The sequence below is a fragment of the Gymnodinialimonas sp. 57CJ19 genome, from assembly GCF_038396845.1.
Lineage (GTDB): Bacteria > Pseudomonadota > Alphaproteobacteria > Rhodobacterales > Rhodobacteraceae > Gymnodinialimonas.
This window is the reverse complement of sequence record NZ_CP151587.1, coordinates 1,031,636-1,141,784: the sequence shown is the minus strand read 5'-3', so window position 1 is coordinate 1,141,784 and position 110,149 is coordinate 1,031,636. Positions and strand designations below refer to the sequence as shown.

The 110,149-nt window shown below is 60.5% G+C and carries 127 protein-coding genes and 1 tRNA gene (2 of these 128 cut by a window edge); 38 read left to right on the top strand and 90 right to left on the bottom strand.

Translation table 11 applies throughout. The features are described from left to right. From AADW23_RS05715 to AADW23_RS05640, 16 genes are all read right to left on the bottom strand, one after another. A protein-coding gene (locus AADW23_RS05715) for an adenylate kinase (protein ID WP_341863564.1) crosses the window boundary here: on the bottom strand, positions 1-111 show its beginning. It extends 465 nt beyond the left edge of the window; 111 of the gene's 576 nt are visible here — the first part of the coding sequence; it begins with the start codon at positions 109-111; its stop codon lies off the left edge, out of view. After that, complete coding sequence (gene secY / locus AADW23_RS05710; RefSeq protein ID WP_341863563.1) at positions 108-1,475, bottom strand: preprotein translocase subunit SecY; 1,368 nt, start codon at positions 1,473-1,475, stop codon at positions 108-110. Before secY ends, AADW23_RS05715 begins: the two co-directional genes overlap by 4 nt. A 136-nt stretch (positions 1,476-1,611) precedes the next feature. Beyond that, a complete protein-coding gene (rplO, locus tag AADW23_RS05705; protein ID WP_341863562.1) occupies positions 1,612-2,085 on the bottom strand; it encodes a 50S ribosomal protein L15 in 474 nt (157 codons plus the stop codon). Between the two features lie 180 nt (positions 2,086-2,265). Further along, complete coding sequence (locus AADW23_RS05700) at positions 2,266-2,730, bottom strand: hypothetical protein (RefSeq protein ID WP_341863561.1); 465 nt, start codon at positions 2,728-2,730, stop codon at positions 2,266-2,268. A 156-nt stretch (positions 2,731-2,886) separates the two neighbouring features. Next, the gene (rpmD, locus tag AADW23_RS05695; RefSeq protein WP_341863560.1) at positions 2,887-3,072 is read right to left on the bottom strand and encodes a 50S ribosomal protein L30; all 186 of its coding nucleotides are present in this window, start codon (positions 3,070-3,072) and stop codon (positions 2,887-2,889) included. 3 nt (positions 3,073-3,075) lie between these two features. After that, positions 3,076-3,669, bottom strand: coding sequence for a 30S ribosomal protein S5 (rpsE, locus tag AADW23_RS05690; protein WP_341863559.1), 594 nt, complete (start codon positions 3,667-3,669; stop codon positions 3,076-3,078). A gap of 173 nt (positions 3,670-3,842) precedes the next feature. Further along, on the bottom strand, positions 3,843-4,202 hold the full coding sequence (gene rplR / locus AADW23_RS05685) for a 50S ribosomal protein L18 (RefSeq protein WP_341863558.1): 360 nt from the start codon (positions 4,200-4,202) through the stop codon (positions 3,843-3,845). Between the two features lie 11 nt (positions 4,203-4,213). After that, positions 4,214-4,747 (bottom strand): 50S ribosomal protein L6, encoded by a 534-nt coding sequence (rplF, locus tag AADW23_RS05680; RefSeq protein WP_341863557.1) that lies wholly within the window; start codon positions 4,745-4,747, stop codon positions 4,214-4,216. A gap of 12 nt (positions 4,748-4,759) precedes the next feature. Beyond that, complete coding sequence (gene rpsH, locus AADW23_RS05675; protein ID WP_341863556.1) at positions 4,760-5,152, bottom strand: 30S ribosomal protein S8; 393 nt, start codon at positions 5,150-5,152, stop codon at positions 4,760-4,762. A gap of 14 nt (positions 5,153-5,166) precedes the next feature. Continuing rightward, the gene (gene rpsN, locus AADW23_RS05670) at positions 5,167-5,472 is read right to left on the bottom strand and encodes a 30S ribosomal protein S14 (RefSeq protein WP_341863555.1); all 306 of its coding nucleotides are present in this window, start codon (positions 5,470-5,472) and stop codon (positions 5,167-5,169) included. 18 nt (positions 5,473-5,490) lie between these two features. Beyond that, positions 5,491-6,051: a 50S ribosomal protein L5 gene (gene rplE, locus AADW23_RS05665; protein WP_341863554.1), complete on the bottom strand. Its 561-nt coding sequence runs from the start codon at positions 6,049-6,051 to the stop codon at positions 5,491-5,493. Further along, the gene (gene rplX / locus AADW23_RS05660) at positions 6,051-6,356 is read right to left on the bottom strand and encodes a 50S ribosomal protein L24 (RefSeq protein ID WP_341863553.1); all 306 of its coding nucleotides are present in this window, start codon (positions 6,354-6,356) and stop codon (positions 6,051-6,053) included. Before rplX ends, rplE begins: the two co-directional genes overlap by 1 nt. A 1-nt stretch (position 6,357) precedes the next feature. After that, positions 6,358-6,726, bottom strand: a complete 369-nt coding sequence (rplN, locus tag AADW23_RS05655) for a 50S ribosomal protein L14 (protein ID WP_341863552.1) — start codon at positions 6,724-6,726, stop codon at positions 6,358-6,360. An 82-nt stretch (positions 6,727-6,808) separates the two neighbouring features. Beyond that, positions 6,809-7,039 (bottom strand): 30S ribosomal protein S17, encoded by a 231-nt coding sequence (gene rpsQ / locus AADW23_RS05650; RefSeq protein WP_341863551.1) that lies wholly within the window; start codon positions 7,037-7,039, stop codon positions 6,809-6,811. Between the two features lie 3 nt (positions 7,040-7,042). Beyond that, a complete protein-coding gene (rpmC, locus tag AADW23_RS05645) occupies positions 7,043-7,249 on the bottom strand; it encodes a 50S ribosomal protein L29 (protein ID WP_341863550.1) in 207 nt (68 codons plus the stop codon). A gap of 240 nt (positions 7,250-7,489) precedes the next feature. Then, complete coding sequence (locus tag AADW23_RS05640; protein WP_341863549.1) at positions 7,490-8,110, bottom strand: TIGR02466 family protein; 621 nt, start codon at positions 8,108-8,110, stop codon at positions 7,490-7,492. Between the two features lie 96 nt (positions 8,111-8,206). On the opposite strand from AADW23_RS05640, the gene AADW23_RS05635 reads away from it, so the two are divergent. Next, a complete protein-coding gene (locus AADW23_RS05635) occupies positions 8,207-9,016 on the top strand; it encodes a hypothetical protein (RefSeq protein WP_341863548.1) in 810 nt (269 codons plus the stop codon). Between the two features lie 64 nt (positions 9,017-9,080). On the opposite strand, the gene AADW23_RS05630 is transcribed toward AADW23_RS05635, so the two are convergent. From AADW23_RS05630 to AADW23_RS05595, 8 genes are all read right to left on the bottom strand, one after another. Then, entirely contained in the window at positions 9,081-9,710 is a 630-nt protein-coding gene (locus AADW23_RS05630; protein ID WP_341863547.1) for a DUF998 domain-containing protein, read from the bottom strand. A 172-nt stretch (positions 9,711-9,882) separates the two neighbouring features. Next, complete coding sequence (gene rplP, locus AADW23_RS05625; RefSeq protein ID WP_341863546.1) at positions 9,883-10,296, bottom strand: 50S ribosomal protein L16; 414 nt, start codon at positions 10,294-10,296, stop codon at positions 9,883-9,885. Positions 10,297-10,309: 13 nt separating this feature from the next. Next, positions 10,310-11,053 carry a 30S ribosomal protein S3 gene (rpsC, locus tag AADW23_RS05620; RefSeq protein ID WP_341863545.1) on the bottom strand — a complete coding sequence of 248 codons (744 nt, stop codon included), beginning with the start codon at positions 11,051-11,053 and terminating at the stop codon, positions 10,310-10,312. After that, positions 11,053-11,433, bottom strand: coding sequence for a 50S ribosomal protein L22 (gene rplV, locus AADW23_RS05615; RefSeq protein WP_341863544.1), 381 nt, complete (start codon positions 11,431-11,433; stop codon positions 11,053-11,055). Before rplV ends, rpsC begins: the two co-directional genes overlap by 1 nt. Continuing rightward, positions 11,430-11,708 carry a 30S ribosomal protein S19 gene (rpsS, locus tag AADW23_RS05610; protein ID WP_341863543.1) on the bottom strand — a complete coding sequence of 93 codons (279 nt, stop codon included), beginning with the start codon at positions 11,706-11,708 and terminating at the stop codon, positions 11,430-11,432. Before rpsS ends, rplV begins: the two co-directional genes overlap by 4 nt. Before the next feature lie 3 nt (positions 11,709-11,711). Next, positions 11,712-12,554, bottom strand: coding sequence for a 50S ribosomal protein L2 (gene rplB / locus AADW23_RS05605; RefSeq protein WP_341863542.1), 843 nt, complete (start codon positions 12,552-12,554; stop codon positions 11,712-11,714). Positions 12,555-12,811: 257 nt separating this feature from the next. Continuing rightward, on the bottom strand, positions 12,812-13,480 hold the full coding sequence (locus AADW23_RS05600; RefSeq protein WP_341863541.1) for a hypothetical protein: 669 nt from the start codon (positions 13,478-13,480) through the stop codon (positions 12,812-12,814). A 524-nt stretch (positions 13,481-14,004) separates the two neighbouring features. Beyond that, a complete protein-coding gene (locus AADW23_RS05595; protein WP_341863540.1) occupies positions 14,005-14,463 on the bottom strand; it encodes a hypothetical protein in 459 nt (152 codons plus the stop codon). A 211-nt stretch (positions 14,464-14,674) separates the two neighbouring features. On the opposite strand from AADW23_RS05595, the gene AADW23_RS05590 reads away from it, so the two are divergent. From AADW23_RS05590 to AADW23_RS05580, 3 genes are all read left to right on the top strand, one after another. After that, positions 14,675-15,574 (top strand): MBL fold metallo-hydrolase, encoded by a 900-nt coding sequence (locus tag AADW23_RS05590; protein WP_341863539.1) that lies wholly within the window; start codon positions 14,675-14,677, stop codon positions 15,572-15,574. A 10-nt stretch (positions 15,575-15,584) separates the two neighbouring features. Continuing rightward, the gene (locus AADW23_RS05585; RefSeq protein WP_341863538.1) at positions 15,585-15,965 is read left to right on the top strand and encodes a rhodanese-like domain-containing protein; all 381 of its coding nucleotides are present in this window, start codon (positions 15,585-15,587) and stop codon (positions 15,963-15,965) included. A 135-nt stretch (positions 15,966-16,100) separates the two neighbouring features. Continuing rightward, on the top strand, positions 16,101-17,033 hold the full coding sequence (locus tag AADW23_RS05580) for an MBL fold metallo-hydrolase (RefSeq protein WP_341863537.1): 933 nt from the start codon (positions 16,101-16,103) through the stop codon (positions 17,031-17,033). An 86-nt stretch (positions 17,034-17,119) separates the two neighbouring features. Here the strand turns inward: AADW23_RS05580 and AADW23_RS05575 are convergent, their stop codons facing one another. From AADW23_RS05575 to rpsJ, 5 genes are all read right to left on the bottom strand, one after another. Continuing rightward, positions 17,120-18,181 (bottom strand): transporter substrate-binding domain-containing protein, encoded by a 1,062-nt coding sequence (locus tag AADW23_RS05575; protein ID WP_341863536.1) that lies wholly within the window; start codon positions 18,179-18,181, stop codon positions 17,120-17,122. A gap of 180 nt (positions 18,182-18,361) precedes the next feature. Beyond that, on the bottom strand, positions 18,362-18,658 hold the full coding sequence (locus tag AADW23_RS05570) for a 50S ribosomal protein L23 (RefSeq protein WP_011453710.1): 297 nt from the start codon (positions 18,656-18,658) through the stop codon (positions 18,362-18,364). Further along, positions 18,655-19,275 carry a 50S ribosomal protein L4 gene (rplD, locus tag AADW23_RS05565; protein WP_341863535.1) on the bottom strand — a complete coding sequence of 207 codons (621 nt, stop codon included), beginning with the start codon at positions 19,273-19,275 and terminating at the stop codon, positions 18,655-18,657. The genes AADW23_RS05570 and rplD overlap by 4 nt, the downstream gene beginning before the upstream one ends. Beyond that, complete coding sequence (gene rplC, locus AADW23_RS05560; RefSeq protein WP_341863534.1) at positions 19,272-20,102, bottom strand: 50S ribosomal protein L3; 831 nt, start codon at positions 20,100-20,102, stop codon at positions 19,272-19,274. Before rplC ends, rplD begins: the two co-directional genes overlap by 4 nt. A 15-nt stretch (positions 20,103-20,117) precedes the next feature. After that, positions 20,118-20,429 (bottom strand): 30S ribosomal protein S10, encoded by a 312-nt coding sequence (rpsJ, locus tag AADW23_RS05555; RefSeq protein ID WP_011453707.1) that lies wholly within the window; start codon positions 20,427-20,429, stop codon positions 20,118-20,120. Between the two features lie 306 nt (positions 20,430-20,735). On the opposite strand from rpsJ, the gene AADW23_RS05550 reads away from it, so the two are divergent. After that, positions 20,736-21,998 carry a hypothetical protein gene (locus AADW23_RS05550; RefSeq protein WP_341863533.1) on the top strand — a complete coding sequence of 421 codons (1,263 nt, stop codon included), beginning with the start codon at positions 20,736-20,738 and terminating at the stop codon, positions 21,996-21,998. 313 nt (positions 21,999-22,311) lie between these two features. On the opposite strand, the gene tuf (AADW23_RS05545) is transcribed toward AADW23_RS05550, so the two are convergent. The 19 genes from tuf (AADW23_RS05545) to secE form a co-directional block, all read right to left on the bottom strand. Then, a complete protein-coding gene (gene tuf / locus AADW23_RS05545) occupies positions 22,312-23,487 on the bottom strand; it encodes an elongation factor Tu (RefSeq protein WP_341863511.1) in 1,176 nt (391 codons plus the stop codon). A gap of 75 nt (positions 23,488-23,562) precedes the next feature. Next, positions 23,563-25,683, bottom strand: a complete 2,121-nt coding sequence (gene fusA, locus AADW23_RS05540; RefSeq protein WP_341863532.1) for an elongation factor G — start codon at positions 25,681-25,683, stop codon at positions 23,563-23,565. 93 nt (positions 25,684-25,776) lie between these two features. Beyond that, the gene (gene rpsG, locus AADW23_RS05535) at positions 25,777-26,247 is read right to left on the bottom strand and encodes a 30S ribosomal protein S7 (protein WP_341863531.1); all 471 of its coding nucleotides are present in this window, start codon (positions 26,245-26,247) and stop codon (positions 25,777-25,779) included. Positions 26,248-26,259: 12 nt separating this feature from the next. Beyond that, positions 26,260-26,631: a 30S ribosomal protein S12 gene (gene rpsL / locus AADW23_RS05530; RefSeq protein ID WP_341863530.1), complete on the bottom strand. Its 372-nt coding sequence runs from the start codon at positions 26,629-26,631 to the stop codon at positions 26,260-26,262. Between the two features lie 256 nt (positions 26,632-26,887). After that, positions 26,888-27,715: a putative rhamnosyl transferase gene (locus tag AADW23_RS05525; RefSeq protein WP_341863529.1), complete on the bottom strand. Its 828-nt coding sequence runs from the start codon at positions 27,713-27,715 to the stop codon at positions 26,888-26,890. Beyond that, positions 27,708-28,586, bottom strand: coding sequence for a DMT family transporter (locus AADW23_RS05520; RefSeq protein WP_341863528.1), 879 nt, complete (start codon positions 28,584-28,586; stop codon positions 27,708-27,710). The genes AADW23_RS05525 and AADW23_RS05520 overlap by 8 nt, the downstream gene beginning before the upstream one ends. Further along, positions 28,583-29,494, bottom strand: coding sequence for a glycosyltransferase (locus tag AADW23_RS05515; RefSeq protein ID WP_341863527.1), 912 nt, complete (start codon positions 29,492-29,494; stop codon positions 28,583-28,585). Before AADW23_RS05515 ends, AADW23_RS05520 begins: the two co-directional genes overlap by 4 nt. Before the next feature lie 69 nt (positions 29,495-29,563). Beyond that, complete coding sequence (locus tag AADW23_RS05510) at positions 29,564-29,875, bottom strand: DUF1801 domain-containing protein (protein WP_341863526.1); 312 nt, start codon at positions 29,873-29,875, stop codon at positions 29,564-29,566. Next, positions 29,868-30,224 (bottom strand): VOC family protein, encoded by a 357-nt coding sequence (locus tag AADW23_RS05505; RefSeq protein WP_341863525.1) that lies wholly within the window; start codon positions 30,222-30,224, stop codon positions 29,868-29,870. Before AADW23_RS05505 ends, AADW23_RS05510 begins: the two co-directional genes overlap by 8 nt. A 118-nt stretch (positions 30,225-30,342) precedes the next feature. Continuing rightward, positions 30,343-34,557, bottom strand: coding sequence for a DNA-directed RNA polymerase subunit beta' (gene rpoC, locus AADW23_RS05500; protein ID WP_341863524.1), 4,215 nt, complete (start codon positions 34,555-34,557; stop codon positions 30,343-30,345). A gap of 93 nt (positions 34,558-34,650) precedes the next feature. Then, positions 34,651-38,790, bottom strand: a complete 4,140-nt coding sequence (gene rpoB / locus AADW23_RS05495; protein WP_341863523.1) for a DNA-directed RNA polymerase subunit beta — start codon at positions 38,788-38,790, stop codon at positions 34,651-34,653. A 276-nt stretch (positions 38,791-39,066) separates the two neighbouring features. Continuing rightward, complete coding sequence (gene rplL, locus AADW23_RS05490) at positions 39,067-39,438, bottom strand: 50S ribosomal protein L7/L12 (RefSeq protein WP_341863522.1); 372 nt, start codon at positions 39,436-39,438, stop codon at positions 39,067-39,069. Between the two features lie 62 nt (positions 39,439-39,500). Further along, on the bottom strand, positions 39,501-40,013 hold the full coding sequence (gene rplJ / locus AADW23_RS05485) for a 50S ribosomal protein L10 (protein ID WP_341863521.1): 513 nt from the start codon (positions 40,011-40,013) through the stop codon (positions 39,501-39,503). 346 nt (positions 40,014-40,359) lie between these two features. Continuing rightward, positions 40,360-41,058 carry a 50S ribosomal protein L1 gene (gene rplA / locus AADW23_RS05480; RefSeq protein ID WP_341863520.1) on the bottom strand — a complete coding sequence of 233 codons (699 nt, stop codon included), beginning with the start codon at positions 41,056-41,058 and terminating at the stop codon, positions 40,360-40,362. 5 nt (positions 41,059-41,063) lie between these two features. Continuing rightward, a complete protein-coding gene (gene rplK / locus AADW23_RS05475; RefSeq protein ID WP_341863519.1) occupies positions 41,064-41,516 on the bottom strand; it encodes a 50S ribosomal protein L11 in 453 nt (150 codons plus the stop codon). 173 nt (positions 41,517-41,689) lie between these two features. Beyond that, a complete protein-coding gene (locus tag AADW23_RS05470) occupies positions 41,690-42,352 on the bottom strand; it encodes an HTTM domain-containing protein (RefSeq protein WP_341863518.1) in 663 nt (220 codons plus the stop codon). Next, on the bottom strand, positions 42,342-42,704 hold the full coding sequence (locus tag AADW23_RS05465) for a hypothetical protein (RefSeq protein WP_341863517.1): 363 nt from the start codon (positions 42,702-42,704) through the stop codon (positions 42,342-42,344). Before AADW23_RS05465 ends, AADW23_RS05470 begins: the two co-directional genes overlap by 11 nt. Positions 42,705-42,839: 135 nt before the next feature. After that, positions 42,840-43,373, bottom strand: coding sequence for a transcription termination/antitermination protein NusG (gene nusG / locus AADW23_RS05460; RefSeq protein WP_341863516.1), 534 nt, complete (start codon positions 43,371-43,373; stop codon positions 42,840-42,842). Between the two features lie 192 nt (positions 43,374-43,565). After that, complete coding sequence (gene secE / locus AADW23_RS05455) at positions 43,566-43,757, bottom strand: preprotein translocase subunit SecE (protein ID WP_341863515.1); 192 nt, start codon at positions 43,755-43,757, stop codon at positions 43,566-43,568. A gap of 70 nt (positions 43,758-43,827) precedes the next feature. Here secE and AADW23_RS05450 point away from each other — a divergent pair, with 70 nt between their 5' ends. After that, positions 43,828-44,289: a YdcF family protein gene (locus tag AADW23_RS05450; RefSeq protein WP_341863514.1), complete on the top strand. Its 462-nt coding sequence runs from the start codon at positions 43,828-43,830 to the stop codon at positions 44,287-44,289. Positions 44,290-44,413: 124 nt separating this feature from the next. Here AADW23_RS05450 and AADW23_RS05445 read toward each other — a convergent pair. Then, positions 44,414-44,489: transfer RNA gene (locus AADW23_RS05445), tRNA-Trp, on the bottom strand. Between the two features lie 128 nt (positions 44,490-44,617). Here AADW23_RS05445 and AADW23_RS05440 point away from each other — a divergent pair. Then, positions 44,618-44,887 carry a hypothetical protein gene (locus tag AADW23_RS05440; protein WP_341863513.1) on the top strand — a complete coding sequence of 90 codons (270 nt, stop codon included), beginning with the start codon at positions 44,618-44,620 and terminating at the stop codon, positions 44,885-44,887. Between the two features lie 77 nt (positions 44,888-44,964). Here AADW23_RS05440 and AADW23_RS05435 read toward each other — a convergent pair whose 3' ends face one another. The 4 genes from AADW23_RS05435 to parC form a co-directional block, all read right to left on the bottom strand. Continuing rightward, positions 44,965-45,498 (bottom strand): GNAT family N-acetyltransferase, encoded by a 534-nt coding sequence (locus tag AADW23_RS05435; protein WP_341863512.1) that lies wholly within the window; start codon positions 45,496-45,498, stop codon positions 44,965-44,967. 443 nt (positions 45,499-45,941) lie between these two features. Next, a complete protein-coding gene (tuf, locus tag AADW23_RS05430; protein WP_341863511.1) occupies positions 45,942-47,117 on the bottom strand; it encodes an elongation factor Tu in 1,176 nt (391 codons plus the stop codon). 113 nt (positions 47,118-47,230) lie between these two features. Further along, positions 47,231-47,890, bottom strand: coding sequence for a hypothetical protein (locus AADW23_RS05425; protein ID WP_341863510.1), 660 nt, complete (start codon positions 47,888-47,890; stop codon positions 47,231-47,233). Between the two features lie 296 nt (positions 47,891-48,186). Further along, positions 48,187-50,502, bottom strand: a complete 2,316-nt coding sequence (gene parC, locus AADW23_RS05420) for a DNA topoisomerase IV subunit A (protein ID WP_341863509.1) — start codon at positions 50,500-50,502, stop codon at positions 48,187-48,189. A 151-nt stretch (positions 50,503-50,653) separates the two neighbouring features. Here parC and AADW23_RS05415 point away from each other — a divergent pair, with 151 nt between their 5' ends. The 7 genes from AADW23_RS05415 (at position 50,654) to AADW23_RS05385 (ending at position 55,664) form a co-directional block, all read left to right on the top strand. After that, a complete protein-coding gene (locus tag AADW23_RS05415; RefSeq protein ID WP_341863508.1) occupies positions 50,654-51,298 on the top strand; it encodes an SH3 domain-containing protein in 645 nt (214 codons plus the stop codon). 99 nt (positions 51,299-51,397) lie between these two features. Continuing rightward, positions 51,398-52,225, top strand: a complete 828-nt coding sequence (locus AADW23_RS05410; RefSeq protein ID WP_341863507.1) for an SDR family NAD(P)-dependent oxidoreductase — start codon at positions 51,398-51,400, stop codon at positions 52,223-52,225. 51 nt (positions 52,226-52,276) lie between these two features. Beyond that, positions 52,277-52,486, top strand: a complete 210-nt coding sequence (locus tag AADW23_RS05405) for a twin transmembrane helix small protein (protein WP_341863506.1) — start codon at positions 52,277-52,279, stop codon at positions 52,484-52,486. Between the two features lie 4 nt (positions 52,487-52,490). Next, positions 52,491-53,063 (top strand): cob(I)yrinic acid a,c-diamide adenosyltransferase, encoded by a 573-nt coding sequence (locus tag AADW23_RS05400; RefSeq protein WP_341863505.1) that lies wholly within the window; start codon positions 52,491-52,493, stop codon positions 53,061-53,063. A 116-nt stretch (positions 53,064-53,179) separates the two neighbouring features. Then, positions 53,180-53,839 (top strand): hemolysin III family protein, encoded by a 660-nt coding sequence (locus AADW23_RS05395; RefSeq protein WP_341863504.1) that lies wholly within the window; start codon positions 53,180-53,182, stop codon positions 53,837-53,839. Positions 53,840-53,976: 137 nt separating this feature from the next. Next, complete coding sequence (locus AADW23_RS05390; RefSeq protein ID WP_341863503.1) at positions 53,977-54,738, top strand: electron transfer flavoprotein subunit beta/FixA family protein; 762 nt, start codon at positions 53,977-53,979, stop codon at positions 54,736-54,738. Then, positions 54,738-55,664, top strand: coding sequence for an FAD-binding protein (locus tag AADW23_RS05385; RefSeq protein WP_341863502.1), 927 nt, complete (start codon positions 54,738-54,740; stop codon positions 55,662-55,664). The genes AADW23_RS05390 and AADW23_RS05385 overlap by 1 nt, the downstream gene beginning before the upstream one ends. An 83-nt stretch (positions 55,665-55,747) precedes the next feature. On the opposite strand, the gene AADW23_RS05380 is transcribed toward AADW23_RS05385, so the two are convergent. Continuing rightward, the gene (locus AADW23_RS05380; protein WP_341863501.1) at positions 55,748-56,566 is read right to left on the bottom strand and encodes a DUF6473 family protein; all 819 of its coding nucleotides are present in this window, start codon (positions 56,564-56,566) and stop codon (positions 55,748-55,750) included. Between the two features lie 194 nt (positions 56,567-56,760). On the opposite strand from AADW23_RS05380, the gene AADW23_RS05375 reads away from it, so the two are divergent. Next, on the top strand, positions 56,761-57,639 hold the full coding sequence (locus AADW23_RS05375) for a 3-hydroxybutyryl-CoA dehydrogenase (RefSeq protein ID WP_341863500.1): 879 nt from the start codon (positions 56,761-56,763) through the stop codon (positions 57,637-57,639). An 87-nt stretch (positions 57,640-57,726) separates the two neighbouring features. Here the strand turns inward: AADW23_RS05375 and AADW23_RS05370 are convergent, their stop codons facing one another. From AADW23_RS05370 to AADW23_RS05340, 7 genes are read right to left on the bottom strand one after another with little or no spacing between them, the layout of a single operon-like run. Continuing rightward, positions 57,727-58,623 carry a lysophospholipid acyltransferase family protein gene (locus AADW23_RS05370; protein ID WP_341863499.1) on the bottom strand — a complete coding sequence of 299 codons (897 nt, stop codon included), beginning with the start codon at positions 58,621-58,623 and terminating at the stop codon, positions 57,727-57,729. A gap of 45 nt (positions 58,624-58,668) precedes the next feature. Further along, entirely contained in the window at positions 58,669-58,950 is a 282-nt protein-coding gene (locus AADW23_RS05365) for an HPr family phosphocarrier protein (protein ID WP_341863498.1), read from the bottom strand. A gap of 16 nt (positions 58,951-58,966) precedes the next feature. Next, complete coding sequence (locus AADW23_RS05360) at positions 58,967-59,359, bottom strand: PTS fructose transporter subunit IIA (protein ID WP_341863497.1); 393 nt, start codon at positions 59,357-59,359, stop codon at positions 58,967-58,969. Continuing rightward, on the bottom strand, positions 59,356-60,303 hold the full coding sequence (gene rapZ, locus AADW23_RS05355) for an RNase adapter RapZ (protein WP_341863496.1): 948 nt from the start codon (positions 60,301-60,303) through the stop codon (positions 59,356-59,358). Before rapZ ends, AADW23_RS05360 begins: the two co-directional genes overlap by 4 nt. A 28-nt stretch (positions 60,304-60,331) precedes the next feature. Beyond that, positions 60,332-60,793, bottom strand: a complete 462-nt coding sequence (locus tag AADW23_RS05350; protein WP_341863495.1) for a serine kinase — start codon at positions 60,791-60,793, stop codon at positions 60,332-60,334. A 3-nt stretch (positions 60,794-60,796) separates the two neighbouring features. Further along, complete coding sequence (locus AADW23_RS05345) at positions 60,797-62,503, bottom strand: sensor histidine kinase (protein ID WP_341863494.1); 1,707 nt, start codon at positions 62,501-62,503, stop codon at positions 60,797-60,799. Positions 62,504-62,530: 27 nt separating this feature from the next. Then, positions 62,531-63,232, bottom strand: coding sequence for a response regulator transcription factor (locus AADW23_RS05340; RefSeq protein WP_341863493.1), 702 nt, complete (start codon positions 63,230-63,232; stop codon positions 62,531-62,533). A 358-nt stretch (positions 63,233-63,590) separates the two neighbouring features. Between AADW23_RS05340 and AADW23_RS05335 the strand changes: the two genes are divergently transcribed. The 3 genes from AADW23_RS05335 to AADW23_RS05325 all read left to right on the top strand — a co-directional run bounded on the left by AADW23_RS05335 (position 63,591) and on the right by AADW23_RS05325 (position 66,984). After that, positions 63,591-65,186, top strand: coding sequence for a phosphoenolpyruvate carboxykinase (locus AADW23_RS05335; RefSeq protein ID WP_341863492.1), 1,596 nt, complete (start codon positions 63,591-63,593; stop codon positions 65,184-65,186). 142 nt (positions 65,187-65,328) lie between these two features. After that, positions 65,329-65,877 carry a DUF3859 domain-containing protein gene (locus tag AADW23_RS05330; RefSeq protein ID WP_341863491.1) on the top strand — a complete coding sequence of 183 codons (549 nt, stop codon included), beginning with the start codon at positions 65,329-65,331 and terminating at the stop codon, positions 65,875-65,877. Between the two features lie 84 nt (positions 65,878-65,961). Then, positions 65,962-66,984 carry a hypothetical protein gene (locus AADW23_RS05325; RefSeq protein ID WP_341863490.1) on the top strand — a complete coding sequence of 341 codons (1,023 nt, stop codon included), beginning with the start codon at positions 65,962-65,964 and terminating at the stop codon, positions 66,982-66,984. Here AADW23_RS05325 and AADW23_RS05320 read toward each other — a convergent pair. Further along, the gene (locus AADW23_RS05320; RefSeq protein WP_341863489.1) at positions 66,923-67,672 is read right to left on the bottom strand and encodes a sulfite exporter TauE/SafE family protein; all 750 of its coding nucleotides are present in this window, start codon (positions 67,670-67,672) and stop codon (positions 66,923-66,925) included. The genes AADW23_RS05325 and AADW23_RS05320 overlap by 62 nt on opposite strands. 187 nt (positions 67,673-67,859) lie before the next feature. Between AADW23_RS05320 and AADW23_RS05315 the strand changes: the two genes are divergently transcribed. Continuing rightward, complete coding sequence (locus AADW23_RS05315; protein ID WP_341863488.1) at positions 67,860-69,542, top strand: acyl-CoA dehydrogenase family protein; 1,683 nt, start codon at positions 67,860-67,862, stop codon at positions 69,540-69,542. Positions 69,543-69,554: 12 nt separating this feature from the next. Next, positions 69,555-70,079: an RNA 2',3'-cyclic phosphodiesterase gene (gene thpR, locus AADW23_RS05310; protein WP_341863487.1), complete on the top strand. Its 525-nt coding sequence runs from the start codon at positions 69,555-69,557 to the stop codon at positions 70,077-70,079. Here the strand turns inward: thpR and recO are convergent. Then, positions 70,072-70,809: a DNA repair protein RecO gene (recO, locus tag AADW23_RS05305; protein WP_341864280.1), complete on the bottom strand. Its 738-nt coding sequence runs from the start codon at positions 70,807-70,809 to the stop codon at positions 70,072-70,074. The two genes, thpR and recO, sit on opposite strands and share 8 nt — an antisense overlap. Before the next feature lie 112 nt (positions 70,810-70,921). On the opposite strand from recO, the gene AADW23_RS05300 reads away from it, so the two are divergent. After that, positions 70,922-71,539: a Pr6Pr family membrane protein gene (locus tag AADW23_RS05300; RefSeq protein WP_341863486.1), complete on the top strand. Its 618-nt coding sequence runs from the start codon at positions 70,922-70,924 to the stop codon at positions 71,537-71,539. A 6-nt stretch (positions 71,540-71,545) separates the two neighbouring features. Here the strand turns inward: AADW23_RS05300 and AADW23_RS05295 are convergent, their stop codons facing one another. The 11 genes from AADW23_RS05295 to folK all read right to left on the bottom strand — a co-directional run bounded on the left by AADW23_RS05295 (position 71,546) and on the right by folK (position 80,167). Next, positions 71,546-71,881, bottom strand: a complete 336-nt coding sequence (locus AADW23_RS05295; RefSeq protein ID WP_341863485.1) for a DUF1491 family protein — start codon at positions 71,879-71,881, stop codon at positions 71,546-71,548. Then, complete coding sequence (era, locus tag AADW23_RS05290; protein WP_341863484.1) at positions 71,878-72,786, bottom strand: GTPase Era; 909 nt, start codon at positions 72,784-72,786, stop codon at positions 71,878-71,880. The genes AADW23_RS05295 and era overlap by 4 nt, the downstream gene beginning before the upstream one ends. A gap of 150 nt (positions 72,787-72,936) precedes the next feature. Further along, positions 72,937-73,623: a ribonuclease III gene (gene rnc, locus AADW23_RS05285; RefSeq protein WP_341863483.1), complete on the bottom strand. Its 687-nt coding sequence runs from the start codon at positions 73,621-73,623 to the stop codon at positions 72,937-72,939. Between the two features lie 9 nt (positions 73,624-73,632). Next, positions 73,633-74,412 carry a signal peptidase I gene (gene lepB, locus AADW23_RS05280; protein ID WP_341863482.1) on the bottom strand — a complete coding sequence of 260 codons (780 nt, stop codon included), beginning with the start codon at positions 74,410-74,412 and terminating at the stop codon, positions 73,633-73,635. Between the two features lie 199 nt (positions 74,413-74,611). Beyond that, on the bottom strand, positions 74,612-75,064 hold the full coding sequence (gene acpS, locus AADW23_RS05275; RefSeq protein ID WP_341863481.1) for a holo-ACP synthase: 453 nt from the start codon (positions 75,062-75,064) through the stop codon (positions 74,612-74,614). Then, positions 75,061-75,498 (bottom strand): hypothetical protein, encoded by a 438-nt coding sequence (locus AADW23_RS05270; protein WP_341863480.1) that lies wholly within the window; start codon positions 75,496-75,498, stop codon positions 75,061-75,063. The genes acpS and AADW23_RS05270 overlap by 4 nt, the downstream gene beginning before the upstream one ends. 13 nt (positions 75,499-75,511) lie before the next feature. Beyond that, a complete protein-coding gene (locus tag AADW23_RS05265) occupies positions 75,512-76,252 on the bottom strand; it encodes a pyridoxine 5'-phosphate synthase (protein WP_341863479.1) in 741 nt (246 codons plus the stop codon). Positions 76,253-76,257: 5 nt separating this feature from the next. Further along, complete coding sequence (locus AADW23_RS05260) at positions 76,258-76,890, bottom strand: DUF2062 domain-containing protein (RefSeq protein WP_341863478.1); 633 nt, start codon at positions 76,888-76,890, stop codon at positions 76,258-76,260. Positions 76,891-76,950: 60 nt separating this feature from the next. Continuing rightward, positions 76,951-79,071 carry a bifunctional (p)ppGpp synthetase/guanosine-3',5'-bis(diphosphate) 3'-pyrophosphohydrolase gene (locus AADW23_RS05255; protein ID WP_341864279.1) on the bottom strand — a complete coding sequence of 707 codons (2,121 nt, stop codon included), beginning with the start codon at positions 79,069-79,071 and terminating at the stop codon, positions 76,951-76,953. Between the two features lie 56 nt (positions 79,072-79,127). After that, on the bottom strand, positions 79,128-79,481 hold the full coding sequence (gene rpoZ / locus AADW23_RS05250) for a DNA-directed RNA polymerase subunit omega (protein ID WP_341863477.1): 354 nt from the start codon (positions 79,479-79,481) through the stop codon (positions 79,128-79,130). Positions 79,482-79,576: 95 nt separating this feature from the next. Further along, positions 79,577-80,167 (bottom strand): 2-amino-4-hydroxy-6-hydroxymethyldihydropteridine diphosphokinase, encoded by a 591-nt coding sequence (folK, locus tag AADW23_RS05245; RefSeq protein WP_341863476.1) that lies wholly within the window; start codon positions 80,165-80,167, stop codon positions 79,577-79,579. 121 nt (positions 80,168-80,288) lie between these two features. On the opposite strand from folK, the gene AADW23_RS05240 reads away from it, so the two are divergent. Beyond that, entirely contained in the window at positions 80,289-80,864 is a 576-nt protein-coding gene (locus tag AADW23_RS05240) for an NYN domain-containing protein (protein ID WP_341863475.1), read from the top strand. An 85-nt stretch (positions 80,865-80,949) separates the two neighbouring features. Here AADW23_RS05240 and AADW23_RS05235 read toward each other — a convergent pair whose 3' ends face one another. Together AADW23_RS05235 and AADW23_RS05230 are read right to left on the bottom strand one after the other, a co-directional pair. After that, entirely contained in the window at positions 80,950-81,624 is a 675-nt protein-coding gene (locus AADW23_RS05235) for a pentapeptide repeat-containing protein (protein WP_341863474.1), read from the bottom strand. Next, positions 81,621-82,157 (bottom strand): peroxiredoxin-like family protein, encoded by a 537-nt coding sequence (locus AADW23_RS05230; RefSeq protein WP_341863473.1) that lies wholly within the window; start codon positions 82,155-82,157, stop codon positions 81,621-81,623. The genes AADW23_RS05235 and AADW23_RS05230 overlap by 4 nt, the downstream gene beginning before the upstream one ends. Before the next feature lie 114 nt (positions 82,158-82,271). Here AADW23_RS05230 and ispH point away from each other — a divergent pair, with 114 nt between their 5' ends. Further along, the gene (gene ispH, locus AADW23_RS05225; RefSeq protein WP_341863472.1) at positions 82,272-83,222 is read left to right on the top strand and encodes a 4-hydroxy-3-methylbut-2-enyl diphosphate reductase; all 951 of its coding nucleotides are present in this window, start codon (positions 82,272-82,274) and stop codon (positions 83,220-83,222) included. A gap of 68 nt (positions 83,223-83,290) precedes the next feature. On the opposite strand, the gene AADW23_RS05220 is transcribed toward ispH, so the two are convergent. After that, a complete protein-coding gene (locus tag AADW23_RS05220) occupies positions 83,291-84,847 on the bottom strand; it encodes an alanine/glycine:cation symporter family protein (RefSeq protein ID WP_341863471.1) in 1,557 nt (518 codons plus the stop codon). Between the two features lie 12 nt (positions 84,848-84,859). Further along, positions 84,860-85,291, bottom strand: coding sequence for a universal stress protein (locus AADW23_RS05215; protein ID WP_341863470.1), 432 nt, complete (start codon positions 85,289-85,291; stop codon positions 84,860-84,862). 266 nt (positions 85,292-85,557) lie between these two features. Between AADW23_RS05215 and AADW23_RS05210 the strand changes: the two genes are divergently transcribed. Genes AADW23_RS05210 through AADW23_RS05190 form a run of 5 tightly spaced genes read left to right on the top strand, consistent with a single transcriptional unit; the run spans position 85,558 to position 88,223 of the window. Then, the gene (locus AADW23_RS05210) at positions 85,558-85,965 is read left to right on the top strand and encodes a GNAT family N-acetyltransferase (protein ID WP_341863469.1); all 408 of its coding nucleotides are present in this window, start codon (positions 85,558-85,560) and stop codon (positions 85,963-85,965) included. A 49-nt stretch (positions 85,966-86,014) separates the two neighbouring features. After that, on the top strand, positions 86,015-86,506 hold the full coding sequence (locus AADW23_RS05205) for a pyridoxamine 5'-phosphate oxidase family protein (RefSeq protein WP_341863468.1): 492 nt from the start codon (positions 86,015-86,017) through the stop codon (positions 86,504-86,506). Positions 86,507-86,539: 33 nt separating this feature from the next. Continuing rightward, on the top strand, positions 86,540-87,139 hold the full coding sequence (locus AADW23_RS05200; RefSeq protein ID WP_341863467.1) for a class I SAM-dependent methyltransferase: 600 nt from the start codon (positions 86,540-86,542) through the stop codon (positions 87,137-87,139). Beyond that, entirely contained in the window at positions 87,132-87,596 is a 465-nt protein-coding gene (rnhA, locus tag AADW23_RS05195) for a ribonuclease HI (protein WP_341863466.1), read from the top strand. Before AADW23_RS05200 ends, rnhA begins: the two co-directional genes overlap by 8 nt. Continuing rightward, complete coding sequence (locus AADW23_RS05190) at positions 87,597-88,223, top strand: trimeric intracellular cation channel family protein (RefSeq protein WP_341863465.1); 627 nt, start codon at positions 87,597-87,599, stop codon at positions 88,221-88,223. A gap of 55 nt (positions 88,224-88,278) precedes the next feature. On the opposite strand, the gene AADW23_RS05185 is transcribed toward AADW23_RS05190, so the two are convergent. The 4 genes from AADW23_RS05185 to argH form a co-directional block, all read right to left on the bottom strand. Beyond that, positions 88,279-89,331 carry a hypothetical protein gene (locus AADW23_RS05185; protein WP_341863464.1) on the bottom strand — a complete coding sequence of 351 codons (1,053 nt, stop codon included), beginning with the start codon at positions 89,329-89,331 and terminating at the stop codon, positions 88,279-88,281. 55 nt (positions 89,332-89,386) lie between these two features. Next, the gene (greA, locus tag AADW23_RS05180; RefSeq protein ID WP_341863463.1) at positions 89,387-89,857 is read right to left on the bottom strand and encodes a transcription elongation factor GreA; all 471 of its coding nucleotides are present in this window, start codon (positions 89,855-89,857) and stop codon (positions 89,387-89,389) included. Between the two features lie 122 nt (positions 89,858-89,979). After that, positions 89,980-90,123: a hypothetical protein gene (locus tag AADW23_RS05175; RefSeq protein ID WP_341863462.1), complete on the bottom strand. Its 144-nt coding sequence runs from the start codon at positions 90,121-90,123 to the stop codon at positions 89,980-89,982. Between the two features lie 109 nt (positions 90,124-90,232). Continuing rightward, positions 90,233-91,645, bottom strand: a complete 1,413-nt coding sequence (gene argH, locus AADW23_RS05170) for an argininosuccinate lyase (protein WP_341863461.1) — start codon at positions 91,643-91,645, stop codon at positions 90,233-90,235. Between the two features lie 31 nt (positions 91,646-91,676). On the opposite strand from argH, the gene AADW23_RS05165 reads away from it, so the two are divergent. Continuing rightward, positions 91,677-92,234 carry a TlpA disulfide reductase family protein gene (locus tag AADW23_RS05165; RefSeq protein ID WP_341863460.1) on the top strand — a complete coding sequence of 186 codons (558 nt, stop codon included), beginning with the start codon at positions 91,677-91,679 and terminating at the stop codon, positions 92,232-92,234. 211 nt (positions 92,235-92,445) lie between these two features. Here AADW23_RS05165 and AADW23_RS05160 read toward each other — a convergent pair whose 3' ends face one another. Beyond that, positions 92,446-93,042 carry a DNA-3-methyladenine glycosylase I gene (locus AADW23_RS05160; protein WP_341863459.1) on the bottom strand — a complete coding sequence of 199 codons (597 nt, stop codon included), beginning with the start codon at positions 93,040-93,042 and terminating at the stop codon, positions 92,446-92,448. A 100-nt stretch (positions 93,043-93,142) separates the two neighbouring features. On the opposite strand from AADW23_RS05160, the gene AADW23_RS05155 reads away from it, so the two are divergent. The 6 genes from AADW23_RS05155 (at position 93,143) to gcvA (ending at position 98,759) form a co-directional block, all read left to right on the top strand. Then, positions 93,143-93,973: an EAL domain-containing protein gene (locus AADW23_RS05155; protein WP_341863458.1), complete on the top strand. Its 831-nt coding sequence runs from the start codon at positions 93,143-93,145 to the stop codon at positions 93,971-93,973. Between the two features lie 164 nt (positions 93,974-94,137). Further along, positions 94,138-95,313, top strand: coding sequence for an acetyl-CoA C-acetyltransferase (locus AADW23_RS05150; RefSeq protein ID WP_341863457.1), 1,176 nt, complete (start codon positions 94,138-94,140; stop codon positions 95,311-95,313). A gap of 90 nt (positions 95,314-95,403) precedes the next feature. Beyond that, on the top strand, positions 95,404-96,126 hold the full coding sequence (gene phbB, locus AADW23_RS05145; protein WP_341863456.1) for an acetoacetyl-CoA reductase: 723 nt from the start codon (positions 95,404-95,406) through the stop codon (positions 96,124-96,126). A gap of 164 nt (positions 96,127-96,290) precedes the next feature. Continuing rightward, positions 96,291-97,166 carry an EamA family transporter gene (locus tag AADW23_RS05140; protein WP_341863455.1) on the top strand — a complete coding sequence of 292 codons (876 nt, stop codon included), beginning with the start codon at positions 96,291-96,293 and terminating at the stop codon, positions 97,164-97,166. Positions 97,167-97,444: 278 nt separating this feature from the next. Next, entirely contained in the window at positions 97,445-97,795 is a 351-nt protein-coding gene (locus AADW23_RS05135) for a hypothetical protein (protein WP_341863454.1), read from the top strand. 16 nt (positions 97,796-97,811) lie between these two features. After that, positions 97,812-98,759, top strand: a complete 948-nt coding sequence (gene gcvA, locus AADW23_RS05130) for a transcriptional regulator GcvA (protein WP_341863453.1) — start codon at positions 97,812-97,814, stop codon at positions 98,757-98,759. Positions 98,760-98,843: 84 nt separating this feature from the next. Here the strand turns inward: gcvA and AADW23_RS05125 are convergent, their stop codons facing one another. The 3 genes from AADW23_RS05125 to AADW23_RS05115 form a co-directional block, all read right to left on the bottom strand. Beyond that, positions 98,844-99,008, bottom strand: coding sequence for a DUF465 domain-containing protein (locus AADW23_RS05125; protein WP_341863452.1), 165 nt, complete (start codon positions 99,006-99,008; stop codon positions 98,844-98,846). A gap of 107 nt (positions 99,009-99,115) precedes the next feature. Further along, positions 99,116-99,835, bottom strand: a complete 720-nt coding sequence (locus AADW23_RS05120) for a methyltransferase (RefSeq protein WP_341863451.1) — start codon at positions 99,833-99,835, stop codon at positions 99,116-99,118. Next, positions 99,826-100,047 carry a DUF2007 domain-containing protein gene (locus AADW23_RS05115; protein WP_341864278.1) on the bottom strand — a complete coding sequence of 74 codons (222 nt, stop codon included), beginning with the start codon at positions 100,045-100,047 and terminating at the stop codon, positions 99,826-99,828. The genes AADW23_RS05120 and AADW23_RS05115 overlap by 10 nt, the downstream gene beginning before the upstream one ends. Positions 100,048-100,097: 50 nt before the next feature. Between AADW23_RS05115 and AADW23_RS05110 the strand changes: the two genes are divergently transcribed. Continuing rightward, on the top strand, positions 100,098-101,108 hold the full coding sequence (locus AADW23_RS05110) for a polyprenyl synthetase family protein (RefSeq protein ID WP_341863450.1): 1,011 nt from the start codon (positions 100,098-100,100) through the stop codon (positions 101,106-101,108). Here the strand turns inward: AADW23_RS05110 and AADW23_RS05105 are convergent. From AADW23_RS05105 to AADW23_RS05090, 4 genes are all read right to left on the bottom strand, one after another. Beyond that, positions 101,105-101,935 carry a 4-(cytidine 5'-diphospho)-2-C-methyl-D-erythritol kinase gene (locus tag AADW23_RS05105; protein ID WP_341863449.1) on the bottom strand — a complete coding sequence of 277 codons (831 nt, stop codon included), beginning with the start codon at positions 101,933-101,935 and terminating at the stop codon, positions 101,105-101,107. The two genes, AADW23_RS05110 and AADW23_RS05105, sit on opposite strands and share 4 nt — an antisense overlap. Before the next feature lie 10 nt (positions 101,936-101,945). Next, entirely contained in the window at positions 101,946-103,634 is a 1,689-nt protein-coding gene (locus tag AADW23_RS05100; RefSeq protein WP_341863448.1) for a tetratricopeptide repeat protein, read from the bottom strand. Positions 103,635-103,749: 115 nt separating this feature from the next. After that, positions 103,750-105,399, bottom strand: a complete 1,650-nt coding sequence (locus AADW23_RS05095) for an electron transfer flavoprotein-ubiquinone oxidoreductase (protein ID WP_341863447.1) — start codon at positions 105,397-105,399, stop codon at positions 103,750-103,752. Between the two features lie 193 nt (positions 105,400-105,592). Beyond that, positions 105,593-106,561, bottom strand: a complete 969-nt coding sequence (locus tag AADW23_RS05090; protein ID WP_341863446.1) for a quinone oxidoreductase — start codon at positions 106,559-106,561, stop codon at positions 105,593-105,595. Between the two features lie 78 nt (positions 106,562-106,639). Here AADW23_RS05090 and lysA point away from each other — a divergent pair, with 78 nt between their 5' ends. Both lysA and AADW23_RS05080 read left to right on the top strand, forming a co-directional pair. Continuing rightward, complete coding sequence (gene lysA / locus AADW23_RS05085) at positions 106,640-107,905, top strand: diaminopimelate decarboxylase (RefSeq protein WP_341863445.1); 1,266 nt, start codon at positions 106,640-106,642, stop codon at positions 107,903-107,905. A 31-nt stretch (positions 107,906-107,936) separates the two neighbouring features. Next, positions 107,937-110,149, top strand: partial view of a DUF4175 domain-containing protein gene (locus AADW23_RS05080; RefSeq protein WP_341863444.1) — the 5' portion only. 352 nt of this gene lie beyond the right edge of the window; only the first 2,213 of its 2,565 coding nucleotides appear in the window; its start codon is at positions 107,937-107,939; its stop codon lies beyond the right edge, outside the window.

Sequence of the window (110,149 nt, the reverse complement as noted above, 5' to 3'; positions counted from 1 at the left end):
GGCCCGCAGCATATCACCGGTGGACAGCTGAACCATGCCGCGTTGTTCGACGAGAATTCCGGCTTGAGTTCCCTTGCCCGCCCCTGGCGGTCCTAGCAGAATAATGTTCATCGGCGCGCAGGTCCTTTACGTGGTTTCTTCGCCCCACCCTTCCGACCGCGCAGCTGGGATTTCTCCAGCAGGCCTTCGTATTGATGAGCCAGCAAATGTGACTGGATTTGTTGTACGGTGTCCATCCCCACCGACACGATGATCAGGATCGAAGTGCCGCCAAAGTAGGCCGTGATCGAAAGGTTGGTCCGTACAATTTCCGGCAACATACATACCAGCGCCAGATAACCTGCACCCAGAACAAGAATGCGGCGCACGACATACTCAAGGTATTCGGCCGTCCGTGCACCGGGACGGATGCCCGGAATAAAGCCGTTCTGGTTCTTCAGGTTGTCCGCCACGTCATCCACTTTGAAGGACACGTTGAGCGTGTAGAAATAGGTGAAGAAGATGATCATCGCCGCAAAGAACAACAGATATAGCGGCTGGCCCGACCCGAAGTTCGCCAAGATCCAGCTAAGGACAGGACCGTTGCCTTCGGTGCCGCCAAAGGTGGTCAGCGTGGTCGGCAACAACAGCAGGGAAGAGGCGAAGATCGCGGGGATAACGCCCGCAGGGTTCACTTTGATCGGCAAGTGGCTAGAGCCGCCATCGTAGACCTTCATACCGACTTGGCGGCGCGGGTACTGGATGTGGATCTTGCGCAAAGATCGCTCCATGAAGACCACGAAGATCAGCGTGGCAATCAACATCGCAATCACACCGATTGTCGTCGCCGCAGAAAGCGAGCTGCGGCCGGCCTCAAAGAACTGCGCCAAGGCGGCGGGGATTTCGGCGACGATGCCGACGAAGATAATCAACGAGATACCGTTGCCGATGCCCCGGTTGGTGATCTGTTCACCCAACCACATCAGGAACATGGTGCCGCCGACGAGCGTAATCACGCAGCCTGCGCGGAAGAACCAGCCCGGATCTGTAGCAAGGCCACCCGACTCCATGCTGACCGCAAGTCCGTAAGCCTGCGCTGTTGCCAGCACGACAGTACCGTAGCGGGTGTATTGGTTCAGCTTTTTGCGGCCGCTTTCCCCCTCTTTCTTCAGCGCTTCCATCGCCGGCACCATGGCCGACATGAGCTGCACGATGATCGAGGCCGAGATGTAAGGCATGATGCCAAGCGCGAAGATCCCCATCCGCGACAGGGCGCCGCCGGTGAACATGTTCAGAACGCCGCCCAAACCGGCAGCTGCGCTATCGAAGAACGCACGAAGCTGTTCAGGGTCGATACCGGGCACCGGGATATAGGTACCGATACGATAGATAATCAGAAGGCCCAGAGTGAACCAGATGCGCTGACGCAGTTCGGTCGCTTTGCCGAACGCGCTCCAGCTCATGTTGGCGGCCATTTGCTCCGCTGCTGATGACATGCTGTTCCACCCAATATGCGCAAAGCCGCCGGACCCTGTGAAGGGACCCGAGCGGCGCGAGAAAACCTTAAGAGAAGATGTAGGCGGAGAGTTCCCCGCCCACAACCGTTACACGGGCCAAAAAACCCGTGATGGGTTACTCAGCCGCAGCAGGGGCCGCAACAGTCAGCGCGCCACCGGCGGCCGCAACAGCGTCAATCGCCGCTTTGGAGGCACCCGTGACGGTGATGTTGAGCTTGCCAGAGACTTCGCCGTTGGCCAGAACCCGAACGCCGTCCAGCTTGCGACGGACCAGACCGGACGCAACCAGCGCGTCTTCGGTGATGTCCGCTTTGCCGTCCAGCTTGCCCGCGTCGATGAACTTCTGGATCAGGCCCAGGTTCACAACCGCGAATTTCTTCCGGTTGGGTTTGTTGAAACCACGCTTGGGAAGACGTTGGTAGAGGGGCATTTGGCCACCCTCATACGCGTTGATCGCCACGCCCGAACGGGACTTTTGACCTTTGATACCACGGCCACCCATCTTACCGGTGCCGGAGCCAGGACCGCGGCCAACGCGCTTGCGTTTCTTGGTGGCGCCTGGGTTATCACTAAGTTCGTGCAGTCTCATGTCGCTTCTCCTCTGCCGGATGCGGCCCCCAGCGACGGGAGCGGCCGACCACGGCGTTTCAAATACAATAGCGGCCCCTGAATGAGGCCACCGGGGGCGTATATGCCTGTGTCCCTTCTGGCGCAACATCTTTTGCGTGGGGACGGTAGGCGGACGGGTACGGGAAGCCGGGAGAACACGTCAACCGGTCCGAGACGGCTGCTCCTTCTGCCTTGAAACCGGCTTGAATTCTTCGGCGGCACACAGGGCCTCGAAGGTAGAATACGGTAGCCCCATCTTCTCCAATGCTGCCGCTTCGGTGTCGTAGGTGAAAACCTCGATCCCTCCGGCAAGCTCTGCAAGGGTCTCATACATCCGCGCCAAACCAAACAAGGTTCCGGGCGGCGCGCAAACAACCGTTTTCGTTGTTAGCTTGATCCCAGGGACCTGATCGTTCACCTCCCGCACAAGGGAGCTCATCAGCTTGAAGTTCAAATCCGTCTCGGTGACCCCGGAAAGATCAATCAACTCGGGCCGTCCGGGCCTGTAGTTGCAGTCATTCAAGTAGTCGTCCATTCCCGCAAGAATGTCATCAAAGGTGACGCTTCCCGTACTAATCGAGAGAAGGAAGTCACGCTTCAAACAGATCCTGACGTCGAGTGGCATCCCGTTCTAAGCCTTTTCGCGGATGATGATGTAGGGTCAGCGACCCGATAGGTATACTCGTATACATCAATATTGGTGTTTTCCCAAACCAAAACCCCGGCCAGTGGCCGGGGTTCCAGAAAAGCTCAGTAATTCAATCCGGTATCGAAGAAGAACTTAGCCGCGCTCTTCGATGATTTCCACCAGATGCGGGATCTTGTTGACCATGCCGCGAACGGAAGGCGTATCTTCCAATTCACGGGTCTTGTGCATTTTGTTCAGGCCCAGACCGATCAGCGTCTTGCGCTGAACTTCGGGGCGACGGATCGGGGAACCGATCTGCTTAACGACGATAGTTGCCATGGTTTAGGCCTCCTCGGAGACGGGCGCTTGTTCGCCGTCGATCTGGGGGTGATCGTCACGCTTGGGCAGGATGTCTGCAACCTTCTTGCCACGACGCGACGCCACCTGACGGGGGCTCGACTCGTTGCGAAGACCGTCCAGCGTGGCGCGGATCATGTTGTAGGGGTTCTGGGAACCAGTGGACTTGGAAACCACGTCCTTGACGCCGAGCATCTCGAACACGGCACGCATTGGACCGCCGGCGATGATGCCCGTACCTTCAGGTGCGGTGCGCATCGTCACCCGGCCTGCGCCGTGCCGGCCCAGAACGTCGTGGTGCAACGTGCGGCCCTCTTTCAGAGGCACACGGATCAGCTGACGCTTGGCCTGCTCGGTTGCCTTGCGGATCGCCTCAGGTACTTCTTTCGCTTTACCTTTGCCGAAGCCGACACGGCCACGCTGGTCACCAACAACCACGAGGGCTGCGAAACCAAAGCGCTTACCGCCTTTTACTGTTTTGGATACGCGGTTGATCGCAACCAAGCGGTCCGCGAATTCTGGCGTTTCTTCTTCGCGGTTGCGGCCACGGCCACGTCCCCGGTTCTCACGTTCTGCCATCTGGCAATTCCTTTTGTTCACAGACGCTTGTCAGCGCCAAATCAGTGCAATCCAAGTGGGCGCGTCAGCCCCCGGATCATCGGCAAACCGGGCCAAGGCCCGGTCTACGCAGTATCGCACCCCGACAAGTGCCGGGTTTGGTAGACCGGGCCTTGGCCCGGGCCACCGGTCGCTTAGAACTTCAAGCCGCCCTCACGCGCTGCGTCGGCCAAAGCCTTCACACGCCCGTGGAACAGGAAGCCGCCACGGTCGAAGTAACATTCTTCGACGCCGGCCTTCTTCGCCCGCTCGGCAATCGCTTCGCCCACCTTTGCAGAGGCCTCCACGTTGTTCTTGCCGATGATACCCAGCGACGGCTCCAGCGAGGAGGCCGAAGCCAAAGTCACGCCATTGAGGTCGTCGATCAGTTGGACGGAGATGTTCTTGTTCGAACGATGCACCGACAGACGCGGGCGTCCGTTGGCCATTTTCCGCATTTTGTTCCGGTTGCGCAGGCGGCGCTTCTGGAACAGCTCTCGTTTGCTTAGTGCCATTGTGCCAGCCCTTACTTCTTCTTGCCTTCCTTACGGAAGATATATTCGCCTTTGTAGCGGATGCCTTTGCCCTTATAGGGCTCTGGCGCGCGCCATTCGCGAATGTTTGCTGCGACCTGACCAACAAGCTGCTGGTCGTTACCCTCGATCACGACTTCGGTGTTCTTGGGGCAGTTCACGGTGACGCCCTCTGGAACGGTGAAGTCAACGTCATGGGAATACCCGAGCGACAGCTTCAGGGTGTTGCCCTGCATCTGCGCGCGATAACCCACACCCTGGATCTCAAGCTCTTTCTTGAAACCGTCGGTGACGCCGGTGACGAGGTTTTGCACCATCGTGCGGGACATGCCCCACTGCTGACGCGCACGCTTGGACTTGCCGCGTGGCTCAACAGAGATGGCGTTATCCGCGACACTCAAAGTGACGTCGTCGGTTGCCTTGAAGCTGCGGGTGCCCTTGGGGCCCTTAACTTCGATGGTCTGACCTGACACGGAAGCTTCTACACCTCCGGGCAGCTCGACCGGTTTTTTACCAATACGAGACATTGCCAGATCTCCTTAGAAGATTGTGCAAAGCACTTCGCCGCCAACATTTTGGCTGCGAGCGTTTGCATCGGACATGACGCCCTTCGAGGTGGATACGATCGACACACCCAGACCCTGACGGACCTGAGGAATGTCATTCACGGACATGTAAACACGACGACCAGGCTTGGAGACGCGCTTGAGTTCACGAATGACAGGGGTGCCTTCGTAGTACTTCAAGCTGATCTCGAATGCCGGGTGACCGTCTTTGCCAGTCGTGGATTCGTAGCCGCGAATGTAGCCTTCGTCCGCCAGCACATCCAGAACGCGCGCACGCGCCTTGGAGGCAGGGGTCTCGACCGTGGACTTACCGCGCATCTGGGAGTTCCGGATGCGGGTCAGCATATCACTGATAGGATCATTCATAATCTATCGCTCCCTTACCAGCTCGACTTGACCATGCCGGGGATTTGGCCGTTGGAGGCCAGATCACGCAGCTTGATCCGCGACATTTTCAGCTTGCGGTAGTACGCCTTTGGGCGACCGGTCAGCTGGCAACGGTTGTGAAGACGGGTGGCCGAGCTATCGCGGGGCAGTTTCGCCAGTTTCAGGCGTGCCTTGAAGCGCTCTTCCATCGACTTCGATTCATCGGTTGCGATCTCTTTGAGCGCAGCACGTTTGTCGGCGTATTTTGCCACCAAACGCTGACGCTTAAGCTCGCGTTGGACCATGGATACTTTTGCCATGTGTTCGTTCCTTTCGCGTCAGGCGTTGAAGGGCATGTTGAAGTGCTTCAGAAGCGACTTCGCCTCGGCGTCGGTAGTCGCCGTTGTGACAATGATGATATCCATGCCCCAGTTCACATCGACTTTGTCGAAGTTGATCTCGGGGAATACGATATGCTCTTTCATGCCCATGGCGAAGTTGCCGCGGCCATCGAACGAAGGCTTCACGCCGCGGAAGTCCCGGATACGGGGCATCGCGATGGTCGTCAGACGATCGAGGAAGTCATACATGCGGTCACCGCGCAGGGTCACTTTCGCGCCTACGGGATGCTCTTCACGCAGACGGAAGCCAGCGATGGACTTCTTGGCCTTCGTGACAACGGCGTGCTGACCGGCGATCGCTGTCAGGTCTTCCTGAGCAGATTTCGCTTTCTTGGTGTCACGCACAGACTCGGCACCGGATCCGATGTTGAGAACGATTTTCTCAAGACCAGGGATCTGCATGTCGTTCTTGTAGCCGAACTCTTCCTTCATCGCCGCTTTGATCGTGTCGGCGTAGGCAGCTTTCAGGCGCGGGGTGTAGTTTGCTGTGTCCAACATTAGATCACGTCCCCCGTGGTCTTGGCGACGCGAACCTTCTTGCCGTCTTCAATCTTGAAGCCAACGCGGGTTGCTTTGCCGTTTGCATCGAGAAGGGCCAGGTTGCTCAGCTGGATGGGCATCGCTTGCGGGACGCGACCACCTTGGCTGGACTGGCTCTGCTTGGTGTGGCGGATGGCGATGTTCACGCCTTCCACGATGGCTTTGCCGGCAGATGGGTTAACAGAGGTGATTTCACCCTCTTTGCCCTTGTCCTTGCCAGCCAGCACGACGACCTTGTCGCCTTTTTTCAACTTAGCAGCCATCTTACAGCACCTCCGGCGCAAGCGAGATGATCTTCATGAAGTTCTTGGCGCGCAGCTCACGAACAACTGGCCCGAAGATACGGGTGCCCATAGGCTCGTTGTTGTTGTTGAGGATCACGGCGGCGTTGCTGTCAAAGCTGATAGCTGTGCCGTCGTCGCGACGAACTTGTTTGGCGGTGCGAACGACGACGGCCTTGCGGACATCACCCTTCTTTACACGACCGCGCGGGATGGCTTCCTTTACCGAGACGACAATGATGTCACCTACGGATGCGTACTTACGCTTGGAACCACCCAGAACCTTGATGCACTGAACACGGCGTGCGCCGCTGTTGTCAGCAACATCCAGATTAGTCTGCATCTGGATCATTTGGTTTCTCCCGACGTCCCGGACCGGCTGAGTTGCACGTTGGCCCGGGGGTTTCGATTAGTCTTGGATGTGGCCGCTTCCCTTAGGAAACGATCACCTCCCAGCGCTTGGATTTGGAGACTGGGGCGCATTCTTGAATGCGGACCTGGTCGCCGGTCTTGAAGGTATTCAGAGGATCGTGGGCCCGGTATTTCTTGGACTTACGGATCGTCTTTTCCATCAGAGGGTGCTTGAAGCGACGCTCGACAGAAACGGTTACGGTTTGCTCGTTGGCGTCGCTGGTCACGGTGCCGGACAGGATGCGTTTGGGCATGGATCAGGCCTCCGTTGCGGCAGCGGCCGCTTTTTCGTTCAGGATCGTCTTAACACGTGCCGCGTCACGGCGTACCTGACGCATACGAGCAGTGTTTTCGATTTGGCCGGTGGCCTGTTGGAAACGCAGGTTAAACGCTTCCTTCTTCAGAGACGTCAGCTCATCACGAAGCTGATCTGGCGTCTTGTCACGCAGTTCTTGGGCGCTCATGCGCATATCCTTTCAACATCACCAGACGGCCCCGAGCAACAATTGCAGGGTCACCGTGATTCTGATGGAGTTCGGTGAATGAAGTGGCTCTATAGGGGGGTTCATGCCACGACGCAACACCTGTTGAGGCCAACGCACATTTTCGGCAATCCGGTCGCCGCATCAGATCGTTTTGGCACGTCAACAACGCGAAATGCCGGGCGTCAGCGACCTTCGTCAGGGCATCGCCCCGACCGGCGCTCACTCCCACTTATAGTTGAAACTGACGCTCACCCGGTCGTCTTCGTCCATATTCATCGGCACCTCATGGCGCAGCCAGCTTTCCCACAGCAACACGTCGCCGGTTTCCGGCTTGGGGTAGATGAAGCCGCGCATCTCTTCTCGCGCCTCCTTGCGGCGGGCGGGGGCGGCCATCATCATCGCGTGGCGGGGGTCTTCGAACTTGATCGACGCCGCCCCTTTGGGCACCTGCACATAGGTCGTGCCGGACACGACGGAATGGGGGTGGATATGGCCCGAGTGGCTGCCGCCTTCGGGCAGGATGTTGATCCAGATGTCTTCCAGCACCAGCTTGCGGTCTTCCAGATCAAAGGCTGCATCTTCCGCAAAAGCCGCCACGTGGGCATCCAGCGCTTTGACCACCTCGGCGAAGATCGGGAACCGCCAAGGCAGGTCGCTCAGCGACGCATAGGACGTGTAGCCGGGAAAGCCGTTTGCCTCGCACCAGTCATGGCCCGCGTCGTCGTCTTCCGCGACCGAGAAGCAGCTGGCGGACAGCTCATCTGCATCAATGGAGGGGCCAAGCTCGGACAGTTTGGCGTGGTAGAGGCGGGTCACGAAGAGAGATTTTATCTGGGCCATGGCGCCTTGTAGGGCGCGGCTTGCCGCGCCGCAACGGTTTGGAAACCTATTGCCCTTATGAAGGCGGAGACGTTCCAATCATGAGGCCGGGCCAGAATGGCGCTTCACTCTCTACGGGCGCTTGCCCTTTTGTTGATCCTTTTCGGGCCGCTATTGACCGCGACAGGGCGGGCCGATGTGGCGCCGCTTGTTACGATGCGGGCCGCACCGTTGGGCGGGGGCACGGCGATTGGCCTGCTCGGCAACGCGGCGCCGCTGCTTGGAACCCAAAGCGTCGCGTTGATTGCGCCCTCGGAAGGCGGCGGCGCCTCTTCCCCCTCGGGGTCACTTTTTGCGGGGAACGGCACGGGCTACTTCGCCCCCCTGCCCCCCCGTGTCCGGGAAAACGCCCGTGCGGGGGCCTCCTTGCGAGTTCTGCCAGGGCGCACCCCGGCCGCCCGCTTGTTGAGCCTGATCGCCACGGTGGAGGCGGGGCAAGCAGGCTATGACGCGGTGCAACACGGGGCCCGGGTCCGCCCCTCTGCCCTGCCGACGCAGATGACGCTGGCAGACATCTACGCCTGGATAGCGGCAACCCCCGGACAACCCCACGCCATCGGGCGTTATCAGTTCATCCCCCCGACCCTGCGTCGGGTCGCGCAAATAAGGGGGTACGGGCCGGAAACCCTTTTCACCCCCGCAGTGCAGGACAACCTTGCCCTTGTCCTGCTGGAGGACGCGGGACTGCGCGCGTTTGAAGGCGGCACCATGGACCGCGTCCAGTTCATGGAAAACCTCGCCCGGATCTGGGCCGGGCTCCCCCTGCCCAATGGGCGCTCGTTCTATGAAGGCTACGCGGGCAACAGCGCTGCAATGACATGGGCTGAATTTGAAGGGGGCGTTACCCGCATTTGGCCACGGGGGTGATCCTCACCCGCCGCAGAGGTCTTTTGCCCGGCATTAGGCCCACACGCCGCGGCCCGGCGCGTCCTCAATCCTGGGCAACGCGCCAAAGCACCGTGCTCAGCACCGCGACGATCGCGCAGGCCAACCCGCCCAACGCGCGCTCGTATAGCCCGTCTATCCCTGTCGGAAGAAAGAAGAACACCGGCGCCGCGACAATCCACAGCGCTCCCAGAACCCTCAGGGCGGTTCCGAGAAACGGGCGCACGACCTGAGCGTAGGGGGCCGCCAGAAACGGAGCAGCCGCCATCAACGCACCCAGCACGTAGACAAGGTAAACGTGGATCACCACGCCGTCGCTGTCGTTATCTCCGTATTCGTTGCGCGCGCCGATCACCACGATCAGCGCCGCGATCCCCGCCATCGACAGGGCCGCCATCGGAAGCGGCCAACCGTCTCCTCGGACGTGCGCAAGCCCCAGGGCCACCGCGAAAAAACTCGCCGCAAAGCCATAGAGCGCGACATCCATGATGATCTCGTTCTCCCCCGCCGCTAGATCGCTGATCGTGTCGGCGATCCAATCATGTTCCGGCACCATCATCTGTGCCACCACCAGCCCAACAATCACCGCCACACAGCCGAGCCAACCGACAAGCGCCATGCTTCGCAGGAACCATCGGTCAACGGGGCAGAACGCGGGGATTTTTTGATGCGGCATCGCGGGTCTCCGGGGCAAGGACACCGAGGGAACGCCCCGTCCACCGGTTCCGTTCCGACGCCATTCGCGAAACCCGACAGGCGCCGCAAAGCGCCCTCCCCGCTCGCGCCATAAGAAAAGCCCCCGCCAATTTCCTGGCAGGGGCTTCTCAATTCAGTCAGACCGTGTGGTCTTACCAGTCTTCACGCACGACCGTGCGGGTCTTGACCGGAAGCTTCATCGCGGCAAGGCGCAGGGCCTCACGGGCGATCGGCTCGGACACACCGTCGATCTCGAACATGATGCGGCCAGGCTTCACTTTGCAGGCCCAGAAGTCGACCGAACCTTTACCTTTACCCATCCGAACTTCGACGGGCTTGGAGGTAACCGGAGTGTCCGGGAAGATACGGATCCAGACGCGACCCTGACGCTTCATGTGACGCGTCATGGCCCGACGGGCGGCTTCGATCTGGCGTGCGGTAACACGCTCAGGCTGCAGAGCTTTCAAGCCGTAGGTGCCGAACGTGATGTCCGAACCGCCCTTGGCTTCGCCGCGAATACGGCCCTTCTGCATTTTGCGGAACTTAGTCCGTTTTGGTTGCAACATTTGTCAGACCCTCTCAGCGATCACGGCGTGGGCGCGATGCCCCACCGCTTTCCTGAAGCTCCTGCTGGCGACGGTCATGGGCCGACGGATCGTGCTCCATGATTTCACCTTTGAAGATCCAGGTCTTGATACCGATGATGCCATAGGCGGTGGATGCCTCGGCATGTGCGTAGTCGATGTCGGCACGAAGCGTATGCAAAGGCACGCGGCCCTCACGATACCATTCGGTCCGCGCGATCTCGGCGCCGCCAAGACGACCCGCGACGTTCACCCGGATACCGAGCGAACCCATGCGCATGGCGTTTTGAACGGCACGCTTCATGGCACGACGGAAAGACACACGACGCTCCAGCTGCTGAGCAATGCTCTCTGCAACCAGACGGGCGTCCAGCTCGGGCTTGCGAACTTCAACAATGTTGAGGTGCAATTCGCTGTCCGTGATCTCGGCCAGTTTCTTGCGCAGGCCTTCGATGTCTGCACCTTTCTTGCCGATGATCACACCCGGACGCGCCGAATGAATGGTCACGCGGCACTTCTTGTGAGGACGCTCGATGATGATCTTGGAGATACCAGCATCGCCAGCAGGGCGTTTGTCGCGCTTTGCGACATAGTCCCACCAACCATTCTTGATATAGTCGCGGATCTTGATGTCTTCCAGCAGCAGGTCACCATAGTCCTTGGTGTCTGCGTACCAGCGGCTGTCCCAGGTCCGGTTAACCTGGAGACGCATACCGATGGGGTTTACTTTATGTCCCATTACGAAGTCTCCTCGACCTGGCGAACCGTGATCGTCAATTCAGCGAACGGCTTGAGAATTTTACCAAACCGGCCACGGGCACGTGGACGTCCGCGCTTCATGGTCAGGTTCTTGCCAACCCAGGCTTCGGCAACGATAAGGTCGTCGACGTCCAGGCCGTGGTTGTTCTCTGCGTTTGCAATGGCCGACTGAAGGCATTTCTTCACGTCGATTGCGATGCGTTTCTTGGAGAAGGTCAGGTCCGTAAGGGCCTTTTCGACCTTCTGGCCACGAATGAGGCCAGCAACGAGGTTCAGCTTCTGCGGGCTGGTCTTCAGCATACGCAGTTTGGCCATGGCCTCGTTGTCCGCGACGCGGCGGGGGTTCTTTTCCTTGCTCATTTGCGCTTCGCCTTCTTGTCGGCGGCGTGACCGTAATAGGTCCGCGTTGGCGAGTATTCCCCGAACTTCTGACCGATCATGTCTTCGGTAACGTTCACCGGCACGTGCTTGCGGCCGTTGTACACACCGAACGTCAGACCGACGAACTGAGGGAGGATGGTGGAGCGGCGCGACCAGATCTTGATGACCTCGTTACGACCGGATTCCTTGGATGCTTCGGCCTTCTTGAGGACATAGCTGTCGACAAAAGGACCTTTCCATACGGAGCGGCTCATATCTTAGCGCCCTTTCTTCTTGGCGTGCCTGCTGCGGATAATCAGCTTCTGGCTTGCCTTGTTCTTGTCGCGGGTGCGACGGCCCTTGGTGTCCTTACCCCATGGCGTAACAGGTGTACGACCACCGGAGGTCCGGCCTTCACCACCACCGTGGGGGTGATCGATCGGGTTCATGGCAACACCACGTACCGATGGACGCTTGCCCATGTGGCGGACACGGCCCGCTTTACCAAGGTTCTGGTTCGAGTTGTCGGGGTTCGATACCGCACCAACCGTTGCCATGCATTCCTGACGGACGAGGCGAAGCTCACCCGAGGACAGGCGGATCTGTGCGTAACCACCGTCACGACCAACAAACTGCGCGTAAGTGCCAGCAGCACGGGCGATCTGGCCGCCTTTGCCGGGCTTCAGCTCGATGTTGTGGACGATCGTACCGATCGGCAGGCCGCTGAACGGCATCGCGTTGCCCGGCTTGATGTCGGCTTTTGCGGAGGCGACGATCTTGTCGCCAACGCCCAGACGCTGAGGTGCCAGAACATAGTTCAGTTCACCATCTTCATAGCGCACGAGGGCGATGAATGCTGTCCGGTTCGGGTCATATTCGATCCGCTCGACTGTCGCCGGCATATCGAATTTCTTCCGCTTGAAGTCTACGATGCGATAGAGGCGCTTTGCACCACCACCAATTCTGCGCGCCGTGATCCGTCCGGTGTTGTTCCGTCCGCCCTTCTTCGTCAAACCCTGCGTGAGGGCCTTGACGGGGCGTCCTTTCCAAAGCTCCGAACGGTCGATCAGTACCAGCCCACGCTGGCCCGGCGTCGTCGGCTTATACGACTTGAGTGCCATGTTCACTGTCTTCCGTTTGCTTATGGGACCAAACGAACGCGCAACGTGCGTAAGGACCCGATGTTGTAGGCCCCCGTAGGTGCCCGGCTAGAACGCTCGCTTCGGGAGACCCTCCACGAACAAAAACAGAGCCCCGGACGAATCCGGGGCCACTGCCGATGGGGTCTGTTAGGGGGTTGGGGGGGAAGGGTCAAGGGAGATCAAGACCTGATGGTTCATCGCACCGCTTAGCAGAGACTCGACGTGCGCGCATTAAGCTAAGTAATTTCGTCGTCCACCATCAATTTCACATGTTTCTTTAGTTTCTTTATGGCCTTCTCCATGAAGAAGTGGAAACGAACTTCTCTCTTCTCCTCTTTAGTGAGGCTTTCGAACTCCCAAAGCATTGCCCTGATCTGAAGGTATTTTTCATCGCCCTCGTCAGTTCGGCGCGTGAATGCAAACGGAACTGAACCCAATACCGCCACAACAATTCCCGCCGTTGTTACAGTAAACGGATCAACAATTAGTCCTCGCTCTTCGAGCAAGCTGAGTTCCGATGTAAGTCTACGCTCGGCCTCGGGGATTTGCAGCTTCTTTGGGGCCGCTCCAAAATTCTTCCGAATTGATTGAAAGGAGCCGGGCTTTGAGCGGACATATTGCTTGCCTGCGTTAGAGAAATCAACTGGGTTGGCTTCACGAAACTCGGCAAAGTGTCTTCCAATGTACTCGTCAATACGCTCTAGGTCCGGCTTGAACTCCAGATTTTTCCTTTGCTCTAGGTGCCAGGTGTACGAAGCGAAAACTAGAGCCCACACATAAACAGATTTCCCAGTCAGCAAATGCGAAAATTGCTCACATTCGGGTTCATTCGACCAGTTGCTTGGGTTTGAAAGCGCAAGAACACCGTACCCAAAAGGAGAAATATCAACATCTTCGACGATCAAAGGAAACACTCCAATTTATGCTGTCTTCTGCCACGATAGGCAGTCCTCAGAGTATGTTAAACCCTTTAGGAACAGTGGCATCAATATTTCTCAAAATATGCACTTCAAAACCCCAGCGACGGTGTTACTAACAGAACCGCCATAATCGCACCGCTATCAATACGATCCCTGACCGTGTCAATTTCAGGTCTCACGACCAGCGCATCGACCGGGTGGATCGGGATCAGGAAGCTGTGTGACACGGATACTGCCACCGTCAGCAAAAGCTTCTTCAAGCTCGTCCAAATTGCGAGAGGAATTGCTTTCTAACACTCATCTTTAGACGAAAAAGCCCCGACCACCTATCAGGCGGTCGAGGCTCAAATTCTCAACCGTAAACGCGAAGCTTAGCGGTCCGCGCCCTCATCAACCGCTTTGCAGTCTTCCAGCGTCACGTAGGCTTTCGCCCCGTCATCACGTGCCCAACCGTCCCCGGAAGCGCTCTACCAAATACTCAACCGTACCAAACACCGCTCGTACCCGTCTCAGCGTAGCGTGATCGTCCCGACAACGTGGGTTTCACGCAATGGCATGGCCCGAAACAGTAACTCGGCGCCTGTCGTAGCAACACCTTCGCCGGTCGCCCCCTCGAACCTTCCCGTTCCTGCCACGATGGTCCAGACGTTCGACATCTGCGATGGGTGCACCGACCATCGCAGAGTAAACGTGTCCGCATCCTCCCCGACAATACAAATCCCGTCGACCGTGTTTCCACTGCTTCCGTCAAACCCCGCGCCAATGCACCGTATAGCACCGTCTTCCAGCGGACCCTCGACAACCTCGAAATATCCTTGGTTGTCTTGGGTGAAATATGTCCCATCGTTCAGCTGAAACACCTCTTGGTTAATCGGATAGATGATATCCAGCTCAATGCGCTCCTGTGCACAGGCGGCACTTGTTGCGATAGCCGCGACGACCATAGCCGTACCCAAAGCCCTATACATCGGATTCTCCAAATGGTTGTTTCCCCAGTCACACTACAGGTCCGTCGCACAAAACGAACAAATTTCACGATGGATGGCGGCGTCTGCCGCTCGTATCATCGTGCAAAGCGCCTGCACCCCATCCACCCGGCCCACCCCTCCCGGCAACGATTGCGAGGTTGAAGGGAACCCGCACGGCCCCCAAATCGTTAAATGAAAGGAGGCTCAGATCATGCAACTTTCGCGTACTAGCAAATCGACCGGCACCGGGTCGCCGGACGTCACCGGGTTCTATGACAAGGATACGGGCAGTATTCAGTATCTCGTGGCCGATCCGGACACCAAAAAGGCCGCTCTGATTGATGTCGTCCTTACCTTCGATCCCGAAAGCGCCGCCACCAACACCGATAGCGTGGATGACATCCTGCGGTTTGCGGACCATGAGGGGCTGGAGATCGAATGGATCCTCGATACCCACCCCCATGCCGACCACCTCATGGCCTCTTCGGTCCTCAAGGATCGCCTGGGTGTCGCCAATGCGATTGGCGAGAAGACTGTCGAGATCGCGGAGCTTTGGCGCGACTACTACAACCTGCCCGATGCCTTTGATGTCAAAGCTGATTTTGACCACCTTTTTGCCGACGGCGATACCTTTCAGATCGGCTCTCTGCCCGTGCGGGTCATGCTGTCGCCGGGGCACACCCTCGGCTCGATCACCTATGTCGTGGGCGGTGACGCGGCTTTCGTGCATGACACGTTCATGCAACCCGACGTCGGCACGTCACGCGCGGATTTTCCCGGCGGCACGGCAAGCGATCTATACGACTCCCTGCAAGACATCCTGGCGTTGCCCGATCAAACCCGGCTGTTCATCGGCCACGATTACGGCACCAACCAACGGCCCGAGCCCCAGTGGGAATCCACCGTTGCCGAGCAGCGCCGTCACAACGCCCATATCGGCGGCGGGCGCGACAAAGCCCCCTACGTCAAGCAACGCGAGGCCCGCGACCAGACGCTCGCCCTGCCCGACCGGATGCTCCATGTTCTGCAAATGAACCTGCGTGCGGGCCGTGTGCCTCCGGCCGAGGCGGACGGCCACAGCTATCTGAAAATCCCCCTGAACAAGTTCTGAGGAGAGCACCATGGAAACCGAAAACACTGAAAATGGCACTCTGGAGCATTGGACCCCAGCCGAGGTGAAAGCCGCCTTCGACAAGGACGAAATCATCCTGATCGACGTGCGAACCCCTCAGGAGTTCAACGTCGAACGCATCGAGGGCGCGCTCCTTGCGCCGCTGCAAGCGTTCCAACCGCGCCACATGCCAAGCCAATCGGAAAAACGCATCGTGTTTCACTGTGGGTCGGGGGTGCGGTCGGGCAAAGTCGCCAATCAATGCCTGGCAAACGGCTTCGGCAAGGTCGCCCACATGAAGGGCGGCTTCTCGGCCTGGAAGGACGCCGGATTTGACTACACCGGCACCGACATGGCCACCGGCGCGCCCAAGGTGATGCGCAAATCCTAAACACCCCGAATAGCCCCGACCGCATCGCCGCGATCGGGGCTTTCAATCTCTCAGCCCCCCCCTCGCGTAACCGTGACGCGCCTTGCACGCCTCGCTGCTCTATCCTCTGCTCCACACCCACACAGGAGCCTCCCCATGTCGCATCCCTCCCCCCACCTCACCCGGCGCACCCTTATGGCGGGCGCTGCCGCTGCGCCTCTTGCGGGGCTTGCAGCAACCGCCCGTGCCGAGGCGCCGATGCTTGGCAACAGCTTCGCGCAGCATCGCCGCTTCACCATTGGCGCATTTGAAGTCACCACCATCCTTGCAGGCACCACCCCGAGGGAGGAACCCCAGGGCATCTTCGGCATGAACGTGGACGCCGACACCTTTGCCGAGGTCAGCGCCGCTAATTTCCTGTCCCCCGACGTCTCGCAGTTCTTTTTCACCCCCACGCTGGTCAACACCGGGGATGAGCTGATCTTGTTTGACGCGGGCCTGAACGCGGCGGCGACCACGGCGGCGCTTGCCTCGGCGGGCTATACGCCCGATCAAGTCGATGTGGTGGTGCTGACCCACATGCACGGCGACCACATTGGCGGGCTGATGAACGATCGTGCGCCCACCTTCACCAACGCCCGCTATGTAACGGGCCAGACCGAGTGGGATTACTGGGCCGGGGCCGAGAACGGCGGGTTCGAAAGCAACGTACGGCCCCTTGCCGATCAGATGACCTTTATCGGCGACGGCGACGATGTGGTGACAGGCGTGACCGGCCTGAACGCTTTTGGCCACACGCCGGGCCATATGGTTTACCGCCTCGAAAGCAACGGCGCAGGTTTGGTGATTTTTGCCGATTTGGCAAACCATCCGGTCTGGTCCCTTGCCCGGCCCGATTGGGAGGTGCGCTTTGACGCCGACAAGGAAGCCGCCGCCGCGTCGCGTCGCAACATCCTTGGCATGATCGCCGCAGATCGTATTCCCGCCATCGGCTACCACATGCCCTTCCCCGCCATCGGCTACGTCGCGCCGGGTGTCGGCGATGCCACGTTCCATTGGGTGCCCGAAGCAGGCCAATTGGTCGGTTAATCGTCAGAGAAGAAAGCCCCGGTCGCGTGCCCTGCGATCCCGGGCTTGTTCACCGACGACCGAGGCGGGCTTCCCCGCGCAACCGTTTACGGCGCAGAGCCGAACCACTGTTGGCGCAGGTCTTGGTACTCTCCGGCCTCCGTCAAACGAAGAAGGACGCGGTTGACCGGCTCGCGCAGGTCACTGCCCTGTGCGAAGGCGATGCCGTAATCCTGGGGGCGGAACAGCCGCTCCAGCAGATAGGCCTGCACCCCCGGAGACTGCGTCAGGTAATATTCCAGGATCGGCCCATCAAAGACGACGGCGTCCAACTCCTCGGCCTCGAACGCGTCCATCAGGTCGATGAACGTGCCATAGCCCGTGTGGGTCACATCACGCTCATTCAGGAACAGGCTTGCGGTGGAGCCTTGGGTCGTCCCCACACGGCGCCCGCGCAGATCGTCTAGGGATTGGATCGAGCCGCTGATCGCCTCCACCGTCAGTGACGCCGTGATGCTTGCCACAAACAAGGATACGACGAACAGGCTCGAGACGACCATGACCACGGCCAGAAGGCGGCCCAGAACGCTGCGGGGAACGTTCACCTCAAACCCGCCATTGATGACAAGGTTCAGTGCCCACCAGAACGACGGGAACATGGCCTCGCGCGCGTTGTCCTTGAAGTAATCCTGATGTTTGCGTTCCAGCACCCACATCAACATGCCAAGCACGAACAGGATCCCAAACCCGGCAAGGATAAGGGCCAAAAGCTCCCACCGGAAAAGCACGTCCCAGATGCTCGCCCCTGTGGCGGCGCCCGATACGAGGATCTTCAAGCCGCTGCCAAAGATCGGGCGACTGAAATCCAGTACCGCCTCTCGCTCTGACGTGATGGAGATATTGGCCACCGCGCCATCGGCATCCCCATTGGCCACACCGTCCAGCAATTGCGAGAATTCTTCGACAAAGGTAAACCGCACCTCTTGGCCCATGGCGCTGGATATCTGCCGCATCAAATCAATGCTGAAACCCTCGGCGTTACCGTCCTCCAGATAAGAGAACGGGGGCCGGTCGATCGTCAGGAAGTGCAGGCCGTCGTCTTGCGCGTGGGTTTGGCCAACGGACAGCAAGCAAAACACAATCGCCAGGAGTGATGCGAGATAGCGCATGGAGAGGCCCTTCCTTCTTCGGTAGCCTTTATGGGTTAAGGCGACATGCCACCCAAGGAAAATATCCTATGGTACGGCAAACCCGCACCGTAGCAGGCGGCGCATGGGGGATATGAAAAACCCGCCAACCGGAAGGGCTGGCGGGTTTAAGATAGCAAATCGTGTCACAAGGGCGTGCGCTTACAGGCCAGTGCTCACGTCGATCGTGTTGCCTTCTTCCAGCGTCACATAGGCCTTCTTCACGTCCTTACGGGTGCCGAGCTGGCCCCGGAAACGCTTGACCTTGCCTTTGGTGATGGTCGTGTTCACGGCCTTCACCTTCACACCAAAGACGGCTTCAACGGCCTCTTTGATCTGTGGCTTGTTGCTGTCGATGGCCACTTCGAAGACCACGGCGCCGTTCTCGGATGCCATTGTGGTTTTCTCGGTGATCAGCGGCTTGCGGATCACGTCGTAATGTTTTGCGTCTGCGCTCATTTCAACCGAGCCTCCAGTGCTTCGACACCCGCCTTCGTGATCACGAGAGTGTCACGCTTGAGGATGTCATAGACGTTGGCGCCCATGGTTGGCAGCACATCGAGACCTTCGATGTTGCGTGCGGCTTGGGCGAAGTTTGCATCCACGTCGGATCCGTCGATGATCAACGCGCGCTTCCAACCCATCTCTTTGACCTGTTTGGCCAGAGCAGAGGTCTTGGCGTCGTCCATCGCGATGGACTCGATGATGACCAAACGGCCTTCCGCGGCTTTTGCGGACAGCGCGTGGCGCAGACCCAGCTTGCGGAACTTCTTGGTCAGCTCGTGGCCGTGGCTACGGGGCGTTGGGCCCTTGTAGACACCACCCCCACGGAAGATCGGAGCAGAACGCGCGCCGTGGCGTGCGCCGCCGGTGCCTTTCTGGCGATAGATCTTCTTGGTGGAATAGCTAACCTCGCGGCGCGTTTTCACCTTGTGCGTGCCAGCTTGTGCGTTGTTACGCTGCCAGCGGACGACACGGTGCAGGATATCGGCACGTGGCTCCAGCCCGAACAGGGCCTCGTCCAGGTCCACCGAACCGGCCTTGCCGCCGTCAAGTTTGATAACGTCGAGTTTCATGCCTCGTCATCCTTCTGCTCGGCTGCAACCTCGGCCTCGGCGGCCTCCATTGCGGCTTGCTCAGCTGCGGCTGCTTCGGCGGCTGCTGCTGCTTCTTCAGCTGCGGCTGCTGCGGCGGCCTCTTCGGCTGCTTTTGCGGCTTCTTCAGCGGCGGAACGGAGCGCTGCGGGCAGAATGGCGTTCTCGGGGAATGCCTTCTTGACCGCGTCCTTGACCGTCACCCAACCACCTTTGGAGCCGGGAACAGCGCCTTTGATCATGATCAAGCCACGATCGGTGTCGGTGCGCACAACCTGAAGGTTCTGCGTGGTAACACGGGCTGCACCCATGTGACCGGCCATCTTCTTGCCCTTGAACACCTTGCCGGGGTCCTGACACTGACCGGTGGAGCCGTGCGAACGGTGGCTGATCGACACACCGTGCGTTGCACGCAGGCCGCCGAAGTTGTGCCGTTTCATGGCACCGGCAAAGCCTTTACCAATCGAGGTGCCCGTGACGTCCACGAACTGACCCTCAAAGTAATGATCGGCGATGATTTCTTCGCCAACTTCGATCAGGTTTTCAGCATCGACGCGGAATTCCACAAGCTTGCGCTTGGGCTCTACGTTGGCCTTTGCGAAGTGACCGCGCATAGGCGCAGACGTCCGCTTGGCTTTTGCTGTGCCGGCACCAAGCTGAACGGCTGTGTAGCCATCCGTGTCAGTGGTTTTCTTGGCCACAACCTGAACTTTTTCCATCTGAAGAACGGTCACAGGAATCTGCTTGCCGTCTTCCATGAAGAGGCGGGTCATCCCGACCTTCTTCGCGATTACACCAGAGCGCAACATATCAGGTAGCCCTCCTTAAACCTTGATCTCGACATCCACGCCAGCGGCGAGGTCGAGCTTCATCAGCGCGTCCACGGTCTGGGGGGTCGGATCAACAATGTCCAAAAGGCGCTTGTGCGTGCGGATTTCCCACTGATCGCGGGACTTCTTGTCCACGTGCGGGCCACGGAGAACCGTGAACTTTTCGATCTTGTTGGGAAGCGGGATGGGCCCGCGAACCTGTGCGCCTGTGCGCTTTGCGGTGTTCACGATTTCCTGCGTGGAAGCATCGAGAACCCGGTAGTCAAACGCCTTGAGGCGAATGCGGATGTTCTGGCTGACTGCCATGTGACATCACCCTTTATTTAGGGCCTAGATCGGAGAGGAGGACCGGCGCTCATCGCAAACCCTCATCGCGTCTGTCGCACCAGAGGTGCGCGTAGATAGTTTCTGACCAACGAAAGAGGGCGCGCACTCGGCGCACCCCGTTGGACTAGCGCGCGTATAGGCGGAGTCGCCGTGGCTGGCAAGGGGTCTGTGCGCCGCGCGCCACTTTTCAGGAGCAGGGCGAAGATCGCTTGCTTGGCCGACGCCGGGATGAACCAATCATTAAGAGTTCTCTGCCAGCCTGTCGCCACATTGACAGGAGCCAGAATGGAACCTCAAACAAAGCTGGGAACAGCCGCCCTAACCAAGTTCGCTTACGAAGGTGTGGATCTTATCCCCTTTCGAGATGAGTTTGCCGCCCTGACCGCCCATGCGCAAACCCGTGCCGGAGCCTTGATGGATCTTTCCACGGTCGAGCAATTGCTTGGCAATCGGGCCAAGGGATTGGAACGACAGGCCGAGGCGCTGGCGTCGTGCCGGGTGTTTCGAACCCATCGAAGCAAGGCACCGCGCAAGACGCTTTTGGTCTATGCAGCATCCCTACATATGGGCGGCAATACCCCGGTGGAGTTCCTCCTCCAAAACGACACCTTCGATGTGGTCACCTTCTATCCCGACCTGGACGATTCCGACCTGCAAGTTCCGCCGCCCCACGATGTCGCATTCTGTGCGGCCCCCGCCGACGGAGAGGCGGCAGACAAGTTCTTCGCCACCGTACGCGCCATCAGCGCCCTTTGCGACACGACCGTCATCAACCTGCCCCCCATCCTCGTGAAGCCCAAGCGCGACCTGCTCCCCGATCTATTCGCAGACGTGCCCGGATTGCGCCTGCCCCAAACGGCGCTCTGGGCCCGCCATGACCTTGCCCGGGCGCTAAGGCAGGGCGAGCATGACTGGGGCAGCGTTGGCAGCTATCCTTTCGTGGTGCGCCCTGAAGGCTCCCATGCCGGGCACGGTTTGCGCAAGATCGAGACCCGCGAAGATTTCCTGAGCTACCTCTCCGACCGGCATGAGGAAGCCTTCTATGTGAGCGAATTCATTGACTATGCCTCGCCCACCGATGGCCGTTTCCGAAAGTACCGCATCATCGTCATCGACGGAAAAGCCTACCCCTGTCACATGGCAATCTCGGATCAGTGGAATGTCTGGTACATGAACGCGAACATGGCCGCGTCCGAAGAAAAGCGCCAGGAGGAAGCCGCGTTCATGGCTGGGTTCACGACGGGCATCGGGAAGCGCCACGCAGCGACTTTTGAGCTTCTGGCGGCTGCCCTTGGTCTGGACTACTTCGGCATTGATTGCGCCGAGGACGAGGCGGGCAACCTGATCCTGTTTGAAGCAGACAACGCATTGATCGTCCACGACATGGATTGCGAGCGCACCTTTCCCTACAAGAAGGCCCCGATGAACCGCGTTTTCGCAGCGTTTGAAACCCTGTTGTTGTCACGGTGCACAAAGGAGACAACCGCCGAGGTCGCGCCGCCCCGCCGCCGGCTGAACCTTCAGGCCGCGACTGAGAAAGCCGCCTGACTGCGGCGGATATCCAGACGGCTCATCCGCCGCCGCGCTTCTTCGAAGCGCAACGCCGTCTTCGCCGGTGTGGGAGTGGGTTAAGAAAGTGTTAACGCAGGACAGGTTTTCGTTTTGCATCAGGTGGTTAGGCGTTTGCTCAACCTTGAGCAGGGTCGAAAATAGCAAAAAAAGCCGGCCCAAGGGACAACCTTCACTGATCTCAAACGCGGTGCTTTTTGCCGATAAAAATCACCCACTCATGACAAAGGCCGCCCGAAGGGGCGGCCTTTGCATTACAAGGTTCGCGTTCCAGCCCGAGGGCTAAAACTGCTTACTCGATGATCTTTGCAACAACACCAGCACCAACGGTCCGGCCACCTTCACGGATGGCGAAGCGCAGGCCGTCTTCCATCGCGATGGGCGCGATCAGCTCGACGTTGAACTTCAGGTTGTCGCCCGGCATCACCATCTCGGTGCCCGCTGGAAGCTCAACCGTGCCGGTCACGTCCGTCGTGCGGAAGTAGAACTGCGGGCGGTAGTTGGCGAAGAACGGCGTGTGACGGCCACCCTCTTCCTTGGTCAGGATATACGCCTCGGCTTCGAACTTCGTGTGTGGCTTGACAGAGCCGGGCTTGCAGAGAATCTGCCCGCGCTCAACACCCTCACGGTCAACACCACGCAGCAGTGCGCCGATGTTGTCGCCCGCCTCACCACGGTCCAGCAGCTTGCGGAACATTTCAACGCCCGTGCAGGTCGTCTTGGTGGTGTCGCGGATGCCCACGATCTCGATCTCTTCGCCGACGTTGATCACGCCACGCTCAACACGACCGGTCACAACCGTACCACGACCCGAGATCGAGAACACGTCTTCGATCGGCATCAGGAACGGCTGGTCCACGGCGCGTGCTGGCGTCGGGATGTACTCGTCCACAGCCGCCATCAGCTTGGCGATGGAGTCTTTGCCGATCGCATCGTCGCGGTCTTCCAGAGCGGCCAGGGCCGAACCGGGGATCACAGGAATGTCGTCGCCAGGGTACTCGTAGGAAGACAGCAGTTCGCGGATTTCCATTTCCACGAGCTCCAGCAGCTCCTCGTCGTCAACCTGGTCAACCTTGTTCATGTAAACAACCATGTACGGAATGCCGACCTGACGACCGAGCAGGATGTGCTCGCGCGTCTGAGGCATAGGACCGTCGGCCGCGTTCACAACCAGGATCGCGCCGTCCATCTGGGCCGCGCCGGTGATCATGTTCTTCACGTAGTCGGCGTGGCCGGGGCAGTCGACGTGCGCGTAGTGGCGGTTTTCCGTCTCGTACTCAACGTGCGCCGTTGAGATCGTGATCCCGCGGGCCTTCTCTTCGGGCGCGCCGTCAATCTCGTCATACGCGCGGAAGTCACCAAACTGCTTGGTGATCGCCGCCGTCAGCGTCGTCTTGCCGTGGTCAACGTGACCAATCGTGCCGATGTTCACATGCGGCTTAGAGCGTTCAAACTTTTCCTTTGCCATGGGATGGCCTCCTTGATTTGATCTCGGGCGCGAGGGCCCAGTTGGGTGGGGCGGGCGGACAATCCGCCCCGCCGCTTAGGCGTATTTCGCTTGGATCTCGTCAGAGATGTTCTGCGGAACGGGTTCGTAGTGGTCGAACTGCATCGAGAACTGCGCGCGGCCCGAAGACATGGAGCGCAGGGTGTTGATGTAGCCGAACATGTTGGCCAGCGGCACGAAGGCGTCGATCGCGATGGCATTGCCGCGCGTATCTTGACCCTGAACCTGACCACGACGCGATGTGAGGTCGCCGATGATACCACCGGTGTAATCCTCTGGCGTGATGACCTCGACCTTCATGATAGGCTCGAGAAGCTTGGCGCCCGCTTTCCGCATCCCTTCACGCATGCCCATACGAGCTGCGATTTCGAACGCGAGAACCGAGGAGTCAACGTCGTGGAACTTACCGTCCAGCAGCTGCACCTTGAAGTCGATCACGGGGAAGCCCGCGAGCGGACCGCTGTCCATAACGGACTTGATGCCCTTCTCGACGCCGGGGATGTATTCCTTTGGAACAGCACCACCAACGATCTTGGATTCGAACGAGTAACCTTCGCCCGGCTCCGTCGGAGAGATGAGCAGCTTGACTTCAGCGTACTGACCCGAACCACCCGACTGTTTCTTGTGGGTGTAGGTATGCTCGACTTCGTGGCCGATGGTCTCACGGTAAGCCACCTGAGGCGCACCGATGTTGGCTTCAACCTTGAATTCACGCTTCATGCGGTCGACGAGGATGTCGAGGTGGAGTTCGCCCATGCCACGCATAATGGTCTGGCCGGATTCCAAATCAGTCTCGACGCGGAAAGAGGGGTCTTCTGCCGACAAACGCTGAAGCGCCATCGCCATTTTCTCCTGGTCCGCTTTCGTCTTGGGCTCAACGGCGATCTCGATCACTGGATCGGGGAACGTCATCGTTTCCAGAACAACGGGGTCGTTCTTGTCGCAAAGCGTGTCACCGGTCGTGGTGTTCTTCAGGCCACCCAACGCGATGATGTCGCCGGCGAATGCCTCTTCGATCTCTTCGCGGTTGTTGGAGTGCATCATCATCATCCGACCAACGCGCTCGTTGTTCTGCTTGGTCGAGTTGATCATGTTGTCGCCCTTGCGCAGCTGACCGGAGTAGATCCGGACAAAGGTCAAGGAGCCCACGAAGGGGTCGTTCATGATTTTGAACGCCAGGCCCGAGAAGGCCATGTCGTCGTCGGCACGGCGCGGGATGTTGCGAACTTCGTCTTCGTCGCCGGGCTTGAAGCCCATGTAGTCAACCACGTCGAGCGGGCTCGGCAGGAAGTCAACAACAGCGTTCAACAGAGGCTGCACGCCCTTGTTCTTGAACGCAGAACCGCCAAGAACCGGCACGAATGCCATGGCGAGTGTACCCTTGCGCAGCAATTCGCGCAGGGTCGCCACGTCGGGCTCTGCCGCGTCCATCAGGTAGGCTTCCATCGCGTCGTCGTCTTGCTCGACGGCGGCTTCGATCATCTTGGCACGCCATTCGTTGGCCATGTCCTGCAATTCGGCGCGGATCGGCGCCTTCACCCAGGACGCGCCCAGATCTTCGCCCTGCCACAGCCACTCTTCCATGGTCACGAGGTCAATCAGACCCTCGAGGTCATTCTCGGCGCCGATCGGAATACCGACTGGAACGGCGCGCGCGCCGGTGCGGTCTTCGATCATGTGCACGCAGTTGAAGAAGTCCGCGCCGACTTTGTCCATCTTGTTGACGAACACCATCCGCGGAACCTTGTAACGGTCGGCCTGACGCCAAACCGTCTCGGTCTGAGGCTCAACACCGGCGTTGGCATCCAACACGCAAACGGCGCCGTCAAGAACGGCCAGCGAACGCTCGACTTCGATGGTGAAGTCCACGTGACCGGGGGTGTCGATGATGTTGAAGCGGTGCTTCTCGGAATCGGCGGATTGGCCGTCTTCCGTGCGTTCCCAGAAGGTGGTGGTCGCAGCGGAGGTAATCGTGATGCCGCGCTCTTGTTCCTGCTCCATCCAGTCCATCGTCCCTGCACCATCGTGGGTCTCGCCCATGGTGTGGTTCTTGCCGGTATAAAACAGGATACGCTCGGACACGGTGGTCTTGCCCGCATCAATGTGGGCCATAATTCCGAAGTTGCGGTAGCGCTCGAGAGGATAATCGCGTGCCATGGGCTGTCCTAAGACTAAAGTTTAAACGGGGAAGCGGCCCCCGGTTGGGGCCGCCTGATCGCTTGTAACGCCGGGCGAACCGGCGCCAAAATATTACCAGCGGTAGTGGCTGAACGCGCGGTTGGCGTCGGCCATCTTGTGGGTGTCTTCGCGCTTTTTAACGGCGGAACCACGCATGTTGACCGCATCAACCAGCTCACCGGCCAGACGCTCTTCCATGGTGTTCTCGTTCCGGGCGCGGGACGCGTTGATCAACCAACGGATGGCCAATGCTTCGCGGCGCTCGGGGCGCACATCAACGGGCACCTGGTAGGTGGCACCACCCACACGGCGGGAGCGAACTTCCACGGCGGGTTTGATGTTTTCAAGCGCTTCGTGGAACACTTCCACGGGGGCGCGCTTCAGCTTGCCTTCGACACGATCGAAGGCGTTGTAAACAATCCGCTCAGCGACGGATTTTTTGCCGTCGATCATCAGGTTGTTCATGAATTTGGTCAGGACCATATCGCCAAACTTGGCGTCTGGCAGAACCTGGCGTTTCTCGGCGGCGTGACGACGTGACATCTGCTGCTCTCCTTATTTGGGGCGCTTGGCGCCGTACTTCGAACGACGCTGGCGACGATCTTTGACGCCTTGCGTATCGAGTACACCGCGCAGGATGTGGTAACGCACACCGGGAAGGTCTTTTACGCGACCGCCGCGGATCAGAACCACAGAGTGCTCCTGAAGGTTGTGGCTTTCGCCACCGATGTAGCTGATGACCTCGAAGCCGTTCGTCAGACGAACCTTCGCAACTTTCCGCATAGCCGAGTTCGGCTTCTTCGGAGTCGTTGTATAAACACGTGTGCAGACGCCGCGCTTCTGCGGGCAGCCTTCCATGTGCTGAGACTTGGAGCGTTTTACTTTAGGCTGCCGCGGCTTGCGGATCAGCTGTTGGATCGTTGGCATGGGGTCTCCCCGGTTTGCTCATCTTCATGTCTGGTGTCCCATGCGCGGCCAAACCACATAGACAACACCAAAACCGCGTGGTCCCTTCCCTACCTGGAGGACGCCGCGGAGGAATTTCCAGAGGATCAAGGCGCTTAAATTGCCCGGATCGTGGCCACTCAGAACTGTATTTCGGCATTACGGGACACGAGATGAGTCCTAGCCAGATGGGCGCCGTATAGGTGGAGTCGCCAACCCTGTCAACAGCACCACCGGGTCAAGCGGTCAGGCCGTGCCACGCTGCTTCGAACCGGGGCAAATCAATCGCAAAGCGCCGCAGGGTCAGGGGGGCGATTTCTTCGGCCTTCATGGAGATAGGCTGCCCGGCCCCAAATGGCGTCTTCGCATCGTTATGGGCGTGATCGCCGCGAATGAACATGACGCTATCGGTCAGGTTCACATACGGGACCCGCGCCCAGATCTTGTGATGGGGGAAGTCCATGATGATCGCCTCATCATCGGGCTTCAGATAGATCGCCAACCCCGCCGACCAACAATGGGTGTTAAGCACATGGGGTTTGATCGTGCCGTCGCCCTGCGCCTCCAACACCATGCCTTTGCCGTGGTCCAGGGCCACGCGGCCGTGGAAATTTGCCAGTCGCGCGACCTTGCCCCAACTGCGCCGCAGCTGCTGCACGTAATCCACCGCGACCGCGTCATCATCGTCCAGCCGGAACTCTGCCACGACGGCCCGCGTCCCATCGCGCCCGCCCCACATCACGTCCCGACAGATCGCCCGGTGATCGCCCGGCTCTCGCCAATGGGTCTGAACCTGGGGGATATCGGCAATCGCAGCTTCCACGCGGGACCGCCATGGATCGGGAAAGTCCTCTCCCAACAGCAAATGCAGCGTGAAATCCTTGTCGGTTTGCGCCCGCAGAGGCGGCAGGAAGATATGTTCGAACCACAATGTCCGCTCGTCCAAGCGCTTGGGCGCGTAAAGCGCGGCGCGGCGCTCCGCCAGACTTTCGTGGTACTTCTTGAACCCGCCGGTGCAGGGGAACGAGAAGCGGCACAGCCCTTGGATTTGCACACCTTCAGCCAAGGGTCTGCCTCCTTGATAAGCGCTGTTCGCGGATCAGCGTGTAAATACCCGTGGCCACCACGATCAATGCCCCACACAGCGCAAGGCCGTTGGGCCATTCGCCAAAAATGACCAACCCAATGATTAACGCGAACACCAACCCCGAGTACCGGAACGGTGCCACGACCGAGACTTCGCCCACCCGCATCACAAGGATCGAGAAGACATAACCCCCGATAATTAAAACCGAGGCCATCAGAAGCAACACAATGCTATACCCGTCAAAGGCAACCCAAGCCTCGCGCGTGGACAGCACGCCGCCCACAAGACTGACCGCGAAAGCAGTGATGACGGCGACGCCCATGGAGGGCACGTCATCGCTGAACCCGCGGGTTACCAGATCGCGGCCCGTGACCAGGACGACTGCCACCAAAGCCCAAAGGGAATGGGCGTTGAAACCATCCGTGCCGGGCTGCACGATCATCAAGACCCCTGCCGCCCCGATAAGGGTCGCGGTGATCCTGCGCCAGCCCAAGGGCTCCCCAAAAAACACCGCAGCCCCCACGGTAATGGACAAAGGCAAGGCCGCAAGGATCGCGGTGGCATTCGCGAGAGGCATGTTCACCAAGGCCGACAAAAACGCGATCATCGAGCCGATTTCGAAGAAGGTGCGCAGGGCCACGCGGGACCGGTCGGCACGGGGGATGCGCAAGCTAAGGCCGCCAAAGCCATAGGCGGTGGCCGCCAATAATGCCGTGGTCAGCAGCCCCCGGATCAGCACGAACTGGAACAGAGGCACATCTTCGGTGATCAGCTTCACCACAGCGTCGTTCATGGTGAACGAGGCCATGCTGGCCATCATCAGGCACGCGCCCTTCAGGTTGGGTGTCATTCGTTGCCGTCCACACTTGGCTGGTTCATATCGGCGCGCGCCTCGGCCGCCAATTGCCGGGCCATGCCCGAGCCTTCCTCTTGCAGCTTCTTCATCATCGGAAGTAGCCGCTTGGGGTTCAGGCCAAAGCGTTCGCGGAACAACTTGCGCGCCTGCCAATCGGGCAATTGCCGGGCGCCGGGCGGAATGGACCTGTCGCTATCGTTGTGTCCGTGAAGCGTGCGCACAAACATATATTCGTGGGGATCAATCCAGCATCGCGCGTTGCAGGCCAGCTTTCGGTGGTTCCAGCGGTAGATGTTATGTTGGCTGTCAGGATGATGGATCATCGCCGCCGCAAGGCCCAAGGGCTGCGGCTCGGAGTAGTCCCAGAACTGATCCTCATCGCGCTTCATGTCCCAGTAGATACCCCGATGGAAGCACACGGCGGCAGGCACCTCGGCGGTGGCCCATCCAAGCTTGATCAGGTTATCCGAAATCTCTCTCGTGCGCTCGATGTAGTCCATGCCCACAGCGTCATCGTCATCGAGCCTGAACCCGGTGATGAAGTCCGCCTCTTCCTCATCCAAACCACGCCGAAACGCACGGCGGGTAGAGTTGAGGGGGCCCGCAGCTTCCAGCGTCGCGATGCGCAAGAAAGGGTACTTCTCGGCCAGCCGTTTCAGGCGCTTGCGGAAATGGAAGGGCATCGTGTCTGCGATCAACGCGACAAAGGTAAAGTCAGGGTCGGATTGCACAGCCAAGGACGGCAAACAGATGTTTTCGAAATACGCGAAACGGCGCTGCATCCGGCCCGGGGCATAAAGCACTTTGGCCGCCTGCTCTGCCCCACCCTTCAAGGTCCGGAAGCCCGCATCGCCCAGATACGAGAAACGGCACACGCCAATGATCTTGTTCACTGCACTCATGAGATGCCCCTACCCGTCCGATAAGGCACAAGTTAGGCGATGTCACCGCGTTGGGGAATCCCCCGTGACCTAGTCGAAAGCTTGACGCAGAAATCCCGTAACGGACTTCTCCGTGATCTCCGCCAGATTGTGCAATTTCAGATGCCTGCGCGCCTTGCCTTTGCCTTCCAGCAGCCCTTGCGGATCATCGAAGTTGGCCCCATCCGAGAACTCAATCGACAGATGATTCTTGTATAAGAATATGCCGCCCACAAAACTTTGCGGCTCGGCGGGATTGGAGACGAAAACCTCTCCGCCGTACTTGGGTGTATATTCAAGCCTGGGCGCAATGTCGCGGGCAAGGGCTTTCACGGCCTCAGCCACCTGCGTCAACTCATCCATGATCATCGCCAGCGGTGGTCCAGACCGCCATCTCGGTGCCGCCCGGTTCCCGGAACTGGAACCTGCGCCCGCCCGGAAATTCAAAGATGTCTTTCGTGATCTCGGCCCCTGCGGCCTTCAAGCGGTCCAGCATGGCTTCCAGATCATCAGCCTTGAGAACCGGCAATGGGGGGCGAGTTTCGCCACGCTCGATCCCGCTACCAAGGCCCGCGCCCTGGATGTCTTTGTAGTCGGGGCCATAGTCGATGTAGCTCCAGCCAAACGCGGCCGCGAAGAACGCCTGCGTCGCCTCCACATCCGGAGAGGTGAACTCGATGTAGTCGATGGGTGGGTTGCTGTCGTTTGTCATGGCTCTCTCCTGCGCCCGGAACATTTGGTGAACGGTAGCAACGATCCTGGGCGAAATCACACAAAAAAACGCCCCGCTGTTTCCAACGGGGCGTCTTAAATTTGTCTGAGGCGAAGCCTTATTCGGCTGCGTCACCTTCGGCTGTGGGTTCTTCCACAACAGGAGCGGCCAGGGCGGCGGCGGCGGCTGCTTCGGCTTGCGCCGCATCAACAACCACTTGGTCACGGGATTTCGCAATCCGCTCGACCTCTTGCGTCGCACCACCGGTGCCCGCCGGGATCAGACGACCCACGATGACGTTCTCTTTCAGGCCAACCAGCTTGTCCCGCTTGCCCTGAACCGAAGCCTCGGTCAGCACGCGCGTGGTTTCCTGGAAGGACGCGGCAGAGATGAAGCTGCGGGTTTGCAGCGACGCCTTGGTGATACCCAGAAGGATCGGCTCCCCCTGTGCCGGACGACGACCATCACGGACAGCCTTCGCGTTGGCGGCATCGAACTCGGCCTTGTCCACGTGCTCGCCCTTGAGCAGCGTGGTCTCACCGGAGTCCTGGATCTCCCACTTCTGGAGCATCTGACGAACGATAACCTCGATGTGCTTATCGTTGATCTTCACGCCCTGAAGTCGGTACACGTCCTGCACCTCGGCGATCATGTAGTCGGCCAGAGCCTCCACACCCAACACCGCAAGGATGTCGTGGGGCGCAGGGTTGCCGTCCATGATGTAGTCACCGACCTGCACGAAGTCGCCTTCGGCCACAGGAATGTGCTTGCCCTTGGGCACCATGTATTCCACCGGCTCCTGGCTTTCGTCGGCGGGTACGATGGCAATCCGGCGCTTGTTCTTGAAGTCGCGTCCGAATTTCACGTAGCCGTCGATTTCCGCGATGATCGCGTGATCCTTGGGACGACGGGCTTCGAAGAGTTCGGCCACACGCGGCAGACCACCGGTAATGTCCTTCGTCTTCGCACCTTCCCGAGGGATACGCGCAATCACGTCACCGGCTTTGACCGCCTGACCTTCTTCGATCGACAAAATCGCATCCACCGACATGGTGTAGATCACAGGGTTGCCCTGCTCATTCCGCATCGGCTCCCCATCGGCATCGGCGATGATGATCTCGGGCTTCAGCTCATTGCCTTTAGGGGCCGTGCGCCAATCCGAGACGATCTTCTGGGTCATGCCTGTCGCGTCATCGGTCTCATCCCGGATCGAAATGCCGGAGATAAGGTCAACGAACTTCGCCTGACCCGCTGCTTCCGCGATGATCGGCAGGGTGTAGGGATCCCATTCGAACAGACGGTCGCCACGGGTAACCATTGCGCCTTCTTGCACAAGAACGTTGGTACCGTAGCCAAGCTTGAACGAGGCGCGTTCCGCACCTTGATCGTCCATGATCGCCAGAACCATGTTCCGGCCCATCACCACGTTCTCGCCAGCCGCGTTGGTCAGCAAGTTCGCGTTGCGGAACTCGACCTTACCGTCGACGTTCACCTCTTGGAACGACTGCTGGCCACCCTGCGCAACACCGCCGATGTGGAACGTCCGCATCGTCAGCTGTGTGCCGGGCTCACCAATCGACTGCGCCGCGATGATGCCCACGGCTTCGCCGGTGTTCACCTTCGTACCGCGTGCAAGGTCACGACCGTAGCAGGTCGCGCAAACGCCCTCTTCCGCTTCACAGGTCAGCGGCGAACGCATCTGCATGGTGGTGACGCCAGCGGCTTCCACCGCGTCGGCCTTGCGCTCGTCGATCAGCTCACCTTTGGCGACGATGATCTCTTCCGTACCCGGAATAAAGACATCCTCACCCGCAGTCCGGCCCAGAATACGCTCAGCCAGCGACGCCACGACTTCACCGTCGTTGACAGCCGCTTCGGCCTTGATCGTGTTCTCGGTGCCGCAATCGTCCATACGCACGATGCAGTCCTGGGCCACGTCCACAAGACGACGCGTCAGGTAGCCCGAGTTCGCCGTCTTCAACGCCGTATCCGACAGACCCTTCCGGGCACCGTGGGTGGAGTTGAAGTATTCGAGAACCGTAAGGCCTTCTTTAAAGTTCGAGATGATCGGCGTTTCGATAATCTCGCCGTTCGGCTTGGCCATCAGGCCGCGCATGCCGCCCAACTGCTTCATCTGCGTGACAGAACCACGCGCACCGGAGTGGGCCATCATGTAGACCGAGTTCGGCTCCATCTCTGCGCCCGTCTCGTCCCGCTTGGAGGCCGAGATCGTGCCCATCATGGCGTCGGTGACCTTGTCGTTCACCTTCGACCACGAATCGATGACCTTGTTGTACTTTTCGCCCTGAGTGATCAGGCCGTCCATGTACTGCTGTTCGAACTCCTTCACCTGATCGCGCGCTTCGCCGACCAGTTCCCACTTGCTGTCGGGGATGACCATGTCGTCCTTACCGAACGAGATGCCCGCCTTGAACGCTTCACGGAAACCCATCGTCATGATCTGGTCACAGAAGATGACCGACTCTTTCTGACCGCAATAACGGTAGACGGTGTCGATGACCTGCTGCACTTCCTTCTTCCGAAGAAGACGGTTCACCAGATCGAATGGCGCCTTGGCGTTCAGCGGCAGAAGCGCACCCAGAAGCACACGGCCCGGGGTCGTCTCGAACCGCTTCATGTACTCGTTGCCCTCTTCGTCGATCTGCGGCAGGCGTGCCGTGATCTTGGAGTGCAGGTGGATTTCACCGGCATCCAACGCGTGGCGCACTTCGTCCACGTCAGCGAAGATCATGCCTTCGCCAACCATGCCCTCACGGGCCAGCGTGACGTAGTAGAGACCCAGGATCATATCCTGCGACGGAACAATGATCGGCGCGCCGTTTGCAGGCGACAGAACGTTGTTCGTGGACATCATCAGAACGCGGGCTTCCAGCTGTGCTTCCAGCGAAAGCGGCACGTGAACGGCCATCTGGTCGCCGTCGAAGTCAGCGTTGAACGCGGAACAGACCAGCGGGTGAAGCTGGATCGCTTTACCTTCGATCAGAACCGGCTCGAACGCCTGGATGCCAAGACGGTGCAGCGTAGGCGCACGGTTCAGCAGAACCGGATGCTCACGAATAACCTCGTCGAGGATATCCCAAACCTCGGGACGCTCTTTTTCGACCAGCTTCTTGGCTTGCTTCACAGTGGAAGACAGACCTTTGGCCTCAAGACGCGAGTAGATGAACGGCTTGAACAGCTCCAACGCCATCTTCTTCGGCAGACCGCACTGGTGCAGCTTCAACTCGGGACCGGTCACAATGACCGAACGACCCGAGAAGTCGACGCGCTTACCCAAAAGGTTCTGACGGAAGCGACCCTGCTTGCCCTTCAGCATGTCGGACAGCGATTTCAGCGGACGCTTGTTGGCACCGGTGATCACGCGGCCACGACGGCCGTTGTCGAACAAAGCGTCGACGGATTCCTGCAACATCCGTTTTTCGTTACGAATGATGATGTCCGGCGCGCGAAGTTCAATCAGACGCTTCAGACGGTTGTTCCGGTTGATCACGCGGCGATACAGGTCGTTGAGGTCGGACGTCGCGAAACGGCCCCCATCCAGCGGCACCAGCGGGCGCAGCTCTGGCGGGATCACGGGCACAACGGTCATGACCATCCATTCGGGCCGGTTGCCGGACTCGAGGAAGGACTCGACGATCTTCAGACGCTTGATGATCTTCTTCGGCTTCAGCTCACCCGTAGCCTCCTTGAGGTCCTCGCGCAGCTGGTTGGCCTCGGACTCGAGATCAATCTGGGACAGCATCTCGCGGATGGCTTCCGCACCGATGTTGGCCTGGAACGCATCGGCGCCGTAGGCGTCCTGGGCGTCCATGAACTCTTCCTCGCCCATCAACTGACCGTATTGCAGGTCCGTCAGGCCAGGCTCGATCACCACGTAGTTCTCGAAGTAGAGAATACGTTCCAGATCACGCAGAGTCATATCCAGCATCAGGCCGATGCGCGAAGGCAGCGACTTGAGGAACCAGATGTGCGCAACGGGCGCGGCCAGTTCGATGTGGCCCATACGCTCACGACGGACCTTTTGCAGCGTGACTTCCACACCGCATTTCTCGCAGACAACGCCGCGATACTTCATCCGTTTATATTTGCCGCAAAGGCATTCGTAATCTTTGATCGGGCCAAAGATCCGAGCACAGAACAGACCATCACGCTCGGGCTTGAACGTACGATAGTTGATCGTCTCGGGCTTCTTGATTTCACCGTAGGACCAGCTGAGAATGCGCTCTGGCGAAGCGAGCGAGACCTTGATCTCGTCGAATGCCTTTGGCGGCGTCAGCGGGTTGAACGGGTTGTTTGTCAGTTCCTGGTTCATCTTAGTACCTCGAATGTCGCGTTGGGTGGGGCACCCGGGCTAAAGCCCGGTATACCCGTTTGCCGTAGACCGGGCCTTGGCCCGGAGTTCAGCTCACTCCTCACCCTCTGCATCCAGGAGTTCCATGTTGAGGCCCAGACCGCGGACCTCTTTGACGAGAACGTTGAACGATTCTGGCACGCCAGCCTCGAAGTTGTCCTCACCCTTGACGATGCTCTCGTAGACCTTGGTCCGGCCTGCCACGTCATCCGACTTCACCGTCAGCATTTCCTGCAAGGTGTAGGCGGCGCCGTAGGCTTCAAGGGCCCAAACTTCCATCTCACCGAAGCGCTGACCACCAAACTGCGCCTTACCACCCAGCGGCTGCTGCGTAACAAGCGAGTACGGTCCCGTGGAACGGGCGTGGATCTTGTCGTCCACCAAGTGGTGCAGTTTCAGCAGGTATTTGACACCCACCGTCACTTCACGGGCGAACTGCTCACCGGTGCGGCCGTCGAACAATTTCGACTGACCCGAGGTGGAGAAGCCAGCGCGGACCAGCGCGTCGTTCACATCCGCTTCCTTCGCGCCGTCAAAGACGGGCGTTGCAATCGGAACACCTTTGGTGACGTTGCCTGCCGCTTCCAGAAGCGATTCCTCATCACGGGATGCGAAAGCCTCTTCGTAGACGTCATCGCCGTAAGCGATCTTGAGCGCTTCACGCACTGGGGTCAGATCACCGTGGCGGCGATACTCGTCCAGCGCTTCGTCAATTTGCAGACCCATGCCGCGTGCGGCCCAACCCATGTGGGTTTCAAGGATCTGACCAACGTTCATCCGCGAAGGAACGCCCAGTGGGTTCAGACAGAAATCGACCGGCGTACCATCCGCAAGGAATGGCATGTCCTCCATTGGGACCACCTTGGAAATCACACCTTTGTTCCCGTGACGACCGGCCATCTTATCGCCCGGCTGAAGCTTGCGCTTCACGGCGATGAAGACTTTGACCATCTTCATCACACCCGGAGGCAGATCGTCGCCGCGACGGACCTTCTCGACCTTGTCCTCGAACCGGTGATCGAGCGCGCGTTTCTGCGTGTCGAACTGTCGGTTCAAAGCCTCAATCTGAGCTGCGTCCTGCTCGTCTTCCAAAGCAAGCTGCCACCACTGACCGCGGGACAATTGACCGTCCAGCAGCTCTTCGGTGATGACCGTATCGGCTTTTACGCCTTTGGGGCCTTTCACAGCGGTTTTGCCAAGGATCATGCCGCGCAGACGGGCGTAGATGTTCCGCTCAAGGATCACCAACTCGTCGTCACGGTCACGGGCCAGACGCTCAACTTCTTCCCGCTCGATCTGGAGGGCACGTTCGTCCTTCTCCACACCGTGGCGGTTGAAGACGCGCACTTCCACGATCGTGCCGTAGTCGCCGGGCTTCACCCGCAGCGAGGTGTCACGAACGTCCGAGGCTTTCTCGCCAAAGATGGCGCGCAGAAGTTTTTCTTCCGGCGTCATCGGGCTTTCGCCCTTCGGCGTGATCTTACCCACAAGGATATCGCCCGGCTCCACTTCGGCGCCGATGTAGACGATGCCCGCTTCGTCGAGGTTGCGCAGGGCTTCCTCACCGACGTTGGGAATGTCACGGGTGATCTCTTCTGGCCCAAGCTTCGTGTCACGGGCGGCGACTTCAAATTCCTCGATGTGGATCGAGGTGAAGACGTCATCACGCGAAATACGCTCAGAAATCAGGATCGAGTCTTCGTAGTTGTAGCCGTTCCAGGGCATGAACGCGACGACCACGTTCTTGCCGAGTGCCAGTTCACCGATATCGGTGGAGGGGCCGTCGGCAATCACTTCGTCTTTGCCAACCTTGTCGCCCACCTTCACCAGCGGACGCTGGTTGATGCAGGTGTTCTGGTTGGACCGCTGGAACTTGCGCAGACGGTAGATGTCCACGCCCGCGTCGCCCAACTCAAGGTCTTCGGTGGCCCGGATAACGATACGCTGTGCGTCGACCTGGTCGATAACACCGCCCCGCTTTGCCATGATCGCGGCGCCGGAGTCCTTGGCCACCACGGCCTCGATCCCGGTGCCCACGTAAGGCGCATCCGCTTGCAGAAGCGGCACGGCCTGACGTTGCATGTTCGATCCCATCAACGCGCGGTTGGCGTCGTCGTTCTCGAGGAAGGGGATCAAGGATGCCGCGACCGAGACCAACTGCTTTGGCGAAACGTCGATCAGGTCAATCGCTTCACGGGGGTTCAGCGTGTATTCGCCGGACATCCGCGTGTTGACCATGTCGTTGACGAACTTGCCGTCCTCGTCGAGGTTGGCGTTCGCCTGAGCCACGGTGTGACGCATTTCTTCGGTCGCGGACATATAAACCACGTCGTCAGACACCACAGCGTCGTTCACGCGGCGATAGGGCGTTTCGATGAAGCCGTATTTGTTCACGCGGGCGTAGGTGGCCAGCGAGTTGATCAGACCAATGTTCGGCCCTTCCGGCGTTTCAATCGGGCACATCCGACCGTAGTGGGTCGGGTGAACGTCGCGCACCTCGAAGCCCGCACGCTCACGAGTCAGACCACCTGGCCCAAGCGCGGAAAGACGACGCTTGTGCGTCACTTCCGAGAGCGGGTTGGTTTGGTCCATGAACTGCGACAGCTGCGAGGAGCCGAAGAATTCACGCACGGCAGCGGCTGCTGGCTTGGCGTTGATCAGGTCCTGCGGCATCACCGTGTCGATTTCGACCGAGGACATACGCTCCTTGATCGCGCGCTCCATGCGGAGCAGGCCGACGCGGTACTGGTTTTCCATCAACTCGCCGACCGAACGCACACGACGGTTGCCGAGGTGGTCGATGTCGTCGATGTCGCCGCGCCCGTCGCGCAGCTCGACCAGCGCCTTGATGCAGGCGATGATGTCTTCCTTGCGCAGGGTGCGCATGGTGTCTTCCGCGTCCAAATCGAGACGCATATTCATCTTCACCCGGCCAACGGCGGACAGGTCATAGCGCTCGCTATCGAAGAACAATTGGTCGAACAGGTTCGACGCAGCTTCAACGGTGGGCGGCTCGCCCGGACGCATGACGCGGTAGATGTCCATCAACGCGCCTTCACGGTTGAGGTTCTTGTCCACAGCCAGCGTGTTGCGCATGTAAGGGCCGACATTGACGTTATCGATGTCGAGAACCGGGATGTCCGTGATACCCGCGTCGATCAGCTCTTTCAGCGTTCCGCCGCTGACTTCGCCGTCTTTGCCGATCTCCCACGTCAATTCGTCACCGGCTTCCACGTAAATGGCGCCGGTTTCTTCGTTGATGATGTCCTTGGCTGCGAAGCGACCGATGATACCGTCGAAAGGCACCAGCAGGTTTTCGATTTCGCCCTCTTCGATCCACTTCTTGACCGCGCGCGGGGTAACCTTCTTGCCAGCTTCGGCAATCACTTCACCGGTCTTGGCGTCCACCAGATCAGCGACAGGGCGTGTGCCACGAACACGTTCCGGGAAGAACTTCGTGGACCAACCTTCGCCTTTAACCAGCTTGTAGTTAACCGTGTCGTAATAGGCATCCATGATGCCTTCCTGGTCCAGACCCAGAGCATACAGCAGGGTCGTGACAGGCAGCTTTCGACGGCGGTCGATGCGCGAGAAGACGATGTCTTTGGCGTCAAACTCGAAGTCCAACCAGGAACCGCGGTAGGGGATGATGCGGCAGGCGAACAGCAGCTTGCCGGACGAGTGGGTCTTGCCTTTGTCGTGATCGAAGAACACGCCGGGCGAGCGGTGCATCTGGGATACGATCACACGCTCGGTGCCGTTCACAACGAACGTCCCGTTTGGCGTCATCAGGGGCATGTCGCCCATGAACACGTCTTGTTCCTTGATGTCCTTGACCGACTTGGCACCTGTGTCCTCGTCGATATCAAACACGATGAGCCGCAGCGTCACCTTCAGGGGCGCGGCGTAAGTGAGGTCGCGCTGCTGGCACTCCTCAACATCGAATTTGGGCGTCTCCAGTTCGTATTTCACGAACTCCAGGATTGCCGTTTCGTTGAAATCCTTGATCGGGAAAACCGACTGGAAAACACCCTTGATGCCTTCGCCGTCCATCGGCTCCAGCTGGTCACCAGATTTGAGGAACAGGTCGTAGGACGACTTCTGCACCTCGATCAGGTTCGGCATTGCCAGAACCTCGTCGATTTTTCCGTAGAATTTGCGGATACGTTTCTGGCCTGCGTAAGTTTGCGCCATGTTCGATCGCACCTTTCGTTTCTCGCGCCTCCCTCATGCCGTCGGGGCCCCGGCTGAGGGTAGCAAGAAATAAGACATGACGGATCAATCTGTCTGCCGTCCCACCGGCAAAGCACGATCCATTGTCATCGCCTTGGAAAACACCCCTTCCGAAAAGGGTCCTTACCAAAACGCACCCGTTCAAGGTGTCATCTTCTAAGACAGATACGGCTGGACCCAAGGTTTCCCTCGGATCCAGCCAATTCTTCGCCCCAACAGGTGGGGCTGCCAACCAAATTAGGCCAGCTCGACCTCTGCGCCAGCTGCTTCCAGCTTGGCTTTGACGTCTTCGGCTTCCGCTTTGTCGACGCCTTCTTTGATCTTGCCACCGGCTTCGACCAGGTCTTTTGCTTCTTTCAGGCCGAGGCCCGTGATGCCGCGAACTTCCTTGATCACGTTGATCTTGGAGGCGCCGGCGTTCTTCAGAACGACGTCGAATTCGGTCTGCTCTTCAGCGGCTGCGCCACCGTCAGCAGGACCGGCCATCATCACTGCGCCGCCAGCGGCGGGCTCGATGCCGTATTCGTCTTTCAGGATGGTCTTCAGTTCCTGGGCTTCCAGGAGGGTCAGACCAACGATGTCTTCTGCGAGTTTCTTCAGATCAGCCATTTGCTTTTTCCGTATGTAAGTATGTGTTCCAACGCCACAAGGGTTGGGGTCTCAACGGGTGCTTACGCCGCCTTCTCTTCGATAGTCGAAAGGATGGAAGCGATATTCGAGGCAGGCGCGCCAATGGCACCGGCGATGTTGGAGGCTGGTGCGCCGATACAACCTGCGATGGAGGCAATAAGCTCCTCGCGGGAAGGCATCTTCGCAACGGCTTTCACACCATCGGCATCCAAGATGTTATCGCCCATCGCACCGCCGAGGATGACGTAGTTGTCATTCTCTTTGGCAAACTCGTCCGCAGCTTTGGCAGCAGCGACCGGGTCTTCCGAATAGGCCATAACCGTCATGCCCGTCATCAGGTCAGCGATGCCAGCGGCAGGCGTTCCATCAAGGGCAATCTTGGCGAGCTTGTTCTTGGCAACACGCACGGCCCCGCCTGCGTCGCGAACGCGACCGCGCAGATCTTGCATGTTAGCAACCGTGAGGCCCTGATAGTGTGCAACTACCACGACGCCAGAGCTTTCAAAGATCTGGCCGAGTTCCTCGACCACTTTCTCTTTCTGGGCTCTATCCACAGGTTTTCTCCAATTTGGCGAGTTTCCTCGCCGCTCAATTAACCGGATCGCTCCGGCGGTTTTTGGTCCGTATTGGCAACGGAACCAAACGCCGCCAAGCGCTCAACGGGTGAGCGTTCAACTTATGTCTGATCCCATCTCAGGCAGGAATTAACGGGATTTTAAGGTCCCAACCCACCGTCTCGGACGAAACGCAAAAGAGCGTCCGACGAATCGCACGCTCTGCTGCAAGGGCGTCCCTAAACGGATCGGTGCAGTTTGCCAAGGGGGCGAAGGCATATACCCCATAAAAAACGGCGCGAGGGGGATACCCTCGCGCCGTTCAATTCACTTCGCAGCAGGCGGCTTAGTTGCCGGTTGCGTTGTCCACATTCAAAGACACGCCTGGACCCATGGTGGAGGACAGGTTGATCTTCTGCATGTAGGAACCTTTTGCGCCTGTTGGCTTCGCCTTGGAAACCGCATCCACGAACGCGCGGATGTTTTCCACCAGCTGAGCTTCCGAGAAGGAAACCTTGCCAACGCCTGCGTGAACCACGCCGGCTTTTTCGGCCTTGAACTGGACCTGACCGCCTTTGGCGGCCTCAACGGCCTCTTTGACGTCCATGGTCACTGTGCCGATTTTTGGGTTCGGCATCAGGTTCCGGGGGCCAAGCACCTTACCCAGACGACCAACGATAGGCATCATGTCAGGTGTAGCAATGCAGCGATCGAAGTCGATCTTGCCGCTTTGCACGGTTTCCATCAGATCCTCTGCGCCAACGATGTCCGCGCCTGCGGCCTCGGCCTCTTCAGCCTTGGGGCCACGGGCGAACACAGCCACACGGACCGTTTTACCGGTGCCGTTCGGCAGGTTGACCGTGCCACGAACCATTTGGTCTGCGTGACGAGGATCAACGCCGAGCTTCAGGGCGATTTCGATCGTTTCGTCGAACTTTGTGTTCGAGTTGGCTTTGATCAGCGCTACGGCTTCTTCAACCGTGACGTTCTCTTGACCTTCAAAGGCTGCTTTAGCAGCGGCGAAGCGTTTTCCCACTTTACCCATGGTTATTACCCCTTCACCTCGATGCCCATCGACTTGGCGGAGCCAAGGATGATTTTCATTGCTGCTTCAACGTCGTTCGCGCTGAGGTCTACCATCTTGGCTTCTGCGATTTCGCGCAGTTGCTTGGACGTGATCGAGGCCACGGTCTCACGACCGGGCAGCTCGGCCCCCCGAGGACGGTTGCGCTTGCCAACGTTCTTCAGGCCAGCTGCTTTCTTCAGATAGTACGCCGCAGGTGGCGTCTTGATGTCCATCGTGAAGGATTTGTCTTGGTAGTACTGGATCACAGTCGGGCAAGGGGCGCCTTGCTCCATTTCCTGCGTCTTGGCGTTGAACGCCTTGCAGAATTCCATGATGTTGATGCCGCGCTGACCCAGCGCAGGGCCCACGGGGGGGCTTGGGTTGGCTTGACCTGCAGGGATCTGCAGCTTCATCGAGCCGACGAGTTTCTTGGCCATGAGGCCTCTCCTTTATACCAACAGCCCCAACATCGCGTAGCGGGGCCTTTGTTGACGTGGTCTGGGTTGCGCCTCGCGTGGCGCGCGCCTCCCACGGTGGTTAGCCGCCTGTTCCGATGGATCGGGCGACCACGCGGGGCAATACGCGTGACGCGCCATAAAAGCAAGCGGGTTCATCCAAGGAGGTGTGCCTGAAACCAGATCAGGGCTGGGAAGGCCGCAAGCCAGGCCCACACAAACCGATTCAGCCCCAGCAGAAGCCCATTACTCAGATGAAACAGCGCCGCCACCCCAAGGGCTGCCCAAAGGGTGCCTTGGCTTAGCAACGCCAACGGCATGGCCAGTTCAAACCCGATTACCCCCAAGGATGCCCCGCGCATCAATAAGGGCCTTTGGGATAAAGCCCGCAGGTCTTCGCTGTTGGGGTAGATGGAGAAGGCGAATACCTCTCTCAAGGCGGTGCCGTCGCGCCAATCCGGGTTGCGCAGCTTGACCCAACCCGACACCGCGTAGGACAGCACCAGTTGGACCGCCAGATAGGCCAAGGCAACCTCGGCCAGCGCTGGCACAAGATGCGCCGCCATCACGCAGGTCATGACAAGCAGAACCATCTTGTCCGATCCGCCGTTGTAGGGCCCGCGAAACCGCGCAAGCTGCACAAGACCCAGCCCCCATAGCACCACGATCGCAGGCCACAACCCGCATATCAGCGCCGCCCCGCAAAGGATCTGGGTGCCAAACAGACCCGGCCCATGGCGCACATCTTCCGCACCGCGCTGGATCAAGGCCACTGCCAACAGGACCTCGGTCAAGCGCAGGGCCAGATCAAACGTCACGGGGCCACGCCTGTTCGGTCCCTGAGGGCGTGACAAAAAGCAACCGAATCTCAGGCGGATGGGGCAAGCCGTGGCAGCGCATGAGCCGCGCCTCAATCTCGGGCATCAGCCACGGTTCAGGGGCCACAAGAAGCCGTTCCGCCAGCGCCGACAGAAAGAGCGCCTCATTCCATCCGGGGTTCCAGAACAACCGCCGCAGCCGTTGAGCGATACTCAAGGCGCAAGGACGCTCCATCGCGTCCCGCCACGGCCCATCGCCCGTACGAAAATGGATGCGCGGGCTCGCCCCGATCTCTGCAAAGAAGCGCCAAGACGGGAAAACCACAGGCAGAAAGAGGCGTAGTAGCTCCATCCCTGCACCCTAGGGCGCGACGCTTAACAATTAGTTAGTCACGTTTTCGGAGGCCGTCAGTCCCGACGCCCCGCCCGCAAACGAAAAAGCCGCCCCAGAAGGGCGGCTATGGAAGTTCCGGACAAGGACCAAACCTTACATTTGCTTGGAAACCTGCGTGTATTCCAGTTCCACCGGCGTCGCGCGGCCAAAGATGGAAACCGTAACCTTGAGGCGCTGGTTCTCTTCGTCCACTTCCTCGACCATGCCATCGAAATCCTCGAACGGGCCATCGTTGACCTTGACCTTCTCGCCCACGTCAAACGTGATCGTGGAGCGTGGCGATGCTTCGCCTTCTTCCACACGGTTGAGGATCGCGTTCACCTCTTCATCGCGCATGGGCATGGGACGGCCTTGGGGACCAAGGAAACCTGTGACCCGCTGGATCGAGGAAATCACGTGATAGCCGATGTCGGTCATTTCCATGCGGACCAGCACATAGCCGGGCATGAAGCGGCGCGGCACGGTGACCTTTTTGCCGCGACGGATTTCGATCACGTCTTCTTCGGGCACCAGCACTTCTTCGATCACGTCCTCCAGGCCCTTTTCGGCCACGGCGGTCCTGATCTGCTCTGCGATACGTTTTTCAAAGTTCGACAGAACCGAGACCGAGTACCAGCGCTTCGCCATGAGTGCGTTTCCGTTTATTAGCGGGCCCGTGCCGGGCCGAATGTTTCACCAAGGCCAGAATCGGCCCTCTCCCCATTACCACATCCCAGCGGTGCGCGCTGTCGGATGCCTCAATATTGGGGGATTAAGGCGGAGTACGCCTCATGATCGGGGAAATCAAGCCCCCGATGGCACGGGCTGTGAAGCCAATAGTTAACCGAAGGAGGTCAGGATCAGCTCGAGCGCGTTGCGGATCGCCCAATCAACGCCGAAGAAGAAGATCGCGGCAATAACGGCCATGACAAAGACCATAGCTGTGGTAACCAGCACTTCGCGGCGGGTCGGCCAGACAACCTTCGCCACTTCAGAGCGGGTTTGCTGCAAAAACTGGAACGGGTTTGTCATGGTCGGTCACTTCCTTGGATCACCCGGCATATACGCATGAGGGCGCAGTCATGCAAGGAGGCTTGAGCAAGTGACAGCAATCCTGATTCTAGGCGCCGCCGTTTGGCGCGATGGCCCCTCGCCCACATTGCGGCGCAGGACGCTCCATGGGGCCGCGCTTTTCCATGGGGGACGCGGGACGATTGTGATTGCCTGCGGCGGCTTGGGGCGTTTCCCCCCGACCGAGGCCGAAGCGATGTCAGCGATTTTGCAAGACGCGAACGTGCCGCCCAAGGCGATCCGGTTGGAAGACACCTCGACCAACACCGTAGAAAACATCCGCAACGCGATCCCATTGCTACAGGGCGAAACCGATGTGTTGATCGTATCGGATGCCTATCACCTGCCCCGCGCCCGCCTGATCGCCCGACGCGAAGGCTTGCGCGTGACCACCAGCGCCCCGCCCCTGAACGGTGCACGGCTGTGGCCGCAAGTCAAAGGTTGGCTGCGAGAGATCCCCGGTGTCATCGCCGTGTTGCTTCGGATCAGATGAGGAAACCCGACCTTGAAGAAGCGCAGCGGTAGGGCATGGCAAGAGCCCTCAAGCAGCGCAGCGGTAGGGCAAGGCAAGAGCCCTCAAGTAGCGCAGCGGTAGGGCGTATTATACAGAAGTGGTCTGGCAGGGGCGGAGAGACTCGAACTCCCGACCGTCGGATTTGGAATCCGGTGCTCTACCAACTGAGCTACGCCCCTAGACCGAGGCACGGAGTAGGCCGGATTTTCCCCCATGTCCAGATAAAGGATACGGAAATCCCTACTCGGACAGATGAAAAATCGCATGTTAGGGTAGCTCCGATAACCCCTTCTGGAGAAAACCCCTTATGCGATCCCTTATTTTGACCCTTTCCCTTGCCATGGCGTTGCCCATGATCCCATCCATGGCCGCCGCCGATAGCCATAGCTGCAACCAACTGCGTCAGACCGTTTTCAATCGGGCACCCGCCCGTGCGCGCAATTTGCCGTATGGGGCGCTGCAATGTTCTGCCATCAGCGAACTTCACCTGCTGCTGATCAGCCGCGGCTCATATACCGACTTCGAACTGACCCAGCGAATTGAAGCCCTGTTCCGCCGCGAGGGCCTGATCCGATAAGCGTTGAGTAGACCTTCAAGAAGCGGCCGCCCCTTTTACCGGGGGCGGCTTTTTGTTGTGCGGCAGGTCTTTGGGCGTCACGCAGTACGCGGTGGGACGTCTACAGAGTGAACCCACACTTCGGCGTCCGCCTCGTGGGCGGCCCGCGTGCCATCGGTCGTCGCCCCGAGCCTGCGGGCCACGGCCTGTGACCGTGTGTTGGCTATGTCGATGTAGCTATAGAGCTGCTTCAGCCCCAAGACCTCTCGTGCCCACGTCTTGACGGCGATGCCGGCTTCCGTGGCGAAGCCTTTCCCCTCGGCCCCTTCAAACAGATGCCAGGCCAGTTCCACATCGGGCCAGTTCGAGTGCTGGATCAATCCCACACGCCCCACGGGCTGCCCTGTTTGTTGCTCCACCAGAACAAAGAACCCGAATCCGTGCCAATGCCAGTGGCCGATCCCGGCCATGAAGGCGAACCATGCTTGCTCCGACGTGCCGACCTCCCCCTGCGCGACCATGGAGGGGGCGCTGGTCACAAAGCGGGTGAAGGCAGGCAGGTCACCGCGTTTGGGGCCGCGTAACAGCAACCGTTCGGTCGTAAGTCTGGGGGCGGGGGAGAGGTCTTGCATGGGCGCCTTTGCAGTCGAATGCTTGAGGGTGTGCAAGGTCAGTACAGTCTTGATCGCCGAGAACACAGGCTAAAGGCGCGTCCTATTCGCGAATGAATTGCCGTGTGGTCAGGGGCCCTCCGGGGGGAGGTGTATTTGCCAAGGTGAAGGGGGAGGTGGGGCGTGCCGTTTGGGGGGCGGCGGGCATGGAACAAGGCCCCCGCGTGGGGCGAAGGCCGTCCCCAGCTTCGACGGTGTGGGCCGGCTGGTTTAGCTTCAGCAATAGCGCCTTTTCCCGCCGCGGTTCAAAATCCTCGACGGCCCACTCATGACAAAGGCCGCCCGAAGGGGCGGCCTTTTCTATTTCTACCGGGTGATGCCTCGGGCTTGCGTGATCTTTTGGTTCCCAAAAGACACTGCCACCCAAGGCCCACTCCGCAGACCTTTCTTAAGAAAAGTCGCGGTTACTCGATGATCTTTGCAACAACACCAGCACCAACGGTCCGGCCGCCTTCACGGATGGCGAAGCGCAGGCCGTCTTCCATCGCGATCGGCGCGATCAGCTCGACGTTGAACTTCAGGTTGTCGCCCGGCATCACCATCTCGGTGCCTGCTGGAAGCTCAACCGTGCCGGTCACGTCCGTCGTGCGGAAGTAGAACTGTGGGCGGTAGTTGGCGAAGAACGGCGTGTGACGGCCACCCTCTTCCTTGGTCAGGATATACGCCTCGGCTTCGAACTTCGTGTGTGGCTTGACAGAGCCGGGCTTGCAGAGAATCTGCCCGCGCTCAACACCCTCACGGTCAACACCACGCAGCAGCGCGCCGATGTTGTCGCCTGCCTCACCACGGTCCAGCAACTTGCGGAACATTTCAACGCCCGTGCAGGTCGTCTTGGTGGTGTCGCGGATGCCCACGATCTCGATTTCTTCGCCGACGTTGATCACGCCACGCTCAACACGACCGGTCACAACCGTACCACGACCCGAGATCGAGAACACGTCTTCGATCGGCATCAGGAACGGCTGGTCCACGGCGCGTGCTGGCGTCGGGATGTACTCGTCCACAGCCGCCATCAACTTGGCGATGGAGTCTTTGCCGATCGCATCGTCGCGGTCTTCCAGAGCAGCCAGAGCCGAACCAGGGATCACAGGAATGTCGTCGCCAGGGTACTCGTAGGAAGACAGCAGTTCGCGGATTTCCATTTCCACGAGCTCCAGCAGCTCCTCGTCGTCAACCTGGTCAACCTTGTTCATGTAAACAACCATGTACGGAATGCCGACCTGACGACCGAGCAGGATGTGCTCGCGCGTCTGGGGCATCGGGCCGTCGGCCGCGTTCACAACCAGGATCGCGCCGTCCATCTGGGCCGCGCCGGTGATCATGTTCTTCACGTAGTCGGCGTGGCCGGGGCAGTCGACGTGCGCGTAGTGGCGGTTTTCCGTCTCGTACTCAACGTGCGCCGTTGAGATCGTGATCCCGCGGGCCTTCTCTTCGGGCGCGCCGTCAATCTCGTCATACGCGCGGAAGTCACCAAACTGCTTGGTGATCGCCGCCGTCAGCGTCGTCTTGCCGTGGTCAACGTGACCAATCGTGCCGATGTTCACATGCGGCTTAGAGCGTTCAAACTTTTCCTTTGCCATGGGATGGCACCTCGCACTTGGGGGGAGCGCCCCTGAATGGGACGCCTGACCGATTTCATCATCGCGGGCGAGGTATGCGTGTTAGCGAAGAAAATCAACCCGCGAGTTTACACTCACAGCTCAGGACAGGGCGCTTCGTCCGTTGGAACACACTCTGCGCTGGCCGCCTCAATGGCCGCTTCCGCCTCGGCAGCTTCAGCCAAGGCGCCAACACCACTTACGGCTGCGGCGGCTTCTTCCTCCGAGATGTTAAACCACTCGGGGTTTTCCAGCATGAACAACTGGATGCGCCGGGCCGCGTTGCGCGACAAGATCTGCATTTGCTCGGTCCGATTACGGGCGATACCCGAGCCCACCAGCATCGTTTCGGGGCTGGTGCCTTCAAAAACGATGATCTGTTCGGCTTCGTCATGCAGCTTGCGGCCTAATTCATCGTCCCAGATGTTCACCGACAGCACGAGAATCGAACGCGGGCTCAGCACGATCGGAATACCGGGAGGGGCCAGCGCATAGCCATCGACCGCCACACCGATGTGATACAGGCGGTCGCCCTCATAGCCGCCAAAACGACGATCGATCTCTGATTCGAGGATCTCGACCCATTCCTCTGGCGTTGCATTCCGCGAGGGCGGCACCTGTTGCATGTTGTCCGCCACAACGATGTTATGCGCGAGGCGGAAGTCCCCCATCGGGGGCAACTCTTCATCCAACGGATCACCCGCAGCACAGGCCACAAGGGTGGCGATCAAAGCGAGGGGCGTGAAGCGGGACATAAATCGGGCCGGGCGAAACATCGGTCGGTCTCCTGAGAGTTTGAATTTCGGCAGAAACTAGGGTTGTGATGGGGTCTGGTAAAGGCGTTGGTTGACCGGTTGCCGTGAAGTGTAACCCAAAGGTTCACATATTTGGCCCAACCGGCGAAAGACCGCCGAAGGCATAAAGAGATTGCGCGCTTCTCATCGGAACCGGGAAAGCAGCGATTGGCGTCACACAAATGCCTTGGAATTTAGTTGGACACACCGCGCAGCCCCCGGAGGGGAAAGCCATATTCATACGGCATTTCAACTGCTTAGTTAAACCGGTTATCCCGTGGGAACCCGCGTGGGGCCATACGACCGGCGCTGGCGCGTTTGGCGGTCCACTCCGCCAACTCCATCTCGGTGCGCGTGCGGCCCGCTGGGTCTTGCCACGTCAGGCCATCGGCCAGACGAAAGGTCCGCGCGTCGGACATGCCACCGTCTTTGAACCGCTGCAGTCGCACGCCTTTGCCTCGGCCCATCTCTGGAAGCTCGTCCAGCGGGAAGACCAGTAGCTTGCGATTCTCTCCGACCACGGCGACGTGGTCTTCGCCTTCGGCTACGGCACGGCAGACCATGGCGGTGACGCCTTCCTTGACGTTCAGCACTTGCTTGCCAGAGCGCGTCTGCGCAAGAACATCTTCCTCGGCAACCAGGAAACCGTCCCCGGCACTTGAGGCTATCAACCGCTTTGCGCCGGGCTTGTGGACGAACAGATCCACAATCTGCACCTCATTGGGCAGATCCACCATAAGCCGCAGAGGCTCTCCCAATCCGCGCCCGCCGGGCAGGCCGTTGGCGCCGAGCGTGTAGACGCGGCCGGTGGAACCCAGGATCAGCAGCTTGTCGGTTGTTTCAGCGTGAATCGCGAAACGCGGGCCGTCGCCGTCGCGGAATTTCATTTCCTGCGTCAGATCCACGTGGCCTTTCATCGCGCGGATCCAGCCCATCTGGCTGCACACTATCGTCACAGGCTCCCGCTCGATCATCGCCTCAAGCGAGACCTCTTCGACGCTGCCTGCCTCGGCAAACTGCGTGCGCCGCGCGCCGCCGTCGACCTTGGCCCCGAATTTCTTGCGCACCTCTTTCAGCTCTTCCGCGATGCGGTCCCATTGCAGACCCTCTTCGGCCAGCAAATCCTCCAGCCCGGCACGTTCCTCCATCAGGCGGTCACGCTCGGCTTGCAGCTCCATCTCTTCCAGACGGCGAAGGCTGCGCAGGCGCATGTTGAGGATCGCCTCGACCTGCACTTCGGTCAGCTCCCCCTCGCCGGGGCCGGGGGTCTTGTAGTCTGCTTCCGAGGTCGCGCGGACGAAATCCTGCCCCCAATCTTCCCGCATCAGCGCGGCCTTGGGGTGGTCGTCGTAGCGGATGATGTCGATCACGCGATCCAGGTTGAGGAAGGCGATCAGGAAGCCTTCCAGCACCTCCAGCCGGTGGTCAATCTGCGCAAGACGGTGGCGCGAGCGGCGCAGCAGAACGTCCTGGCGATGATCGAGGAATGCGCGCAGCACCTCCTTCAGCGAGCACACCTTCGGAGTGCGCCCGTCGATCAGCACGTTCATGTTGAGGCTAAAGCGATTCTCCAAGTCCGATTGCCGGAACAGGGCCGCCATAAGGACATCGGGATCGACGGTCTTGGCACGCGGCTCCAGAATGATGCGGATGTCATCGGCGGATTCATCGCGCACGTCCGCTAGAATCGGCACTTTCTTCAGCTGGATCAGCTCGGCCAGCTTCTCGATCAGCTTGGATTTCTGCACCTGGTAGGGAATTTCCGTGACAACGATCTGCCACTGCCCCCGGCCCAAATCCTCAACCTCGTATTTCGCCCGCACCCGGAAACCGCCTTTGCCGGTGCGATAGGTCTCGGCCATGCTTTCCTTTGGTTCGACGATAACGCCGCCGGTGGGGAAGTCTGGGCCCTGGACGTAGTTCAGAAGCGTCTCATCACGGGCGTCCGGCGTCTTGATCAGGTGCAGGCAGGCCGCGATCAGCTCATCCAGATTGTGGGGCGGAATGTTGGTCGCCATCCCCACAGCGATCCCGCTGGAGCCGTTCGCCAGAAGGTTTGGCACCTGGGCGGGCAGAACCTCGGGCTCTTGCAGGGTGCCGTCGTAGTTGTCGCGGAAATTCACCGCGTCCTCGGACAGGCCTTCCAGCAAAGCCTCGGCCATCGCGGTCATCCGGGCCTCGGTATACCGCGCCGCCGCCGGGTTATCGCCGTCGATGTTGCCGAAGTTGCCCTGGCCATCGACCAGCGGGTAGCGAATGACGAAATCCTGCGCCAAACGCGCCATCGCGTCATAGATCGCAGCATCCCCGTGAGGGTGATAGTTCCCCATCACATCGCCGCTGATCTTGGCCGATTTCCGGAACCCGCCGTTCGACGCCAAACGCAACTCGCGCATCGCATAGAGAATGCGGCGGTGCACGGGCTTCAACCCGTCGCGGGCATCGGGCAGGGCACGGTGCATGATTGTAGAGAGCGCATACTGCAAGTAGCGCGAGCCGATTGCGCGGCTCAACGGTTCCGAGACGTTACGCTGCTCGGGGTTGGAATCCTGTGTGTCGTCATCACTGCTCATCAGGATTACCGACCTATCGCGACTTCATGAGCTTAGGCAAGGAACCGTTTGTGGGTTCACCACGTTTAGTCTGTGAAACCCCTATCATCGAATCGGCGGAAACATTATGCGACTGAAATCATCTTTCTACCCCCTGAGCCCCATGATCAAAATGTCCGCCACTCTCGCCGCCGCCCTTTACGTGGCAATGATCGTCATTCCGGGCGAGGACCACGGCGCGCAGGTCGAGGTGACAAGCAGCACATCGCGCGCCTCTGATCCGATCACGCCGCTTTCCCCACGTAATGAAGGTGCGAGTGGGTGGATTCAGTCGTTCATCGCCAGTGCCCAGGCCGGTACTGTTTCCGCACCGAACGTGCCGATCAGCCGCCGCCAGTATGTAACCAGCGGCAACGCGTTGATCGCGGATGAGGCCGGCAGCCTGATGCTCGCGACGAATGATGGCGAGTATTACATGATCGACGCGGTGATTAACCCGGCCGACCTGATTGGCGACGAAAACGAAATTGCCAGCGTCGCCGTGGCCGCCCTGGCACAGCCAGAAGAGATTACCGCCACGGGCACCGAGCAACCGACTGCCGCCGAGACCTCTCCCGAGGTGTGGCGTGTCGCGGCCAGCGCGGTGAACTTCCGCGAAGGCCCCTCGACCAACACCGCCGTGCTGACATCGTTGCGGCGCGGTGCCGAAGTTGAATTCCTTGCCGAGGCGCCGGACAACTGGGCGCGCCTGCGCATCGTCGGCTCGGACCTTGAAGGCTACATGGCCGCCGAATTCCTTGAGCCGGTCGTAAACTGACCCCTGCCTCGCTTGCGGATAGTGGTCCTCTATTGATCCGCTTGCGCCCTGCCCCCCCCTTGCCCTAGGCATTTCATGTCCAAGGCGAGGGGTTTTTTCGTGACGCGATCCATCCTGATCACCGGCAGTTCGTCCGGAATCGGCCTTGCTGCCGCCCGCACGCTGCACACCCGTGGCTGGCGCGTGTTCGCCTGTGTGCGCCGCCCCGAGGACCGCACCCGACTGGAGGCGGAGGGGCTGGAAAGCGGGCTGCTCGACATGGCCGACACGAAAAGCATCGAAACGGGCTTGGCCGAGGTGCTGGATCGTACTGGCGGCACGCTGGATGCCCTGTTCAACAACGCGGGGTTCGGGTTGCCCGGTCTGGTGGAAGACCTGCCAACGGACGCCCTGCGCGAAACCTTTGAAACCAACGTGTTCGGCCTGCATCACCTGACCCGTGCCGTCATTCCTGTCATGCGGGCCCAAGGGCATGGGCGTATCGTTCAACACTCTTCCGGTTTTGGGCGGCACGTGATGCAATGGCGGGGGGCCTATAACGCATCGAAACACGCGCTGGAGGGGCTGACGGATACCCTGCGCCTGGAGATGCGCGGGTCTGGTATCCACATCTCGACCCTTAACACTGGGCCTGTCACATCGAAGTTCCGGGTGAATTCCATCGCGCCCTTCGAGCGCTGGATCGACTGGGAAAACTCTGTCGACCCTGACCGATATCGCCGCGGTCTTCTCAAGCACCTCTATGAAGACAGTGGCCCGGCTCCGTTTCAGCGAGAGCCCGACGCCGTCGTGCGCCGCCTGATCCACGCCATTGAGCACCCAAATCCGCGCCCGCGCTACCACATCACCCCTGCCGTCCATTTCGCCGAGGGCCTGCGCCGCGCTTTTCCTCAGCGCATTATCGACGCCGTCGCCGCCCGCCTATAGCCTTTCGCCTAAGCCGCCCTACCTGACTGCGTACCCTGACCCGGAGAAAACATGCTAAACGATCCCTTACTCATCGCCGGTCTCGTGGCCTGCCTCGCCGTGTTGGTCATCTTGTTGTTGGGCATCAACTCGTTCCGCAAAGGCGGCACTGACGGGGCAAAACGGTCCAACAAGTTCATGCAATTGCGCATCGCCATGCAGTTCGTCGCGATTCTCTTGCTGCTGGCCTTCGTTTATTTCCGTCAGCAATCGGGAGGGTAAGCCAATGGTTGTCCTGAACAAGATTTACACACGTACCGGTGACGCGGGCGAAACCGCCCTTGGTGACGGGTCCCGCGTGGCCAAGCATTCGCAACGGGTTTCGGCCTACGGCACCGTGGACGAGTTGAACGCGACCCTTGGCGTGGCCCGGCTTCATGCCGAGGGCGAGATGGCCGACCGCCTCGCCATGATCCAGAACGACCTGTTCGACCTGGGGGCAGACCTGTGCACGCCAAATATGGACCAGGATGCCGAGCGGGAATATCCGCCCCTGCGCATCGCCAGCGCTCAAGTGGACCGTCTGGAGGCCGAAATTGACCAGATGAACCCACTCCTCTCGCCGCTGCGGTCGTTTATTTTGCCCGGGGGCTCTCCCTTGGCCGCGCACCTTCACATCTGCCGCACGGTCTGTCGCCGCGCCGAACGCCTGTCGGTGGAGCTATCGCAGGTCGAGGCCGTGAACCCCGCGGGGATCAAATACCTCAATCGCCTGTCGGACTGGTTCTTCGTGGCGGGGCGCATCGCCAACAATAACGGCGCGGACGATATCCTTTGGGTGCCTGGCGCGAACCGGTAGTTTTTCGCCTTTGCGATGCTTCACGCACGAAACTGTCGTTGGGCTATCACAAATCGTTAACAGACTGTTTTTAAGAGATTTGAGGATTGTTTACCAATTGAGGCTACACTCAGGGTATGCCCTATTTTCGATGCCATCGAACCTACAGCCGGGCCGAGTATCTCTCGGACGCTGTGGTACACGGGCTCGGCATCGGTGGCGCGTTAATCGCCGGTCCCGTCATCATCACCCTCGCAGCCGTCTGGATCGGTGACCCAACCCTGATCGGCGCATTGGCGGTCTACACCATCACGCTGTTGTCGATGTGGATCTGCTCGGCGCTTTACAACCTTGTGCAGCGTGAAGACTTAACACCGCGTTTACGGCGTTTTGATCAAACGGCGATTTCATTGAAAATTGCGGGGACCTATACGCCTTTCATTGCGCTTGCCTCAGGCTCCTTCGGGTTCTTCGCGGGCATCTGGATGGTGGCCCTGGCGGGCGCATCGGTGATTCTGTTCTCGAACCGGACCTTTGTTTGGCTGGCTATCGCGCTTTACCTTAGCCTTGGATGGGCGGGGGTAGTGGCCGGCGGCCCATTGCTATCAGGCATATCCCCCTTCGCCGCGTCCCTGCTGATGGTCAGCGGCGTTTTCTATTCTTTCGGGATCATCTTCCTGATGTGGAGCAAACTCCCGTTCCACAATACCATCTGGCATCTTTGCGTCCTCGCAGGGACCGGAATTTGCTATGCCGCGATCGTCGCAGAAATCCTTTATGGCCCTCATATCGCGTAACGCGGCGTCTACAGATCGGCCCTCGTCGATTTTGGCCTGTTTTCCCATTTCAGTTGGCGCTATTCCTTCACGCAAGATTGTTGCTTGGGTCCGCTTCAAGGTATCTTGAACTGACCAGAAAGGATTAGGAGAACGCCATGAAGGTCTTAGTGCCCGTAAAACGCGTGATCGACTATAACGTGAAGGTTCGCGTGAAAGCGGACGGCAGCGGAGTTGATCTCGCCAACGTAAAAATGTCGATGAACCCTTTCGACGAGATTGCTGTAGAAGAGGCAATCCGCCTGAAGGAAGCCGGCAAAGCGGAAGAGGTCGTCGCGGTCTCCATCGGTGTAAAACAGTCGCAAGAAACGCTGCGCACCGCCCTCGCCATGGGCGCTGATCGCGCGATCCTTGTGATCGCCGCCGATGACGTTCACACGGATATTGAACCTTTGGCGGTTGCCAAGATCCTCAAAGCCATTGTGGATGAAGAGCAGCCCGGCCTTGTTCTGGCGGGCAAGCAAGCCATCGACAACGACATGAACGCCACCGGCCAAATGCTGTCGGCGCTTCTGGGTTGGTCCCAAGGCACTTTCGCCTCCGAGCTGGAGATCGAGGGCGACACCGCCAAGGTCACCCGCGAAGTGGACGGTGGTTTGCAGACTATCGACGTGAAGATGCCCGCCATCGTCACCGTGGACCTGCGCCTGAACGAGCCGCGTTATGCGTCCTTGCCCAACATCATGAAGGCGAAGAAGAAGCCTTTGGATGAGAAAACAGCCGCTGACTACGGCGTAGACGTGACCCCACGCCTTTCCATTGTCACCACCTCCGAGCCAGAAGCCCGCGCCGCCGGCGTCAAGGTCGCCTCGGTGGATGAGCTGCTCACGAAACTCAAAGACGAAGCGGGGGTTCTGTAATGGCTGTTCTTCTTCTTGCCGAAGTGAATTCCGGCGAACTGGCGATGGACGCGACCGCGAAGGCCGTGACTGCTGCCACCAAACTGGGCGACGTGACCGTGCTGTGCTGTGGCGCTTCTGCCAAAGCCGCCGCCGATGAGGCCGCGACCATCGAAGGTGTCGCCAAGGTGCTCTGCGCCGAGGATGACAGCCTGGGCCACCGCCTTGCGGAACCCACAGCGGCGCTGATCGTGTCGCTCGCGGGCGACTATTCGCACATCGTGGCACCCGCCACGACGGACGCCAAGAACGTCATGCCCCGCGTTGCCGCCCTGCTTGATGTCATGGTGATCTCGGATGCATCCGGCGTTGTCGACGCCGACACGTTCGAGCGCCCGATCTACGCGGGCAACGCGATCCAGACGGTGAAATCGTCTGATGCCATCAAGGTCGTGACCTTCCGCACCTCTACCTTCGATGCGGCTGCCACGGGCGGTTCCGCCGCGGTCGAGATGATCGACGCTGCCGCCAACCCCGAACTTTCATCGTGGGTGGAAGACAAGGTTGCCGCAAGCGATCGGCCAGAGCTGACCTCTGCCGGGGTCGTTGTGTCCGGTGGTCGCGGCGTTGGCTCGGAAGAGCAGTTCGCCCTGATCGAAGGTCTCGCCGACAAATTGGGCGCGGCTGTGGGCGCGTCCCGCGCAGCAGTCGATTCGGGCTATGCGCCGAACGATTGGCAGGTAGGCCAGACTGGCAAGGTCGTGGCTCCGGACCTCTACATTGCTGTCGGTATTTCTGGTGCGATCCAGCACTTGGCAGGCATGAAGGACTCCAAGGTTATCGTGGCGATCAACAAGGACGAGGAAGCGCCGATCTTCCAAGTCGCCGACTACGGCCTTGTGGCCGACCTGTTCGACGCCGTGCCAGAGCTGACAAGCAAGCTCTAAAGCGCCGCCAGCGACCCAATCAAAGCCCCGCCGGACCGGTTCCGCGCGGGGCTTTTTCTTTTTGAGCGATTGGCCGTTCCCGGCTAAGGGCTGAGATGTTTCAACAACTTTCCCGCCGCCATCGAATGCAGGCCAGGCCCTGGCAACATCCGCGCGGCGGCCTCCTCGCTTGGGCCAAAAAACTTGCCGTCCAAACCGTCATGGCGATCGTCCGCAAGCGGCGCTGCAATCGTAAGAGAAGCCGCGTCTTGTCCCACCACCTCCAACATCTTCATCGTGATAAACAACGGATGCTGCGCCAAATCAGTGCCCCCCACCGCGTCGGGCCGTCGATTCGCCAGCCAAAGCAGATGCACCGGCAACGCCAAACTGTTGAGGAACTTTCGCATCCGCGCGACCCAGGCAATCTCAAGTTCGGTCCTCACGATCTCAAACCGATCCGAAGATTCCATCTGCAGATGGCTCAACAAATGTCGGATAAAATGGAACTCAGTGAAATCCACTTGCGGATAGATTGTTCTCAGCATCGCACTGGCACCCAGAAATCTGTCGTTGCGCCGTGGATGCACCGAATAGAATCGGTTTGTCAGGGTATGGGCCCCGGTGATCTGCATCACCACCGCCTCCGCATTCGCCACGTTGGCGGCAATGGCAGGATCGTTCACCATCACATCGACGCCCGCATTGATCACGCCCAGGTTCAAGACCGGTAGATCCAGCCTCTTATCCAACTGCGCAGCAAAGGGCGCATCGATGAAGCGCCCGAATGTCGCGGACGAACCGATGCACACGACCGCAGGCCCCCGGTCCACGTCCAATGGCCCTCGAAACCGCAATGCCGACCCCGGCAAAGCCGAGGGCTGATAATCCAAGGGCATACGCCCTCGTTGCTCAAAACTCATTGTCCCCCTCCAACTTCACAAAGACTCACCCAGCACGACCTTTGCGACTCAGAAGTTAATCCCCCCCTAACCTTCTGCTTTGACTAAATTTTGCCAGACAACCACTGGACAGGCCGAAGCTGTGCCTTTGGCTTGTATCCTCCCACTGGCCAAGCCTATTCTAGGTCCAACCAATCGCGCCGAAGGAACACCTCATGGAAATCGAAAGCATCGGAATTGTCGGCGCGGGGCAAATGGGCAACGGCATCGCCCATGTCTGTGCCTTAGCCGGATATGACGTCGTCATGTCCGATGTCAGCCAGGCCGCTCTCGACAGCGCCGTCGCCTTGATTGATCGCAATCTCGTACGCCAAGTCAGCCGCGAGAAAATCACTCAGGCCGCAAAGGACACCGCGATGGGACGCATCAGCACCACGATGGCCCTGTCCGACCTCGGCCCGACCGATCTGATCATCGAAGCCGCGACCGAGCGTGAGACAGTGAAACAAGCCATTTTTGAGGATCTGCTCCCCCACATCAAACCGACAACGATCCTGACGTCGAACACCTCGTCGATCTCCATCACCCGCCTGGCCTCCCGTACCGACCGCCCGGAAAAATTCATGGGCTTCCACTTCATGAATCCGGTGCCCGTCATGCAGCTGGTCGAACTGATCCGAGGCATCGCCACCGACGAGCCGACCTTCAAAGCCTGCAAGGGCGTGGTGGACCGTCTCGGCAAAACCGCTGCTACCGCCGAGGACTTCCCCGCCTTCATCGTGAACCGCATTCTGATGCCGATGATCAACGAGGCCGTCTACACCCTCTACGAGGGCGTCGGAAACGTCACCTCCATCGACATGGCAATGAAACTCGGCACTAACCACCCCATGGGCCCTCTGGAACTTGCGGATTTTATCGGCCTCGATACCTGCCTAGCCATCATGAACGTACTGCACGACGGTCTGGCCGATACCAAATACCGCCCCTGTCCGTTGCTGACAAAATACGTTGAAGCGGGCTGGCTTGGTCGAAAATCCCAGCGGGGATTCTACGACTACCGGGGCGAAGGCGATCCGGTCCCAACCCGCTAGACCGCTCCTTCATCTTGGCAAATACAACTCAATCCAACGTTGCCCCGCAAACCACCGCTTGCTTTGGCCGCGCGGCCCAAGCCGTCCTCACTGGTCGGGGTTTTCCCCAAGCGACAAGGTCCGCTCCCGTAGCCACGCCATGAATTCCCGTGGCTTCTTGATGCGGTCTTGCCATTCTTCAGGCGGGATCGGGTTTCCGATAATCGGCGCCTGAGGCTTGTCGAAACTTTTCACAACTTCGTGGATCAACAGACCCTGACGGATTACCGGGCTGATCCGGTTGGCGATCTGATAGGCGCGGCTATTTTGTCCGGTGAAGAAACACGGCACAATCGTCGCGCCAGAGTTGCGGATCATCTTGGCGGTGAACACATTCCACTCGCCCTCTATGGGTTGGCCCCACATTCTGTCCGATGCCGCAACCGCCCCCGATGGAAACAACGAGATCAACCCACCCGCCTTCAGATGCGCCATTGCCGCCGCGCGCATATCCAGCATCTTCTGCTGGGCATCGGGCTCATGGGGAAACGGGACCGAGATCATGTAACTCGATGCGGCCTCGTCAATGCCGGTCAACAGCGCCCGCGTCAGGATGCGGTAGTCATCGCGGCGGCGGCCAATCAGGTCCGCCAGAATCATGCCGTCCACCAACCCATGCGGGTGGTTCGCCACAAAGATCACCGGCCCCTCCGCAGGGATGCGGTCCAACTGGTGCTCGGGCGTTTGTAGGTCGATACCCATCACCCGCATGGTGGCGGGCCAGAATGCTTGTCCCTTGAACTCGCCCAAGCCTTCAAACTGGCGGATCCGCTTGATGACCGTAAACTTGCCGGTCATCCACTCGATTGCTTTGATCGTGTACCGCACGAATGGGTTCGGAAAGGAGTTGGAATAGGTCAGAGATCGGCGATCATAGGTCCCATTAGGGCCTGTGCCACGGGTCGGCGCGGGGGCCGAAACATTTCGTGTACTCAGGTCCGTCATGTGCCCTCGTCTTTCATCGTCCTTCGCGGCCATGTCCGTAGCCCCTCAGGTTTCCTCGCCGAACCGGTCGGCGACCAGAGCTTCCAGCGCATCCGCAAGGCGGTCGGCCTCAGCTCCACTGGTTTCAACCTCAATAAAGGTTCCCATAGAAGCTGCCAACATTAAAAGGCCCATAATGCTATCGCCGGCAGCACTCAGCCCATCCTTTCGCACGATTGCCGTTGCGTCAAACGACTCTGCCACCTCTACGAACCGGGCCGACGCGCGCGCGTGCAGCCCTTTGACGTTAACAATCTTCATCTTTCTCGTCGTGTTCGCATCACTCATGCCCGTCTCCCCTCGGTCATTCTGGCGCTCCGTCGAAGCTGTTTATATAGCGCCGCCCGGCCTCTGCCGCGCGGGATACTGCTTCTTCCACGGTCAACTGACGTGACTTCACCAGTTTCACCAACATGGGCAAATTCACCCCTGTCAGGATCTTGCGATTTGCCGGACGGCAAGCATGCAACGATAGATTCGAGGGCGATCCGCCATACATATCCGTCACCACAACAACCCCATCACCGATGTCCACGGCGTCCGCCGCGTCACAGATTTCCCGCGTACGCGCGGCACGGTCATCCTCTGGGCCAATGGGGATAGCCACCATCGCAGGCTGCGCGCCCACGACATGCTCCGTGGCCCGCTTCAGCTCTTTCGCCAAGCCGCCATGGGCGACGATCACGATGCCGATCACGTTAGCTTTGCCTCTCCATCTCCGGTCGAGGCAGCAGCCCAGGTGACGGGCCCTCGATCTCGGTCGTTGATTGACGTTTCTCTGTCTACGTCACGATGCCTTTTTGACACTTGCCAGCCCTGTTCCGCAAGTCGCGTCGATATTATCTCGGCCAGACTGACCGACCGATGCCGGCCCCCGGTACACCCAAAGGCGACCGTCAGGTGGCTTTTGCCTTCCTCCTTGAAAGCCGGAAGCAGCATATCCAGCATTTCGTTCACCTGGGTGCGGAACGTTTCAAACCGCGCGTCCGCCGCGACGTAGGCTTGCACGTCCGGGCCCCTGCCATCCTTGGCCCGCAGATCCGGCTGCCAATGGGGATTGCGCAGGAAGCGACAGTCAAACACCAGGTCCGCGCCCGTCGGCAGCCCTCGCTTGTACGAGAACGACATCACCTGCACCGCCATTTTCGGGGCGCCATTACGGGCGAAGAAACGGCCCAATTCCTCACGGGTGCGGTGCGGGGTCATGTTCGTGGTATCAATCAGAACATCTGCATGGAGCCGCAGCGGCGCCAGCATGTCCCGCTCCATTGCAATGCCTTCGGCCGGGGTGGCGTCGGGGGCCAAGGGGTGGCGGCGGCGCGTCTCGGAATAGCGACGTTGCAATGTCTCTGGCTCGCAATCCATGTAGACTAGATCGACCGCGAAGTCGGGGTCTTTCTGCAACCTCTCGTGGGCCGAAATCAGATCAAACGCGTCGAAGTTTCTGGTGCGAGGGTCAATGCCCAAGGCCAGCGGACGATCCGGCGGCGCGCCCTCCAACAGGCGCGGCAACAGACTAAGGGGCAGGTTATCAATCGCCTCAAACCCCAGGTCTTCCAAAGCGTTGATAGCGGTCGTGCGTCCAGCCCCGGAAGGGCCAGTGATAAAAACCACATGGGCACGTTGAGTATGCGTTGGCATGGAGAAGGGGCCCTATGCACGAATGGTGTTACACGTCAGCCTTACCATATCGAAGCAAATGTGAAAGCGACACAGCCAGCCTGTGCTGTTCCGCGCCAAGGATCAACATCGCCTTTTGGTCATGCACCAAGGCGGAGCGTGTCGGTGGCAGCCGCTCCGGCTCGGTCCGCGACAGATCAGCGACCGCCATCAGGGGCGCGATCGGGCAGAGCGAGCCCGCGTTCAGCAGGCCGATACCGCGTGCCTCTATCAAGGCGGGCGCGGATTTGGGGGCACATAGCTGCCCCGCCTCCAGCCAAATTCCGTCGTCCGAGATCAGCGCGGCCCCCAAGGCCATCAGGTCCAACGCGAGCGTGGATTTCCCGCTTCCCGTGGGGCCAAGGATCAACACCCCCTTGCCCGCCACGGCAACGCCCGTTGCATGGAAGAACAACCTGTCGCCCTCGCGGGAGATGGCCCTTTGGGCCAAATCCTCTGGCAGCGGCGTCACGGATCAGATCGGCAGACCGACAACAAAACGCGCGCCCAAAGGCTCGGACGTGATGTCGGCCTCGGTGGGACGAATGTTCTCGGCCCAGATCACCCCACCGTGGGCTTCCACAATCTGCTTGGAGATCGCAAGGCCAAGGCCCGAGTTGTTGCCAAACTGGTTCGCAGGACGTTCCGAGTAGAAGCGGTTGAACACCTTTGTCAGCGCCTCTTCCGGGATGCCAGGGCCGGTGTCTTCCACCACGATCAACACGCGGTTTTCGCGCCGGCGGGTCCAAAGACGTACGGCGTCACCATCTTCGCAGAAGGAAATCGCGTTGCTTAGAAGGTTCACGAATACCTGAGCCAAGCGCCCTTCAAGGCCCGCAATCATGATCTCGTCCGAGGGCAGGTCGGTAATGAACTCGATCCCCTGCTTGCCCGCTTCTTCCGAGTGATATTGCGACAGGTTGTCGAGGGTGCGGACCAGATTGAACTCTTCCTCCTCCTCTTTCACCAGTTCACTATCAAGCCGCGATGCATTGGAGATATCGCTAACCAGTCGGTCCAGGCGGTGCACGTCGTGTTCAATCACGTCGATCAGGCGCTTGCGCTGTTCGCTTGTTTTCGCGAATTCAAGCGTTCCCACCGCCGACCGGAGCGAGGCGAGGGGGTTCTTGATCTCGTGGCTCACATCGGCGGCAAACTGTTCATTGCTGTCGATCCGATCATAGAGCGCGGCAACCATGCCACGCAGCGCCCCGGAAAGCCGCCCGATTTCGTCCGGACGCCCGGTCAGATCAGGGATGCGCACGCGGGTCGGAGACATCTTCCGCGCGTTCTTGTCCCGGCCCAGTTCCGCGGCCGCGGACAGGTCCGCCAAGGGGTTGGCGATGGTCGAGGCCAGCACCAGCGACAGGACAATAGAGACCAACAGCGCCACAACGAACATCTGAAGCAACTGCTCTTGCTCCACGCGCACCAGCTGGTCGATTTCGCCAGCGGCGGTGGTCACGATGATCGCACCCACGATGCCACCTTCCCCTTCAATCGGGGACGCCGCGGCAAAGACGGAACCCGTCTCATCGGTGCCGCGCTGAAGAATCGTCGCGCCGCCCATGGCCGCATCGGCGAGGTCGGCATGATCCTCGGGCCCGGCCGCAGGGGTGCTTGGGTCTTCGCCGTTACCCAGAACGCGGGAAAAGCCAGAATAAATCGAGACCAGCGCGTCGGTAATAAGCAACGATTCACGGGGTTGGTGGGCCAACCCTTGCACCGGGCGCACGCCGCCCCGCGCAATGTCTTGGGTCGATGTCACTGGGACGCCGTCGACGGAGAATACGAACACCTCCATCCCGTCAGGAATGCCGATGCGCGACAAAACGCTTTCCGCATCAATGCCTTCGCCCGTCACAAGGTTGGCGGGGGCCGCTTCGGGCAAATGCGCCTCGAAGATATCGGAAATAAGCTGCGCTTCGCTTGCCAAGGCCCGTTCACGCTGCACCACAAGACTGTCGCGCACCGGGTTTAGCCACAGGAACAAAATCCCCAAGGCCATGATCGCCATCAGGTTGAACAAGATGATCTTGCGCGCCAAAGGCGAGGAATTGAGCGAGATCAGCGACCGGCGCTTCCGGGCCGCCCGCAATTCTGATTCCACGCCGGATTGGGGACGGTCCCAATCTTCGCCCAAGACAATATCCGCCCGCTCAGCGGCGCGGCGGTTGGTCATAGAGACATCTGCTGGCACGGGAGGCCCCTATTCTTCGTTGTAGCGGTAGCCAATGCCGTAGAGCGTCTCGATCGCAGAGAACTCATTATCGACAGAGCGCATTTTCTTGCGCAGCCGCTTGATGTGGCTGTCGATGGTGCGGTCGTCGACGTAGACTTGCTCGTCGTAGGCGACATCCATCAGCTGGTCCCTGGACTTCACGAAGCCCGGACGCTGTGCCAGCGCTTGCAGCAACAAGAACTCCGTAACCGTCAGGGTCACATCGCGGCCCTTCCACGTCACGGCGTGGCGAAGCGGATCCATCTGAAGATCGCCCCGGTCAAGGACCGTCGTTTCCTCAGGCGCGCCAGCGGCATCGGACGCGATCGCGTCTTGGCGCCGCAGGATCGAGCGGATGCGTTCCACGAGCAGGCGCTGGGAAAACGGCTTGCGCACGTAGTCATCGGCCCCCATGCGCAGACCCATCAGTTCATCAATCTCGTCATCTTTGGAGGTGAGGAAGATCACCGGCATCTGCGACTTGGTGCGCAGACGCTGGAGCAAATCCATCCCGTCCATACGCGGCATCTTGATGTCGAAGACACCCAGATCCGGCAATTTGCGATTGAAGGCATCCAGTGCGGACTGCCCGTCATTATATGTTTCGACATCGAAACCCTCTGCCTCAAGGGTCATGGATACAGACGTCAGGATATTCCTGTCGTCGTCGACAAGTGCGATACGCGCCATCGGCTATGTCCTCAGATTACTGCTCGGTTCTTTTATATTTTCCTGCAGTGTCCAGTTTTCATTCGAGAGAATCAATGAAAATCACGCCCTTGACCCTCGTGATGCGCAGAACTGTGGCCAAATTGCGTTAACGCCCGGTGAAGGATTGTGACCAAAATGGGGCAGATGCGCCTTATTTCACCATTGGCGGCGCTGCGTTCCGTCACGAAACAAAATTTCGTTTTGGTTGCGCTAACTGTGCTGTCCTGTCCTGTTCAGTCTCAAAACTCGCATGTTATAGCGAAGGCACGGCACTGCACTCAGGTTGTGTCGTCACATCAAACAGGGCGACAGACCGCCCGACAGGAGCTTGAGAGCCATGACCCATGGACGCGTTAACCCCGCACATACACTTGACCAACAAGGTATTCTGGGGCTCGGCTCGGTCTATTATAACATGCTCGAGCCCGCCTTGATGCAAGCGGCGGTCGAAAACGGCGAAGGCCGCATCGGCCAGGGCGGTACATTTCTGGTCTCTACCGGGCAATTCACCGGCCGCTCTCCCAAGGACAAGTTCGTCGTCCGCACCCCGGAAGTCGAAGATACCATCTGGTGGGAAAACAACGCGCCCATGGCGCCCGAGGCGTTTGATACGCTTTACGCAGATATGCTCGACCACATGAAAGGCGGCGACTACTACGTCCAGGACCTGTTCGGCGGCGCCGACCCCGCCCATCGCCTTGACGTGCGCGTGGTGTCGGAACTGGCTTGGCATAACCTCTTCATCCGCCACCTTCTGCGCCGCCCCGATGCCGAGGAACTGGCGAATTTCGTTCCTGAATTCACCATCATCAACTGCCCCAGCTTCAAGGCAGACCCGGCCCGCCACGGCTGCAACTCGGAAACCGTGATCGCGTTGAACTTCGAAAAGAAGCTGATCCTGATCGGCAACACCGAATACGCGGGCGAAAACAAGAAGTCGGTCTTCACCCTGCTGAACTACATCCTGCCCGGCAAAGGCGTCATGGCGATGCATTGCTCCGCCAACCACGCGATTGACGACCCGGATGATAGCGCGGTGTTCTTCGGCCTGTCCGGCACGGGCAAGACCACACTCTCCGCCGACCCGGCACGCACCTTGATTGGCGATGACGAACACGGCTGGTCCGACACGGGCATCTTCAATTTTGAAGGCGGTTGCTACGCCAAGACGATCAACCTGCGCCAAGAGGCGGAGCCTGAGATCTACGCCACCACGCAGAAATTCAGCACCGTGATCGAGAACATGGTCTACGATGAGGACACGCTAGAGCTTGATTTCGACGACGACAGCCTGACCGCAAACATGCGTTGCGCCTACCCGATCGAGATGATTTCCAACGCCTCCGATACCGGTATGGGAGGGGCGCCCAAGAACATTATCATGCTGACCTGTGACGCTTTTGGCGTGTTGCCTCCGATCGCGCGGCTGACACCGGCGCAGGCGATGTACCACTTCCTCTCGGGTTTCACGGCCAAGGTGGCCGGCACAGAGCGCGGCGTGACCGAGCCCACACCCACTTTTTCCACCTGTTTCGGCGCGCCGTTCATGCCCCGTCGTCCCGAGGTCTACGGCGACCTGCTGCGCCAGAAGATCGCCGAGCATGGCGCGACCTGCTGGCTGGTGAACACCGGCTGGACCGGCGGCGCATTCGGCACCGGGTCGCGGATGCCGATCCATGCCACGCGGTCGCTTCTGACAGCTGCGCTCGACGGGTCCTTGAATGAAGGTGAGTTCCGTCGCGACCCCAACTTCGGCTTTGACGTGCCCGTTCATTGCAACGGCGTGGCCGACCTGCTGCTGGACCCACGCCGCACTTGGGACAATGTCGATAGCTATGACCGACAGGCGCAACGGCTGGTGGACATGTTCGCAGACAACTTCGCGCAATATGTCGACCATATCGACGACGACGTGAAAGCCGCCGCGATCTAGGCTCTGCCTACCTGCGCAATTTGAAACGGCCACCTGCGACGGGTGGCCGTTTTCTGTTCTGGTTTCGGTGCTGGAAAACCGGATGTGGGCATGGCTGCGCGATCGCGCTACCCTATGACATGTTCGCCCCTCGGAGGTCGTCATGCACCTACTCTCCATCGTCCTGCTTACTCTTGCCGTCAGCTTCGCATCCCCCACATTAGCGCAGGATGCCGCCCCCGCCCGCGTCAGCCCGCTGCTTTCCGACTTCATTTACGGCCTCTACTGCACCCAGGAACCGGACCGCCGTGACCCTGCCCCTGCCACGGCCTCCGGGGTGATCAACATCGTCCCCGTGGTTCCCGACTTTCCGTTTCACCAAACCATCGTGCCCGCGCAACTGGGCATCGGCTTTGGCGTGCTGGCCAGTGCGCCCCTTGGGGCTACATACGCACCTGTAACGGTCACGGTCACCCATCCGCCCTACCCCGACAACGACATCACCGTCGAGCAATGGATCACGGACATAGACGCCGGGCGGAACCTTATGGGGTTCAGCTTCGATCATGCCCACGAACTGGTGTTGGGGCCGTGGACATTCTCTGCCACGACCCTTGAGGGAGAGGAGCTGTTCCACATCGCGTTCGAAGTCGTCGCGCCCGAATTGCTGCCCCAGGTTATCAGCACCTGCTTTGGGGCCTTCACCTCGTAAATGATCTGACCGCTTGAACCATTTCGTAACTTTCTTTGCTCAAAGTCACCCGTGATCTGGCTAGGCAACGGGAGAAGGTTCGACATGGTGAAACGGGTATTGATGCACGTGGGTCTGGGGCGGACCGGAACCCGGACGATCCAACGAACGCTGGCCGCAAACCGCCCTGCCCTGACCCGCAGAGGTGCGCTTTACCCTGGTGACGGCGAAGCGCATCACGATCTGTTGGCCCTGATCCACCCCAAAGGCCCCCGCCATAGCTGGTACACGAGGCAACGGATTTCGCCCATGGCGGCCAAATGTCTGGCGGAACGGCAGATGTCGTCGATCCGTGCCGCCGTCGCCACTGGCGCGCCTGTTATCCTGCTGTCCAGTCAGCATTTCCAATCCCTGCGCAGCGAACAGTTTTCTCGGTTCGATGACCAGATCGCCGCCCTTGGGTATCAACTCGAAACGCTGTGCTACATCCAAGACCCCCTGACCGAGACCGCCAGCCGCATCGAACAAGGCGTCAAGCAAGACACCGCCCGTATCGCCCAAATGATGGACCGCCCCCATCCGCCTTTGGCCCGTGAACATTGCGACGCCGCCCTGCGGGCCCTTGGGGCGAACCGGGTGCATCTGCGCCGCACCAAAGACGCCGTGCGTGGCGGATTGACCGAAGACCTCTTACGCATTGCAGGGCTGAAATTCATTCCGGGCACAATCCTCGACCATCCCGGCGAGCCGGCCCTATGTCACGATGCCATCTACTTGTTGGATGCCATTAACGCCGCCGATGCAGGCTTGGGGCCGGACCGCCCCACCTATTGGGAGCATCAGGCAGAGCTTTTTGCCATGAAGGGACAGCGTTTCATGCTGCCACCCACCGTCGCCCGCCGTATTCAGACGCAAGCGCGGATCGAACAGGATTGGCTGTTCCGGCATTTCGACACCTGCTACCCGGCCCAGGACATTAAAGACGTTCCAACCCATTGGCAGGAAATCGAATGGGCAAGGGATACATTGGCCGATGTGACCGAGGCTGCTTTGGCCCATGGGGGCCTCAGCCAAACAATCCCCGCCGCACAAGGTTGGCCCCTGCAACCACAAGCAATGTCAGCGTAAGCTTGCGAAACAGTTCGGCGTCCAATCGGTCGCCCACCCGAAAGCCGATCAGCATGCCCAAGAACACCGGCACCAACAGCAGTACCGAAAATGGGATCGTGGCCGCGTTTAGCACGCCCGATTGCAAGTGCCCCGCAAACAGCGCCACCGCTCCCAGGCTGTAAACTACCCCCTGCACCAACAACTGCCGCATCTTCGGCGTATCCAGCGCGATCAGGTACAGCACCGTCAACGGCCCCCAGGACCCGGTGAAACCACCCAACACCCCCGTCATCGCTGCGATCCACCATTCTGCAACGCGGCGACGCGCTTTGGGGATGGAGAATCGCACGCCCGCCATCTGCATGACCGACAGCACCACCACCGGCACGCCGAGGATCAGGAAGAACACACTATCGGGGACGAGGACCACGAATTGCGTCACGATCAGGATCAACGCGCAGATGATCACAGTGTAGCGCTTATGCTCTTTCACAGCGTCGACTATATCGGCCCATGGATGGCGCACCACCTGCACGAAGTTGGACACCAACGCCGGGAAAACAACGCCAGAAACAGCAATTACCGGATCCAGGAACAGCGTCAGCCCTGAGGTGATGATTAAAGGCGCCCCGAATCCAATGGCCCCTTTCACCACGCCCGCGAACAGCGTTACCCCGAAGGCCGCCACCAGTGCCCATAGGGGCATCAAATTCATCATATCGTCGAACATGGGGGGACAGTACGCCGCGCGAAACCTGCCCGCACCCACAATTCTACGCGACATTTTTGTGCGAATTTTGATGCGTTGCAGCATTTTTGTTGCGCTGCACCTGCAAACGCCCTACCTCTCCTTCAAGCCTAAATGCGCGACCCGAGTTCAGGAGACTGCTACAATGCCCCGCGACGCCCACCTGCAAGACGAGCCATCCGTGATCCTCTCTGATCTTCTTTCCCTGACCCAAAGCGCCCTCGCCCCGGCGCAGACTCTGCTGGACACAGCCAAGACGCATCTGCGCGCGACGCTCTCGGAAGACGGCCGTGTTTCCGCCAAGCGGGTGGAGGAAGAACAGACCGCCGCCCACGGCCTCGCATGGCTCGCCACCTATGTGGAGGCGCTGCGCCAGATGCACGGATGGGCCGCACGACTGGAGGCAGACGGCAAGTTTGGCGAGGTAGAGCAGCTGATCCTGCAAATCGCCTTCGGGGAATACCTGTGGCAAATGTACGGCGGCATCCCGATGAGCCAGGGCGAGATCCTGCGGCCACAAGACATCGGCCTGACCCAGGACGATCAGCGCGCCCTGATGGACGACGCGGTGATGACCCTGACCGCCAATGGCAACACCCAGGCCGCCCGCACCCGGTTGGTCGCGCTGATGCAGGAACGCGCCGCCGAAATCACCGTGGGTACCTGCGGGCTGGATGATGAGTTGGACATGATCCGGGAACAATTCCGCCGCTACGCCGTGGACCGCGTCATTCCCCACGCTCACGAATGGCACCTCAAGGATGAGCTAATCCCGATGGAGGTGATTGATGAGCTGTCCGAGATGGGCGTTTTCGGCCTGACAATCCCAGAAGAGCACGGCGGTTTGGGGCTATCCAAAGCCTCCATGTGCGTCGTCTCGGAAGAGCTTTCGCGCGGCTACATCGGTGTCGGTTCCTTGGCGACCCGCAGCGAGATCGCGGCGGAGTTGATCTTGGCAGGCGGCACCGATGCGCAAAAGGAAAAGTGGCTGCCCGGCCTCGCCACGGGTGAGATCCTGCCAACGGCCGTTTTCACCGAGCCCAACACCGGATCCGACCTTGGCAGCCTGCGCACCAAGGCCACGCCCGAGGGCGACGATTGGGTGTTGAACGGCAACAAGACGTGGATCACCCACGCGGCGCGAACCCATGTAATGACGGTCCTCGCCCGTTCGGTCCCCGACACCGACGATTATAAGGGCCTGTCGATGTTCCTCGCCGAAAAGACCCCCGGCACCGATGAAGCCCCTTGGCAGGACGCAGGCATCAGCGGCGGCGAGATCGAAGTCCTCGGCTATCGCGGCATGAAGGAATACACCGTCAATTTTGACGATTTCAAAGTGAAGGGCGAAAACCTTCTGGGCGGCAAGGAAGGCCAGGGCTTCAAGCAATTGATGCAGACCTTCGAATCCGCCCGCATCCAGACCGCCGCCCGCGCCATTGGCGTGGCCCAAGCGGCGCTGGACGAGGGGATGAAGTACGCCGAAGATCGCAAGCAGTTCGGCAAGAGCCTGGTGAATTATCCCCGTGTCTCCGGCAAACTTGCGATGATGGCGGTCGAATTGATGGTGGCCCGGCAGCTCACCTACTTTTCGGCCCGCGAAAAGGACAACGACCGCCGTTGTGACCTGGAAGCCGGAATGGCCAAGCTGCTCGGGGCCCGTGTGGCATGGGCGGCGGCGGATAACGCCCTGCAAATCCACGGCGGCAATGGCTTTGCGCTGGAATACACCATCAGCCGCATCCTGTGCGACGCCCGCATCCTCAACATCTTCGAAGGGGCCGCCGAGATTCAGGCGCAGGTCATCGCGCGGCGTCTTCTATCGTAAATGCGGGCATTCTTGGCCCTGCCGCTGGCTGATCCCGCCATTGACGCGCTTGTGCGGCTTCAGTCCAGCTTACCGACGGGCAACCCCGTGCCGGAAGATAACCTGCACCTGACCCTCGCTTATCTGGGGGATGCGCCGGAGCCGGTACTGGAAGCGCTCCACGATCTGCTTTCCGGCGCTGCCCTGCCTGCGCCGGAGATCGCCTTTGGGGGGCTTGGCACTTTCGCCGAGATGGAACGGGGGCTCACCTTCGCTGCTGTTACCCCGTCCGAGCCGCTCATCGCCTTGCAAACGAAGGTCGCACAACTGGCGCGGATGGCGGGGGCTGATCTGCCCCGGCGGCGCTTTCGTCCTCACGTCACGTTGACCCGTGCCAGCAAGCAACCCAAAGGCCCCGCAAGGGACCGTTTGGCCGCCGCAATGGGTCTGGAGATTGAGGTGCCGGGTTTCACCGCCACAGCGCTTAACCTTTACCAATCGCATCTTGGCCCCTCCGGCGCCCGCCGCGATGTTCTGGCCAGCTATCCCCTTAGGTAGCGGTTTCCTGGGCTGCGGCCCGCGCCAAGGCATCCATCAGCCGTTGGCGCGCGGCGGGCAGCTTCTTGTCCCCAAGGCCCGGGGCTAGATGCATCGCAAGGAAATGCCCCGTCACTTGAAGACCCTCAATCACGTCCGGCAGACCGCGCGACATCCCTTCCATCGCAGGGGACAGGGGCAGTAGCCGGTCCACCCATTCGCCCGCCGCCGCCCGCGATACGGCCCGCCCGGTGCGCGGAGAGATATAGGCCAAATCCTGCGTGACACCGCTGACCGCACATTGGCTCAGGTCTAGGCCGAAGCCCATTTCGGCCAACAACTCCAACTCCCACCCCAAGTAGGCCTCGGCCCAACGATTGGCCCCAAGGCCGTCCAGCACCGCCAAGGTCCGGGCATAGAGGCCCGGATAAGGCGCACGTTCCGGTAAGGAGAACGACAACAAGGCGCAGACCGACGAAAGCCCCGCCAAGGCGACACGGTCCTCCATCGCCTCTGCGGCGCGGCCCTGCTTCAGCTCGACCGTGTAGCTGCCCAAATGGTCCGACAAGCGCGCGCGCCACGTGGCATCCAACTGCGCGCCGACCTGCAACAGGGGGGCCATCCGGCGCGACGCGCCGCCGCGCACTACGCCCGCGTGTCGGCCATGCTCTGCGGTGAAAAGCTCGACGATGGCAGAGGCCTCGCCGTGCCGTCGCACGGCCAAAAGGATCCCATCTGCTCGCCAGTCCATGGGCCGAGTATCGCGGCTTACGCCCCACAGCGCACGGGAAAAAAGCATCACTCCGGGCAGAAATCTTGGCCCCCGGTAGAAAAGAACACGAAGCCGTGGCAATGATTCGAACATGTTCCCGGCTCTCCCCCTCCGTGCCCGCTGGACGGCTATGGTTATCGCCCTCGTGGCGACGGGGTCAGTCGTTTTGATGTACCTCTATAATCTGGAAAATGGCCGCTACGGCGATGAGGCCGCGACCGCGTGGGCGATGGCGCGTTTCTTCACCATGCTGACAAACCTTGCTGTAGCTCTGACCTTGGCCGTGGCCGCCCTGCGCCGCGATGGCATTGGCCCGGCTTGGATCGCGGCGCTGACCTTGGCGATGCTGTTGGTGGGGGCGGTGTACCATACGCTTTTGTCGGGCATCACGACGTTCGAGGGGACGGGCGCATGGGCCAATCAGGGCTTGCATAGTTTCGTGCCCATTGCCTGCCTCTTGTGGTGGATCGCCTTCGCTCCGAAGCGAGGCCTTGGCTTCCGCGACCTGCCGATTTTCATCGTCTGGCCTTGCGTTTACGTGGCTTACGCCTTGGCGCGCGGCGATGCCGATGGAGTCTATCCCTATCCCTTCATGGATCTGGGCGCGAAGACCCCACTGGAGGTGGCGATCAACCTCGCGGGATTGTTGAGCGTGTTGTTGATCGGTGGCGTCATCTTCGTCTTGGCCGCCCGTTTCGCAGACAGGTAGACCGCGTTAGTCGAGGCCCGGTTCATCCAACAAATGCCGCCCGGCGCGGTCTTCCACCTCGATCACCCAAAGGTCAGGATCGAAATCGCGCTGCCGTGCGATAGCGGCGTCCACATCGCCCTCGGCCCCCTCAGACAAGACCATCCATTCTCGGGCGCCCGTCATCGGATCAAAGCTGCGCTGAAACAGTTTGGCCGTCCCATCAAGGGGCGATTGCTTCACCAGAACAGCGCCCGCCGTCGCATCCCCTCGCGCGACGATGAACACGGGGATATCCGCCCCACGCAGCCGCGCCAGATAGGCCGCAACCCAGAATTCCGCGGTGAGCCGAGGCGCGCTCACGTGTTCCCGTCTTTGAAATTGAGCCCCATTTCCGAGTAGCGCTCGGATTCCTCAAGCCAGCCGGGACGGACCTTCACCTGCAAGAACAGGTGGACAGGGTGGCCGACAAATTCCGCGATTTCCTCACGCGCGGCCTTGGAGACCGCTTTGATCGTCTCGCCGCCTTTGCCCAGAAGGATGCCCTTATGGCCGTCACGGGCGACGTAAATGACTTGGTCAATTTTCGCAGAGCCGTCTTTGCGGTTCTCCCAGGCCTCGGTTTCCACCGTCAGCTGGTAGGGCAGTTCCTGGTGCAGCCGCAGGGTGAGCTTTTCACGGGTCATCTCTGCCGCGATCATCCGCATGGGCAAATCAGCGATCTGATCTTCGGGGTAAAGCCAGGGGCCTTCCGGCACCTCTTGCGCCAACCATTGGCGCAGTTGGGTGATGCCGTGGCCCTTCTCGGCCGAGATCATGTAAGTCTCGTCAAAGGGATAGGCTTCGTTCAGGTCTTGGGTCAGCTTCAGCAACACGGGCGATTCCACCCGGTCAATCTTGTTGATCGCCAGCGCGACTTTACGGCCATCGGTACGTTCTTGCAGACCATCAAGGATCGCCTGAACACCCTCGGTCAGGCCCCGGTGCGCTTCGATCAGGAGGACAACAACATCGGCGTCGGATGCACCCGACCAAGCGGCAGCAACCATGGCCCGGTCCAAGCGGCGACGGGGGCGGAAGAGGCCGGGAGTATCCACAAAGACCAGTTGGCTCTCGCCTTCAATTGCGACGCCGCGGATACGGGCACGGGTTGTTTGCACCTTGTGGGTCACGATCGAGACCTTGGCGCCGACCATACGGTTGAGCAGCGTGGATTTGCCTGCGTTGGGCTCTCCGATCAGGGCAATGAAACCGGCGCGTGTGGGCATGGGTATATCCTTCGGGTGGGGTGACAGGGCCATAGCCGGAAAAGCCGCGTGACGCAAAGGGGGCGTGCTATTGGCGAGCGGTTGTGTTGGGAGAGAGGGGGGATTTGAGTTGTATTGGCCAAGATGAAGGAGGGCGCGGCACGGCGGCCTTCAGGTGGCGCGTTCAACGCGATCGAGGAGGGCTTTCGCGGCCATCTGCTCCGCTTGGCGTTTGGCTTTGGCTTCCGCCTCGGCGTGCTGGCCAGAGGAGATTTCGGCACGGACCCGGAAGACGGGCGCGTGATCTGGGCCGGAGCGCGCAACTTCCGTGTAGGATGGCGGGGGCATGCGGCGTGCCTGGGCCCATTCTTGCAGAGCGGTTTTCGCGTCACGCGCGTCTTCTTCGACGCTTTCCACACGGGCGGACCACAGGCGCAGGACGAGATCACGGGCGGCACTGAAGCCCCCGTCCAGGTAAACAGCCGCGATGACCGCCTCCATCGCATCGCCCAGAAGCGCCATACGGCGGCGGCCCCCGGCAGACATCTCGGACTTTCCCAGTCGCATTGCGGCGCCGAGGTCGACCTGACGGGCCACGTCGGCGCAGGTTTCCTTTCGGACAAGGGCATTGAAGCGGGGCGCGAGTGTCCCTTCCTTCGCGTCTTCATCCGCTGACAGCACCGCCTCGGCCATCACGAGGCCAAGCACACGGTCGCCCAAGAACTCCAAGCGTTGGTTGTCACCCCGCGTTGGGGAGGACAGCGACGAATGGGTGAGCGCACGGGCGAGAAGAGCTGGATCGTCGAAGACGTATCCCAGCCGATCCATAAAGGCCAATAGCTCCCGCGAGGGTTTCATGCGCTTACGTCACTCAATGGCCCGGAAGAAGCGATCCGAGCGCCAGGTCCAGAAGTAGATCATACGCTGTCCGGCAGAGGAGAAGATCACCCGGTCGGCGCGGCCCAGAAGGTTCTCAGCAGGCACGAAGCCAACGCCACCAATGGACTGGGGGAAGCGAGAGTCGATGGAGTTGTCACGGTTGTCGCCCATCACAAAGAAATGCCCCTCCGGCACCACAAACTCTTGAGTGTTGTCGCCGCGTGATCCGTCAAGAATGTTGAGGATCGAGTGGCGGACACCATTGGGCAATTCTTCCGTTTCTCGCTCCTTGGCGCAGATGCCGCCCTCACCCACAGGCGCATTCGAACAGCGTGGCACGTGACCTTGGGGGCCCTGCGCCTCCGAGACTTCCTCAAACGGCTGCTCTGGGGTCAAGCGCACAGGCTCTCCGTTCAGGTGGAGCACCCCGTCGATAACCTGCACGCGGTCCCCGGGCAGGCCCACAACGCGCTTGATGAAATCCGTGCCGTTGGTGGGGTGACGGAACACCACAACATCGCCACGCTCGGGATCTGAACCGAAAATGCGCCCCTCAAATGGGCACATCGAAAATGGGCACGAGTGCTGCGAGTAGCCGTAAGCCATCTTGTTCACGAACAGGAAGTCGCCAATCAGCAACGTATCCTTCATCGACCCCGATGGGATCCAGAACGGCTGGAAAAACAGCGTGCGGAACACGCCCGCAATCACCAGCGCCCATACGACGGTCTTTACCGTCTCCATCACGCCGCCCTCTGATTCTGCCATTGGGCTGCCCTTCCTTGCTGCTCACGTTGCCTTTGGGCTTTCTTGCCCGTGTCACGCCAAACAAGTCAAGCAACAGCCGGCCCAATGGCCTCCCCTGCCCCTTCATCTTTTCGTAAATATCGCCGGGGGTTTGGGGGGCTGGCCCCCCAATGTTACAAACTTGGCCTGGGGAGGCAGCCCCCAAACATCTCATCCGTGTTCAGCTCAACTTTCGGCGTTCTGACCGGCCCAATCGTGGCCTTAACTCTTCTTCTTCAGGGGGCAGCGCCTCGATCACCACCATGGCCTGCGCCCAAGGATGATCGTCAGTCAGCGTGACGTGAATAATCGCGCCATACCCCTCGGGCGTCATCTGCTCCAACCTCTCTCGTGCCCACCCCGTCACCTCGACGACGGGTTGCCCGGAGGAGAGGTTGCGAACCGCCATATCTTTCCACGCAATCCCCATGCGGAGCCCGGTGCCGAGTGCTTTGGAGCACGCCTCCTTCGCGGCCCATCGTTTGGCATAAACCGCTGCGGGTTGAGGCATTCTTTCAGCCCTGGCCTGTTCCAACCCTGTGAACACGCGGTTGCGGAAACGATCCCCGAAACGTTCCAACGTGCGCTCAATCCGCTCGATGTTCGCCAGATCGGTGCCGATACCCAAGATCACAGCAGGCTCACCACACCGGTGGCTTGATTAACCGCGAACCTCAACAGCACCCGGCTGCCATCCACGAACGACACCGGCAGCGTCACGATCAACCCAACCGAAGCATCGTAAACGGCCGTTGCTTCCGCCACATGGGCTTGCCCGAAGAAGCGAAACTCCGGCCCCGCATAGATCGCGGTGCAGGTCCGGTACGGGCCGCCGTCCATCGCGGGGAGCGGGTGCAAAATGCCCAGAGCCGCCCCGGAGGCAACGTTGGGATCTATGAACATCTCAAATATGCGGATCGCCCCATTGGCGAATGTCTGGCTGTTCTCTTCCCATGGCTCGGTGATGGTCAGCGGCGTGAATTCCGGCCCGCAGGGAGCCGTAATGAAAGCCTGCGCTGGGGCGCTGAAGGCCAGCGTTGCGGCGCCTATCATCGTCAAAAATCGCATCTGGCGTCTCCTGTCAAATCCGCGCGGCATCCATCCGGGTGCGCATCTCGGCCATGGCCGCCTCTAGCCCCACAAACACCGCTTCCCCGATCAGGAAATGTCCGATGTTCAACTCTGCCACTTCGGGCAGCGCGGCGATGGGGGCGACCGTGTCGTAGGTGAGCCCATGGCCCATATGCACCTCCAACCCCAGTTCCGCCCCCAGCTTCGCACCCGTAATGAGCCTTGCCAACTCCGCATCACGCGCCGCGATATCGCCTTCGGCGGCGTAGTCGCAGTACGCGCCCGTATGCAGTTCAATAACCGGAGCGCCGATGCGTGCGGCCGCTTCAATCTGAGACCGCTCCGCTGCGATAAACAGTGAAACGCGAATACCAGCGTCACGCAGGGGGGCAATATAGGCAGAGAGGCGATTGTCGTCGGCAGCCACTTCCAAGCCGCCCTCGGTCGTGCGTTCTTCGCGCCGCTCGGGCACGATGCACGCCGCATGGGGCATGTGGGACAAAGCGATTTTCTGCATCTCGTCCGTTGCGGCCATCTCGAAATTCAGCGGGATGGTGATCGCGCCCATGATCGCGGCAATATCAGCATCACGGATATGGCGACGGTCCTCGCGCAGATGCGCGGTGATCCCATCGGCGCCCGCCTTTTCGGCCAGGATCGCGGCGCGCACTGGGTCGGGTGTTGCCCCGCCCCTTGCGTTCCGCAAGGTCGCCACATGGTCGATATTTACCCCTAGTCGCAATTTGTTCATCGCCATCACTCCGCCGCTTCCGCTTGTTTGCGGAGTTTGTCCATCTTTTTACGCAGCCGTGCCGCGCGACTTTTCTGGTAGGCTCGCACAACGTGTACGGTCAAAAAGTAGCAAACGATCCCGCAGATCAGGCCGGGGATGATGCCGCCGACAGTCCAGGGCCAAACGACCGTATCCCAAAACACCTGCAACTCGCCCCAATGGGACCGTTCTGGCGTGAAAAGAGCCTTGAAATTGTGCCACAAATCCCGTGATGCGCCCGCAAAGCGGCGGAACAGAGTGTCGTTCACGCCAACGGTCGGGCGCGTCCCCAACAGAAAATGGCCCAGGTTCAACGAAATCGCCGCAATCGGCACATAGGTCAGCGGGTTCCCGATAAACGTGGCCAGAAGCGCCGCAAAGATCGAGCCGCGCATCACCCGCGCCAGCACAGCCGCAATCACGAAATGCAGGCCGAAGTAGGGGGTAAAGACGGTCACTGCGCCGGCAAAAACACCCCGCGCGATCTGTTCCGGCGTACCCGGCAAACGCCGCATCCGGTGCTGTACATATTGGGCAGCACGCAGCCATCCCCCCCGAGGCCAAACCGCCTCTAGGATAATACGATACCACGGTCTGTAGTCGCGGCGTCTGAACACGCGGCAAAGCCTCCTCTCGCGGTCCGTCCCTTGACCGCGTCTTCCCTAGGTATGGCCCTCTTAGGGTCTCCGGTCCAGATCACGGAAGCGATCTAATGCCGCAACATCGGAATCCGCCTCGATTGCCATCATCACCGCATGGAGATGTTCCGCGTCGCGGACATCCATATCAATCAGCAATCGAAAGAAATCTGGCTTTCGGTCGATGAAATGCAGGTCCGAGATATTCGCATTCTGCTCAGCGATCAAAGTGCACAGACGGCCCAGAACCCCGATCCCGTTGGACAGTGTCACCTCGGCTGTGACGTTATGAACCGGGGCGTGGCGGCCTTCGGTCCAGTGCAGATCAATCCACCGCTCCGATTGGTCCATCAACGGTTCCAGCGCCGGGCAGTCGATGGCGTGAACAATCGGGCCCTTACCGTGATAGGTGATGCCGACAATACGCTCACCGGGGACCGGTTGGCAGCATTGCGCGCGCAAGGTGCGGGCGCCGGGTGGCAGGCCGATCACCGCGCGGGTGCTTTCGACAGCGGCCCCTTCATCGGTGTTAGCAAGCTCTGGGTACAGTTCGGCCACCACTTGCCGTGCGCTCAACTCAGCGGACCCAATGCGGGCCAGCACTTCATCTGCATCGGTCAGAAGCAGCGCCTTGCTTGCCGTCGCCAAGGCCTTGTCGGTGGCTTTCTTGCCGACCTGTTCAAAGGCAACACGTGCCAGTTCCCGGCCCAGTTTGATGTAACGATCCCGGTCCACTTCACGCAGAGATTTGCGAATCGCGGCCTTGGCCCGCCCCGTCGTGGCGATGTCGATCCATGTGGCTTGCGGCGTCTGCCCCTCGGCCGTGATAATGTCGATGGATTGGCCGTTCTTCAGGCGCGTCCACAAAGGCACACGCAACCCGTCAACTTTTGCACCAACGCAGGAATGCCCGATCCGGGTATGAATCGAATAGGCGAAATCAATGGGCGTAGCGCCGCGGGGCAGCTTCACCACATCGCCCTTGGGCGTGAAGCAGAACACCTGGTCGGAATACATTTCCAACTTCACGTGTTCCAGAAACTCATGGTGGTCTTCGGCGTTCTCAAACCGCTCGTTCAGGGATTCGAGCCATTTGGCCGGGTCCACCGCAAAGGGATTTTCCGCCCGCACGCCATCGCGGTAGGACCAATGGGCCGCCACGCCCGCTTCGGCCACTTCATGCATCTGGCGGGTGCGGATCTGCACCTCGACCCGCTTGCCGTCGCGCCCCGACACCGTGGTGTGGATCGAGCGGTAGCCGTTCGATTTCGGCTGGCTGATGTAGTCCTTGAACCGCCCCGGCACCGACTTCCACCGCTGATGGATCGCGCCCACGGTACGGTAGCAATCGTCCTCGGTCTCGGTGATGACACGGAAACCGTAGATGTCGGACAGCCGCGAGAACGCCAGCTTCTTGTCCTGCATCTTGCGCCAGATCGAATAGGGCTTTTTCGCCCGTCCATAGACTTGCGCCTTGATCCCGTGCTTCTCCAGCACCGCTTCGATGTCGTCGGTGATCTTCGGGATGACATCGCCCGACTCACGCTGAAGCGTGATAAAGCGGCGCAGGATCGAGGACCGGGCCTCGGGGTTCACCACCCGGAACGAGAGGTCTTCCAACTCCTCCCGCATCCAATGCATCCCCATCCGCCCCGCAAGCGGCGCGTAGATATCCATCGTTTCTTGTGCCTTCTGGCGCTGCTTTTCCGGGCGCATGTGGCGGATCGTGCGCATGTTGTGCAGCCGGTCGGCCAGCTTCACCAGAATAACGCGCAGGTCCTTGGACATGGCCATGAACAGCTTGCGGAAGTTCTCGGCCTGCTTGCTTTCGCGGTTGCTCAACTGAAGGTTGGTCAGCTTGGTGACACCGTCGATCAACTCTGCGATTTCGGGGCCGAACCGGTCCGAGACCTCTTTGTAGGTCGATCCTGTGTCTTCAATCGTGTCGTGAAGAAGCGCCGTGACGATGGTGGCATCGTCCAACTGTTGTTCTGTCAGAAGGGCGGCGACGGCCACAGGGTGGGTGAAATAGGGCTCACCAGAATGGCGCGTCTGACCCTCGTGGGCCTGCGCGCCATAATCAAAGGCGTCACGGATCAACGCCTCGTTCACTTTAGGATTATAAGCGCGGACCAGGCTCAGCAGATCTTCGACGTCGATTGCGTCATCTGCGCCCGAGGGCGCAGTGGCGTCTGCTGAAAGCCCGGTCTCCGCCTTCACTTCTGGCCTTGCGCTTCCATGAGGGCGCGCAGCATCTGCTCTTCGCTCATGTCGTCGGTCGCAGGGCGATCTTGCTCAACACCTTGCAAAAGCGCCATGGCGTCTTCCTCAGGCTCATCGACTTCGATCTGAGTCTGATGGCTTTCGATCAGACGCTCACGCAGATCGGCAGAGCTTTGGGTTTCTTCCGCGATTTCGCGCAGGGAAACAACGGGGTTCTTGTCGTTGTCGCGATCAATGGTCAGCGGATCGCCCGAGGCGATCTCACGGGCACGGTGGGATGCAAGCATCACCAATTCGAACCGGTTCGGGACCTTATCAACGCAATCTTCAACCGTGACGCGGGCCATGGGGCACTCCAGAGACTAGAAACCAAAAGGGGTTAAAGGCGCTACATAAGCACGGATAGGGTTATTGACAACCGGATTCGCCAATGTTCGCACCGTTACGCGGCGGGCGGGCCGATCCGAACGATCTGCGACAACTCTGCCTTGGGGCGGGCGGCCAGCATATCAGCCACCGAAAGACCGGTGGCCGGATCCACCCATTCCGGTGCCACATCGGCCAGCGGCACCAGCACGAAGCCACGCTCTGCGAGGCGCGGATGCGGCAAGATCAGCTGATCGGGCACTACCTTTGCGGCCTCCTCAGGCGACAGGTTCGCCCATTCCGCCCGAGTGGCTGCACTGGGCAAAATCGCATTGTCCAACCCGATAAGGTCCAAATCCATCACCCGCGCTTCCCACCGGTTGGCACGGGTACGCCCGAACTCTGCCTCGATGTCATGGAGAAGCGCCAGCAGGCTTTCGGCCGTATCGTGCCACTCGATTCGCATGGCCGCGTTCACGAATTGCGGGCCGGACCCCGCCGGGAACGCGGGTGTGTGGTAGAGGTCGCTGAAGACGGCGGCGCCATCAATGCAGTCCGCAAGCCGCGCCATGGCCTTCGGAACGCTAAGTTCCGGCGGCATTCCGCCGGTAGACAAGTTCGCCCCAAGCGCGATCAGGCCTGTCCCTGCGTCATTTATGTACTTCATTCCTTGATCCTGTCACATTGCCATTACATATAGACAAGCTACGCATTGGCTTTCCCGGATCACTCACCGGAATTTCAAGACAGTTGGTGCAATACACTCACTCACGGGCATTGGATACTCCATGTTTTATCGAGACGAACGTCTTGCGCTGTTTATCGACGGCTCCAACCTCTACGCAGCCGCCAAGTCGCTTGGGTTTGATATCGACTACAAGCTTTTGCGGTCGGAATTCATGCAGCGCGGGAAGCTGTTGCGTGCGAACTACTACACAGCCCTTCTGGAGAATGATGATTACTCTCCCATCCGCCCCTTGGTGGATTGGCTGCATTACAACGGCTTCAACATGATCACGAAGCCGGCGAAGGAATTCACCGATAGCCAAGGCCGCCGTAAGGTCAAAGGCAACATGGATATCGAGCTGGCCGTCGATGCGATGGAAGCCGCCCCCCATGTGGATCACATCGTGATCTTTTCGGGCGACGGCGACTTCCGGCCATTGGTTGAAGCATTGCAGCGCAAAGGATGCCGGGTATCCGTGGTCTCTACGATCCGCAGCCAGCCGCCGATGATTGCCGATGACCTACGCCGCCAGTGCGATAACTTCATCGAGTTGCAGGACCTGAAAGACGCCATTGGCCGTCCGGCCCGCGAACCGCGCCCGGAAGCTTTTGAGGCCGAGGAAGAAACGGTCGAATAGACCGCTTCGTTTCTTCGCGCGCCGCACCAGACTGCTCGATCGGTTGGGCCCAAGGGCCCAACTTTCCTCGCCGCGCCAAGGCGAGCTAGATCACCCGCAGGCCCAGTTGCGCCAGCAGATCGGCCGCCTGCCCCTTCGAGATTACCGCCCCTTTCAACCGCCGCGCGTCTGTCAGAGACACGCCGCCAAGATCAGCACCGCGCAGGTCGGCATTCTCGAATCCGCAATCCACCAGCTGCGCGTCGCGTAGGGAACAGGCCTCAAACTCTGCCCCACGAAAATCGCAGGAGGTCAGGGACGCCTCGGTAAAATCCACTTGCTTCAGCACCATCTTGCGGAACGAGACCTTGGAAATCACCGCCAAGTTCAGCAGCACCTCTTCCAGCTCCCAGCCGATGGCGCGCACGTCCGACAGGTTAACGCCCGTCATCTTGCATCCGACCACGCGGGCCGAGGTCACCGTCGCCCCGCGCAAATCGGCGTTGCTGAAGTCCCCGCCCTTGATCTCAGCCTCTTGCAGGTTGGCACTCAGATACGTCGCGCCCGCCGCGCGGCAAGCGGTGAACCCGGTGCCTTCCAGCATCGCGCCGTTGAACGAGGCACCGGTCAGGGTGCAGCGGTCAAACTGCCACCCCGACAGGTCCAGATCAGACAGATCAACGCCGTCCAAGGCGCAGGCCTTCGCGGAAACGGGCACTCCTGCATCACAGGCCCGCGCCACATCGGCGCGGGTAAGGGCCACGCCCTCCAAAGCGGTCAAACCGCCCCGGTGTATTCACCACGGGCCGGGTAGCTTTTCTCGATCGCGAAATCGACAGCGCCCAGAAGCTCGCGGAAATGAGGACGCACGAAGGGCATCGTCTGCACCGACATGTAATAAAGCGTATCGTCGGGGTTGATCAGGAACAGACCGGGTTCCGAGAACAGCGCAGGTTCCTCGATCCCGATGGAGGTCTTGCCCCGAGAGGTCGAGATATAGAGCCCCCATTCACGGGCCTTCTCCAACGTCAGATCATAGCCGAACCGCAGGTTCTCGGCCCCGATCTTGGTCTTCATCTCGGCGGCGCGTTCCTCGCCATCACTGGAAATCGCGATGGCACCGACACCACGGGCGGCGAACTCTCCGACCAGCTTTTCGAATTCCTCAAGGTATTTGGCGCACAACGGGCAGTGCAGCCCCCGGTAGAAACATACGACAGTGCCGCGGGGGCTGGCTTCCGCGCTCAGGTCGAAGGTGCCACCTCCGACGATGGGAAGCGATAGGGCGGGAACGGTTTGGCGGGGGATCAGCATTGGCGGCACTCCTAATTGGGGTCCCGCGCACCCAATCACGCCCGCCCGCGCGGCACCATCCCTTTACGACATGTCTGGCACCCCTTACCTAATGTCTCACAGGAGATCCGCACCATGACCAAGCCCCCTCTCACGATATATCTCGCCGCCCCGCGCGGCTTTTGCGCTGGCGTGGACCGCGCCATCAAAATCGTGGAAATGGCACTGACGAAATGGGGGGCGCCGGTCTATGTGCGCCACGAGATCGTGCACAACAAATACGTGGTCGATGACCTGAAAGCCAAAGGCGCGGTTTTTGTGGAGGAACTGTCCGATTGCCCCGATGACCGCCCGGTCATCTTCTCGGCCCACGGTGTGCCCAAATCGGTGCCGCAAGCGGCGGCGGCGCGGGAAATGATCTACGTGGATGCTACCTGCCCCCTCGTCTCCAAGGTGCATATCGAGGCACAGCGCCACGCCGACAACGGCCTTCAGATGATCATGATCGGCCATGAAGGCCACCCCGAGACAATCGGCACCATGGGCCAACTGCCCGAAGGCGAAGTGTTGCTTGTGGAAACCGTGGAGGACGTGCCCAAGGTCGCCGTGCGTGACCCGCTAAGGCTGGCTTTCGTGACGCAAACCACCCTGTCCGTGGATGACACGATAGATATCGTCGCGGCGCTGAAGGCGCGGTTCCCGGCCATTGTCGGCCCCCACAAGGAAGACATTTGCTACGCCACCACCAACCGCCAGGAAGCGGTGAAAGCCATGGCCCCCAAGGCCGAGGCGATGCTGGTGGTGGGCGCGCCGAACTCGTCCAACTCCAAACGGCTGGTAGAGGTCGGCTCTCGGGCCGGGTGCGCTTACAGCCAATTGGTGCAGCGGGCCGCGGATATTGATTGGCGGGCCCTGGGCGATATCAAGACGCTGGGGATAACGGCGGGCGCGTCAGCCCCCGAGGTGCTGATCGAAGAAGTCATTCAAGCCTTCGAGGACCGCTTCGACGTGACACGGGAACTGGTGGAAACTGCCGTGGAGAACGTGGAATTCAAAGTGCCTCGCGTGCTCCGCGAACCAGCCTGACCCACCATATCACATAAAAAGGGCCGCAGCTTTCGCATGCGGCCCCTCCCGTTCGATATCGGTCGCGCTTAGTGCGTGAACTTCTTGATCTCGCCCGACTTCAGACGTGCGCTGTAGGACTGCAACTCGGCCTTCACCACCTTCATCAAGAAGTAGAGGCAGAAGATGTTGACCACAGCCATGGCGAAGATCGCCGCGTCAGAGAAGTCGATGACCGGCCCAAGGCTGGCCGCCGCCCCGATGACGATGAAGGCACAGAAGATCAGCTTAAAGATCAGCTCTGTCGTCTTGCCTTCGCCAAACAGGTACGTCCACGCCTTAAGTCCGTAGTACGACCACGAAATCATGGTCGAGAACGCGAACAAGATCACCGCAATCGCCAGCACGTAAGGGAACCAGCTGATAGCGGACCCGAAGGCTGCCGATGTCAGGGCAACGCCGCTGTTGCCGTCGACGGTCGCGATGGCCGAAGCACCCTCGTTCAGCATGTAGTTGCCGGTATCCGCGTCGATGATCAGCTGTTGGCTGATGATGATGACCAGTGCGGTCATGGTGCAGATCACGACAGTGTCGATCAGCGGCTCCAATAGGGACACGAAGCCCTCGGTGATTGGCTCTTTGGTTTTCACCGCCGAGTGTGCAATCGCCGCAGAACCAACGCCCGCCTCGTTCGAGAAGGCGGCCCGCTTGAAGCCCTGGATCAACGCGCCAACCATGCCGCCAGCGACGCCAAGCCCGGTGAAGGCCCCGGCAAAGATCTGGCCAAAGGCCCAACCGATCATGTTGTAGTTCACAACCAAAACCACGATTGCCGCGCCGACATAAAGGACGCCCATGAACGGCACGACCTTTTCCGTGACCCGCGCGATGGACTTGATGCCACCCACGATCACCGCGAACACCACAGCCGCAAAGATGATACCCGTAATCCAGCCGGGGAAATCACCGGTAATCTGAGTGATCTGCTCATGGGCTTGGTTGGCTTGGAACATGTTGCCGCCGCCAAAAGCGCCAAGGATACAGAAGATCGAGAACAGTACCGCAAGGATTTTGCCCCCCGGCAGGCCCAACTCGCTGAAACCCTTCGAGATGTAATACATCGGGCCACCGGAAACGGTGCCGTCTGGGTATTCGTTGCGATACTTCACACCCAACGTACATTCGGTGAACTTGGATGCCATCCCCAGAAGACCCGCAAGGATCATCCAGAACGTGGCCCCAGGCCCGCCGATGCCAACCGCCACAGCAACGCCTGCGATGTTGCCAAGGCCAACCGTGCCCGAAAGCGCCGTCGCCAAAGCTTGGAAGTGGCTGACCTCGCCCGCGTCGTCAGGGTCCGAATAATCGCCCTTCACCAAGCCAATGGCATGGCCGAAAAAGCGGAACTGCACGGCAGCGAAGTAGATGGTGAAAACCGTCGCACCGATTACCAGCCACATCACGATCCAAGGAAAGTTGGTGCCGGGGATCGACATGAAGATGAAGTTAACAAACCAGCCCGTTGCGTTGGAAAACGCCGCGTTTACGCGCTCATCCAAAGAAAGTGCCGCCTCTTGGGCGACCGCTGGCATCGACACGGCCATATAGGCCGCGATTACCATCAATACTGAATAGATCTTTTTCATGATGCCTGTTCCTTACGCGACGACAGTGACAGGAACGCGGGCGTTCATCACAAGGTTTGCGGTAGAGCTGCCAAACAGCCGAGACGTAAGGCCACCGGCACTGGAACGAGCCACAACGATCTGCGTGGCACCTTCCTTGTGGGCGACCTTGTCGAGGGTATCGGCGACATCTCCGTGGCGCACAATCGCGCGGGCATTGAGGCCCGCAGCTTTCAACGAGGCAACGGCCGGTTCCAGCACACGCTCCATTGCGACGGAAATCTCTTCCTCGCGGCGCTTGTGTCGTTGCGCATTCTCTTCCGCAGTCTGGAAGGAAAACGGCGACCATTCGATGACGTAGACGACGATCAGCTCACAACTTTCGCTTGTCGCCGCGACGGATCTGGCAAAGTCCAGGGCTTTCTCCCCAGAGCTCTGACCATCAAGTCCGATCACTAGTTTCATACTTTGTCCCCATGATTTAATGGCCCAAAGCTGATCTTGTTTGCCAACTAACGGGCCTAAGCGGCGCCTATTTTTTAGGCTGCCTAAGGGTAAGCTAACGAACACAATGCCATCGGTCACGCGTTTTTCCAGAAGAACCGCGCCGTCGCGGCTTATCCTTTATCCTAATTCGCGGCGCCAACATTGTGCCGCGCGCGCAGTGAAGCGGTAGAGAACACCCCGATAACAGCCTTGCCGTGCGCGTCGCCTCGGCCCATCCTTTCCCCATGGCTACCCTCAGCAACACACCCCCAACTGCGTCGGAGTTCAACGCCCTGCGCTGCTCCTGCGGCTGGCCGCAGATCGACCCGAGCCGCGCCGCGCAAGCGCTGGATAACAGCTTGCTACATGTCACGCTGCGCGAGGGTGGAAAGACCATCGCTATGGGGCGCGTGGTGGGCGACGGGGTGATGTATTTCTATCTGCAAGATATCGTCGTAGCACCCGATCATCGGGGCAAGGGCCATGGGCGCACCATCGTGGACCGCCTTATGACCGACCTCGCGCCCTTGCTGCGGCCCGGTTGCACTGTGGGGCTTATGGCCGCCCACGGAGTTGAGCCGCTGTACGAGGCGGCGGGCTTCACCGCGCGTCCCAACGATACCCTTGGCGCGGGGATGACGCTCTTTCCCTGACCAATGCAACCACCGCCCCCCTCCCCTCTGCACCCCTTGGACCTTGCCCATGCCCACTGCATTTGACCCCGTACAGGTTCTATCCCGCCCCCTGATGGCCAACCTTGCGACCGTCACGGCGTCGGGCGAACCGCGGAACGCCCCGGTCTGGTTTGCGTGGGAAGAGGCCGTGCTTTGGATGCTGTCCGATGTCTCCTCCAGCAGTGCGGCTAGGGTCGCGGCCAATCCCCATGTCGCGGTTGAGATCGTGGATTATGACAACACCGCAGGCCTTCTGCGCCACCTTGGGATGCGGGGCCGCGCGACGGTCGAGCCGATGGATCCGGCCCTATTCCGCAGACTGTTGCGCCGATATCTTGGAGCGGAAGAGACCCAAAACCCTTGGTTCATTCAGAACATCGCCCGCGTAGAAGACCCCGATGGCCGCCTGATAAGGTTGGTGCCGGATTCGGTTTTCACCAACGATGTCAGCTATTTTCGCACCGGCCCAGAGCTTGCCTCCCTGCCGCGGGAGAGCACCCCGCCCGAGGACAACAGTTGAAACTTGGACCCGCATAGGGTTCCTCTGGCCCCCATGAGCGACGATCAAACCATCTCTGTCTATCAGACCCGTGCCGCGGGCTACGCCGATTTGGGCATCAGCCCGACCCAAGCCACCGCGCTGCAAGTCTTCTCTGCCGCTCTACCGCCCAAGGCCCATATCCTTGACGTCGGGTGCGGCCCCGGCCTGCATGCCCGCGCCCTGATGGACCTTGGCCACAGCGTTGATGCCATCGACGCAACGCAGGCATTTGTGGATGCCGCGCAAAACATCGGCGTGGCGGCAAGGCTGGCAACTTTTGAGGATATCACCGCCCACAACGCCTATGACGGCATCTGGGCCAGCTTCAGCCTGCTCCACGCCCCCCGCGCTAACGTGCCGCGCTATCTGGCGGCCCTGGCCCATGGGCTGAGACCGGGGGGCACGTTCTTTCTGGGCATGAAGACCGGAAGTGGAGAGAGCCGCGATAGCATCGGGCGGCATTATTGCTATTTCACGGCGGAAGAACTGGAGCAGATGCTAACCGACCTTGGCTTGACCATCACCCACCGTGTAGACGACGCGGAAGCTGGCTTTGCCGGCACCGTTGACCCCTACACTCTTCTCCATGCGAAAGCCCCCCAAGATGCCTGACCTAATCGCCTATACCGACGGAGCATGCTCTGGAAATCCCGGCCCCGGCGGCTGGGGCGCGCTGATGCGGGCCAAAGAAGGCGACACGATCCTGAAAGAGCGCGAACTGAAGGGCGGAGAGGCCGATACTACCAACAACCGCATGGAACTTCTGGCCGCGATTTCCGCGCTAGAGGCACTGGAGCGGCCTTCGACGCTGACAATCGTGACCGACAGCGCCTATGTGAAAAACGGCATCACGGGCTGGATGCACGGCTGGAAACGCAACGGCTGGAAGACGGCGACGAAAAAGCCGGTAAAAAATGTGGACCTCTGGCAGCGGCTGGACGAGGCGCAAGCCCGTCACAACGTGACGTGGGAATGGATCAAGGGCCACGCAGGCCACGAGGGCAACGAAAAGGCTGATGAGCTGGCGCGCGCAGGCATGGCCCCGTTCAAGAAATCCAAGCGGGGCTGAATGGCTATTACCCTGTCGCTCGATTACACCTCTGTGTTGATCTTCGCACTTTCCGGGGCATTAGCGGCGTCTCGGGCGCAGCTGGATATCGTTGGCTTTATCTTCTTTGCCTCACTGACGGCGGTGGGCGGCGGCACCCTACGAGACCTTTTGCTGGCCCGCGATCCGGTATTCTGGATCGCCGACGCAACCCCGCTTGCCATCGCCATGGCGGCAGCGGTTCTGGTGTTTCTCACCGCTCACTTGCTGGAATCGCGCCTGAAATGGTTGATCTGGCTGGACGCGGGCGCCGTCGCGATCGCGGTCGCCGCTGGTGTCGCCGTGGCGAGAGAGGCAGGCGTCAGCACAGGCGTCGTGCTGGTCATGGGCGTGGCCACCGGCACCTTCGGCGGGTTGATGCGGGACGTGGTCGCCAACGAAGTGCCTCTGGTATTGAAACAGGGAGAGCTCTACGTCACCGCAGCCTTCGCGGGGGCCGGTGCATCGCTACTGGGTGCGCATTACATCACGTCCCAAACGCCCTGGCCTACAGTGATCTGCGTCGCCGTCACCTTCGGCCTCCGCGCGGGCTCTCTGCTGTTCGGCTGGCGCCTCCCCGTCTACAAAACCCGCCCCCCTCGCGCCTAGGCACCCAAATCCTTGCAAGGATTTGTGAAGGCTTTTGCAAAAGCCTTCCGCCGCCTCAGTCAAACGTCCCCGTCACACGCCCCAGCAGCATAAACGCCCGCGCCGTGCGCGTATCCGCCAGGTGGGCGATTTCTTCGTCGCTGGCGTTCTTCTCGAACTCCATGAACGTGCGGTCGAAGTGGCGCAGAAAGTGGTGGACGGCGTCGCGGAAGACGGGGTCTTTGCGCATGCGGCCTGCGGCCAGCACCAGCGACGAGCGGTCGTGGATGCCGCCAAGCGCCGCGATGGGCCGGCCGCGTTCGCCCTTGGCGAAGCGCCGCCAGACCTCGGATTTGGAGCGGTCGGGGCGCAAGTCATCCATGTAGATGCCGTCTTGCGACAGCAGCGTCAGCACATCTTGCGAGGCCCGGATCAACCGCTCGGTCGAGCGGTCTTCAAGCGCCCGGCGCAGGGTGCGGAAACCCTCTTTATCGTGCTCATTCTCAGGGAAATTCAGTGCCTTGATGAAATCCGCAACCGAGATCGGCTCCACCACCGCTTCTTGCACGAACGCAAGGGCGGGTTGCGGTTGTGCAGCGTCCGCCTCCGACAGAACCGGGGGCACCGCGGCGCGGACTTCGGCAGGCTCCACGGCGCGCAGTGACGTGAACGTTGCCAGCTTGGTATCGGCGGCCTGCTGCGCTGCCACCAAATCGTCCAGCTTCTGCACCAGATCAGGCTTCATCTCCATCGACTGGCGCTGCTGTTGCTCCACGTAGGCCGCCCGCATTGCATCGATAGAGGCCTGCAATCTTGCCGCCTCCTGCCGCAAGGCCCTTGCCGTTCGGGCAGCCATCGCCGCGACCCAGATCAACGCCAAGGGCAAGATCACCGCCAAGATCGACAGTAGCGTCGATAGACCGCCGCCGGCGTCTTCTTCCTCAGATGTTCCGAAACCGAAGAAGACCACCGCCCCGATCCACACCACAGACACGCCGATGGCGACCATCTCAACGCCCGTGATCCTTGGCCCCACATCGGCACGCGCATACAGCCCGAGGTCCAGCGCCGTCGGGGTGGCGCGTGGGTCGGGAATGCGTTCTTGCGTCGGATCAGAGGAAGACGACATCGTCCGTGTTCACCCCGGAAAGTTGACGGTTATCGCGGGCACGATTGCCCCGGCATCAGACATAGGAAATCTTGACGATTTCAAAGCTCTTGGCCCCACCGGGCGTGCGCACTTCAACGCTATCGCCCTCTTCCTTGCCGATCAAGGCGCGGGCGATGGGGGATTTGATGTTCAGCAAACCGTTTTCGATATCGGCCTCTGCTTCACCCACAATCATATAGGTCTTTTCTTCGTCGGTTTCTTCATCGACCAGATCAACCGTCGCGCCAAACTTGATCGCGCCCGACAGCGTCGACGGGTCAATTACCTGCGCCAGCGAAATCGAGCCCTCAAGCTCTTTGATCCGCCCTTCGATGAACGACTGCTTCTCCTTCGCGGAATGATATTCCGCGTTCTCCGACAGGTCCCCATGTTCCCGCGCTTCGGCGATTGCCTTGATGATGGCAGGGCGCTCAATGCTTTTGAGCTGCTTGAGTTCACCGTTCATGGCCTCAAGGCCCTTCGGTGTCATTGGGATCTTTTCCATCGGTCAGTGCCTTAAGAGATCAGGAGCAAACGAAACCCGGCAAAACGCGGAGGCGATGCCGGGATTGGGTTGAGGTTAGGCGCGAAACCGCGCCGGATCAACTGGGATTGCAGAGGCTTGGTTCAGAAGGTCCCGCTGATGCCAATTTCTGCCGTCCCCGAGATAGAAATCCCCGGCTGGTGTGCTGCCCTCTCAGGCCGCTCGGGCTCGCCATCCACGCCGCAGGCGGTCAGGGTGAGGACGGCTAGAATAACAACGTAACGCATCAAGTCTCTCCTTGGATGGCAGCAGTCTCCGCCGATTTCGCGCCCCTGTCCAGTGACGCGGTCCCGGGCGCGGGACCCATCGGCAAGCCTGCGCCGAAAGACGTGTCGCCTAGCCCAAAATGCCCCGCCAACGGGCCACCTGTTCGCGCACCCGCACGGGCGACGTGCCGCCGTAGGACACCCGAGACGCGACCGAATTATGCACGCCCAGAACATCGAAGACGGCCTGCGTGATATCCCCATGCACCGATTGCATGTCCTCCAACGTCAGATCAGGCAGATCGCAGCCCTTGTCCTCGGCCAGTTTTACCAGCGCGCCGGTGACGTGATGGGCCTCGCGGAAAGGCATGTCGATGGCGCGGACCAGCCAATCGGCAAGATCCGTGGCGGTGGAAAAGCCCGACGACGCGGCGGCCTCAAGCGAGGGTACATTGGCCTGCATATCGCGCACCATGCCCTCCATCGCCGCAAGGGCCAGCATCAGGTTGTCGGCGGCGTCAAACGTCTGTTCCTTGTCTTCCTGCATGTCCTTGGAATAGGTCAGCGGAAGCCCTTTCATCACCGTCATCAAGGCTACATTGGCCCCAAAGATGCGCCCGATCTTGGCCCGGATCAGTTCGGCCGCGTCGGGGTTCTTTTTCTGCGGCATGATCGACGACCCGGTCGAGAACCTGTCCGACAAGGCCACAAACCGGAATTGTGCCGAAGACCAGATCACCAGTTCCTCGGCAAAACGCGACAGATGCATCGCGCAGATCGACGCCGCTCCCAGGAACTCCAGCGCGAAGTCGCGGTCGGCCACGGCGTCCAACGAATTCGCGGCAGGGCGATCAAAGCCCAGCGCCTCTGCGGTCATGTCCCGGTCGATGGGGAACGACGTCCCCGCCAGTGCCGCGGCCCCCAGCGGGCATTCGTTCATCCGCGCGCGCGCATCGCGAAACCGCGAGGCATCTCGGCCCAACATCTCGACATAGGCCATCATGTGATGGCCCCAGGTGACAGGCTGTGCCGTTTGCAGATGGGTGAAACCCGGCATGACCCACTCGGCCCCCACCTCGGCTTGCCCCAACAAGGCGCGCTGCAACGCCTCCACCCCGGAAATCGCGGCGTCCAGCTGGTCACGGACCCATAGCTTGAAATCGGTGGCGACTTGGTCGTTGCGCGACCGGGCCGTGTGCAAACGCCCTGCGGCAGGGCCGACAATCTCGGTCAGGCGCGACTCCACATTCATGTGAATGTCCTCCAGCGCCGCCGAATAGGCAAAAGTTCCGCCCTCGATCTCTGACAAGACCGTGAGCAGCCCTTCCCGGATCACGTCAACGTCGCTACCCTCTACGATGCCCGTGGCCGCCAACATGGCGGCATGGGCACGGGAACCTTCGATATCCTGACGCGCCATCCGCTGGTCATACGAGATCGAGGCGTTGATCGCCTCCATGATCGCATCGGGTCCAGCCGCAAAACGGCCGCCCCACATGGTGTTGGCCTTGGACGTATCGTTGGAGGAACCCGTATCGCTCATAGCTGTCTGCCCTGTCTTCAGAGGAACCGAAATGGCCCGCAAAATCCTAGTTACCGCCGCATACATCGCCGCGAGCCTATGCGCAAATGCCGCAATTGCCCAAGACCTGTCCGATCTGCAAGTGGGTGACATGCGCGGGCTGGTGATCCATGCCGACCCGGTGCCCGCCTCCGAGCAGCCCTTCGTGCAGGAAGATGGGTCCGAGACCACGTTGGCCGCCTACGCCGGTCAGGTCGTCCTGCTGAACTTCTGGGCCACATGGTGCGCGCCCTGCCGGGAAGAAATGCCGTCGCTTCAAAGCCTCCAAGACACCATGGGCGGCGAGGATTTTCAGGTCGTCACCCTCGCCACGGGCCGCAATCCTCCACCCGCCATCCGTCGCTTCTTTGAAGAAATCGGCGTCACCTCCCTTCCGCAAAACCGCGACATCAACCAGCAAATCGCCCGCGAGATGGGGATCTTCGGCCTGCCCATCACCGTCATCCTCGACCGCAACGGCCAGGAAATCGCTCGCCTTCGCGGCGATGCCGATTGGGCCTCCCCCGAGGCCATCGCCCTCCTGGAGGCGCTCTCAGCCCCCGGAAACTAACACCACCGCCGGCCCGGCTCCCTCCTTCATCTTGGCAAATACACCTCCGGGGGACATGCGCCCCTTGGGGTGCATGGGGGGCAGAGCCCCCAAACGAATACCCTTGCGCAGAGCCCCCAAACGAATACCCTTGGGCAGAGCCCCCAAGTAAACAGTCTCGGGCAGAGCCCTACATTAAAAACCACACAACTTCCCCGCCCCACCACCGACCTTAACGGGCCATCGCCGCGACCTCTTCGTGCCTCGGGCACCCCACCAGATGATCGTTCACCACGCCCGTCGCTTCCAGCCAGGCATATACAATCGTCGGCCCGCAGAACTTGAATCCGGCCTTCTTCAAGTCTTTCGACATTCTGGCGCTCATATCGGTGACGGGCGGCACCTCCGCCATCGTGGTAAACGTGTTTCTCAACGGCGCCCCATCCACATAATCCCAGATAAAACGGTCAAACCCGCCCTTCTCTTCCATGTCGATCCAGGCCCTCGCATTGGTGATCGTCGCCTCGATCTTGCCCCGGTGCCGCACGATCCCGGCATTGCCCAACAACCGTTGCACATCGGCCTCTCCCCACTGGGCGATGACCTCTGGATTAAACCCTTCAAATGCCTCGCGAAAGGCGTCCCGTTTGCGCAGGATGGTGATCCAGGCCAAGCCCGCCTGAAACCCGTCCAGCACCAGCTTTTCCCACAACGCGCGACTGTCGTATTCGGGCACACCCCACTCGGTGTCGTGATAGGCCACGTATAGCGCGTCCGTGCCGCACCAATCGCAGCGACCCTCAGCTTGCGCGCCCCTTTCACTTGCCATTTCCCTAATCCCTCGCATTTGACGCAAACCCCGTCTTTCATCCTTCTTTAAAGGTCTTCCGTGCATCAACCCCCAAACATGCGCGCGATCGGAGTGGGTGATGAAAAGCAAGGCCGGTGAACTTATCGAACCAGGAACCGCAAGTCCTCTGGATGCCGCCATCTCGCAACGGGATCGGGGCACCCTCGCCATGGTGCAACAGGCCCTGACCCGCGGGGATGCCTGCCTCGCCTATCAACCGATTGTCCGCTCCGATGGCCAAGGCATCGCCTTCTATGAAGGGCTCATTCGCATCCTCGATGAAACGGGCCGTGTGATCCCGGCCCGGGACTTCATGGGCGCGGTGGAAGATACCGACATTGGCCGACAGATCGACTGTGCCGCTTTGCAACACGGCCTTCAGGCGCTCCATGACAATCCTGGCCTTCGCCTATCAATCAACATGTCCGCCCGCTCGGTGGGCTATCCCCGGTGGATGCAAATCCTGCGGGCGTGCCTGCGCGACACCCCCACTGTCGTCGAACGCCTGATCCTTGAAATCACCGAAAGTTCCGTCATGATCATGCCGGAAATCGTCGCCATCTTTATGGAAGACCTGCAAGACAAGGGCATCACCTTCGCCCTGGATGACTTCGGAGCAGGTTACACCGCCTTCCGGCACTTCAAGACCTTCTACTTCGACATCCTGAAAATTGACGGCCAATTCACCCGCAACATCGCCGAAGACGCTGATAACCAAGTCCTGTCCGAGGCTCTGATCGGCCTCGCCCGCCATTTCGACATGCTCGTCGTGTCAGAATCAGTCGAAACCTTGGAAGAGGCGCAATGGCTCGTTTCAGCGGGCGTCGATTGCCTCCAAGGCTACTACTACGGCGCCCCGTCCATGACCCTTCCCGAAATCGACAACAATCGCATCATGCGGAGCGCATGAATCGCACCCCATTCATTTCCCTAGGGCAAGATCACTTCTTTACATCGCCTGAGACACCGTGTCCGTTGATTAGAGCCGCCGCCACACTTTAAGACGCGGCCGATAACACACGCCGCGCCGCGCGCCCCATATCGGGGCCCGTCGCGCTCAGGAAAGGACTTCCCATGACCAATGTCGTCATCGCTTCCGCCGCCCGTACGCCGGTTGGCAGCTTCCTCGGCTCCTTCGCAAACACCCCTGCCCATGACCTCGGCAAAGCCGTGATCGAAGCCGTTGTTGAACGCGCTGGCATCGACAAAGCCGATGTGTCCGAGACGATTTTGGGTCAGGTCCTGACAGCGGCCCAAGGCCAGAACCCGGCCCGCCAAGCGCACATCAACGCTGGCCTTCCTCAAGAATCCGCGGCTTGGGGCATCAACCAGGTGTGCGGCTCTGGCCTGCGCGCCGTCGCCTTGGGCGCACAGCACATCATGTTGGGCGATGCCTCCGTGGTTGTCGCCGGCGGTCAGGAGAACATGTCGATGTCCACCCACGCCGCGATGCTGCGCCAGGGTCAGAAGATGGGCGACATGAAGTACATCGACACAATGATCCGCGACGGCCTCTGGGATGCCTTCAACGGCTACCACATGGGCCAAACGGCGGAAAACGTTGCCGAAAAATGGCAAATTTCGCGCGAGATGCAGGACGAATTCGCCGTTGCCTCCCAGAACAAGGCCGAGGCCGCCCAAAAGGCCGGCAAGTTCCAGGATGAGATCGTGAGCTACACGATTAAGGGCCGCAAGGGCGACACCGTCGTCGATCAAGACGAATACATCCGCCACGGTGCCACGATGGAAGCAATGGCCAAGCTGCGCCCCGCCTTCACCAAAGACGGTTCCGTCACCGCCGCCAACGCGTCCGGCCTGAACGACGGCGCGGCCGCAACGCTGCTGATGTCCGCCGACGACGCCGAGAAGCGTGGCATCCAGCCCCTCGCCCGTATCGCCTCCTACGCGACCGCGGGCCTCGACCCGTCGATCATGGGCGTCGGCCCGATCTACGCGTCGCGCAAGGCGCTGGAGAAAGCCGGTTGGTCCGTCGATGATCTGGATCTGGTGGAAGCCAACGAAGCTTTCGCCGCCCAGGCCTGTGCCGTGAACAAGGACATGGGCTGGGATCCAGCCATCGTGAACGTCAACGGCGGCGCCATCGCCATCGGCCACCCCATCGGCGCCTCTGGCTGTCGCGTCCTGAACACACTGCTGTTTGAAATGCAGCGCCGTGACGCGAAAAAAGGCCTCGCCACACTGTGCATCGGCGGCGGCATGGGCGTTGCCCTCTGCGTCGAGCGCGACTGATCCAACACCACACTAAAAGCTGTGCGCAATAAAGTTGCGTGCAGCTTTTTTATTTGCAACAAAGTTATACAACTCAGGAGGAGAGACAAAATGGGACGAGTCGCACTGGTCACCGGCGGAAGCCGCGGCATTGGCGAAGCCATTTCCAAGGCCCTGCAAGCGGACGGCTATACCGTCGCCGCCACCTACGCAGGCAACGATGAAGCCGCCGCGAAATTTACGGATGAAACCGGCATCAAAACCTACAAATGGAACGTGGCCGATTACGACAGCTCCAAAGCAGGCATCGAACAGGTCGAGGCCGATCTCGGCCCCATCGAAGTCGTTGTCGCCAACGCCGGAATCACCCGCGATGCGCCGTTCCACAAAATGACACCGCAACAGTGGAACGAGGTGATCGACACCAACCTCACCGGCGTTTTCAACACCGTCCACCCGATCTGGCCCGGCATGCGCGAACGCAAATTCGGCCGTGTCATCGTGATTTCGTCGATCAACGGCCAGAAAGGCCAGTTTGCCCAAACCAACTACGCCGCCACCAAAGCCGGCGACCTGGGTATCGTGAAGTCCCTCGCCCAGGAAGGCGCGCGCGCTGGCATCACCGCCAACGCCATCTGCCCGGGCTATATTGCGACCGAAATGGTCATGGCGATCCCCGAAAAGGTGCGCGACAGCATCGTTGCTGGCATTCCAGCAGGTCGTCTGGGCGAGCCTGAAGAAATCGCCCGTTGTGTCTGCTTCCTCGCCTCCGACGACAGCGGCTTCATCAACGGCTCCACCATCTCGGCCAACGGCGCTCAATACTTCGTCTGATTGCCGCCACCAAGACCCCAAAGGCCCCTGCCCACCGCGCAGGGGCCTTTTTCATGGGCGCGCCCGCTCCTTCATCTTGGCCAGTACAACTCACCCCCGCACTCTCCTCCCCACGCCCCTATCGGCTCTATCGCTCCCCCCCTCGCCGCGGCTAAACCACTTCCATGACCCGTACCCGCGCCACCGCCATCGGCTTCATCGCCGTCCTGCTCTGGGCTTTGCTTGCCCTGTTCACCATTGGCTCCGCCCCGGTCCCTCCCTTTCTCCTCAACGCGCTGACCTTCACCATCGGTGGCACTATCGGACTTATCTGGGTCACCGCCACTAAGGGCTGGCCCAAGCTTCGGTCCGTCCCCCTGCGGGTCTATATCTTCGGCACCGTCGGCCTCTTCGGCTACCATGCGCTCTACTTCAGCGCCCTGCGCCTTGCCCCCCCGGCCGAGGCGAGCCTCATCGCATATCTCTGGCCGCTGTTCATCGTGCTCTTCTCCGGCCTCTTGCCCGGTGAACGCATCGGGCCCCTTCACATCATCGGCGCTCTCGTCGCCTTTGTGGGCGCCGCGCTCATCGTCGCTCCGGGGGCCGAGGGGTTCTCAAACAGCATCGGCCTCGCCCTCGCCGGGCTCTGTGCGCTGACGTGGTCCGGCTATTCGGTGCTATCGCGAAAACTGGGGCACATGCCGACCCAGACCGTCGCCATCTTCTGTGTGGCCACGGCGATTCTCTCCGTGCCCGCGCATCTGGCGCTGGAAACAACGATCTGGCCCGAGGGCATGATCGGATGGACCTCGGTCGTGGCACTGGGCCTCGGTCCCGTGGGGCTGGCGTTCTATGTGTGGGATCTGGGGGTCAAAGCCGGGGACATCCAACTGCTTGGTGTGGCCAGCTATGCGGCACCGCTTCTTTCGACGCTGGTGCTTATCGTTGTGGGCGTCGCCGAGGCATCACCCACGTTGATCTTGTCTGCCGCCCTCATCGCGGGCGGCGCGGGCCTTGCGGCCCTCGGCTCTGCCGTGGTTCAGCGCAGAGCGCAGAGGTAACCGTTTACACGGGCCCGGTCCTGGGCGTCGTTGGTTTGAACCTGGAAGAGTGTCTGGCGCACAAGCGCGCGGAATTCCGAGAAGAACATTTTATGTGACCTTCGCACTAGAGTTGAATTTGTAATCTGCCCGCTAATTAGGCAATCCGCGCGGGAAACCCCATTGCCAATTCGGAATGGCTGTTAACCGGCTGTTGCAACGCTCGACTTCGTGGCCGGACGGCGACGAAACAGCGATGTGAACAGACGCGCCAATTCACGGCTACGCTGCGCACGGGCTTGGTTGATGATTTTCTGCATTTCGGGTTCGGCAAGATCGTGGAACATGTGGACACCTTACGGATAGAAGTTTGTTTCCGTTCACATATAGGGGCGCTGCGCGAGAGTAGCATTGCAATTGCTGCAACCCCGCATCCCGCCCTGCTAGTGACGCCGGGTCAAGTATTTCCAAATCTCGCCAAGGATCTTTCCCCGCTCGACATGGGCACGAAAGATGGCATCGCGGGCGGCGGGGCTGGTGGTATTGTCAAAGTGCATAACGGTATTCCTTTGCAGGAGGGCGAGGTGATGCACTCAACATGGGATCTCGTGGTGCCTACGACAAACGGGACTTTCCAACCCTTCGCTTAAGGTTTACTTAACTCAAATGTCAGATCGCCTCCCTCCTCTCACCGCCCTCCGTGCTTTTGACGCTGCGGCGCGGCATATGTCCTTCGCCAAAGCGGCTTCTGAACTCAACGTGACGCCCGCCGCCCTGTCGTTTCAGATCAAGTCGCTGGAGGAGCATCTGGAGGCCCCGCTCTTCCGCCGGCTCAACCGCGCGGTGGAGCTCACCGATGCAGGCCGCGCCCTTGCGCCCGGTGCCGCTGACGGTTTCACCGCGCTGGCCGCCGCATGGCGCGCCGCCAGGCGCACCGTTGATCAGAAAAGCCTGATCGTCACTGCCGGCCCCGCTTTTACCGCCAAATGGCTCGCCCCGCGTCTGTTCAATTTCGCCGTGGCCAACCCCGATATCGAGCTGCGCTTCCTCGCCACGTTACGGCTGGTGGATTTCGCCCATGACGATGTCGATGTCGCCATTCGCTTTGGCATGGCCAAAGACGAACCGGGTCTGTTTTCGATGCCGATTATTCGCGAATGGGTCGCCCCGATGATGACCCCGGAACTGGCCGAGCAATTCCCCAATCCTGCCGATCTGGCCCGTGCGCCGCTATTGCATCAGGACGACACCCACTTCCTCACCCCCGCCGTTGATTGGCCCGCGTGGTTCCGCGCCGCGAAACTGCCACCGCGTTTTGCGGCGGGGGCACGGTTCAGTCAGGCCGACCACGCAATCGACGCGGCACTGGCGGGGGCTGGCGTGGTGTTGGGGCGGGTTTCGCTGGCGGAAAGAGACCTGAAAGAAGGGCGCTTGGTGATGCCCTACAAGCTCGGGCTTACCACCGATGCCCAGTATAGCTTCGTCTGCCCGGAAGGGCCCGACGAGCGGCCCCAAGTGCAGGCATTCCGTGAGTGGATTGAGGCTGAAACTTTGTCCCTGGAAGAATACAGGGATGGAACGACATTCGTTCACGCCGCCGAGGTTCAGGTCTGACCAAATCTCCCGACGGCGATCGTAGTGGGTGGCGCAAGGGCCCTTGCTTCTATCAGTCTAAGGGCGCCTTACGCAGGATGCTGACTAGCTATCAAGGCGGTTGATTTCTTCCTTCAACCGCAGCTTTTCCTTCTTCAGGTTGCGAAGGGTCAGATCATCCACTGCCGGACTTCGTTGTTGTTCTTCAACCGTGGCAGAGAGATGGGCATGTTTCTTCTTGAGTTCCTGAAGATGGGCGCCAAGCGACATATGTGTCTCCTCTGATAAGTTGGGTCTACAGGGATCAGTCCACCACATTGTCATGCGTCTGTCACGAAGAACTGTCTTAACGGCTAAAATGCTCAGTATTTAGCCGGTTAGACGAAAGGCAGTGCCGCCCCATCGCGCAGAACGGCGCGGGTTGTTGCAGAATAGTCATCGCCATCGGCGGTATGGGCCGCGCCTGCGTGGATCACGAAAGGCGCCAACAGCCGGAACGGGGCGCGGGCCCCCTTGCGGGCGCGCAGCACGACGCGGCCCGCCATCCGTCCCTCTCTCGGTGTCAGGGGCAGCACGGTGATATCGCCAAAACCCTCCAACCCGCGCAGAATATTGGGCAGGCGTTCGGCCAGATGGATCATCGTCAGCCAGCCCCCCGGTTTCAGCCGCGCTTTCGCCACGGCGCACCAATCGGCCAAGGGCGTTTCCTCGCGCAGCGCCCCGTCGCGCCCCGCATCGTCCGAGGCGGTCCCCGGCCCATAGTAGGGTGGATTGGCGATCACATGGTCAAAACTGCGCTGCCGCAGATCGGCGGGAAGCGCCGTCAGATCGGCGGCCACCACCTCCAAGCCGTTACGTTTGGCCAGCTCGGCATAGGGGGTTTGCCGCTCCACCCCCGTCACGACCAAGCCGTCCACCCGCGCCATCAGGCACAGGGCGGCCACGCCCACGCCGCAGCCCAACTCCAGCACGCTATCGCCCGCCTTTGCCGGGCAGGCCGCGGCCAAAAACACCGGGTCCGTCGCGGCTCGGTAGCCGTCGCGGGGCTGCCAGGCTTGCACCCGCCCCCCCAGAAATCCGTCTTGGGTCAGGTCCACTTCGACACCGGCAGGTCATTGTCACGCAACACGACGTCGGCGGCGGCGGCTTCATCCCGGCGCACCATCAGGCGGCGCGGCAATATGCCGATGCTCCCCTCAAGCCCGCTCATATGGACGTCCATCACGAACACCTCTATATCCTCGCCCCTAAGTAATGCGGTGGCAAAGGCGATAATCGTCGGGTCGTTACTGCGTAAGATTTCAAGCATGGCCGACAGGTAAGCGCGCGCAAGCGTCATGTCGAGATGGAGAGCTGCCGATGAGCCTGGATACGCCAACGCAGAAGCCCCATGACCGCCTTAGCGCGGCCCTGTCCGATGATCTGGCCGCCGTGAACGCGCTGATCCGCGACCGCATGGCATCCAAGCACGCCCCCCGCATCCCCGAGGTTACGGCCCATCTGGTTGAAGCGGGCGGCAAACGCATCCGCCCGATGCTGACGCTCGCCTGTGCGCGGTTGTGCGGCTACTCGGGCGACGATCACGTGAAACTCGCAGCCACGGTCGAGTTCATTCACACCGCCACCTTGCTGCACGATGACGTCGTTGACGAAAGCGAGCAACGGCGCGGGCGGCCCACGGCAAACCTTTTGTGGGGCAACCAGTCCAGCGTTCTGGTGGGCGATTACCTGTTCGCCCGTGCGTTTCAGTTGATGGTGGAGCCGGGCAGCCTCCGAGTGCTCGATATCCTGTCGAACGCTGCCGCCACGATTGCCGAGGGTGAGGTGTTACAGCTGACCGTCGCCTCCGACATCGCCACGCCCGAGGACACTTATCTGCAAGTGATCCGTGGCAAGACCGCGGCCCTGTTCGAGGCCGCCTGCAAGGTCGGCGGCGTGATCGCTGATCGTGATGACGTGGTGATCCAGGCACTCGCCACTTATGGTGACGGTCTTGGTGTAGCGTTCCAGATGGCCGATGACCTGCTCGATTGGGGCGGCGTCGCCGGAGAGGCCGGGGCGATTGGCAAGAACATTGGCGATGATTTCCGCGAACGGAAAATGACCCTTCCCGTGATCCGCGCGATTGCGGCGGGCGACGCGGATGAGCAGGCCTTTTGGGCGCGCACCATCGGCAAAGGCGACCAACGCGACGGCGATCTGGAGCACGCATTGGGCTTGCTGCAAAAACACGGCACGCTGGCGCAGACACGGGATGAGGCGAACGCCTACGTCGCAGCCGCCAAGGCGGCGCTAACCGTGCTACCCGCCGACCCGTTGCGCGATATGCTGGCTGATCTGGCCGATTACGTCGTGGCGCGTCTGAACTAAGGCATCGCGCCCAACACCGGTGCGGCCTCGGCCCACCAATCGGCGGGCATTGCGGTGGCGGCGGCGACCGCGTCGGCCTCTGCCTCGAACAATCCAAAGCATGTCCCGCCCGAGCCGCTCATCCGTGCAAGCCGGCACCCGTGCGTTTGGCTCAAACGCGCCAACACGTCGTCGATGATCGGTGACACCGTCTTCGCGGCTGTTTGCAGGTCATTCCGTGTTTCTTGCAACCACGCCATGAAACCGTCGAAACCGTCCCATGCGGGCGCAGGCAGCGGCGGGTTATCCGTGCGCTCCAGCGCCTTGAAGACCGGGCCTGTCGGCACCTCCTGGCCCGCGTTGACCAGCACGATCCACACGGGCGGCAGGGGGGGCACGTCTTCCAATACCTCTCCGATGCCGCGCATCCGTACCGGGCGGCCATGGAGGCACACCGGCACATCCGCGCCCAAAGCCTCGGCCCCGCGCGGCACATCCACGCCCCACATCTGCGCCAAGCCCCGCAAGGCGCAGGCCGCATCGGCAGAGCCGCCGCCGATCCCGCCCGCATGGGGCAAATGTTTGTCCAGCGTAATCGCCGCACCGCGTCCGGGCGCGAGCCATTGCGCCGCCTTCCACACCAGATTGCGCCCATCCTCGGGCACGCCCCGCGCGCGCGGGCCACGTACCTGTAGGGACAGCGTATCAGCCGGGGCGAAGGTCAGCCAATCGCCCCCCCCCGCGAACACAACAAGCGAGTCGAGCAGGTGAAACCCGTCCTCCCGCTTGCCCGTCACATGCAGGGCAAGGTTCACCTTTGCGGGGGCGAATTGCGTCATGCCGGCCATCGCCCTGCGCTCATTCTTCCTCAAGAATGCCCGTGCCGCCTTCTTCTTCCAGCACCACATCCAGGCCGACCTCCAGCTTGCGGCGGATACGTTCGGCGTCTTCGGGTTCCGGGTCGAACGACAGGGCGCGTTGCCATTGGAATTCCGCTTCACGGTAACGGCCCACGATCCAGTAGACGTCACCCAGATGGTCGTTGACGATTGGGTCGTTCGGCTCCAATTCCACGGCGCGTTCCATGGGGGCCACGGCCTCCTCATAACGGCCAAGACGGTAGTAAACCCACCCAAGGCTATCGACGATGTACCCGCTTTCAGGCCGCGCGGCGACGGCGCGTTGGATCATGCCCAGGGCCTCATCAAAGCTGCGGCGCTGCTCTACCAGCGAATACCCCAGATAATTCATGACGTTAGGTTGCTCGGGGTTCAGCTCCAACGCGCGGCGGAAATCGGCCTCTGCGGGGGGCCAATTGTCCAACTGGTGGTAACAAATCGCGCGGGCGTAATGGATGAACCAATAGCGCGGCTGATCGGGGTCCACCAAATCCAACACGGCGCTATAGGCGGCGATGGCCTCTTCAAACTGCTCTGCCCGGCGCAACAAATCGCCGTAGGCAGCCTGGACCGAGGCCAGATCGGGCCGCGCCTCGACCAAGGCCGACAAGATCGCAACCGCCTCTTCCTGCGCGCCGGAATCTTCCAGCGCCTGCGCCCGTCCCATCTGGGCTTCGATGTAGTTGGGGTCACTTTCCGGGACCGCCGCATAGGTGTCTGCGGCCAGTTGATATTGCTCGGTGCCTGCCAACAATTCTCCGGCCAGAACCACGGCGTCGGAATGCTCAGGGTCAATGCCCCTTGCTGCCTGAGCCATCAAGAGCGGCAGGGTCGTGTTGCGATCCCCGGCCAGCAATTGGGCGACGTTAAAGAACACCTCGGCCACGCCGTCTTGGGCGGTCAGCACGAAATCATAGGGCATGTCCGCCCCCGCGCCGAGGCTGGCCTGTAGCGCCAGAAGGCCCGGGTCCGGGACGGCTTGTGTATAGCCATCCAGAAGGTCCAACGCCTCTCCGCGCCGGCCGAGTTGCACTAGGATGATGGCGCGGGCGCGCACGACGCGTTCGGTGTTGGTGATCTGCACCCCGGTTTCACCCGAGAGGATTTCGTTGGCGGCCTCAAAATCGCCCGTTGCGGCGCGGGCCAAGGCCAGATGCAGTGCCGCCAGCTCTTCCAGACCGCGCTCGGACGCCAGCGCCTCAAACCGCTCTACAGCGCCGGACATATCGCCAAGCCCAAAGGTCAGCCACGCGCCAGTAAGGTCATCGGCCAAGGGGCCGGGGCCGTTGCCGGCCTCGATCATATCAAGGGCGTCCTGAAACTCTCCCTCGGAAATGAGGCGCACAAAGGCGACCAATTCGGCCAGCTCCTGCCCCTCTGCATCGGCATCGAGCTGTTGCGCCGCCGCTTGCGCCGCTTCCCATTCCCCAAGCGAGGCATAGGCAAACACGGTGTTGGACACCAAAAAGGCGTTGCCGGGGTCGAACTGTAGCGCTTGGTCGAAATATTCAGCCGCCGCCGCGTGATCGCCGGTGATCGCAGCCGCCCGCCCCGCCAGATAAGCGCCGGACAAGCTATCGGCTTGGGCCGTGATCGGCGCAAAGATCGCTGCAAAGGCCAGTGCGAACAGGGGTCGGTTGGACGTCATTCATGCTCTCCTCAGCCCCAGATCGGGGCGGTTTCGTCAAAGACTAGGCCGCGTCTGAGGGAAGGGCAATCAAGCCCTTCTCACAATATCGAATGTTGGTGTCCGCCTGCCCTGATCACATGTTGGGGTAGTTCGGCCCGTCACCGCCCTGAGGCACCGTCCAATGGATGTTCTGCGACGGGTCTTTGATGTCGCAGGTCTTGCAGTGAACGCAGTTTTGGAAGTTGATGACAAAGCGCGGGTCTTTGCCCGCCTCTTCCACCACCTCATAGACACCGGCCGGGCAATAGCGCTGCGCAGGCTCGTCATAAAGTGGCAGGTTCACCGCGATGGGCACCGTGCTATCGCGCAGTTTCAGATGCGCGGGCTGGCTTTCTTCGTGGTTGGTGAAAGAGAACGCCACATTCGTCAGGCGATCAAAGGACAAGACGCCATCGGGCCGGGGATAGTCGATCTTCTGGTGATCCGCTGCCTTTTCCGTCGCGGCAGCGTCGGTCTTGCCGTGCTTCAACGTGCCAAACAGGCTGAAACCCAGCGTGTTTGTCCACATGTCCATGCCGCCGAACACGAGCGAGGCCATAAGCCCCCGCTTCGACCAGATCGGCTTCACGTTGCGCACTTTTTTCAGGTCTTGGCCGATCGCGCCGGTCCGAACCTCTGTTTCATAATCGCTCAACTCGTCCGAGGCGCGGCCCGCCCCGATCGCCTCAAACGCAGCCTCTGCCGCGGCTTTGCCTGACAGCATGGCGTTATGGTTGCCCTTGATACGCGGCACGTTGACCATGCCCACGGAACAGCCCAGAAGCGCCACACCCGGCGCCACCATCTTGCACAGCGACTGGTAGCCCCCTTCGGTGATCGCGCGGGCGCCGTAGGCGATGCGTTTACCGCCTTCCAGAAGCTCTGCCACCATTGGATGGTGCTTGAAACGCTGGAATTCCATGTAGGGGAAGACATGCGGGTTCTTGTAGCCGAGGTGGACCACGAACCCCACATACACCTGATTGTTTTCAAGGTGGTAGATGAAGCTGCCGCCGCCCGCATTGCTGCCCAGAGGCCAGCCCATCGTGTGGGTGACGCTGCCTTCTTTGTGCTTGGACGGGTCGATCTCCCAGATCTCTTTCATGCCAAGGCCGTATTTCTGCGGCTCTGCGTCCTTGGCGAGGTCGTATTTCGCGATCACCTCTTGGCTCAGGCTGCCGCGCACCCCTTCGCTTAGGAACACGTACTTGCCGAGCAATTCCATCCCCGGTTCCGTGTTTTCCCCGATAGAGCCGTCTTCCTCTAGCCCGAAGACACCGGCCACAACGCCGCGTACTTCGCCGTTCTCGCCGTAAACCATTTCCGAGCACGCCATGCCGGGGAATATCTCGACCCCCATTTCTTCGGCCTGCTCCGCCATCCAGCGGCACACGTTACCCATGGAAACGATGTAATTGCCGTGGTTGTTCATCAGCGGCGGCATGGGGAAGTTCGGGACACGAACGCCGCCCGCCTCGCCCAGCATGTAGAAATTGTCGTCCTTGACCGGCACGTTCAACGGCGCGCCCTTCTCCTTCCAGTCCGGGATCAGCGCATCCAGCCCGCAGGGGTCCAGAACCGCGCCTGACAAGATATGCGCCCCAACCTCGGACCCTTTTTCCAGCACCACGACGTTCAGGTCCGCATCCAATTGCTTCAACCGGATCGCCGCCGACAGGCCCGCAGGCCCCGCCCCAACGATGACCACATCATATTCCATGCTTTCGCGTTCGATCTCAGACATGCGTCATCCCCATAGGCTGTTTCGGGCGCCTCTTGTCGGCCCTTAAATGGCGTTCCAGAAGGCGTAACCCGTCCCTGTTAACGGGTCAATTCTGACGCAGTGGCACAGACCGCTGGCCTGACGATATGACGCGACTGGCCGCGCCTCTCCCATCCGAGGGCCCGGCCAATTGATATACCATTGATATACCCCATCAGAGCGTCAGCACCGTTTGCCCGGTGGTTTTCCGGGCTTCCAACGCCCGGTGTGCATCGGCCACGTCTTCCAAGGGGAACCGCTGATCAATGCGGATTTTCACGGCGCCCGAGGTGACTTTTTCGAACAATTCCGCCGCCATCTGCTGGCATGTGGCGTGGTCCGCGATGTGGGCAAATAGCGTGGGCCGTGTCAGCTTCAACGAGCCCTTTTGCGCCAGTTTGGCAATTTCAAACGGCGGCACGGGGCCTGAGGCGTTGCCGAAAGAAATCATGAACCCCAAAGGCTTGAGGCAATCGAGAGAGCCTTCAAACGTGTCCGCCCCCACGGAATCCATCACCACATCCACGCCGCCTGTCAGCTCTTTCACCCGCGCGGCCCAGTCTTGCGTGCGGTAGTTGATGCAAACCTCGGCGCCATTTTCGACCGCCAGGGCGCATTTTTCGTCGCTGCCTGCCGTGGCAATCAGGCGGATGCCCTCGCTTCGCGCCCATTGGCAGGCGATCAAACCAACGCCCCCCGCTGCCGCGTGGAACAGCACCGTATCGCCCTTCTTGATCGGCGTCGTTCGGCGGAAAAGATAGTGCGTTGTCAGACCTTTAAGCATCATCGCCGCGCCTTGCTCAAAGCTGATCTCGTCGGGCAGCGGGCAGACCTGCGCGGCGGGCATCACCCGCGCCTGCGCATAGGCGCCGGGCGGCACGCAGGCATAGGCGGCGCGGTCGCCGGGTTTCAGATGGGTCACGCCTTCACCCACGGCTTCCACCACGCCTGCGGCTTCCATCCCCAAGGCGGCGGGCATCTCCATCGGGTAAAGGCCAGAGCGTTGATAGCAATCAATAAAATTCAATCCGCAGGCATGGTGACGAATGCGGATCTCGCGCTTGCCCGGATCGCCCACTTCCCGATCCACAATCCGCAACTGCTCTGGCCCGCCATGGGCCTCGATGATCACCGTTTTCACCATCTTCACTCTCCTGAAACGCTTTGAACCCCATTGGATAGGTGCTACGCCCGCGCTTGCAAGAATGAAGGGACGCGCACCATGGATCATTTTCTCTACAAGAACGGCGAACTCCATGCGGAAGACGTGGCCATCACGGACATCGCCACCAAAGTCGGCACGCCCTTCTATGTCTATTCCACCGCAACGCTGACGCGGCATTTCCAGCTTTTTCAAGAGGCCCTTCACGGCCTGGATCACCTGATCTGCTTCGCTGTGAAAAGCAATTCAAATCAAGCGGTTCTGTCCCATATAGCCAGCCTTGGAGCGGGTATGGATGTGGTCTCTGGCGGCGAATACATGCGCGCCAAGGCAGCAGGCGTTCCGGGCGACAAGATCGTGTTCTCCGGCATCGGGAAAACCGCAGAGGAAATGCGCCTCGCCCTTGAAGGCGGCATCCGGCAATTCAACGTGGAATCAGAGCCCGAAATGGCCCGCCTGTCCCGCGTTGCCATGTCCTTGGGCGTCACCGCGCCGATCACGGTGCGCGTGAACCCCGATGTGGACGCGAAAACCCACGAGAAAATTTCGACCGGGCGGAAAGAGGACAAGTTTGGCATCCCCATCGCCCGCGCCCGTGAAGTCTACGCCCTTGCTGCGTCGCTTCCGGGGCTGGAGGTCATCGGCATCGACGTGCATATCGGCAGCCAGTTGACTGACCTTGAACCCTTTGAAATCGCTTATACAAAAGTGGCCGAGCTAACGGAGCAGCTGCGCGCCGACGGGCACAATATCCGCCGCCTTGATCTGGGCGGTGGCCTTGGCATTCCTTATGAGCGTTCCAACTCGGCCCCACCGTTGCCGATCGAATACGGCGAGGTCATCAAGCGAACCGTCGGCCACCTTGGCTGCGAGATCGAGATTGAGCCCGGTCGCCTGATTTCCGGCAACGCAGGGCTGCTTGTGGCCTCCACCATCTACGTAAAAAACGGCGAGGATCGTGATTTCCTGATCCTTGACGCCGCCATGAATGACCTGATCCGCCCTGCTATGTATGGCTCTTACCACGATATTGTGCCCGTCGTTGAACCCGCGCCGGGGGCGGAGCAATCGCCCTATGACATCGTCGGCCCGGTCTGCGAGTCGGGCGATACTTTTGCCAAACAGCGCAACCTGCCCCCGGTGCAAGAGGCTGACCTGATCGCCTTCCGATCCGCCGGGGCTTATGGTGCAGTCATGAGCAGCGAATACAACACGCGGCCCCTGATCCCCGAGGTTTTGGTCCATGGCGATCAATTCGCCGTCATCCGCGTACGCCCATCGTTTGACGACATGATAAACCGCGATACTATTCCCCAATGGGCATGACGCCCGGCCGCCTTCGTGCGGGAAAGGCATGATGACCCACTCGACACCTGATGAGGCCCCAAAAACCGACGCGATCAAGCGGTTGATCTGGCCCTTGCGGCTGACCCGCCTCGGCATGGTCGCGGAGCGTGCCGTGCGGGCGTTCTGGCCGCTGTGGACGGTGCTGTTTGTGGTCTTCGCGGCGCTGTCCTTCGGGGCAGGTAACCTGTTTAGCCCAACCCTCACATGGACGGCCTTGGCGCTTATCGCCTTGGGAACGCTCGTTCTTTTGGCCATTGGACTGCGGCGCTTCAGGATGCCCTCCCATGCCGATGCGTTGGAACGGTTGGACGCCACCATGCCAGGGCGGCCGATCTCGACCCTGCTCGACAGCCCCGCCGTCGGTGGCAACGATCCGGCCAGCCAATCGGTCTGGGCGGCGCATATTGCCCGCATGGCCAACCGGGCGGCCGGTGCCCGCGCGCCCCAGCCTAACCTGCGCCTGTCGCGCAATGATCCTTACGCTTTGCGCTATGTGGGCGCGGTCGCCTTGGCCATGGCGCTTTTGTTTGGCGGCCTGTCACGGGTGACCGAGGTGGGCGAGGTTCCGCTTGGCCCCGGCGCGGCGACCGCTTCTGCCGGGCCATCGTGGGAAGGCTGGGTGGAGCCGCCGATTTATACCGGGCTGCCGTCGCTCTACCTCAACGACATTACCGCCGACAGTTTTGAAGCGCCGCTCGGCTCGGACATTACCCTGCGGGCCTACGGCGCCCCCGGCGACATTACCCTGCGCACCGATATCGGCCCCGTGCCGGAGCTGGATGAAACCGCCTATGCGCAAACCGTCACGATGGAGCGGGCCGGCACCTTGGCCGTCGATGGCCCCGGCGGGCGCGAATGGCAGGTGGCCGTGCGCCCCGATCAGCCCCCCACCGTCGCGCTGGAGGGCGAGGTTGAGGGCGAAGCGCCCAGTGCCATGCAGTTCAGCTTCACGGCCAGCGATGATTACGGCGTCCGATCCGGCACCGCGACGATCCGCTTGAACCCCGACGCCGCTGACCGCCGCTATGGCCTGGCCATTGATCCCGAACCCCGCGAGCCGGTGGTGCTGGATCTGCCAATGCCGTTCCGGGGCAACCGCGATGAATTTACCGAAGTCTTGTTGGAAGACCTGTCCGAACATCCCTTTGCCAACCTTCCCGTGACCCTGACGCTTTCGGTGATGGATGACGCGGGCCAAACGGCTGAGGCCACCTACGACGTGGCGCGGCTTCCGGGGCAGCGCTTCTTCGATCCGCTGGCCAATGCGCTGGTGGAGATGCGCCGCGATATCCTTTGGAACCGAGACAATGCCTCCCGCGCCTCTCGGCTGCTGCGCGCGCTGACCCATCGCCCCGAAGATGACCTGAGCGATGGCGTTTACCGCGCCCTTCGCGCCGCAATCCAACGGCTTGAATCGGCCATCGACTTGATCTCGACCGAGACGCAGGAAGAGGTGGCCGAGATCCTGTGGAACGCCGCGCTGGAGCTGGAATTCAGCGAGGAAGGCAGCGCCTTGGAACGTTTGCGGCGAGCGCAGGAACGGTTGGCCGAGGCCATGCGCCAGGGCGCCACGGACGAGGAAATCGCCCAGTTGCTGCAGGAAATGCGCGAGGCAATGGACGACTATATGCAGGAGTTGGCCGACAACACGGAATTCGGCGACGACACCGACCAACCCGATGACGGTGGCGAAGGCCAAGAGATGACCAGCGCCGATCTGGACGAAATGCTGCGCCGGATTGAAGAGCTGATGCAGGAAGGCCGGATCGCCGAAGCAATGGAAATGCTGCAAGCCTTGCAAGAGATGTTGGAAAACATGGAGATCACCCAAGGCGAAGGCAGCGGCGATGGCCCGCAGACGCCAGGGCAGGAGGCGATGGAAGGCCTGCAAGACACTCTGCGCGGGCAACAGGAATTGTCCGACGACGCGTTCCAAGACCTGCAAGATCAGCTCAACCCTAACCGTCCCGGCCAGCAAAGTGGCCAGAGCGGGAACGCGCCCCAAGGCAACCAACCGGGCCAGGAGGGGGACAACCCCGGCCAAGGTCAGGGCGGCGAGAATGGCGAAGAACCATCAGGCAGCCTGGCGGAACGGCAACAGGACTTGCTGCGTCAACTGGAAGAACAGGCCCGTCGTTTGCCGGGCACTGGCACCGAAGCGGGAGACGAGGCTCTGGAGCAGTTGGACGGCGCGGGCGAAGCGATGGACGACGCCGCCCAAGC

Coding starts and splice junctions, on each gene's coding strand:
- AADW23_RS05390 (WP_341863503.1), top strand. CDS start 53,977: ATGAAGGTCTTAGTGCCCGTAAAACGCGTGATCGACTATAACGTGAAG.
- AADW23_RS05340 (WP_341863493.1), bottom strand. CDS start 63,232: ATGGCGCGTATCGCACTTGTCGACGACGACAGGAATATCCTGACGTCT.
- AADW23_RS05510 (WP_341863526.1), bottom strand. CDS start 29,875: ATGGATGAGTTGACGCAGGTGGCTGAGGCCGTGAAAGCCCTTGCCCGC.
- AADW23_RS05405 (WP_341863506.1), top strand. CDS start 52,277: ATGCTAAACGATCCCTTACTCATCGCCGGTCTCGTGGCCTGCCTCGCC.
- rplL (WP_341863522.1), bottom strand. CDS start 39,438: ATGGCTGATCTGAAGAAACTCGCAGAAGACATCGTTGGTCTGACCCTC.
- AADW23_RS05505 (WP_341863525.1), bottom strand. CDS start 30,224: ATGACAAACGACAGCAACCCACCCATCGACTACATCGAGTTCACCTCT.
- rpoZ (WP_341863477.1), bottom strand. CDS start 79,481: ATGGCCCGCGTCACGGTTGAAGATTGCGTTGATAAGGTCCCGAACCGG.
- AADW23_RS05570 (WP_011453710.1), bottom strand. CDS start 18,658: ATGAGCGCAGACGCAAAACATTACGACGTGATCCGCAAGCCGCTGATC.
- rplR (WP_341863558.1), bottom strand. CDS start 4,202: ATGGCACTAAGCAAACGAGAGCTGTTCCAGAAGCGCCGCCTGCGCAAC.
- rpsN (WP_341863555.1), bottom strand. CDS start 5,472: ATGGCAAAAGTATCCATGGTCCAACGCGAGCTTAAGCGTCAGCGTTTG.
- AADW23_RS05400 (WP_341863505.1), top strand. CDS start 52,491: ATGGTTGTCCTGAACAAGATTTACACACGTACCGGTGACGCGGGCGAA.
- rnhA (WP_341863466.1), top strand. CDS start 87,132: ATGCCTGACCTAATCGCCTATACCGACGGAGCATGCTCTGGAAATCCC.
- AADW23_RS05220 (WP_341863471.1), bottom strand. CDS start 84,847: ATGAAAAAGATCTATTCAGTATTGATGGTAATCGCGGCCTATATGGCC.
- AADW23_RS05205 (WP_341863468.1), top strand. CDS start 86,015: ATGCCCACTGCATTTGACCCCGTACAGGTTCTATCCCGCCCCCTGATG.
- AADW23_RS05345 (WP_341863494.1), bottom strand. CDS start 62,503: ATGACCAACCGCCGCGCCGCTGAGCGGGCGGATATTGTCTTGGGCGAA.
- rpsQ (WP_341863551.1), bottom strand. CDS start 7,039: ATGCCCAAACGCATCCTGTCCGGCACCGTGACCAGCGACGCCAACGAG.
- AADW23_RS05395 (WP_341863504.1), top strand. CDS start 53,180: ATGCCCTATTTTCGATGCCATCGAACCTACAGCCGGGCCGAGTATCTC.
- rpsG (WP_341863531.1), bottom strand. CDS start 26,247: ATGTCACGTCGTCACGCCGCCGAGAAACGCCAGGTTCTGCCAGACGCC.
- lysA (WP_341863445.1), top strand. CDS start 106,640: ATGGATCATTTTCTCTACAAGAACGGCGAACTCCATGCGGAAGACGTG.
- rplN (WP_341863552.1), bottom strand. CDS start 6,726: ATGATCCAGATGCAGACTAATCTGGATGTTGCTGACAACAGCGGCGCA.
- rplE (WP_341863554.1), bottom strand. CDS start 6,051: ATGTTGGACACAGCAAACTACACCCCGCGCCTGAAAGCTGCCTACGCC.
- AADW23_RS05640 (WP_341863549.1), bottom strand. CDS start 8,110: ATGGCCCAGATAAAATCTCTCTTCGTGACCCGCCTCTACCACGCCAAA.
- AADW23_RS05635 (WP_341863548.1), top strand. CDS start 8,207: ATGGCGCTTCACTCTCTACGGGCGCTTGCCCTTTTGTTGATCCTTTTC.
- AADW23_RS05385 (WP_341863502.1), top strand. CDS start 54,738: ATGGCTGTTCTTCTTCTTGCCGAAGTGAATTCCGGCGAACTGGCGATG.
- AADW23_RS05200 (WP_341863467.1), top strand. CDS start 86,540: ATGAGCGACGATCAAACCATCTCTGTCTATCAGACCCGTGCCGCGGGC.
- rplC (WP_341863534.1), bottom strand. CDS start 20,102: ATGTTGCGCTCTGGTGTAATCGCGAAGAAGGTCGGGATGACCCGCCTC.
- recO (WP_341864280.1), bottom strand. CDS start 70,809: ATGGACTGGCGAGCAGATGGGATCCTTTTGGCCGTGCGACGGCACGGC.
- rplF (WP_341863557.1), bottom strand. CDS start 4,747: ATGTCTCGTATTGGTAAAAAACCGGTCGAGCTGCCCGGAGGTGTAGAA.
- AADW23_RS05595 (WP_341863540.1), bottom strand. CDS start 14,463: ATGTATAGGGCTTTGGGTACGGCTATGGTCGTCGCGGCTATCGCAACA.
- AADW23_RS05110 (WP_341863450.1), top strand. CDS start 100,098: ATGAGCCTGGATACGCCAACGCAGAAGCCCCATGACCGCCTTAGCGCG.
- AADW23_RS05175 (WP_341863462.1), bottom strand. CDS start 90,123: ATGCGTTACGTTGTTATTCTAGCCGTCCTCACCCTGACCGCCTGCGGC.
- nusG (WP_341863516.1), bottom strand. CDS start 43,373: ATGGCGAAGCGCTGGTACTCGGTCTCGGTTCTGTCGAACTTTGAAAAA.
- lepB (WP_341863482.1), bottom strand. CDS start 74,412: ATGGCAGAATCAGAGGGCGGCGTGATGGAGACGGTAAAGACCGTCGTA.
- AADW23_RS05150 (WP_341863457.1), top strand. CDS start 94,138: ATGACCAATGTCGTCATCGCTTCCGCCGCCCGTACGCCGGTTGGCAGC.
- parC (WP_341863509.1), bottom strand. CDS start 50,502: ATGAGCAGTGATGACGACACACAGGATTCCAACCCCGAGCAGCGTAAC.
- rpmD (WP_341863560.1), bottom strand. CDS start 3,072: ATGGCAACTATCGTCGTTAAGCAGATCGGTTCCCCGATCCGTCGCCCC.
- tuf (WP_341863511.1), bottom strand. CDS start 23,487: ATGGCAAAGGAAAAGTTTGAACGCTCTAAGCCGCATGTGAACATCGGC.
- AADW23_RS05090 (WP_341863446.1), bottom strand. CDS start 106,561: ATGGTGAAAACGGTGATCATCGAGGCCCATGGCGGGCCAGAGCAGTTG.
- rpsE (WP_341863559.1), bottom strand. CDS start 3,669: ATGGCAGAACGTGAGAACCGGGGACGTGGCCGTGGCCGCAACCGCGAA.
- AADW23_RS05215 (WP_341863470.1), bottom strand. CDS start 85,291: ATGAAACTAGTGATCGGACTTGATGGTCAGAGCTCTGGGGAGAAAGCC.
- rplK (WP_341863519.1), bottom strand. CDS start 41,516: ATGGCCAAGAAACTCGTCGGCTCGATGAAGCTGCAGATCCCTGCAGGT.
- AADW23_RS05370 (WP_341863499.1), bottom strand. CDS start 58,623: ATGACGGACCTGAGTACACGAAATGTTTCGGCCCCCGCGCCGACCCGT.
- AADW23_RS05575 (WP_341863536.1), bottom strand. CDS start 18,181: ATGCGCTATCTCGCATCACTCCTGGCGATTGTGTTTTGCTTGCTGTCC.
- AADW23_RS05700 (WP_341863561.1), bottom strand. CDS start 2,730: ATGCCACTCGACGTCAGGATCTGTTTGAAGCGTGACTTCCTTCTCTCG.
- AADW23_RS05140 (WP_341863455.1), top strand. CDS start 96,291: ATGACCCGTACCCGCGCCACCGCCATCGGCTTCATCGCCGTCCTGCTC.
- AADW23_RS05550 (WP_341863533.1), top strand. CDS start 20,736: ATGGAACCTCAAACAAAGCTGGGAACAGCCGCCCTAACCAAGTTCGCT.
- AADW23_RS05185 (WP_341863464.1), bottom strand. CDS start 89,331: ATGTCGTCTTCCTCTGATCCGACGCAAGAACGCATTCCCGACCCACGC.
- rpoB (WP_341863523.1), bottom strand. CDS start 38,790: ATGGCGCAAACTTACGCAGGCCAGAAACGTATCCGCAAATTCTACGGA.
- rplP (WP_341863546.1), bottom strand. CDS start 10,296: ATGTTGCAACCAAAACGGACTAAGTTCCGCAAAATGCAGAAGGGCCGT.
- secE (WP_341863515.1), bottom strand. CDS start 43,757: ATGACAAACCCGTTCCAGTTTTTGCAGCAAACCCGCTCTGAAGTGGCG.
- AADW23_RS05125 (WP_341863452.1), bottom strand. CDS start 99,008: ATGTCGCTTGGCGCCCATCTTCAGGAACTCAAGAAGAAACATGCCCAT.
- AADW23_RS05335 (WP_341863492.1), top strand. CDS start 63,591: ATGACCCATGGACGCGTTAACCCCGCACATACACTTGACCAACAAGGT.
- AADW23_RS05590 (WP_341863539.1), top strand. CDS start 14,675: ATGCAACTTTCGCGTACTAGCAAATCGACCGGCACCGGGTCGCCGGAC.
- AADW23_RS05300 (WP_341863486.1), top strand. CDS start 70,922: ATGTTCCCGGCTCTCCCCCTCCGTGCCCGCTGGACGGCTATGGTTATC.
- AADW23_RS05160 (WP_341863459.1), bottom strand. CDS start 93,042: ATGGCAAGTGAAAGGGGCGCGCAAGCTGAGGGTCGCTGCGATTGGTGC.
- rpsC (WP_341863545.1), bottom strand. CDS start 11,053: ATGGGACATAAAGTAAACCCCATCGGTATGCGTCTCCAGGTTAACCGG.
- fusA (WP_341863532.1), bottom strand. CDS start 25,683: ATGGCACGCGATTATCCTCTCGAGCGCTACCGCAACTTCGGAATTATG.
- rpoC (WP_341863524.1), bottom strand. CDS start 34,557: ATGAACCAGGAACTGACAAACAACCCGTTCAACCCGCTGACGCCGCCA.
- greA (WP_341863463.1), bottom strand. CDS start 89,857: ATGGAAAAGATCCCAATGACACCGAAGGGCCTTGAGGCCATGAACGGT.
- AADW23_RS05210 (WP_341863469.1), top strand. CDS start 85,558: ATGGCTACCCTCAGCAACACACCCCCAACTGCGTCGGAGTTCAACGCC.
- AADW23_RS05515 (WP_341863527.1), bottom strand. CDS start 29,494: ATGAGTGCAGTGAACAAGATCATTGGCGTGTGCCGTTTCTCGTATCTG.
- AADW23_RS05380 (WP_341863501.1), bottom strand. CDS start 56,566: ATGAGTTTTGAGCAACGAGGGCGTATGCCCTTGGATTATCAGCCCTCG.
- rplV (WP_341863544.1), bottom strand. CDS start 11,433: ATGAGCAAGGAAAAGAACCCCCGCCGCGTCGCGGACAACGAGGCCATG.
- gcvA (WP_341863453.1), top strand. CDS start 97,812: ATGTCAGATCGCCTCCCTCCTCTCACCGCCCTCCGTGCTTTTGACGCT.
- AADW23_RS05465 (WP_341863517.1), bottom strand. CDS start 42,704: ATGGAGCTACTACGCCTCTTTCTGCCTGTGGTTTTCCCGTCTTGGCGC.
- rnc (WP_341863483.1), bottom strand. CDS start 73,623: ATGAAACCCTCGCGGGAGCTATTGGCCTTTATGGATCGGCTGGGATAC.
- rplX (WP_341863553.1), bottom strand. CDS start 6,356: ATGGCTGCTAAGTTGAAAAAAGGCGACAAGGTCGTCGTGCTGGCTGGC.
- AADW23_RS05265 (WP_341863479.1), bottom strand. CDS start 76,252: ATGAACAAATTGCGACTAGGGGTAAATATCGACCATGTGGCGACCTTG.
- AADW23_RS05580 (WP_341863537.1), top strand. CDS start 16,101: ATGTCGCATCCCTCCCCCCACCTCACCCGGCGCACCCTTATGGCGGGC.
- AADW23_RS05240 (WP_341863475.1), top strand. CDS start 80,289: ATGTTTTATCGAGACGAACGTCTTGCGCTGTTTATCGACGGCTCCAAC.
- AADW23_RS05630 (WP_341863547.1), bottom strand. CDS start 9,710: ATGCCGCATCAAAAAATCCCCGCGTTCTGCCCCGTTGACCGATGGTTC.
- rpsL (WP_341863530.1), bottom strand. CDS start 26,631: ATGCCAACGATCCAACAGCTGATCCGCAAGCCGCGGCAGCCTAAAGTA.
- AADW23_RS05520 (WP_341863528.1), bottom strand. CDS start 28,586: ATGACACCCAACCTGAAGGGCGCGTGCCTGATGATGGCCAGCATGGCC.
- AADW23_RS05115 (WP_341864278.1), bottom strand. CDS start 100,047: ATGCTTGAAATCTTACGCAGTAACGACCCGACGATTATCGCCTTTGCC.
- era (WP_341863484.1), bottom strand. CDS start 72,786: ATGCCCACACGCGCCGGTTTCATTGCCCTGATCGGAGAGCCCAACGCA.
- AADW23_RS05270 (WP_341863480.1), bottom strand. CDS start 75,498: ATGCGATTTTTGACGATGATAGGCGCCGCAACGCTGGCCTTCAGCGCC.
- AADW23_RS05320 (WP_341863489.1), bottom strand. CDS start 67,672: ATGCCCCTATGGGCACTGGTGGCGGCCTTCGGGGTAACGCTGTTCGCG.
- rplB (WP_341863542.1), bottom strand. CDS start 12,554: ATGGCACTCAAGTCGTATAAGCCGACGACGCCGGGCCAGCGTGGGCTG.
- AADW23_RS05190 (WP_341863465.1), top strand. CDS start 87,597: ATGGCTATTACCCTGTCGCTCGATTACACCTCTGTGTTGATCTTCGCA.
- AADW23_RS05095 (WP_341863447.1), bottom strand. CDS start 105,399: ATGTCTGAGATCGAACGCGAAAGCATGGAATATGATGTGGTCATCGTT.
- rpsH (WP_341863556.1), bottom strand. CDS start 5,152: ATGAATGATCCTATCAGTGATATGCTGACCCGCATCCGGAACTCCCAG.
- rplO (WP_341863562.1), bottom strand. CDS start 2,085: ATGAGACTGCACGAACTTAGTGATAACCCAGGCGCCACCAAGAAACGC.
- folK (WP_341863476.1), bottom strand. CDS start 80,167: ATGAAGTACATAAATGACGCAGGGACAGGCCTGATCGCGCTTGGGGCG.
- rapZ (WP_341863496.1), bottom strand. CDS start 60,303: ATGCCAACGCATACTCAACGTGCCCATGTGGTTTTTATCACTGGCCCT.
- argH (WP_341863461.1), bottom strand. CDS start 91,645: ATGAGCGATACGGGTTCCTCCAACGATACGTCCAAGGCCAACACCATG.
- AADW23_RS05585 (WP_341863538.1), top strand. CDS start 15,585: ATGGAAACCGAAAACACTGAAAATGGCACTCTGGAGCATTGGACCCCA.
- rplD (WP_341863535.1), bottom strand. CDS start 19,275: ATGAAACTCGACGTTATCAAACTTGACGGCGGCAAGGCCGGTTCGGTG.
- rpmC (WP_341863550.1), bottom strand. CDS start 7,249: ATGAGCGCCCAAGAACTGCGTGACAAGACGCCAGATCAGCTTCGTGAT.
- AADW23_RS05315 (WP_341863488.1), top strand. CDS start 67,860: ATGCCCCGCGACGCCCACCTGCAAGACGAGCCATCCGTGATCCTCTCT.
- AADW23_RS05425 (WP_341863510.1), bottom strand. CDS start 47,890: ATGTCCCGCTTCACGCCCCTCGCTTTGATCGCCACCCTTGTGGCCTGT.
- AADW23_RS05165 (WP_341863460.1), top strand. CDS start 91,677: ATGGCCCGCAAAATCCTAGTTACCGCCGCATACATCGCCGCGAGCCTA.
- secY (WP_341863563.1), bottom strand. CDS start 1,475: ATGTCATCAGCAGCGGAGCAAATGGCCGCCAACATGAGCTGGAGCGCG.
- rplA (WP_341863520.1), bottom strand. CDS start 41,058: ATGGGTAAAGTGGGAAAACGCTTCGCCGCTGCTAAAGCAGCCTTTGAA.
- AADW23_RS05435 (WP_341863512.1), bottom strand. CDS start 45,498: ATGCAAGACCTCTCCCCCGCCCCCAGACTTACGACCGAACGGTTGCTG.
- AADW23_RS05155 (WP_341863458.1), top strand. CDS start 93,143: ATGAAAAGCAAGGCCGGTGAACTTATCGAACCAGGAACCGCAAGTCCT.
- AADW23_RS05230 (WP_341863473.1), bottom strand. CDS start 82,157: ATGCTGATCCCCCGCCAAACCGTTCCCGCCCTATCGCTTCCCATCGTC.
- tuf (WP_341863511.1), bottom strand. CDS start 47,117: ATGGCAAAGGAAAAGTTTGAACGCTCTAAGCCGCATGTGAACATCGGC.
- ispH (WP_341863472.1), top strand. CDS start 82,272: ATGACCAAGCCCCCTCTCACGATATATCTCGCCGCCCCGCGCGGCTTT.
- AADW23_RS05105 (WP_341863449.1), bottom strand. CDS start 101,935: ATGGCCGGCATGACGCAATTCGCCCCCGCAAAGGTGAACCTTGCCCTG.
- phbB (WP_341863456.1), top strand. CDS start 95,404: ATGGGACGAGTCGCACTGGTCACCGGCGGAAGCCGCGGCATTGGCGAA.
- AADW23_RS05325 (WP_341863490.1), top strand. CDS start 65,962: ATGGTGAAACGGGTATTGATGCACGTGGGTCTGGGGCGGACCGGAACC.
- AADW23_RS05100 (WP_341863448.1), bottom strand. CDS start 103,634: ATGACGTCCAACCGACCCCTGTTCGCACTGGCCTTTGCAGCGATCTTT.
- AADW23_RS05375 (WP_341863500.1), top strand. CDS start 56,761: ATGGAAATCGAAAGCATCGGAATTGTCGGCGCGGGGCAAATGGGCAAC.
- AADW23_RS05440 (WP_341863513.1), top strand. CDS start 44,618: ATGCGATCCCTTATTTTGACCCTTTCCCTTGCCATGGCGTTGCCCATG.
- rpsS (WP_341863543.1), bottom strand. CDS start 11,708: ATGAGCCGCTCCGTATGGAAAGGTCCTTTTGTCGACAGCTATGTCCTC.
- AADW23_RS05365 (WP_341863498.1), bottom strand. CDS start 58,950: ATGAGTGATGCGAACACGACGAGAAAGATGAAGATTGTTAACGTCAAA.
- AADW23_RS05415 (WP_341863508.1), top strand. CDS start 50,654: ATGTCCGCCACTCTCGCCGCCGCCCTTTACGTGGCAATGATCGTCATT.
- AADW23_RS05330 (WP_341863491.1), top strand. CDS start 65,329: ATGCACCTACTCTCCATCGTCCTGCTTACTCTTGCCGTCAGCTTCGCA.
- rpsJ (WP_011453707.1), bottom strand. CDS start 20,429: ATGGCAGTCAGCCAGAACATCCGCATTCGCCTCAAGGCGTTTGACTAC.